The sequence below is a fragment of the Synechococcus sp. BO 8801 genome, from assembly GCF_002252675.1.
Taxonomy (GTDB): domain Bacteria; phylum Cyanobacteriota; class Cyanobacteriia; order PCC-6307; family Cyanobiaceae; genus Cyanobium.
This window is the reverse complement of the sequence record NZ_NQKY01000001.1, coordinates 135579-242865: the sequence shown is the minus strand read 5'-3', so window position 1 is coordinate 242865 and position 107287 is coordinate 135579. Positions and strand designations below refer to the sequence as shown.

The window sequence follows — 107287 nt, the reverse complement described above, 5'->3', positions numbered from 1 at the left end:
CCCCTGCTGCAGCGCAATGCCAGCCGGCTGATGCTCTGCGGCCAGGCCCTGCGCAGCATCGAGCAGGCGGAGCACAGCTGGCGGGCCCTGGGGGAGGCCAGCGGCTGACGCCATGGCTGCAGCGCCCCCGTCCCCACCGCAGGCCCCCGGGTGCCGCCGGGCGCTGGCGCAGGCGCTGCTGCTGCTGGCCGCTGCCGGATCCGGCAACGCCCAGCCACTCGCCCCCGAGCCCGAGGCTGAGCCACCGCCACCGGAGCCGCCCCTGGTCCGGCTCGAGCCGGGCTGGGGCACCCTCCAGCAGACCCTGGGTCTGCCGGCCTGGGTCGATCTGGATCTGGAGATCCTGGCCGAACCGATGGCCAATCCCGTCGGCGGTCTGGTGAGGCAGGCGAACTGGATCCAGCAGACGACCCTGGCCCTCACCCTGCGAGCCCCCGCCGGCGACGCGGCGGCAGGGGAATGGAAGCGATGGGCGATGCATCTGGCCATCGCCGCCTACAACGGCGACCCCACCTATGCCGAGAGGCTGGGGGCGGCGCTGCCCCTGCAGGAGGTGGCCAACCCGGTGGGGTTCTGGCCCACCCGCGCCAGCCTGGAGCGCCGCTCCGACGACGGTCGCTGGAGCCTGGAGGCGGGGCTGGTGGGCATGGCCCCGGACCTGTTCAGCACCCCGATCGAGGGCTTCTACGTCCACGACGCCCTCAACGGGGCGCCGGTGGTGTTCACGATTCCGAACTTCCCCGTCTTTCCCGTGGCGGCGCCGGGCGCCCTGCTGGTGCTGCGGCCGACCCCGGCCACCACCCTGCGGCTGGCCAGCTTCAACCTGGCCGCCACCGACGAGGTCGCCAGGCTCCTGGGAACCGCCAGCGGCCTTCCCCCCGGCCGGGGCTGGACCCACCAGCTGCAGTGGAGCTACGCGGCCCCATGGCTCAACCGCCGGCTGGGGGCCCCGATCGCCGCCTGCCGCGAGGGCAACGGCATCAGGGTCCAGGGCCGAACCTGCCCCCAGCCGGTCCAGGTGGAGCGCCAGCTTCCCGGAGGACTGCTGCAGCTGGCGGCCTATGCCGGGACCGGGCCGAACCGAGGCCTTTACGGCAGCGCCACCGTGCCCGTGGCCCTGCCCTGGGGCCTCGACCACCGGCTCTGGGCCGCCACCGCCGCGGGCTTCGACACCGCCGCCAATCCCACGCCCAGCTACATCGGCGGCGGTCTGGTGAGCCAGGGGGTGCTGCCCGGCCGTCCCCTTGACCTGCTGATCCTTGGCGTCGCCCGCACCGGCTTCAGTCCGATCACCCAACCCGGCCTGAGCCACGAAGGCGTGGTGGAGCTGGGGTATCAGATCCGTTTCAACCAGTCCTTCAACCTGCAGCCCAGCCTCCAGTGGATCCTCAATCCCGGTGGTGCCGGCCGCGTGCCGGGCCTGTTCGCGGCGGGCCTGCAGCTGGGTTTCAGCTTCTAGGAGCCGGGGAGGCCGATGTCGAGCAAACTGGGCGCCGGATGGGGGGAGCGGGAGGCCATGGGGGGCAGCGGAACGGGGCGGCCCCTGGCCAGGGGGATCCTCGCGGGGATGGTGCCCGGGATGGTGCTCGGTCTCGGCCTTGGAACGGGGCCCGTCGCGGGCCAACCCCTGCCGGCGGCCAGCGCCGGCGACGTGCGACGTCTCGAGCGCCGCTGGAACGAGCTCGATCGCCAGATCCGTGCCCTTGAGGAGCTGCTGCCCGCCGAGGCGGCACCCCACCACGGTGACGGGTCCGCCAGGCCGGCGCTGCCGGGGGCGCTGCTGGGGCCGGCGGAAGCCAGCGCGGTTCCCGGGCCACCGCAGGACAGCGTTCCCCTGCCGCCCCTGGCGCTGCCGGAGGCCGGCGATCTCCGTCCGGGCCAGCTTCAGGCCCTGAGCCTGGAGCAGTCGCTGGCGATCGGCTTCGCCAACAGTCCGGGCCTGCAGGCCCGCCGCGAAGCGGTGGCGGCAGCCCTGGCCGAGCTGCAGAGCCAGATGGGCACCTACTGGCCCCGGATCTCCGCCTACGCCGCCGGCGGCACCGACCAGGCGAGCACCAGCTTCTTCTCCCCCACCGGCACCGGGAGCCTGTTCGCCCCCAGCAACCCCTTCTTCATCCCCCCCGGCGGCAGGGGCTCCCTCAACAACAACGCCAACGGGGTGAGCGGCGGCCTTGAGCTGCGCTACGAACTCCTGGATCTGGCCCGCACACCGAAGGCGCGGGCCGCCCTGGCGCGACTGCGCGGCAGCCGTCTGGACTACGCCGATGCCCTGCGGCGGCTGCAACTGGCCCTGAGCGAGAGCTATTACCAGCTGCAGCGGGCCGACCAGCTGGTGCGCATCCGCGAGGCCGTCGTGCGCAACGACCTGCTGATCCTGCAGGACAGCCTGGATCTCAAGCAGGCCGGGCTGGTGCCCAGGCTCGACGTGCTGCGGCGGCAGGCGATCGAAGCGGACGGCCAGGAGCAGCTGATCGCGGCCCTGGCGGAACGGGCGGTCGCCCGCCGGCGGCTGGCGGCCCTGCTCAACCTGCCGCCCCAGCTGACCCCCACCGCCAGCGACCCGATCCGCCTGCAGCCGCGCTGGCCCCTCGACCTGGAGGCCAGCCTGCTGGCCTCCTTCCGGGACAACCCGGAACTGGAAGCCCTGCTGGCCACCCGCGAGGCGCTGCTGCGCCAGAAGGATGCGGTCGCTGCCGAGCTGCTGCCGAAGCTGTCGCTGTTCGCCAGCGCCGGGGCCGGGGCCAGCAACGCCAACAACTGGAACGTGCGCATCGCCGACGGAGGCTGCTGCGGCACCACGGTGGCCACCTCCCTCAACACCTACGGCACCGACTGGTCGGTGGGCCTGGCGGTGAGCTGGCTGCTGTTCGACGCCGGCACCACCCGGGGCCAGGCCCGGGCCCTGGCCCGACGGGGTGCGGCGGTGGCCCAGCAGTACGCCGCCCAGCGCAACGACATCCGGCTGCGGATCGAGCAGGCCTTCCTGGGCCACGAGGCCAGCCTGGCGCGGCTGGTGGCCGCCAGGCGAGGCGTGGCGGCGAGCCTGGAGGCCTTCCGGGACGCCCGCCTGCGCTACCAGGCGGGGCTGAGCAGCGAGCTGGATCTCTCCAACACCCAGGAACGGCTGATCGCCAGTCTGGTCCAGCGGCTGGAGGCCACCGTGAACGTGAACATCACCTACGCCCAGCTGCTGCGCGAACTGCTGCCCATGCCGACGGACCCCGATGCGGCGGTTCCGGCGCGCCTCGAATGGACCCCATGACGATTCCAGCGGAAGCGATCGATGCCGCCGATGCCCGTCGTGACGGCAGTCTGCGCCTGGGCCAGGTGGTTGCCCTGCTGCTGGTGTCGCTGCCGCTGCTGCTGCTGCTGCAGCCCTACCAGTGGCTCTCGGCCCTCGGCTTCCGCCTCCAGCAGGCCTGGCCCCTGGGCGGGGATGGGGGCATCCCCGGCGGCAGCCTGCTGCTGGTGTTCGCCGGCACGGTGCTGCTGACCCTGCTGGCGAACGGCCCCCTGAAGGGCGGCCGGGGGGGCGGGCTCACCGGGGTGCTGGCCCTGCAGCTGGAGCAGGTGCAGCAGGGCCCCGCCCGCAGCGCAGCCCTCGCCTCCCTGGATCTCAGGCGCCAGCTGGCCCGGCTGCCGCTGTTGCTGCTCACCCACGGCGCCGGCCTGACGGTGGGGCTGGAGTCCCCCTCCGCCTCCCTGGGGGCGAGCCTGCTGCTGGCGCTGCGGGAGAAGGTGGGCCCCCTGAAGCGTCTGCCGCTGCCGGTGCTGCTGGCGACCGGCGCCGGGGCCGGCCTGGGCATCGCCTTCAACTCCGTCCTGCTGGGAGTCACCTATGCCGTCGAGGAGCTCTGCAGGCGGCGCTCGGCGGCGCTGATCAACGGCACCCTGCTGACCACGGGGCTGGGGGTCGTGGTCGGAGCTGCGACGGGCCTGTGGCAGAGCACGGCCGAAGCGGCCCCGGCCCACCACGCCGGCATCAGTCTGCTGGTGGGCGGTGGCCCCCACCTGATCGCACCGGCCCTGCTGCTCACCTTCGGGGCGGGATGGCTGGGGGGAGTCTTCAGCGCCGCCACCGCCTGGATGGCCAAGCGCTGGGGCCAGTGGCTCTCAACGCCTGCAGAGGCGCGGAGGGCGGCCGTCTCCAGGCCGCTGATGGGCGCTCTGGTGGCCGCCCTGGTGATCAGCCTGGCGGCGGTCGCCAGCGAAGGGTGGAGCCTCAACGACGGACAGCTGCTGATCCTGCGCATGGCCTACGGGGAGGATCGCCCGGGGCTGGAGATCCTCCCCTGGAGGCTGCTCGCCTCGGTACTGAGCATCGCCATCGGCGCCCCTGGGGGTGTGATGCACGACGCGATGTCACTGGGGGCGCTGCTGGCCGGGCCCCTGATCGGGGACCTGCCGCCCCTGGAACGTCAGCTGCTGGTATGGACCGCAGCGACAGCCCTGTTCAGCGGCGCCTGCCGCACGCCTCTGTTCTGCGCGCTGTTCGTGGCCCAGATCGCCGGTACGGTCGCCCTGGTACCCCTCTTGTTGCTGGTGGCCGCCCTGGCGGCGCCGATCGGTCGCTGGGTCAGCGAGGACACCTGGAACGAAGTACAGCTGGAACGCTGGCTGGAGGCCCACGCAGCCAGCGGCGCAAGGAAACTGAAAGACGACTGAAAGCTTGCCGTCCATCCTTTCCTTCAATGACAGCAGCGCTGAAGTCGGCGCTAAGGAACAACGGCCGGAAGGGACAGGAAAATCACGCTAATCTGTCCTATGAATACTCACGGTTAACAATCGGCAATCCCAGCCCCTAACGGATTGATTCCCGCAACGGATGGAATCCCCTACTCAGGATGGCGGTGTCCACCACGGCTCCCTGAAATCGGGAGTTCACCCATCACTTGCTCGTTCCGATGCTTGTCCTGTCGACCCGTCATGACCCAGAGAGGGATCGTTTGAAACCACCCGAGACCCCAGACGACGAACGCCTTCGTCTCGCCAAGCTCCGGTCGCTCCGCCTGCTGGACTCGGCGCAGGACGACCCCCATTTCGACCGTCTCACCCGGATGGCCAGGCGCATCTTCAAGGTGCCGATCTCAATGGTCAGCCTGTTGGATGAAAGCCGGCAATGGTTCAAATCCTGTGTGGGTTTCGAAGTTTCAGAAACCCCCAGAACCGTTTCCTTCTGCGGCCATGCGATCCTCGGTTCCGACGCGTTCATCGTCCCCGATGCCCTTGGAGATGAACGCTTCCACGACAATCCTCTGGTCCTGGGCGAGCCCCATGTCCGCTTCTATGCCGGCTGTCCTCTGACGGTGGACAATCGCAAGATCGGAACGCTCTGCATCGTCGATCAGGTGCCCCGAACCCTTGATGAGGATCAGATCGAGATCCTGAAGGATCTGGCGAAAGTGGTGGAACAGGAGATCGCCTCCACGCTTCTTGCCATCAGGGATCAGCTCACCGGCCTTGAGAACCGCCGCGGCTTCCTTGCCCTCGCCCAGCAGAGTCTGCAACTCTGCACGCGCCAGGCAACGCCTGTTTCGCTTCTCTATCTCGACCTGGACGATTTCCAGAGCTTCAATCAGCTCCATGGGCGTCAAGCGGGCGATGACGTGCTAATCAACCTGGCAGATCGGATCAAGGATGTCTGCCGAGACTCCGATGTGGTGGCCAGAATGGGGGGTGATGAGTTTGTGGTCCTGCTGATCAACGCGACCCGGGAACAGGCAGAGATCGTTGTCGATCGCATCAAGAAGGCCCTCAGCCAGGCCCACGGACTGACGAACAATGGGTATCCCATCGCGTTCTCTTTCGGTATCACGGCCTATCAGCCGGAGCGGCATGAAACGATTGTCGAGCTGCTGGCCGATGGAGAGGCCTTGATGGAGGAGATCAAGAAGCTGCGAAACCACTACCTGGACGATCGCGAACCAACCGACCCCGTAGTCTCAGAGGCCGACCGCGCCTTGGCCGGTTTCAACAGCAAACTTCAGGAACGTACCGGCTGATCCTCCCGTCCGGGGCAGTAACCGATTGGATGGCGGCCGCTTGATCGGCGATCATGCACCAACATGTCAACATTTCTGGCCAGCCGTCTCCAGGATTTTCCTGATCGTCTGATCCAGCTGTTGGAGTTTCACTGGCTTGGCCAGATACTCGCTGGCACCGGCAGCCAGGCACTTTTCCCGATCACCTTTCATGGCCAGGGCCGTCAGCACGACGATGGGCAATGCCACGAGCTCTGGCCTGTCACTGGAGCGAATCATGCGCAGGACAGTGAAGCCGTCCACGATCGGCATCGACATATCGAGAATCAACAGACTCGGAACACGCTCCCGCAGGAAATCAATCGCTTCCTGGCCATTGACCACCTCATGCACCTGGTATCCCTTAGCGGTGAGATAGCGGGAATAGATCATGCGGTTGACCCTGCTGTCCTCGGCCAGCAAGATTGAAGGCCGATCCATTGGAGCGCGGGAATCGGGTTCGTCCGTGTCAGTCTGCCCCGTTTCGGGAACAGAACCATCCGTGGCTGTCGCAGGGACGAGCGTGACGGGAAGATGAACATCGAAGCGTGTACCCGTTCCCAGGCTCGATTGCACACCGATGTCACCACCATGCGCCAGGAGGATTCGCTTCACGATCGAGAGGCCAAGGCCTGAGCCTGTGAACTGGCGATTCAGACCACTCTCGATCTGCACGAACGGCTGGAAGATCTTGTTCTGATCCTCGGGGTCGATGCCGATTCCCGAATCGATCACGCAGAGCTCAAGCGTGGCCTGGCCCGATGAAGCCTGTGGGGAACGGACCAGCCTGACCTCAAGGCGAACGGTTCCTGCCTCGGGAGTGAACTTGACGGCATTGCTCAGGAGATTGATGAGAACCTGTCGGAGCAGCCGCTCATCCAGCAGGACGACAGGCAGATCAGGTTCAATCTCTGATGAAAGCAGGATCGACTTGGCCTCCGCCATTCTCTGAATGGTGGAGATACAGGAGTGGCAGAGCAGCGTGATCGAGGCAGGATGGAGGTGGACCTCAAGCTTGCCGGCTTCGATTTTGGTGATGTCAAGAATATCGTTGATCAACTCCAGCAGATGGTTACCACTGCGTTCGATCTCTTCCAATGCCTTGCGTTGGATCGTGGAAACCTCACCATAGATATTGTCCTGCAGCGATTCGGCCATGCCGAGGATCCCATTCAGCGGGGTTCGCAGCTCATGGCTCATGTTGGCCAGGAACTCATCCTTCAGCCGCGTGGAGCGGGCCAGCTGATCATTGGTGGAGGCCAGCTCCTCATTCACCGTGATCAGGCGTTCTTCAGCAAGCTTCTTCTCCTGCAATTCGTCTTCCAGCTTGGTGAACAGATCAGCCTGCTGGATGGCGATACTCAGTTGGCTCGCGACATGATTCACGACCTGGACATCTTCTTCGGTCCAGTGACGAGGCCGCTTGGAGTGATGCATACAGAGCAACCCCCATAGACGGGAACCGCAGATCAAGGGAACCACCAGATTGGATTGAATCTTCAAGCCAAGAAGCAGCTCTCGGTAGCAGGGCTCCAGGTCAGCTGTCGCCACGTCGTCAATGACCTGGTTTCCGCCCTTGAGATAGCGCGCCACCAAGGCATCGTCAAAACACGTATCCTCAATGGAAACAGATAACAACGATTCCGTCTCTGGATGAACAGCCTCGGCAATGAAGGCACCCCGATGACACTGGAACTCCTGATCAAAGCGGTAAATGGCTACCCGGTCAACCGCGAGATAGGGAAGCATTTCATTAACCGCCACCTGAAAGATGCGCTTGAGCTCAAGAAACGTCAGAATCCGCTCGGTGATCTCACGCAGGATCAGTTCTCGTTGCACCTGCCGTTGCAAGTGCACGGCATTCTGCTCCATTTTCTCCGCCATCTGATCAAACGCCACGGATATCCCTGCCAGTTCATCGGAGCCACCCAAACCGCTTCTCACCGCCAGGTCCCCTTCCCCAAGGGCATGGCTGGCATCGATCAGCTTCCTGATCCGGCTGGTCAGCGCGTACTGAAAAAAGAGCCATACGCAGATTCCGAGAACAACCAGGAGACCATTGAAGGCCAGCGTTCGGCTGAATGCTTCACGGAAGGCGCTGCTTTTCGCCTCTTTTAGGCTGTAATCAACGTAGAAGATTCCGACGCGAGACGGCTTCAGTTCATTCGCCAGGGGTTTGAGCAGAATGGGATAAACGGCCGACAGATGAAGGCGGTCCCTGGACAGGCGGACCTCTCCCCGAAGCGTACGTCGGGTCTCGGAAAAGATGGGCGCCAATGGCGCGGCGTTGGTCGCCTCCAGGGGTTGGCCCACCAGGCCGTAGTCATTGGCACGGAGCACGACGTTCTTGTCATTGAACAGGATCACGCTCCGATAGCCTGGGTTCGTTCCCAACTGGCTGATCAATGCAACGACTTGATCACCTTCATCGACTGTTCGATAAAGATAGTCAACCATCCGAACCGCTTGGGAGACCGAAGACTTCAGATAAATGGTGGCGCTTTGCTCGGTTCGACGATTCACATCTTGAACTTCCAGGGCAAACTTGATGGCACCCAAGGAAAAGCCACTGGCGACGATCAGCGCCGGGATCGTGAAGCGAAGTGGTGGAGGGAAACGCGTCATGACGCCAGCGACCACCTAACGTCCAGCCCGTACACGTTCGACAAACTGTGGATCCAGGAGACTGGCTGGGTCGATCTTTTTCGTGATCAGCCCGTTTTCATGCATGACCTGGATCAGGTTTGTCATCGAGACCACCAGGGCTGGATCCCGCTGACTCAGCAACGCCACATTCTCTTCAAGGGATGGCTGCTGGATGAGACGGAAAGCCTCCAGCATCTCCTCCGGCTTCACCTGGGTGCGCCTGGCCATGCGCCGGGCGGCATCGGCGGGATTCCGTTGAAAAAAATCCAAGGCCTTGAATCTTGCCGCCACGAGGGCCTGCAGATTCTCGGAGTTGTCGGTGATCGCCCGGGTGCTGGCAGCAAGCGTATCCACAATTTCGCCCGGGATCAGGCTGCTGTCGAACAATTGGATGGCTCCCGCCTTCAGCAGATTGGTCCGAGCCGGGCCGAAGGTCACCACCGCATCGACCCTTCCCGCCTTGTAGGCGGCTTCGTGATCACTCAACTCCAACGACACCACCTTGACATCCTGGGGGGTCATGCCATTGAACTCCAGGGCCCTGGCGAGAAAGAAAGCTCCCAGGGCGGTGGACTCCACGCCGATGCGCTTTCCCTTCAGGTCTCGCATCTCTGTCAGGCCAGGCCTGGCGAGGATCACATCACCACCGTTGGAATAGTCCATAACGGCAATGATCCTGATGTCCCCCTGGGTGGCAGCCAAGGTGATCACCTGATCAATCGACAGGCCGGCTCCGTCGATCTCATCGTTGCGGTAGGCCCGGACTTCCTCGGTCCCGGATGGAAAATCGATCAGTCTGATGGGCTTGCCTTTGAGTTCTCCCAGATCTCTCGCCAGAAAGAGGGTTTCGTATCCCGTCCAAAGGTTGGCGCCGATTCTCAGGGGCGCTGCTGACGGACCGAAGCAACTCGTCAGCGTGGCCATCATGGCCAGGGCGACCATGCCGATCAGGAACCACGCCGGCCGTCTCCGCGGTCTCAGCATTCTCGGCGTTCTCAGCGTTTTCTGTTCCAACACGGAGCTGGTATGCATGGCTTCCATTGTCGGCCTCACAGGAAACAACGCTTCAGGAATTGAGGAGAAAGTTTATCCGCGACTAAATTTTACGAGCAGGAGATCATCACTGGTCGGGCGAAATACCCAGCCGAAAAGATCATTCCGGCCGTGAAGCATACCAGCGCTCGATCCTGTAACCCAGGATCACCAGCAGCACCACCAGCCAGAACCACAGTTCCGGTGGGTTGGCATTGCACAGCACCACCAGCAGCACCACCTCGCTGACCAGCCAGGGAAGCTCCTGACGCAGCAGGGGATTGCGGATCTGCCACCAGCGACGATCACTCATGGCGGAGAGCCACTCTGACGCAGGGACGGACGGTCCCAGAGCCGATCGATGCGCAGGCTGCGGTAGCCGCCCGTGAGGGAGCGCAGGCCCGGAATCACGTAGGTGATCGGGGTGCGCCACTCCACGTAGGCATGGGCGGCGATCGTCAGGCCCTCCCGCACAGGGAACACCCCACTGCCGCCGGAGAGGGTCCAGCGGTAGCCGTCCCGGCTGCCGGGGTCCCTCTCCAGGGCGATCTCCGTGCGCATCACCGGTCCGTGCTTGAGCAGGTCCCGGGCCAGCTGGGGGTTGCCGATGGTGGTGGAGATGTCCTCCTCCGTGGCCGGCAGGGCCAGCACCTGGACCACCTTGCCGACGATGCCGCCGAACCGGCCCCGCTGGTCCCAGAGCGGCACCACCTCCACCGGCAGGCCGGCCGGCAGTCGGCGGGCATCGGCCGGGGCAAAGTAGGCCACGGCCTGCAGCCGCGGCCCCCCGGCAGCGCCGCCTCCGGCCCGGCCCAGGGTGCCGAGGCGCTGGCCGGTGGCGACCGTCTGGCCCTGGATCACCTGCAGATCCAGCACGGTGCCGTCCCGGTCGGCGAGCACCTGGCCGTCGAAAGCCAGACGGGCCTCGGTGACCCGGATCTGACGGCGCATGTCGTCGATCTGGTAACGGCGCCGCAACGCCTGGGTCTGGATATCCAGCCGCACCTGCTCGTAGCGGGTCAGCAGGTCCTTCTCCTGGATCCTGACCGCATCAAGACTGACGCTGGTGCTGGTCAGCCCCTGCTCAGCCGCCACCACCTCGGAGGCCAGGGGCGCCACCACCTCCCGCTTGCTCAGCCAGCGCAGGTTGCGCACCTTTTCTGCATAGGTGGCCGCCAGTTCCTGATAGCGGCGCCGATCCTGGGCCAGCTTGGCCAGGGCGGTGTCGACGCTGAGTCGCTCGCTGGAGAGCCGCAGGGCATCGCGCCTGTCGAGGTCGCGGTTGTCGCGCTCCAGCTGGGCGAGGTTGCCGCGCTGCTGCTGCAGCTGGCGGTCGAGCACCGGCAGATACAGCTCCATCAGCACCTGCCCCTTGCGCACCTCCTGCCCCACAGCCACCCGCAGGCGCCGCACCTGCCCGCCGGCGCGGGCATCGAGCAGGCCGGCGGTGTCGGGGTAGATCAGCACCCCCTGCCCCATCACCTCGGTGGGCACGGGCCAGAACAGCACCCAGAGCCCGAGGGCCCCGCCCATCGCCACCAGGCAAGCACCCACCTGGCCCCGGTCGCTGAGGCCACTCCAACGGCGGCGCAGGGCCGCCACCGGCCGGCGAGGCTGGGCTGCTCCGGGCGGAAGGGCTGCACCGGTCGGGGGAGCGGAGGTGGCCATCGCCGCCAGCATGCTGGATGGAAGGCCGCCTGTCAGCCCGGCAGGACGCCGAATCCGGCCAGACCCCCCGGATCGGCCGCCCCGGCGATCACATCGGCCAGCAGGGGCGCGAGCACCGGCACCTGGGCGAAGGCACCGCCGAAGCCACTGAAGACCCACAGACCCGCCGCGCCGCCCAGGGGCCCCACCAGGGGAAGCCCGCCGCTGCAGAAGGCCACCGGCACCTGGCGGTAGGGGCCCTGCAGGGCGGCCAGAACCGGATCGAGCCCGGCCAGGGCCTGGCGCAGCCGGCGTTCCATGACGGCCGCATCGGGCGGCTCGCCGCTGTCCAGGCCCGGCCGCACCAGGCTGATCTGCCCCAGCAGCAGTCCCTCCCCCTGGGGGGCGAAACCGGCATCGACGATCCAGCGTTCCTCCCCCAGCTCCGGGGCGCGGGCCTCCAGGGACGGTCGCTGCCAGTGCCGCGGCTGAACGATGCGGCGCCGGGCCGCGTGCCCCAGCCAGGGACTGGAGGACGCTGAGGAAAGGCTCGGGCGCACCGGCAGGGTCAGCACCCCGGCCCAGCTGGCGCGATGGCGCTCCGGCAGGCCGGGGGCCAGGGTGCGGCAACCGGCTCCGGCCGCCAGCACCACCTGATCCGCCAGGTGGGTGCCGCCCGGCTCCAGCTCCAGGTGCCAGCCACCGGACAGGGGCCGCGGCGGCGCCACCACCCTGCCCCGCCGATGCTCGACCCCGGCCGCCGCCAGCACCCCGGGCAGGGCGGCCATCAGCACGGCGGTGTCCACCTGGGCGAAGCGGGGGCGCAGCAGGGGGGTGGTCCAGTCGCCGCCATGGAGACGCAGGCCGCAGCCCCGCCAGCCAAGCCGCCCATGGCGCGCCTGCAGCCGTCGCCAGCGGGCGGGGGCCTGGCGCAGCAGCCGGCCCAGGGGCCCCGGAGCCCCGGCCCACCAGGCCACCCCGCCGTAGCTGAGGGCCGTGGCCGTGGCCTCCCCGCCATCCACCAGGGTCACCGCCAGGCCCCGCTCCGCCAGCTCCAGGGCCAGCAGGCTGCCGGCCAGCCCGCCCCCGATGACGGTCAGCCGGCCAGGGGCCGCCACTCTCAGATCTGCAGGGTGAAGGAGCCGATCACCACGGCGAACAGGTCCTTCACCTTGTTCCAGCGGGCTTCGTTGGTGCTGGCGGCGAAGGTGTAGAGCCGACCGCGGTCGACCACCACCGTGGCGAGCTCGTGGCGGTCCCGGTCGGCCAGATGGACCGTGTACTCGAGGTCGTAGTAGGTGCGGCCGCCCTGCTCGCGCTCGTGGGCCTCCACCAGTTCAGCGTCGCGGCCGCTGCCCTCCGGGGAGATGACGCTGCGCCGCAGGGTCTCGCCCACCTCGACGGCACTGCCGAGCTGGCTGAGATCCCGGTCGGGGGTGACCTCGGACACCACCAGGCTGAGGGTCTCGTCGCTGTTGATCAGGTCGTGGAAGACCACCTGGGGACCATTGGAGACCTGCACCCGGGTCCAGCCGGTGGGGTACAGGAAGGCGTAGCGGCCATCCGGGCTCTGGAAGGAGTTCAGGCCCGCGGCGGCGGCGCTGCAGCCCACCAGCATCAGGGTCAGCAGCAGGCCCGCCAGCAGGGAGCCGGCGCGGGCTCGCCAGGGGCCGGCGGCGGCGGGGGCAACGGGCTGGTGGGTGGCGGGGAAACCCATGGCACGGGGCGGGGCGGGGGAGCTGGCGGGAGCCGGGGCCATCCTCACCCGGCGCCGTCGCCCGCCGCGAGCAGGCCGCCTAGATTCGTTCCTACCTGCAGCCGGTCCGCTGAGCGGTTTCACCCGACCCCTGGCCCGGCTGATCGACCAGTTCGAACGACTGCCCGGCATCGGGCCCCGCACGGCCCAGCGACTGGCCCTGCACCTGCTGCGCCAGCCGGAGGAGCAGATCCGCAGCTTCGCCGATGCCCTGCTGGCGGCCCGCAGCCAGGTGGGCCAGTGCCGGCGCTGTTTCCATCTCTCGGCCGAGGAGTTCTGCGAGATCTGCCGCAATGAGGAGCGCCGCAACGGCCAGATCTGTGTGGTGGCCGACTCCCGCGACCTGCTGGCGATGGAACGCAGCCGTGAATTCCACGGCCAGTACCACGTGCTGGGCGGGCTGATCTCACCGATGGATGGCATCGGTCCGGAGCTGCTGCAGATCCAGCCTTTGGTGGAGCGGGTCGACCGGGAGGATGCGATCGAGGTGATCCTGGCCCTCACCCCCAGCGTGGAGGGGGACACCACCAGCCTCTACCTGGCCCGGCTGCTCAAACCGTTCACCAGCGTCACCCGCATCGCCTACGGCCTGCCGGTGGGGGGGGAGCTGGAGTATGCCGACGAAGTCACCCTGGCCCGGGCGTTCGAAGGACGCCGGCGCATGGAATGAACCCCACCGCGACACCATGACCGCCACCAGCCGCTACAGCGCCACCCCCCCCGCCGAGCGACTGCCGGACTGGATCCGTCGTCCCCTGGGGGAGGCCTCGGCCACTGAACGGGTGCAGGGGGTGGTCAAGGCCCAGCGGCTGCACACCATCTGCGAGGAGGGGCGCTGTCCCAACCGGGGCGAGTGCTACGCCGCCGGCACGGCCACCTTCCTGCTGGGGGGCCCGATCTGCACCCGCAGCTGCGCCTTCTGCCAGGTGGACAAGGGCCGGGCCCCGATGCCCCTGGACGGGGCCGAGGCGGAGCGGGTGGCGGAGGCGGTGCAGGAGCTCGGCCTGCGCTACGTGGTGCTCACCGCCGTGGCCCGCGACGACCTGCCCGACCACGGGGCAAGCCTCTTCACCGCCACCATCGCGGCGATCCGCCGCCGGGATCCCCGGGTGCTGATCGAGGTGCTGACGCCCGATTTCTGGGGGGGACACCCGGACCCCGAAGCGGGCCGCCTTGCCCAGCGCCAACGGCTGGCCGCGGTGCTGGCGGCCGCGCCGGTGTGCTTCAACCACAACCTGGAAACGGTGGAGCGACTGCAGGGGGAGGTGCGCCGCGGCGCCACCTACCGCCGCTCCCTGGATCTGCTGGCCACGGCCCGGGAACTGGCGCCGGGGATTCCCACGAAATCCGGCCTGATGCTGGGCCTCGGGGAGACGGCCGCCGAGGTGGTCGCCACCCTGGAGCACCTGCGGGCCGCCGGTTGCCAGCGGCTCACCCTGGGCCAGTACCTGCGCCCCTCCCTCGCCCACATCCCCGTGGCCCGCTACTGGCGGCCAGAGGAGTTCGAGGAGCTGGGCGCCATCGCCCGCGGCATGGGCTTCGCCCAGGTTCGCAGCGGCCCGCTGGTGCGCAGCAGCTACCACGCCGAAGCCACGGACCCCGGCGTCTAAGCCACTGCGGTGCCCTCAGAGCCGCAGCAGGAAGGCGTCCCGGCGGTGGAAATCGGGCTCGGCCCCCGGATGGACCAGGGCCCAGTAGCTCAGCTGGCCGTGACGGTCCTCGATCACTGCGGCGATCGCCACCTGCAGGGGGGCATCGGGGGCAATCGGGGCCGGCAGCGGCAGATCCAGCTCCATGGACAGAACTCCGCCCCCCTGGCTCACCCGGTGCAAGTGCCGGTCGTAGCCAGGCTCCGGCCGCAGCCCCAGCCGGTAGTCCTCCAGTCGGTACAGGTTCCAGTGGCCCGCCGGGGAAAGATTCAGTTCCCAGTAGGGCCGCTCGCCCTCGAGGCCCCAGAAGCACTCGAAGCAGGTCGTGGTCCAGAGCCCGTCCCTCCGTGTGGGCGAGGCGACCGGTGGCGGCAGCTGCACCGTCTCGATCACGCCGCTCAGCCGGTAGCGGAGCCGCAGCAGGGCCCCCTCCCGGCAGACCTCACCCTCCAGCCGCAGGCCCGGCGAGGGACCGTCAGCACCGAAGGGGCGCAGGTCGAAGCCATGGCGGAGCGTCCCGGACATCAGAGGCGGCTGGCGCAGCCGGCCCGGAGCTCGTCGATCACCGCGAGGATCTGCCGCTCCTGGGCCTCGATGCTGGCCGTCAGCCGGAACTGCACCAGGGCCCGCTGCAGGTTGTGGTCGGGCCGCTCCGTCCGGAAGTAGACGTTTCCAGCCAGGTGATCGGTGAAGAAACGCAGGCCAAGCTCGAAGCTGATCAGGCGGATCGCGGCGTAGAGGTGGTCGTAGTCGGCCTCGGTGAGAAAGCCTGAGGCGGCGGACAGGTAGCCGCCCAGCACCGCGCGGCAGAGGTCCACATCGAAACGGACGGCCTCCAGATCCGCCGTCTCCTCGCCGAGGGGGTTGCAGCAGGAGCGCAGGCAGTCGCCGATGTCGTAGTGGATCAGCCCGGGCTTCACCGTGTCGAGGTCCACCAGGGCCACGGCCCGGCCGGAGCCGGCTTCCAGCATCACGTTGCTGACCTTGGGGTCCCCGTGGATGGGGCGAAGCCGCAGACGGCCGCTCACCCTGGCCGCCTCCAGCACCGGCGCGAAGTCCCGGCGCTCCTCCACGAAGGCCCGGCAATGGCTGACGTCGCCCCCGGCCGCGGCCGGTGCGCCGGCCAGCACCGCGTCGTACTGCTCCAGATACCTGGGGGTGACATGGAAGCCCTCCAGGGTGTCGGCCAGCCGCTCCGGAGACAGATCACTGATCAGGTGGTGGAACAGACCCAGGCCGACGCCCACCTCCCGGGCCTGGTCGGCACTGGTCACCAGATCGAAGCTCCTTGAGAATTCGACGAAGGTGATCAGGCGCCAGAAGCCGTCCCCCCGCTCCACCCAGGGCCGCTGGTCGGCGCGGCAACGCACCACCCGGGGGACCTCCCAGCGCCGCTCCCCCAGGGGGAAGCCCTCCCCTGCCAGGCGCCGGTCGACATGCTCCCCGAGGGCGAGGATGTTGGCCATCACCAGATCGGGCCGGGGAAACACCCTGCGGTTCAGGCGCTGCAGGACGAACCGCCGCTCGGGCGGGCCGTCGCAGACGACGACGAAGCTCTCGTTGACGTTGCCGCTGCCCAGAGGATCGAGGCTGCGAACCCGGCCGGGAAGCTCGAACGCCTCGGCGATGGAGACCAGGGCGCCGTCGGATTCCCCCAGGGTCATGGGCCGCTCAGCGGTGGCGCAGGTGGGGTTGATGGTATGCCGCCCCGGCAGCCCTGCAGAAGGGCGAGCACCTGACGGTCGCTGAGTTGCTCGAAGTGCTCGTACCAGAGCCCCACGGCCTGCAGGTCGCTGACGACGGCCAGGGCCTCCATGCGTTCCACCAGGTGGCCCAGTTCGCCGGCGACGTCCCGATCCACCACCGGCACCGCCAGGGCCAGGGAGGCCGGGCGCACACGGCGCAGGGACAGCAGCGCCGCCTTCACCGTCATGCCGGTGGCGATGCCGTCGTCCACCACGATCAGGTGCCGGCCGCGCAGCTGATCGGCGGGTGGGTCCCCGAACCGGCGCTGCCGCCGTTGCAGTTCCAGCTCCTGGTCCCGTAACCAGCCGTGCTCTGTTGCCGTGGTGGCCCGCTGCCGGCCCCCCGCCCCGTTGCGCCAGACCACCACCCCGCCGGCGGCGACGGCCCCGATCGCCAGTTCGGGCCAGCTGGGATCGGCGACCTTGCGCACCGACCAGGTCACCAGGGGCAGCTCCAGCCGCGACGCCATCGCGGCCGCCACCGGCACACCGCCCCGGGGCAGGGCCACCAGGGTGGTGTCGCCGCTGTGGCCCCGGCGATCGGCGAAGGCCTCGGCCAGGGCGAGGCCCGCCTGGTGGCGGCTGGTCCAGAGGGGAGCGCGGAGCACCATGGCGACGGGAACGGCGGGACGGATCAGGAGAGGGCTTCGGTCCTGGCCCCGGCCAGGTGGCGGAGGAACCAGTCGCGGGCCAGGTGGGCGGCCTGCTCCAGGGCACCGGACTCCTCGAACAGGTGGGTGGCTCCCGGCACCACCTGCAGGGCATGGGGGGCCGTGAGGAGCATCGCGGCCTGTCGGTTGAGCTGGAGCACCTCGAAATCCAGGCCACCGACGATCAGACAGGTGGGGCAGGCCACCAGCGGCAGGTCGGCAGGCGCCAGATCGGGGCGTCCGCCCCGCGACACCACGGCGGCCACCGACTCCGGGCGTGCCGCCGCCGCCACCAGGGCCGCCGCGGCGCCGGTGCTGGCGCCGAACAGTCCGATCGGCAGGTCACTCAGGTCCGGCTGGCAGCCCACCCAGTCGATGGCCCCGATCAGGCGTCGGCCCAGCAGGGGGATATCGAAGCGCAGGGAGCGATCGAGCTCATCGATCCGCTCCTCGGCGGCGGTGAGCAGATCGAGCAGGAGCGTGGCCAACCCTGCGTCCACCAGAACGCTGGCCACGTACCGGTTGCGGCGGCTGAGGCGGCTGCTGCCGCTGCCATGGGCGAACAGCACCAGACCCGCGGCCGGCTCCGGCAGGGTCAGGACACCGTCCAGCGCCAGTCCATGCGACGCCACGCCGACCTCCAGCTGCATGGTCGTCCTGCCACTCACGGCCCCAACCCTCACTCATTGTTTCGTGCTAGCCACGGCCCTCGACGGCGGATGCAGCACATCCGCCGCTGCTGCTGCCCATCCCTGTTGTGGCGGGTACGGTTCGGGCAGACGCTGCCCTTTGCCGCTTCCTTCGAGAGACAGCCATGGCCTCGACCCTTCCGCGCCCCGTGGACGATGACGCGGACGATCAGCTCGAACCGCGGCGCATGCTGGACGACCTCGCCGCCGAGCTCACCGGAGAGCCCCTCGCGCCCGTCAGCGAGGAGGCCGAGGACGCCGCCCTACTGACCGAGGAGGCACTCGAAGCCGCCGCCGGTGTCGAGCCGCCGCCCGGCCGGATCGCCTGAGGCCGGCCGATGCGACTGGAGAGCGCTGATGATGGACAACCCTGATGCACCGGCTGGCGTCAGGGTGCACTGGCTGCTGTTCGACATCCCTGCCCAGGTCCACGCCTTGCCCCTGGGGGTCTCCCGGCACCACCGGGTCCGCCCCATCGCTACCGCTTCACCCTGAGCGCCCTCGATCGAAGCCTTGATCTGCCGGCCGGGGCCAGCGCGCCCGAGGTGCTCATGGCCATGGGCGGCCATGCGCTGGCGACCGCCACCCTCACGGGGCTCTATGGCCGGGATGGGAAGGTCGTCCGTCAGGGGGAGAAGCTGAGAACGTGGATCCGATACGGAGATGTCGGTGGTGGTGATCGTGGCGGTCGTGATCTCCTTGTGCACCATCGTGGCGACTGTCATCGCGTGCTTCTCGTCCTTCTCATTCGCCGCGGTGATGGAAAGCCCAACAACGCCTGGCCTCCACCAAGGAATGGGCACTTCTCAGCGAACGCCATGCCAGCGCTCCATGGCTGGAATGCACCGGACAGAGAAACAACGGAAGCCGTGAAGATGCTCAAGTTCCTGAAACGTGAAGAGGTCTCCTCTCACGCCACCCGGCCACTGAATCCTGCGGCCCGGAAGCACTCCGCAGCCTGTCCCGCTACAGCCATCTTCCGCCTCACGATCACCTCAGGGCCGATCCGCTGAAGTCCAGGCATGGCCTTGCCCTGTAAAGGGTTCGTGCTAGGAGTGTGGAGTCTGCCACTGAGGCGGACTTCATCTCAGGGATTCTGAGGTTCACCATGAATCACGACGTCGCCGTCCTCATCGGACGGTTCCAGCCCTTCCATGAGGGGCATTTCGGGTTGGTCGAAGCGGCCCTGGAGAGGGCCGATCGGCTGATCCTGCTGCTCGGCAGCCACCGCTGCGCCCCCGACACCCGCAACCCCTGGAGCAGCGAGGAACGGGAGGCCATGATCCGGTCCGCCCTTCCGGCCACGTGGCAGCGGCGGCTGGAGGTGATCCCGATCCGCGACCATCTCTACTCCGACAATCTCTGGCTGGCGGAGGTGCAGCAGAAAGTGCTCGCCGTCACGGCCGAGGACGAACGGGTGCTGCTCATCGGTCACCGGAAGGATCGCAGCAGTTACTACCTCGATCTGTTTCCTCAGTGGGACTTCCAGGATGTGCCCCTCAAAAGCGACGTCCACTCCACGGCCATTCGCCAGGCCTACTTCTCTGACGCCGCTGCAACCGAGTGGGCCGCCCATGTCCCGGAGGCGGTGCGGGCCTTCCTGACGGACTATCAGGACACGGGCCGTTACCGCTGGCTGCGCCAGGAGGCCGACTACATCGCCGGCTACCGCCAGCTGTGGTCGGTGGCGCCCTACCCGCCCACCTTCGTCACCACCGATGCGGTGGTGGTCCAGTCGGGCCATGTGCTGGTGGTGCGCCGCCGGGTGCGGCCGGGCCAGGGGCTGATCGCCCTGCCGGGGGGCTACCTCAACCAGCAGGAGCAGGTGGTCGATGGAATGCTGCGGGAGCTGCGGGAGGAAACGGGCCTCAAGGTGCCCAGGCCCGTGCTGGAGGGATCGATCGCCGATCGCCACGTCTTCGATGCTCCGGGACGCTCCCAGCGCGGCCGGGTCATCACCCACGCCTTCCTGATCCAGCTCAAGGGCGGGGCCCTGCCCTCCGTCCGCGGCGGCGATGACGCCGAGAAGGCCTTCTGGATGCCCCTCGCCGACATCTACGCCCACGAAGACAGCTTCTTCGAGGACCACGTCCAGATCATCCAGCACTTCATCTCGCGACTCTGAGCAGCGCACACCATGGACTTCAATCTTCTGCTCGACACCGACAGCTACAAGGGCAGCCACTGGCTCCAGTACCCCCCCGATCTGACTGCCATGGGGGCCTACATGGAAAGCCGCGGCGGCGAAAACCCCGACACCCTGTTCTTCGGACTGCAGATGCTGCTGCAGGACACCCTGGAGCGGCCCGTCACCCGGGGCGATGTGGAGGAGGCCGCCGACCTCTGGAGCGCCCACGGCCTGCCCTTCAACCACCAGGGCTGGCAGCGTCTCCTCAGCGTCCATGGCGGCCGGCTGCCCCTGCGCATCCGGGCCGTCCCCGAGGGCAGCCGGGTACCCACCGGCAACGTGCTGATGACGGTGGAGTCCACCGATCCGGCCCTGGCCTGGCTGGTCACCTGGGTGGAGACCCTGCTGCTGCGCCTCTGGTACCCCACCACCGTGGCCACCCGCAGCTGGCACTTCCGCGAGATCCTGCGGGCAGCCCTGGAGCGCTCCGCCGACGACCCGGCCGCCGAACTCCCCTTCCGCCTGCACGACTTCGGCTCCCGCGGCGTCTCGAGCCGGGAAAGTGCCGCCATCGGCGGCCTGGCCCACCTGGTGGCCTTCCGCGGCACCGACACCGTCGCCGCCCTGGTGGCGGGCCGGCGCCACTACGACGGCCCGATGGCCGGCTTCTCGATTCCGGCCGCCGAGCACTCCACGATCCTGGCCTGGGGGCAGGAGCACGAGCTGGAGGCCTACCGGACCATGCTCGACCGCTTCGCCAGGCCCGGTGCCGTGCTGGCGGTGGTCTCCGACGCCTACGACCTCTGGAACGCCGTCGACCATCTCTGGGGCGAGCAGCTGCGGGAGCAGGTGATCGCCTCGGGCGCCACCGTGGTGATCCGGCCCGATTCGGGCGATCCGGTGGCGATCGTCCCCGAGCTGCTGCGGCGCCTGGAGGCCCGTTTCGGCAGCCGGCTCAACGGCAAGGGCTACCGGGTGCTGGAGCACGTGCGGGTGATCCAGGGGGACGGCATCACCGCCACCAGCCTGCCGCTGGTGATCGAGGCGATCCTGGCGGCGGGCTTCAGCGTCGAGAACGTGGCCTTCGGCATGGGGGGCGGCCTGCTGCAGCAGGTGAACCGGGACAGCCAGCGCTTCGCCTACAAGGTGTCGTGGGTGGAGCGGGCCGGCCGGATCCAGCCGGTGCACAAGTGCCCGGTCACCGATCCCGCCAAGACCAGCAAGGCCGGCGTGCTCGACCTGATCCGCGACGAACGGGGGTATCGGACGGTGGTGCTGGAGCGACCGGAGCCCCATCCGGCCAGCTGCCTGCAGACCGTTTTCGAGAACGGGGCGCTGCGGCGGCGCTGCAGCCTCGAGGAGGTGCGCTCCCGGGCAATGCAAGGCTGAGGGGCCGCCCTCCCTGCCCCCCGGCGCCATGCCCGGCCACCGGTTGCCGTTGCTGCTGATCCTGCTGGCCCTGCTGCAGGGCGGGCCCGCGGCAGCGGCGCCGGCCTTCCGGGCCACCGTGGTCTCGGTCGGCGATGGCGACACCCTGCGGGTGCGCCGCGGCCAGGAGCGGATCACGGTCCGCCTGGCCTGCATCGATGCCCCCGAGACGGCCCAGAGCCCGTGGGGCCAGCAGGCGCGCCAGGCCCTCCTGATGCGCCTGGCCGTCGGGCGGCCGGTGACGATCCAACCCCACAGCACCGACCGCTTCGGGCGCACGGTGGCCGAGGTGATCCGTGACACCAACATCAACCTGGCCCTGGTGGAGGACGGCCTGGCCTTCGCCTACCGGCGCTATCTGGCCGGCTGCGACGAGGCGGCCTACCTGGAGGCCGAGGAACGGGCCCGCCGCCAGGGGCTCGGCGTCTGGCGGGTGCCGGGTGGGATCACCCGGCCCTGGGACTTCCGGCGCGGCCGACGTTCCGCCCGGATCCCCGATGGCACCACCCCCGACGGCCGCCGCCACTTCTGCAGCCAGATCGGCTCCCATGCCAGGGCCCAGGAGCTGCTGCGCCAGGGCCACAGCTACCTGGACTCCGATGGCGACGGGGAGGCCTGCGAAAGTCTGCGCTCCTAGGGTTCAGGGGCCACAGGGTGGCTGGCCATGATCCCTCCCGAGGCCACGGACTGGCAGACCCTGTCCGGGCCGGAATGCCTGCGCCGGCTCGGGGTCGAGAGGGAGGGGCTGGGCGGGGCCGCCGCGGCCGAACGCCTGGCCACCACGGGCCCCAACCGGCTCCACCTACCGCCGGGTCCCGGGCGCTGGCGGATCCTGCTGGACCAGTTCAGCAACGTGATGCTGCTCCTGCTGCTGGCGGTGGCGGCGGTGTCGGCCGCTCTGGCCGTGGTGGACCACGCCATCCCCAAGGATGCGATCGCGATCCTGCTGATCGTGGGGCTCACCGCCCTGCTCGGCTACCTGCAGGAGAGCCGTGCGCTCCTGGCCCTGCGCAGCCTGCTGGACCTCGCCCAGCCCCTGGCGCGGGTCCGCCGCGACGGGAGCTGGCAGCGCCTCCCGGCTGACCAGCTGGTGCCGGGGGACCTGATCCGCCTCGAGAGCGGTGATCGGGTGCCCGCGGACGCCCGGCTGCTGGAGGGCAGCGACCTGGGGCTGCAGGAGTCGGCCCTCACGGGCGAAGCCGACCTGGTCGGCAAGCGCCCCGAACCGCCACTGGCAGCGGACACGCCGCTGGTGGAGCGCAGCAACTGCCTCTTCCTCGGCACCGCCGTGGGGCGGGGCCGGGGCCTGGCGGTGGTGACGGCCACGGGCATGGCCACCGTGCTGGGTGGCATCGCCACGCTGATCCACACTGCCCGCCCGGAGCCGACGCCCCTGCAGCAACGGCTGGCGGACCTCTCCCGCCAGCTGGTGGCCTGGGCCCTGGGGCTCGTGGCGGCGGTGGTGCTGGGGGGCTGGCTGCTCGGCGGCTCCCCCCTGGCGCTGCTGGAGCTGGCCCTCTCCACCGCCGTCGCGATCGTGCCGGAAGGGCTGCCGGCGGTGATCACCGTGAGCCTCGCCATCGGCACCCAGCGGATGGTGCGTCGCGCCGCCCTGGTCCGCCACCTGCCCGCCGTGGAGGCGCTGGGCGCCATCACCGTCATCTGCACCGACAAGACCGGCACCCTGACCCAGAACCGGCAGGTGGTGACCGAGCTCCGCTGCGGCACCCTGGCCCTGCGCCCCGACGAGGAGCACCAGGGCGGCCGGGGGGCCGACGACAGCCGCCATGGCTTCCTGACCACCGAGCTGGCAGCGCCGCCGGGGGCCGTGGCCGGGCTCATCCCCGCCCACCTCGAGCTGCTGCTGCAGGCCGGGGTGTTGTGCAACGACGCCGAGCCCCAGCAGCGGGGGGGAATGGGCGATCCCACCGAAGTGGCGCTGCTGGAGATCGCCGCCCGGGCGGGCCTGGAGGCCACCAGCCTGCGGGCGCAGCACGGCCGTGCCCACGAGATGCCCTTCTGCTCGGAGCAGCGGATGATGGCGGTGTGGGTGAGTGACACCGACGGCCGCCTGACGGCACCTCTGGGCCCCCCAGTCCTGGGTCTGAGCCCCGCCGGGGGCTCCCTGCTGCTGATCGCCAAGGGAGCACCCGAGGCGATCCTGCACCGCTGCGACCGCTGGCTGGACGGCGCGGGGGTGCGGCCCCTCAGCGAGGCCCAGCGGGACTGGTGGCTGGCCCAGGCCCGCGGACTGGCCGCCTCGGGGCTGCGGCTGCTGGCCTTCGCCGCCGCCCCCCGGCATGGGGGCCCGCAGGCCGGGCTGCAGACCCTGGTGCTGCTGGGCCTGATGGCCCAGCGGGATCCGCCCCGGCCGGAGGTGCCCGCTGCCGTGGCCCGCTGCCGGGGGGCCGGCATCCGGCCGGTGATGGTCACCGGCGACCATCCGCTCACGGCGCGCTCGATCAGCGAGGCCATCGGCCTGGCGGAACCGGGAAGCCCGATCGTTCAGGGGCCGGAGCTGGAGGGCCTCGACGCGGCGGCGCTTGAAGCGCTGGTGCGACGGACCAGCCTCTTCGCCCGGGTGGTGCCGGAGCAGAAGCTCCGCATCGTGCGGGCGCTCCAGGCCACCGGTGCGGTGGTGGCCATGACCGGGGACGGGGTCAACGACGCCCCGGCCCTGCGCCAGGCCCACGTCGGTGTGGCCATGGGCATCAGCGGCTCGGACGTGAGCCGGGAGGCGGCCGACGTGGTGCTACTCGACGACAACTTCGCCTCGATCGTCAATGCCGTGGAGGAAGGCCGGCAGGTGTACGCCAACATCCGCCGCTTCGTGCGCTTCATCCTCGGCTGCAACCTGGGAGAACTGATCACCATCGGCTCGGCCCCGCTGCTCGGGCTGGCCCTCACCCCCCTGCAGATCCTCTGGATCAACCTGGTGACCGACGGACTGCCGGCGCTGGCCCTCGCCCTGGGCCCGCCCGCCGAGGATCTGATGCGCCAGCCGCCGATCGAGCCCGGCGAATCGATCTTCGCCCGGGGTCTGGGCAGCGCCATCCTGCGCATCGGACTGGTCTTCGGTGCCCTGGTGGTGGCGCTGATGGTGGTGGCCGCCCGGCTGGGACGGCCCTGGCAGACGATGGCCTTCACCACCCTCTGTCTGGCCCAGCTGGGCCATGCCCTCTCCGCCGGCAGCGATCGGGCCCTGTGGCGCTCCGCTCCGGCGGCGAACCCCTGGCTGCTGGGGGCGGTGCTGGCCAGCGCCGCCCTGCAGCTGATGCTCCTCTACGTGGCGCCGCTGGCCCATTTCTTCGGCGTCACCCCGCTGACGGCCAGCGAGCTGGGGGCCTGCGGGGGCGTCAGCCTGCTGTTCGTCACCTACCTGGAGCTGGAGAAGCTGTGGAGCCGATAGGGGCCTGCGCCATGCTGGACGGCCACGCCACCCCCACCGGCGCATGAGCCTCGATCAGGCCCGTTCCTTCCTGGCCCGCATGCAGGACGACCAGGCCCTGCGCGCCGAGGTGCTGGCCGCCGCCACCGCCGACGACGTCGCCCAGATCGCCGCCGGCAGGGGCTTCGACTTCTCGGGCGATGAGTTGCTGCGCCTTTCGGGGAAGAAGGTCGGTCGGGTCACGGTGACCAAGCAGGACATCCCCGGGGAATACAACTGAGGGGGACGGCCAGCGCCGTCGATCAGGCGACCGCCAGCCGGCGCCACTGGCTGCGGAACCTGGGCGGCACCGGATGGGGCTCGTAATCCCTCGGATCACTCGGTCCGTGGCGGAGCACGGCATTGACGAGCAGGGCGGGGATCCGGCCCCGGTTGATGGCGCCGTGGGGCACCCCGGGGGGAATGCAGACCCAGGTGGCCTCGTCCTCCCGCAGGGGGATGCGGCGCAGCTGGCGGTTCTGGAGCACCACCAGATCGATCGCTCCCCGCAGCACCAGCAGCTGATCGGTCTGAAAGCGGTGGCAGAAGAGTTCGAAGGCGTCGCCCCTGGCGATCTCGGCGATGAGGGTCTCGTCGCTGGTGCGGGGCGCGGAGAAGAGGGCGTCTCCGTGGAGCGTTCGCTGGACGGGGACGAGCTCGACGGTTCGGGACAGGGCGGTTCCGGACAGGCCGGTTCGGGACAGGGCCATGGTGGTCACGGCAATATCGTTAACTTTCGCGACCATTTCCCCGGGCGGTCGTCGTATCAGCTACCGACAACCGCGGCTGTCAGGATTCACTCGCGGTTGTCGCCGCGCCGCCAGCGGCGAAGCGCCGGTTCACCTCGTTCCAGTTCACCAGCGACCACCAGGCGGCGATGTAGTCCGGCCTGCGGTTCTGGTAGTCGAGGTAATAGGCGTGCTCCCAGACATCCAGACCCAGCAGGGGCACGCCCCGCTCGATGCCCGGCAGATCCATCAGCGGGTTGTCCTGGTTGGCGGTGCTGGTGATCGCCAGGCTGCCGTCGGGTCGCCGGATCAGCCAGGCCCATCCCGAACCGAAGCGGTCGGTCGCCGCCCGGGCAAAGCGCTGCTGCAGGGCTTCGGGGGAGCCGAAGGCCGCGGTGATCGCCGCCCCCAGCTCCGCCGAAGGGGCACCGCCCTGGCCCGGGGGCGCCATCACCTGCCAGAAGAGGGAATGGTTGTAGTGGCCGCCGCCGTTGTTGCGCACGGCGGCCGGGTAGCGCGACATCCGGCCCTGCAGATCCTCCAGCGCCATCCCCTCCAGCTCGGGGTGGTCGGCGATCCGGGCGTTGAGGTTGGCCACGTAGGCGGCGTGATGGCGGTCGTGGTGGATCGTCATCGTGGTGGGCGCGATCGCCGGAGCCAGGCCATCGACCGGGTAGGGCAGCGGCGGCAGCACAAAGGCGGCCAACGCCGGCGCCGGGTCGGCCATGAGCACCCCCAGAGCCATCAGGGCGGCAAGGCCGCAGGCCCGCAGAACCCGGAAGAACGGAAGCAGGAGCATGGACCGGACAGGGCAGTGGCGTCGGTTCTAACCGCTCCACCGATCGGCGGCAGGGGCTCAGGCGGAACGCCAGTCGAGCCAGGGCAGCCCGGGAAGGATCGCGGCGGTCGCCTGGCGGTAGGCGCCGTAGTCCGGATGGAGCAGCACCAGGCGGGCCTCCTCCCGGCGGGCCTTGAAGCCGAGCACGACGACCAGCCCCAGCATCAGGCCCAGATGCAACAGGCTGCCGAGGGCCACGGTCACACCCAGGGAGCAGAGGATCAGGGCCTGGTAGAGCGGGTGGCGGCAGCGGCCATAGGCCCCGGTGGTCACCAGGGGGGCGTCGGCCATGGGCTCGGGCAGGGGGCTGAGGCTGGCGCCCAGGTTCAGGGCTCCCTGGCCGGCCAGCACCAGCCCGAGGGCGAACAGGGCCAGCCCCCCGAAGCGCGCCGGCAGCGGCCAGGCCAGACCCAGGGAAGCGGGGGAGGGGGTGGCCGGCAGCAGATGGGCCACGATCAGGGCCATCTGGGCGATCAGCCACCACTCGCCACGGCGGTTGTCCCGCAGGCCCCCCCAGGAGAATCCCCAGGCGGTGAGCCTTGCGGCCAGGGCGTTCGGCATCGTGACCTCGCGGATCGGCGTCCACCCCCATGCTGGGGCTGGAAACGGCTCAGGGGCGCAGCAGATCCGCCACCAGGGAATCGAGGGCCGCCGGGTGGCGCAGCAACTGCTGGTGGGTCCAGACCGGCAGCATCCGCCGCGGCCCGATCGGGAGCACCGCCCGCCAGCCCGGCACCACCATCAGATCGAAGACCGTGGCGTAGCTGCGACAGTCGATCCCCTGCAGCAGGCTGAGGTCGGCATTGAGTTCCCGCAGCAACGGGCTGCCCACCTTGAGGTCGGCGATGCCGGCCAGCGGCCTGCGGGGCCAGGGCTGGGCCGTCAGGGTCCCCTGCTGGGGGCTGCCGAGGCTGATGAAGCGGCGGGTGCGGGCATGGCCGCCCATCCGCTGGATCCAGGTGCGGGCGATGACGCCGCCCATGGAGAAACCAAGGATGTCGAGCGTCGTCGCGCTCCCGAAGGCCGCCTCGATCGTGGCGGCGAGCCGCTCGGCCGAGGTCTCGATCGCGGCGGCCCGCAAGGGGAGCGGCAGGGCCGGCTTCAGCAGGGGCTGGCGCCTCCCGGCCAGTTGGCGATCGAGTCGGTCGAAAACCCGGGGCGTGTCGAACAGACCGTGGACCAGCACCAGCGGCGTCCCCTGGGGAGGCTCAGGGCCGGAGGACATGGCAGTGGCGAGCATCGCCCAACCATCCTGAGGCGCAACCAGGAAAAGATGGAGGTGAGGATTCCTTCGATGGACTGGCGATCAGCGGGCCGGCTTGGGGTCTCGCGGCTGAACGGTCAGTGGGGGCTCTGTGGCGGGGAATCTGTTGCCGGAAATCTGCTGCTGCAGGAAATCTGCTGCGGGATGGCTGGCTGAACTGTGTGGCCTGGGCCGGGGACTGGGGGACGAACGCTGCTCGACCGTGGTCGTGAGGGAACAGCGGATCGGTCGTTGGTTGAGGCTTACTTGACCAGAGGAGGGGCGGAGGACTCAAGGGTGCGAAGCATGCTGGCGCTCGTCTGGGAGGTCGGGGCGATGCCCGCCGAGGAATCAGCCTTCGACTCTGGGAAGGGGATCACGACCATCGAAATCAGGAAGGCGGCGCCGCTGATGGCGGCGACTGCCAGCTGGGCTACCGGGCTCACAGGATCCATGGCCGTCGTTTCACTGCCCTTTAAGAGTACACCAAGTTATCGCTCATGGCCATGGCCAGAGCAGCGGTGCTGCTGCAACCCTGCCGCGATTGGGCTGAAGCTCCTGGAAAACCGCTGCCGACAGGCGTTTCGGGTGGTGATCCGCCCCTTGCCCGAGCCTCGCCCGGGGCGGCGCGACCACCCCCTGGCCCCCACACCGACCGTCGATAAACTGAGAAAGTGAGGAGAGCATCGGTGACTGGCCCCACGGGACCCACCTCTCAGGACCTGCCCCAGATGAACCGCTATGAGGCGCTGGCCCAGCGCTGGCGGCTTCAGAGCAACAGGACCGACGAGCTCCACGAGACGCTCCGTACCCATTCCTATGTATTGCTGACCGAGCTGGCGACGGAGCTGGGGGTGGAAGCGAGGACCTGGAAGGAGCAGAGAAACCCCTTCCATCGCCGCTACGTCGAGTACCGGCTCTCCCCCTTTCCCGGATCGGACGGGGAGACCCGGATCGACCGCTACACCCCGAAGGGCGAGCTGGAATTCGCCATCGTCCTCACCTTCGATCACGGGGAGGACCAGTTCCCCAAGACCCGCTTCCTGGTGCCCCTGGCCACCCGCATGTACCGGCAGCACCCCCAGTTCTGCCTGTGGGACCCACACGCGGCGGCTCCCCTGGAGGGTTTCCTCTGGGTGGCCACCCGACCTGCCGTGATCCAGGACATCCTCACCGTGCTGGATCGGGAGCTGGCCATTGACCCGTTCGAGGGGCCGCCGACGCCACCGAGGCTCGGTTATCTCTGAGCAGCCGGGGGGGACGCCGCGGCCCTCAGGCCAGCACCGGAAAACACCCCCGGAGGCCACTGACGAGCATCTGAACGGCGATGGCGCTCAGCAGCAGCCCCATCAGGCGGCTGATCACCTTCTCCTGCAGTTCCCCCAGGGCCTGGCGCAGGGGCATCGAGGCGATCAGCAACAGATAGATCAGGATCGCCAGCAGGCCGATCACACCGCTGAGGGCGAGCCTGCCCTGCCAGGCGGCGGGGGCATCGGCCACCACCAGGGAGATGGCCCCCGGGCCCGCCAGCAGCGGCAGGCCGATCGGCACCACGCCGGCACTGTCCTCAGTGCCGTCCAGGGAACCGTGGCTCACCTCCCGCCCATCGATCAGGCGCAGGCCGATCGGCAGCAGAATCAGTCCCCCGGCCACCCGGAAGGCGTCCAGGGTGATGCCGAACAGGTCGAGCAGGCCCTGGCCCCACCAGCAGGCGGCGATCAGGGCACAGAGAAAGGTGAGCACGGCCAGGCGGCTGATCCGGCGGATCCGCACGGGGTTGCCCCCTCCGGCCTCCACCACCACCGGCAGCAGACCGATCGGCGAACTGATCGCCAGCAGACCGACGGCCGTGTTGATCAGGGACATGGGGGCCCCGGGGACACCGGCAGAGCGATGTCCATCATCGGAGCCCCGGGGGCGCCGCCACGCCGGACACATCCGGTCATCACCCCGCGGCCCCGGCCCCATTGCGCCGTCGGCGAGGGTCGATTGACTGGCACGACCCTCCACGCTCGACCCATGACCGTCACGCGAGCCCGGCTTCGACGGCGAGCCTGCCAGGCCTCTCCCCTGCTCCTGGCCCTGCTGCTTCCCGCACCGGCGATGGCCACCACCTATCAGGCCCTCTGCGGCAACAACCCCTGCAGCATCAACCTCGACGCCAACGGCATCGGAGACAGGAGGAGCTTCATCCCCATCGGCCGCATCGCCCGCTGGTACGCGGGCGGGCAGGAGACCTACGACAGCACCAACGGCACGGTGGGAGCCGTGGGTGGCGGCACCGCCGGGGCCATCGCCGGTGGCCTGCTGCTGGGCCCGATCGGCCTGGTGGGGGGCATGGTGGGCGGGGCCCTCGCCGGATCCAAGGCCGGCAAGACGGCGGACCTCTACTTCACGGTGGTGGGCTACGACAGCGGCGGCGACAAGACGACGCTGAACTTCCGCTTCGTGAATCCCAGGCCCGCCAACCAGCTGAAGCAGGAACTGGCGGTGCTGACAGGCCTGGCCATGGGGGAGACCCGTTCCCTGGCGGAACTGCAGCGCCAGCGGGACGGCCTGCCGCAGCGGCTCGGCAACGGCACCGGGCCGCAGTCGATTCCCTCCCAGTCCTACGTGTCGCCCTCCCGTTACCGCTGAGCCTCGAGCGCCAGCTGATCCAGGGCCTGCTGCATGGTGGCGGTCACCTGCTGGTAGCAGGCCTGCACATAGGCCCGGTCGCGGCTGGCGGCGTGGCCGCTGCGCTCCAGGCGGATCGGCGGGCACACCCGCGTGTGGATCCGCACCGGCAGGGGCAGGTTGAGCAGCGGCCCCAGGGCCAGGCCCCAGGGAAGGCCCAGGTAGAGGGGCATCACCTCGGGATCGATGCCGAACAGCCAGGGCATCCCCCGTTCGTGGAGCGCCCGGAACAGGGGGTAGAAGTCCTCCAGCACCACCAGGGTGTCGTGGGCCCCCCAGGAGATCACCGGGACGATCGGCAGGCCATGCCAGATCGCCAGGCGCAGGAAGCCGGTGCGGCCGGCGAAGTGGATGCGGCCCCGGTCCCGGTGGGGGCGGAAGGTGTCCTGGCCGCCGCCGGGATAGACCAGCAGGCTGTTCCCCTCCTCCAGGGCCGCCAGGGCCAGGCGGGGGTGATAGGGGATGGCTCCGGTGCGGGCGGCCAGATCCGCCAGCGGCGGATAGCCCAGCCAGACCTTCGGGTGCGCCAGCCCCAGCACCGGGCGCTCCAGGCCGAAGCGGCGGAACCAGTCGTACATGACCATGTGCATGTCGGGGGCCGCCAGCCCGCCGTTGTGACTGCCCACGAACAGCAGCGGATCGGCGTCGGGGATGTGCTCCCAGCCATCGGAGACGACGCGGAAGTAATGGGCGTAGAACCAGCCCCAGAACGGCATCAGCCGCTGGATCAACTGCGAATCCCGGCGTTGCCAGCGACGCAGCGCGGCCTGGCGGCAGACGGACATGGGGGAGAGGGGAGCGGGCTGGAGTCTGGCCACCGGACGGGCGCCACCGGGACGGTGACAGCTCTTTCTAGGCTCACCAGGCGTCTGGAGCCCCATGGCCGAGCTCACCCTGCTGTTCGATGGCGGCTGCCCCCTGTGCCTGCGGGAGGTGAACACCCTGCGCCGCCGCGACCGGGGGGTGGGCCGGCTGGCCTTCGTGGACGTCAATGACCCCGCCTACGACCCGGCCCGCCACGGCGGCATCACCTACGCCGAGGCCATGGGCCGCATGCACGCCCTGCGCAGCGACGGCGAGGTGATCCGGGATGTGGAGGTGTTCCGCCAGGCCTATGGGCTGGTGGGTCTGGGCTGGCTCTACGCCCCCACCCGCTGGCCCCTGCTGCGGCCCCTGGTGGATGCCCTCTACGGACTCTGGGCCCGCTGGCGTCTGGCCATCACCGGCCGGCCGTCCCTGGAGGTTCTCTGCCGCGAGCGCTGCGCGGTCCCTTCTTCTGCTGCCGTGGCACCGCAGACTCCGGCTCAGCACCTCCACCCCGCATCATGAGCGGCCGATAAAAAATCCGGCAGAGCCCTTGCAGGTGCCCCACCGGATCGGGATTCCAGGAGACAGCAACCCTAGAAAACCGATTCTGTTGACGCTGACAACCGGACACCTGGCCGGGTAGCTGCCACGACCGATCGGCAAGGCGGATCGGGCTGACAGGATCCGGAGAGTTCTCTCAGGGATTGCAGCGCGGGCAATCCCCGGGATCGGCCGTAAGTCGACCATCCGGGCGGGGCCGCTCCTGGCGATGGGCGCAGGCGACGCAGCCCCACACCTCGGCCAGAAGGCGCTCGGTGGGGTGGCCGCACCAGCTGCAGGGCAGGCCGACCCGCACGTCGCAACGGCCCCAGCCCGGCGCACCGCAGGCCGGACAGGGACGGGCGATCCGCCGGACCAGCCGGAACGCCAGAGAGCGGATCGCCAGCCGTCGGGTCGGGTTGCAGTGGGCCCGCATGTCGGTCTCCAGCCAGACCGAGCCATCGCTCGAGGCCCGGGCACAGCGGCCCTGGGCCTCGGCCAGCGCCGCATGGGTCCGCAGTCCTTTGATCAGGGGGGTACCGGGGCTGCCCCCGTCGCCATCGCCGGCATGGGGACTGGCGATCAGGGCATGGGAGGGAAAGCCCACCCGATCGAGCCAGTCCTGGATGTCGTCCTGCGGTGACACCCGCCGGCGGTCGAAGTTGATGCGCGTCGCCACCAGGCTCTCGGCGATCAGCAGACCCTCGCGGCGGTCCACGAAGGTGAGCCACTCGGTGCCCACCGTCATCCAGGGGAGGGCGGGGTGGGACCCGAAGCTGCCCTCACTGGCCAGCCCGAGATCCAGACCCGTGTCGTCCATGCCGGCCTCCGCCTTGCGCCGGCAGGTCTCGAGGGCATCGGCGGGACGGGGCCGTTCACCGCTGAAGGTGCCGAGCAGGTCGGTGTCGAAGCCCGTGGCCAGAACGAGGCTGAGGTCGAGGCCATGGCGGAAGGGCCTGGCCAGCAGCCGCTCCTTGCCATGGCGGGTGGCCAGGCTGACCGGACGGCCAGCAAAAGCCTCCGGAGGGCGACAGGCGAAGGGCGGCAATCCGATCACCGGGACTTATCGGCTGGATTGGTAATCCTGCGTCGACCTAGCACCCAACACCCACATCTGGTCATTAATGTTCCCGGACTCCAACACCAGGTCCTGCCCGGTGGTTGGGCACCACGCAACGATCACACCATCAAGCCCAATCATCCGCAGCTCGCCATGCAGCCCGCCGGAGCCTCCCGCCATGCCATTCGCCGTGACATGACCCTCGCCATGCCCGCCCGACCGCTGCAGCTGACCCTCCGCGCTGATGATCATGTGCCCGCCGACATCAGCTGGCGGATCGACGATGGCTACATCCGAGCCAACACCTGGAATGAAGAGGGAGAGTCCATCACCCTTGGCATCTGGGGACCGGGCGATCTGATCACACCCATCGGCTGTGATGTGACTCCCTACGAGCTCATCTCCCTCACCCGGGTGGTGGTGGTCGAATTCGAGCCAAGCGAGGGCGAGACCCTTGACTTCATGAGGGATCTGTTCACCCAGACCACCCAGTTGCTGCAGATCCACCGCGTCCGACCCGCCGACTCCCGGCTGCTGCGGTTGCTGCACTGGATCGGGGCCCGCTTCGGCCGGGTCAGCACCAGCGGCACCACCCTCTCGCTGGAGGACATGAACCTGACCCACCGCCAGCTCGCCGACATCGCCGGCATGACCAGGGTCACCGTGACCAAATCCCTGACCCGGTTCCGCAGCAAGGGCCAGGTCGTCAAGGTCAGCGAGGCCGATCTGCTCGTCCCTCGCGCCGCCAGCCCCCAGATCCCGAGCGAAAACCCAGACACCCTTCCCGTGGCCCCCTTCCCGTTCCCGAAAACCCTTCGCCATGAACCACCCGCCCACCGGAACGCCGGTTTCGACACCCCATGACGCCATCCCCTGGCATCAGCAGCTCCGCCGCAGCCAGATCGTCAAGTCCCTTGAGGCCGTCCAGGACCTGATCGCCATTTCCCTCTGCCTGGGGCTTTTCGGCGTGATGGTGCTCCAGCTGAAGCGAACCTTTTCGACCCTCTTCTCCACATCGGAGTTTCACGAGGTCACGGCCGACATCCTGTTCATCCTGATCCTGGTGGAGCTGTTCCGCCTGCTGATCATCTATCTGCAGGAACAACGGGTGTCGATCGGGGTGGCGGTGGAGATCGCCATCGTCTCGGTGCTCCGGGAAGTGATCGTCCGCGGCGTGCTGGAGACGGACTGGCAACAGATCCTGGCGGTCTGCCTGTTCCTGATGACCATGGCCCTGCTGATGGTGGTGCGGGTGTGGCTGCCTCCGACATTTGCCGGCGTCGACCCTGAAGCCCAGGTGTCGGCGCGGATGCGCCAGCAGCAGGAGTAAGCGGCCCTCCAGGCCATTTAGCAGCGGATGTTGTTCGGGATACCTGTGTCCTGAGCCTTGTATTCCTGAATGCATAAGCCAGATTTATTCAGGAGATTGGCAGGTCTGCTTCAAGTCGACACCCAGGATTAGGGCTCAACCACTAATGTTGCCGGACCCCAAATCCGGGGTCGCCAAACCACCCTCGAACGCACCGTTTCAGCCCTTCTCCCTTCGCCATAGTCTCCACGCTGAGGAGACGCTGACAACCACGGATTAGCCCCATGGGACTGTTCTTTGAGCAGCCCCTCTTCTTTTCTTGCCAACCCTTTTCAACTTCCTCCATCAACACCTGAATGCCATGACGAGTCGCCGTCGCTTCCTCACCCGGTTCGGGGCAGCCCTGGGATCCTCCCTGCTGCTCGCCGGATGCCTGGGCAATCCACCAGGCACCTCCGAGTCCACCAGCTCGCCCCAGGCCGCCAGCCCTGCGGCCGGCCAGGAGCTGGGCACCATCAAGCTCGGCTACATCCCCATCCTGGAAGCCGCTCCCCTGGTGGTGGGTGTGGAGAAGGGCTTCTTCGCGAAGCACGGGATCAAGGTGGAACTGGCCAAGCAGGCCAGCTGGCCCGCCGCCCGCGACAACGTGGTGCTCGGCTCCGCCGGCGGCGGCATCGATGGGGGCCAGTGGCAGCTGCCGATGCCCCACCTGATCACCGAAGGGATCATCACCGACGGCAAGAAGGTGCCCATGGTGGTGCTGGCCCAGCTGAACAGCCAGGGCAATGGCATTGCGGTCTCCAACAGCCTCAAGGCCGACAACCTGGGGCTGGATCTGGCCCCGGCCGTGGATGTCTTCCAGCGCTTCCCGCAGAAGGAAGGCCGCAAGTTCCGCGCCGCCTACACCTTCCCCAATGCCAACCAGGACCTCTGGATCCGCTACTGGCTGGCGGCGGGGGGTGTCGATCCCGACAAGGACATCGAGCTGCTGACCGTGCCCTCCACCGAGACCCTCCAGGGCATGCGCAACGGCACCATGGATGCGTTCAGCACCGGCGATCCCTGGCCGTTCCGGATCGTCAAGGATGACATCGGCTACCTGGCCGCCCTCACCGCCCAGATGTGGCCGGTGCACCCCGAGGAATTCCTGGCGGTCCGCAGCGACTGGGTCGACAAGAATCCCAAGGCGGCGGTGGCGCTGGTGAAGGGCCTGATCGAGGCCCAGCAGTGGGCCGACAAGCCCGAGAACCGCAGCGAGGTGGCCAAGCTGATCAGCTCCCGCGCCTATTTCAACACCCCGGTAGAGGTGCTCGAACCCGCGCTGAAGGGCGAGTACCTGCTGGGTGCGGATCGCAAACCGGTGAACGATCCGAAGCTGGGCCCGATCTACTGGATGAGTGATCGGGGGGTGATCTCCTATCCCTACAAGAGCCTGAGTCTGTGGTTCCTGGTGGAATCGCTGCGCTGGAACATGCACCCCGGCAAGCTCACCTCGATCGAGCAGGCCAAAGCCCTGGTCGACAAGGTGAACCGGGAAGACATCTGGCGCCAGGCCGCCACCGAACTGGGGCTGCCCGCCAAGGACATTCCCACCGGTTCCTCCCGCGGCAAGGAGACCTTCTTCGACGGAATCGTCTTCGATCCTGAGAACCCCCAGGCCTATCTCGACAGCCTCAAGATCAAGCGCTGATTCGATCGCCCAGAGGCCGGTGCCCCATCGGCCCTGCACCTCCCAGACCCGTGACTGCCGTCACGGGTCATTCCTTCCAACGGATTCCATCCCTTTCTTCCAGGACGAACCCCTTCCATGACGACCACATCCCCCAACCCCACCAGCAACGCGGCAGGCCCCCTGCTCTGGTGGAAGCGCAACCGCAAGCTGATCCTGCCGCCCCTGTTCGGCATCGCCGGCTTTCTGCTGGCCTGGCAGCTCAGCGCCAGCCTCGGGCTCACCCGGCTTCCCGGTCCCCTGAGCCTGTTCACCGAGCAGCGCACCCGTGAACTGCTGCTCTATCCCTTCTACGACCGAGGCGGCCTCGACAAGGGCCTCTTCTGGCAGACGATGGCCAGCCTGGGCCGGGTCGCCCAGGGTTACTTCCTCGCCGCCGTGGTGGGGATCAGCGCCGGCATCGCCGTGGGCCTCAACAAGACACTCAACCGTGCCTTCGACCCCCTGTTCCAGTTCCTGCGCATGGTGGCCCCCCTGGCCTGGGTGCCGATCGCCCTGGTGATCTTCCAGAAGAACCAGCCGGCGGCCATCTTCGTGATCTTCATCACCGCGGTGTGGCCGATCCTGATCAACACCGCCGAAGGGGTGCGCCAGATCCCGCAGGACTACCACAACGTGGCCCTGGTGCTGCAGATGTCGAAGAAGACCTTCTTCACCAAGGTGCTCATCCCCTCGGCCCTTCCCTACATCTTCACGGGCCTGCGCATCTCCATCGGCCTGGCCTGGCTGGCGATCATCGCCGCCGAGATCGTGATGAGCGGCATCGTCGGCATCGGCTTCTTCATCTGGGATGCCTACCAGCAGAACTACGTCAGCGACATCGTGCTGGCCGTGATCTGGATCGGCGGCATCGGCCTGCTGCTGGATCGCCTGATGGCCTGGATCCAGTCCCGCATCTCCCCCGGCCAGTGAGACACACCCAGCCATGAACCTGCCCACTGTCCTGAGGCCCTTTGGATGGCTCGACGCCTGGATGAGCGAAAGGAAGAACGTGATCCGCTTTCTTCTGGCCCGCCTCCTGCTCATGACCGCCATGGTCCTGGCCTTCTGTGTCCTCCACTTTCCCCAAACGTGATCCGCCATGACAGCACTCGTTGATGTTCAGAATCTCGAAAAGAACTTTCCCCTCACCGGTGGCGGCAACTACCTGGCCCTGAAGGGGATCGATCTGGAAATCCGCAAGGGCGAATTCATCTCCCTGATCGGCCACTCCGGTTGCGGCAAGTCCACCCTGCTCAACATGATCGCCGGCCTGGATCTGCCCACCAGCGGCACCGTGCTCCTCGAAGGCGAAACGGTGAAGCGCCCGGGCCCCGACAAGATGGTCGTCTTTCAGAACTACTCGCTGCTGCCCTGGCTCACCGTTCGCCAGAACATCGCCCTGGCAATCGAGGAGGTGATGCCCGACCTTGGCAAAGCGGAGCAGGACGCGCTGATCGAAGAGCACATGGAGATGGTGGGTCTGACCCAGGCGGCCACCAAGCTCCCCGCCCAGCTCTCGGGCGGCATGCGCCAGCGGGTGTCGATCGCCCGCGCCCTGGCCATCAAGCCCAAGCTGCTGCTGCTGGATGAACCCTTCGGCGCCCTCGATGCGCTGACGCGGGGGAATCTGCAGGAAAAGCTGATGCAGATCTGCAACGAGCACGAGCTCACCGCGGTGATGGTCACCCACGACGTGGACGAGGCGGTGCTGCTTTCCGACCGGATCGTGATGCTCACCAACGGTCCTGGCTCGAAGATCGGCGGCATCCTCGAGGTGGACATCCCCCGGCCACGCCAGCGGCTCACGGTGGTGCACCACCCCAGCTACTACAGCCTGCGTTCGGAGATCATCTACTTCCTCAACCGCCAGAAGCGGGTGAAGCAGTGGCAGGCGCGCCCCCACAAGGTGCTGGCCCGCCACGGCCTTGAAAAGGTGAATCTCGACCTGGGCTTCATTCCCCTGGCCGCCTGCGCCCCCCTGGCGGTGGCGGAGGCCAAGGGGTTCTTCACCAAGCACGGTCTCGACGACGTGCAGCTGGTGCGGGAGACCAGCTGGCGGGGTGTGGTCGACGGTCTGGTCGACAAGACCCTCGACGCGGCGATGATGCCCTCGGGCATGCCCACCTGGATGACGGCCGGCGGCCACGGCAGCGAGCCGCTGCCGATCGTGTCCTCCCTCACCATCAGCCGCAACGGCAACGAGGTGACCCTCGCCAAACGACTGGCGGAACAGGGCGTCAGCACGGTGGAGGACTACCGCGCCTGGTTGGGCAGCCACGAGCGGGAGCCCCACCGGATCGGCATCGTCCATCCCGCCTCCATGCACAACCTGCTGCTGCGCTACTGGCTGGCGGCCAACGGCATCGACCCCGACAAGGACGTGCACCTGCAGACCCTGCCGCCGGCCCAGATGCTCGCCGACCTCAAGGACGGCTCCATCGACGGCTACTGCATCGGCGAACCCTGGAACTTCCGGGCCGCCAGCAGCAGTCATGGTGTGCCGATCGTGGGGGATCTGGAGATCTGGTCGGGCCATCCCGGCAAGGTGCTCGGCGCCCGCGAGGACTGGGCCCAGAGCTACCCCAACACCTACATCGCCCTCACCAAGGCCCTGCTGGAAGCCTGCCGCTACTGCGCCGATCCCGCCCACTGGGCGGAAATGAGCGAACTGCTCAGTGACCGCCGCTATCTGGGGATCAAAGCCGATCTGATCCGCTTCAGCGGCCAGCAGGGCGATTCCGGCTCCTTCGCTCCCCACGGCGAACCGCACCACCTGTTCTACGGAGCGGGGCTGAACCGGCCCAGCCGCAGCGAGCACCTCTGGATCCTCACCCAGCTGGCCCGCTGGGCCGAGATCCCCTTCCCCCGCAACTACGTGGAGATCCTCGAGCGGGTCTGCAGCGTGGGGGTGTTCAGCACCGCCGCCCGCGAGTTGGGTCTGGACGACGTGAGCTATCAGCGCCAGGGCATCGAACTGTTCGACGGCCGCCCCTTCAACCCCGAGGACCCGATCGGCTACCTCAACGATGTGTCCCTGCACCGCGATTTCAGCGTCGCCGAAATCCCCATCGGCCAGCCCCGTGCCATCAGCGTCTGATCCGCCGTCCCTCCGCCCCTTCCTCCCATGATCACCACCGCCACCCAGCCCCTGCTGCGTTTCGAAGGCCTGGGCAAGGTCTACCCCACCCCCACCGGCCCCTACCCGGTGCTGGACAACATCAACCTGCAGGTCGAGCAGGGGGAATTCATCTGCGTCATCGGCCATTCCGGCTGCGGCAAGTCCACCCTGCTGAACATGGTCTCCGGCTTTTCGACACCCACCGCCGGCCAGGTGCTGCTCAACGGCAGGCCGATCGAGAAGCCCGGGCCCGATCGGATGGTGGTCTTTCAGGGATACGCCCTGCTGCCCTGGATGACGGCCTACGAGAACGTCTATCTGGCCATTGACGAGGTGAAGCCCGACCTCTCCAGCCGCGAGAAGCGCGAGATCGCCGTGGACCATCTGGCGATGGTGGGCCTGGAGAAGGCCATGGACAAGCGCATTCCCCAACTCTCCGGTGGCATGAAGCAGCGGGTGGCCATCGCCCGCGCCCTGGCCATCCGCCCGGAGGTGCTGATCCTCGATGAACCCTTCGGGGCCCTCGATGCGATCACCAAGGAGGAGCTGCAGGAGGAGCTGCTGCAGATCTGGAACACCCAGAAATGCACCGTGCTGATGATCACCCACGACATCGATGAGGCCCTGTTCCTCGCCGATCGGCTGGTGATGATGACCAACGGCCCGGCCGCCTCCATCGGCGAGGTGATGCCGATCGACTTCCCCCGGCCCCGCAACCGGGAGGACATCATGGAGGATCCCAAGTACTACGAGCTGCGCAACACCGCCCTCGACTTCCTCTACAACCGCTTCGCCCACGACGACGTGGAATGAGGCCCACGGGGCGGGTCATGGCCGTTCATTTCTGCCAGGATGCGCCCCCCACAGCGGAGTTGCTCTGGTGATGCGGATCTCTCCGTCCCTGGCCGCTCTGGGCCTGGCGCTCGCCGCAGGCCTGGCCGCTGTGCCGCCGGCCCGGGCCCTCGAGACGATCGAGCTGAAGCTGCCCCTGGTCGAGACCACGTTCTCGATCCGGCTGGCGGAACTGAGCGATCCCGGGGCCCTGCTCGCCGGCAACAGCGACCTGGCCGAACTCGACCAGGCCACCCGGGGCGCCATCGGGCGCTCCCTGGTGGATCTGTTCAATGCCCCCCTGCCCCTGCAGGCCCTGGACGTGGCCCGCCAGGTCGTCCCGTCCCCCCTGGCCCAGCAGGCCCTGCTGCTGCTCTCCTCCCTCGGGGGGGTCGACGGTCTGCCGGCCGACGTGTCCAGCGACACGGTGCTGAAGGTGCTGGACCGGGCCGCCGGCCGCGGGCCCCTGACGATGCTGGGGGTGCTGGAGGCCGTGCCGGGCAGGACCGCCAGCGTCGATGTGGGCAAGGGCCTGTTCCTGCTCCAGCGGATGAACGCCCAGCTGCTGTCGGCGCACCGTCTGCTGGAGGGGGGGACGGCAGCGACGCCGGCCCCCTCCCTGCGGGATCCGGGCCCCCTGCCCGTGCGGCGCGACACCCTGACCCTGCCGGTGACCTACCGGCCCCAGCCCCTTGAGGTGGTGGTGATCCGCCCGACCCAGCAGGCCTCCGGCCGGCTGGTGGCCATTTCCCATGGCCTCTGGGACGGGCCCGAGAGCTTTGAGGGCTGGGCACGGCACCTGGCCAGCCACGGCTACACGGTGCTGCTGCCCCGCCACCCCGGCAGTGACCGCACCCAGCAGCAGGCCATGCTCTCCGGCAAGGTGCCGCCGCCCGGTCCGGCGGAGCTGCGCCTGCGCCCCCTCGACATCTCTGCCCTGATCGATGCGGCGGCCGCCGGGAAGCTGGGTCTTCCGGGCGGACTGGACACCGGTTCGGTGGTGGTGCTGGGCCAGTCCTGGGGGGCCACCACGGCCCTGCAGCTGGCGGGCGCCCGACCCACCTCCCAGCAACTGCAGAAACGCTGCAGCAATCTGCAGGATCCCCAGCGCAACCTGAGCTGGGTGCTGCAGTGCAGCTTCCTGGGCGCCATCGACCAGGCCGTCCTGGCCGATCCGCGGGTGAAGGCCGCCGTGGCGGTGAGTCCGCCGATGTCGCTCCTGTTCGAGACCGGAACCATCCCCGTCTTCCAGGGGCGGGTGCTGGTGGTGAGCGGCAGCCGTGACTGGGTGGTGCCACCCGGTCCCGAAGCCATCGCTCCTATGGCCCGGGTCGCCCGCCTGGGGAAGGACGGCCATCGGCTGGTCCTGGCAGGCGGCGGTGATCACTTCAACATGGGCTCCCCCTATGACCAGGGCGGCGGACCCCTGCGGGGACTGCTGCTGGCCTGGGTGAACGGGGCCTTCGCCGCCGGCCCCGCCGTCGCCCCCGGGCCCGGAGCCCCGGCCCTGCTACCCCCGGGTGGCTGGGGGGGTGACGGCCTCCCCCTGGTCGACGTGAGCGACCGGCTGGCGAGTTGGAACCCCTGAAGCGCCGGTGCCTGTCGTCTGACCCACACTTGATCCGGCGCCCAAGGATCCGGCCACCCGATCGATGCCCCCCCTGCCTTCCCTGCCCTCAACGGCCCACGCCTGGGGCGCCACCGGCTTGGCGGCCCTGCTGATCCTGGCCGGGCCGGCGGCCGAGGCCGCTGAGCAGGTGGTCTTCGTCAGCGGAGCGTTTCGCCGTTCGATCCCCGTCGCCGACCTGGAACGGCTGGCCCGGACCGGTGAGGCCGTGGGCCTGCTGGGGGATGCCCTGCGGCTGGGCGGCAAGGACCCCGCCGAGGTCGGCAGGCTGCTGAACCACCGGGTGACGCTGCCGCTGGCGCTGACCACCCGGCTGCTCAGCACCCGCTTCGGCGAGAACGCCCTGGAGCGGCTGTCCGGCATCCTCTATCCGCTGAGGGCGCCACAGGTGGGCATGGTGGCGCTGCGGTCAGCGACGATCCTGGGGATCGAGTCCGGCTCGGGAACGCTCTCGGCGGTGGGATTCCTGCGGGCCTACCCCAACGAGGAGATCGCCATCAACCTGCCGGCCCTGCAATCGGCCCTGGCGGGGCTCAGCGGCATGGGCCATGTGGTGAAGGAGTTTCTCGAATCCGACCTCGGCGCCAACCTCGAGCGGATGCAGGAACCCGGCCCGCCGGCCAGCCCCTGACAGCGCCATCCGGGGGGCGGGCCGGCAAGCCGGAGCTCAGGCCGGCCGCGCCATCAGATCCGTCAGGGCCTCGGATTCCGGCACGGCCAGCCGCTTCAGAATCGCCACCAGGGCCGCCAGCTGGGGACCCTGGAGGTGGAAGAGCCCCGGCTCGGCGCTGGCCTGCCAGCCGCGTTCCTCAAGAACCGCATGGATGGCGGCGCGGATGGTCAGGGCCTGGGATTCACCGGCGACGGGGAGCACCTGGACCGTCTCCTGCTGCCCCCCGGGGTCGGCGGGGCTGTCCCTGATCTCCAGGCGAAACCAGCGCAGACCATCCGGCATCGACTGGGCCGTGAGGTGAAGCTCGCAGCGGCAGGCGCTGAGGCCGCGGTCCACCGCCCGGCCCAGCTGCAGGGCCAGGTCGCCGTCGGCCTGGGCATCGAGGCCGAGCTGGGCATGGAAGGCGGCCGCGCGATCCTGCTGCTGGGCCTCGGTGGCTTGCCGCCGTCCGCGGTCCGCCTCCGCCCGGAGGTGCTCCTGCCAGGCGTGGGCCACGAACACCGGCAGCAGGCTGAGGTCGTTGGCCTGGAAGGCCCGCGAGAGGTTGTCCGGGAGGGTGGCCGTGCTGCCGTCCTGCGCCCTCAGGAGCAACCAGTCCTGCAGGGCCGTTGCTGACTCAACCATGGTTCCAACCTTTTATTCAATTTTCGTTCACCCTAACCTCATTTTCGCCCGTCGTCCCCTCAAGGAGCCACAGGGCGAGGCCGCCGCCGCGGCCCCGGGCCGCCAGCCAGTGCGGGCGTTCGGCGGCGATCAGGGCGAAGAAGGGCCGGCGCAGCGGATCGGGCTGGGGCAGGGCCCGTTCGATCAGCACCCGCCCGCCCAGCAGCAGCAGCAGGCGCTCGAAGCTGAAGACCAGCAGGGGGCGGCGGCCCTCCAGACGGCCCACACCCTCGAAGCGGAGCTCCAGGGCACCGAGGCGCACGCTGTTGGCCAGCCGCAGGCCCCCAGCCTCCGGAGCAGCCCCGTCCGCGGACAGCCGCAGCCGGGCCGCCAGCCCCCGCAGCAGGCCGGCGGCCACCGAGGCCGGCTCCCGGCTCCCCTTGTTCCAGATCCGCTCGAGTCGCCAGCAGCCGACCAGATCCGCCGTCGTCAGGCCGCTGCCCTCCCGGCGACAGCGGCGTTCCCGTTCGAGCAGCCATGGGGCATCGGGGATCACGGCAGCGCCTCTGAAAGCAGCTCTCGACGCTAATGACCCCCGCCTCGCAATCACCAGCTGCTATTGAGAATCGCTTGCAAAAGTGCCGGTGGGGCGTCTAGGTTGAGAGCCATTCGCAATAAGGCCCCTCCCTTCGCCCGATGCGCTACCGCTTCCTCCCCGACGATCCCGTCAGTGCCGTGCGCATGCCCGCCGGTCAGACGGTTCTGCTTGACCCCACCCCACGCCCCGGCGGCTCCTGCCTCGAGGTCCTCGACGGCATCGCCCGCGTCTACTGCCCCTGCGAGGAGACCGAGGGCATGACCCTGGCCTTCCTGCAGCCCGGTGACCAGCTCCGCACCGACCGTCTCTGCAGCGAGGGTGTCTGCGTCGAGGCCCTCACCCCCCTCTGCTTCCGCAGCGATGCCGAGCCCCTCGAAGGCCATGGCTTCGATCCGGTCAACGAGTGGACCCTGCAGCTGCTGCGCATCCGCCACCTCGGCAGCGCCGAGCAGCGTCTCCATGCCCTGCTCTCCCTGCTGGTGCGCCGCCTGGGGCGCCGCTGCGGCCCCTGGTGCGACCTCCCCTTCCGCCTCACCCATGAGCGCATCGGGGAGCTGATCGGCACCACCCGCGTCACCACCACCCGGCTGATCTCCCGCATCCGCGCCGCCGACCTGATGCAGGTCCCCAGCGGCGAGACCAGCCTGCGCCTGGCACCGGCCCTGGTGGATGGCGCACCCCTGGCGGCCTGATCCGCGATGGCCGCCCCGATCCACACCGGCGACAGTCTCATCGGCAGCCTCTGCCGCGACATGGCCGCCGTGCGCCAGAGCTGGCAGCGGCTGAAGGGGCAAGGGGCCGCCTGCCGCGACGAACGGCTCCGCCTGAGGCTTGGCCGTGAAACCCGCCGACTCGAGCAACGCCGCCTGGAACTGCAGCGCCAGGCCCATGCACTGACGCGTCTGCCCCTACGCGATCCCCTCGGCGCCGCCTTTCTGCTGGAGATCACCAGCCGGCCCCTGGCCGCCTGATCCGCCGGGGGAAGGGGGCCGGTGCCCGAGGGTTCAGACCTGAGCAGCGACCGGAGCCTGGGCCGCAGCCAGTTCCCCATCGATCAGCAGCATGGAGGCAGCCTCCTGGCGCCCGAAGCGCACCCGACCGAGCAGGTGGGCCGCGCCGTTCTCGGCGGCGATCTGGCCCTGGATCATCGGGTCGAGGAAGACGGTGGTGCGCACGTCGCCGGCGCGCTCGGCCATGGAATAGAGGAGCTGCAGGGACGTGGTGACATCGGCCTCGAGGCGGAAGGCATCCGCGAGCACAGACTCGAAGTCGTTCCAGCGCTGACAGGGGGCGGGCAGCTCCCCGAGGTCCACCGTCTGGCCGCGGGCGATCAGGTAATCGGCCAGCAGGCCGGCATGCTGCTGTTCGCCACGGGACTCGGCCATGAGGTGGGCGGCGAAGCCACGCAGTTCCCGCTCGGCGAACCAGAGGGCCATGGCCCAGTAGGCGGCGCTGGCCTTGCGCTCCAGACCCAGGTGGTCCTGCAGACCCTCCAGCAGCCCGGCATCCATGGGCTGGGCCATGGGCCTCCCGGCGGGCCCGGTGGCCACCGCGGTGCTGGGCAGGGAGGAGGTCGTGGAGGTCATCACAAGCAGCCTGGGGGGAAGGACCCATGGACCGTCCGCCCAATGTAAGGAGCCTGGCAACGAACCGGCCCATCAAGAACCGAGCCATTCCGCACGCGTCGCCGGCGGGGCTGCCCAGACTCAGGGGGCCCTGGAACGTCCCCATGGCCACCGTTGTCGACCACGCCCTGCGTCTGCGCAGCCTCTGGATCGCCTGGCTGCTGGCGATGCTGTTCCATGTGGAACTGGGCCTGATGCCCCTGTTCCACGGGATCTCCCCGGAGATCCATGGCCATGTGGCGGCCTCCCGGCTGCCGCTGCTGTTCGGCGCCATGCTGGCGTACTTCCTGGTGCCCCTGGCTGCGGTCGTGCTGATCGCCTACGCCGCCAGTGATCCGGGCCAGCCGCGCCGCTGGCGCCACTGGCGCTCTGCCCATTTCTGGCTGAGCGTTGTCTATACCCTCACCAACCTGCCCCACCTGGCCGCCGACATCCTGGTGCCGGACGCCCGGGCCGACCAGATCGTGCTGATGCTGGCGATGGTGCTGATCGGCCTGCTGATCAACCGCGAGGCCTGGTTCTGGTGGCGTGGTCAGCGCGGCCCGCTGTCCCCCAGCAGGCAGGCCACGTGGGCGACACTGGCCGACGCCAGGCCCTTCAGGTCGTAGCCGCCCTCCAGGGCGGACACCAGACGGCCCTGGGCATGGTCGGCGGCAATGGTGAGCAGCAGCTGGGTCAGGGCCGTGAAATCCCCGTCCTGCAGCAAGAAATCCCCCAGGGGATCGCCGGCCCTGGAATCGAAACCGGCCGAGATCAGCACGAAGTCCGGGGCGAAGGCTTCCGCCAGCGGCAGGAGCTCCTCCCGCCAGGCGGCCACCAGCTCGGGCCCAGACGTTCCGGCCGGCAGTGGGCAGTTGCGGGTGGTGCCGGCCCCGGCCCCCTCCCCCCGCTCCTGGCGGGTGCCCGACCCCGGATAGAGCGGCGCCTGATGGCTGCTGAAGAACAGCACCGAGGGGTCGCTCCAGAAAATGTCCTGGGTGCCGTTGCCGTGGTGCACGTCCCAGTCGACGACCAGGATCTTCTCGAGACCATGGACCGCCTGCAGGTGGCGGGCGGCGACGGCCACGTTGTTGTAGATGCAGAAGCCCATGCCCCGCGCCGCACTGGCATGGTGCCCAGGGGGCCTGACAACCGCATAGGCCCGGCGGACCCGATGCTCCATGACGGCCTCCACCGCCGCCAGCACCCCCCCCGCCGCCAGCCGCGCCGTGCGCTCCGAGTGGGGGCTGATGGCGGTGTCACCGGTGGAGAGCTGGTCACGGCCCGCCTGGATGTCCTCCTTGACCCGCTGCAGATACCCCGGGGCGTGGCAGCGCAGCAGCTCCGCGTCCGTGGCCGGGCGCGGTGGAAGGATCCGGCAGCGGGCCAGCAGACCAGCCCGCTCCAGGCCCTGGATCACGGCATCGACCCGGGCGGGGCACTCCGGATGCCAGGGGCCGGTGATGTGGTCGCGGTAGCTGGCGCTGCAGACGATGCCGACGTCCGCGGCTGGCGACGGCGGGGCAGAAATCAGTGGGGCAGAAGGCAGACCGAGCTGGCGTTGCCCCTCACCCCCACCGCTCGGCTGGGAACCTGGGGCAGCCATTCCGGACGGGGCGACACCTCACTCTGCTGCATGGCCAGGGCGTCGGCGGGGAGCTGTTCGCTGAGGACGACACCCACCGAATCCCGCGCCCAGATCTCCACATCCGTGGCGGGCGGGCAATGGAAAGTGAGCACTTCAAAGGGGAAGACAACACGTTCGAGGAAGAAATCCTCGGGCCCACAGCAGCGGATGATCCGCATCCGTTCCGAACAGTTGCGATAGCTACAAAGTAAGGCGTCCATGGTGCCCTCCGACCTGGCTGAGACCTGACCATGGCATCAACACACGGTCCCTACGGCATGTCGGTTGCCGATGCGACGAAGAATCGGCAATGAGTGTTTCTACCGCTTAAGGGCGACTCAACTGCGCCTGAGCCAATTCGGAGCTCCGCTGAACCAGTCGCCCAGATCGTCCCGGCCGGGATCGAATCCGCCGCTGTCACAAGGGTCGCCCAGATCCAGCGAGCCCGTGAAGCGATCGAGTTCCGATTCGGGCTCACCCCGTTGCTGGGTTCGCTGGGCCCGCCGCAACCAGCTCCAGACACTGGCATCGCGATCAGCGAACTTCTGAACATAGATGCGCTCATGGAGGCTGACCGGGCGGGAATCGGCAATCCTGCCGATGATCTCCTGGAGCCTCAGACGGGTGGTTGGTGTGAGCATCTTTCCAGTCATCCATTGGCAGAGGATCTAACCGTTCTGAGGAATCGAACGGTGCCGAGGATCACAGAATCCAGCCACCTGTCAGGACTTGGTGAAATCGATCCTTCGACGCCCCTGCGCCGCTCTTCTGCCGCCGGCGCCAGAATCGAATCTTCCGATCACGCTGCCGAGGTCTCGGCCGCCCACCCTTGATCCCCCCTGCCGCGATGGGCGCCCCCCCATCCCCACCGCCCGATCCGGCTCCGCAGACCCTGGGGCTCGTCGCCCCGCAGACCCTGCGCCTCGTCTACGACGGGGGCTGTCCGTTCTGCCGTCACTTCGCCCTCAGCAGCGAACTGCGCGGCGGGATCCCCCATCTGCAGATCGTCGATGGGCGGGCCGATGCGGCCCTGCGCCATGACCTGCGGGAGCGGGGCCTGCCGCTGGCCCAGGGGGCGGTCCTGCTCCAGGGGGAGAGGGCCTGGCACGGGGCGGAGGCCGTGCGGCAGCTCTGCGCCCTGATGCGGCCCAGTGATCCCCTGCTGCAACTGCTGATTCCGCTGTTCGACGGACCGTCCCGCAGCCGCCGCCTGTATCCCCTGCTGCTGGCAGCGCGGCGCCTGGCCCTGGCCCTGAAGCGCCTGCCGCTGGATCCCGACCACGCCTGAATGGCGAGGCCCGCCGACACCCTGGCTCAGGGCAGCGGCGGCAAGGGCGCCCGGCCCGCCACGGAGGGGCCGGTGCCGATCGTCTGCAGCAGCGGCGAGGGGTCCACAGCCACCAGCCGTCCCTGGCGCATCTGGCGCCACTCAAAGTGCAGATGGGCCGTGGTGGCCGAGCCACTGCTGCCCACCCGGCCGATGGGCTGCCCCGCCACCAGGCTCTCCCCGGGCAGAACCGCCACATCCAGCAGGTGGGCGTAAAGGCTCTGCCAGCCGAGGCCGTGGTCGATCACCACGAGCAGGCCGTAGCCACCCACCTCATCCACCAGCCGCACGGTGCCCGGCAGCACGGCGAACACCGGCGTGCCCTCCGGGGCGATCAGATCGAGGCCGGTGTGCATGCGCCAGGCGTTGCGCGAGTCGGCCAGCCGCCAGCCGAACGGGGCCTGCTCGCTGGGCTGCAGGCCGAGGGGATAGCCCAGGGCCCCGGCCTGGGGCACCGGGAACGCCCCCACCGGTGCCGGCTTGTAGCGGGACCGCAGTGGATCCGGCAGACGGTCGTTCTGCCCCAGGTCCCCCACCGGCACCTCCAGGGGAATCTCCAAGGGCCGGGGCGGCGGCTCCCCCATCGCCAGCAGGGGCAGGGGCGCCAGGGACACCAGCCAGGGCAGGGCCAGCGCCGTCAGAAACCGTGGGAAGCGGGAGTCCATCCGCCTGCTGCAAGGGACCGTGAAGGCCTTGGTAACGCCCCTGGCCGCCGCTGCCAAGACGGGGATGTCGGGACGCGGATGCCCGTCGAGCCCGGCACGGTCAGGGAGCGCTGGCGGGCTCCGGGCTCTGGGGCAGCACCACCATGGCGCTGGCGATGGCGGTGTCCATCACGATCCGCAGCGCCAGGCAGGGATCGATCACCTCCCGGCCCATGGTGATCGCCTTCTGGGCCACCAGGCCGTACAGGATCGGCCACTCCACCGCTTCGGGGCAGAACCGCCGGGCCAGCGGCAGCAGGGCCGGCCAGAGGCTCGGCAGAGACTGCAGGGATTCGGGTGACGGCTGGTGGGCGTCGGGCACCTGGGGCACGCCGAAGTCCCCCTGGCCGAGGTGCTCCATCCCGTGGCGCCACAGTGCCGTCGGGTCCGGCAGGGCCGTGCAGCCCGCCTGCTGGGCGGCACCGGCGGCCAGGCCCCAGGTGGAATAGGGATCGTTGAACAGGGCCTGGACCAGCCCCTCGCCCACCAGGCAGGAGCCCCCGTCCCCGGTGCCGACAACGTGCAGTCCCGAAAGCTCCGCCAGGCCGGCCGCCCTGGACCGGGCCCGCACACCGGCCTGACAGGCCTGGCCCGCCAGGGCACCGCAGACCGCCAGCAGCGATTCGACGTGCACGCCCCGGTCGGACGCCATGGCCTTCAGGAGCCGGCGGCTGATCTCTTCGGCACCGATCCGGGCCCCCACCAGGGGGTCCTGGGCGCGGCGGGCGGCGATGGCCTCATCGAGGGGATCGGGGGAGGGAGCTGTCATGGCCGCAGGGGACGGATGTCAGGGAGGTCCAGCACCAGCGTTCCCGGCCCCGGTCGCGCGACGGGGCACACGGATCACCACCGTGCCGGCGAGCTTGTCGTGCCAGCCCTGGCGACGGGGATCCCAGGCGATCCAGAGGAAGCCGAGAAGCAGGGGCAGGGTCGAGAGGATGTAGCCCCCATAGCGCAGGCACCACTGACGCAGGCCGGGCTCGCCGCCGGTTCCGGCATCGACGATTCTCAGGCGCAGCATCAACTTGCCGGGCGTGCCCTGCTTCCAGCGCCAGAACAGGATCACCACCAGGGCCGACACCACCGTGCTGAGAACCAGCACCGCCGTCTCGTCCGGCACGATGAAAACCAGGAGCGGCAGGGGGGCGGTGATGATCAGCATCAGCACCGAATCGATCAGCGAGGCCGCCGTACGGACCCGGAATCCCGCGTAGGCGATGGCCGGGGCGGGGGAGGTTTCGCTGCGCTCCATCGGGCCATCTTCTCCTCCCGAGAGCGACATGGGGCGGAGCGGTGTTAGGACTGTGGAGATTCTGTCCTTGGCCAATGAGAGCCCTTACCTTCCTCTTCGCCCTGATGGTGGGTCTGGCCATGGCGTTTCTCGCTCCGGCGATGGCCGGCGGCCACGACCAGGCCCCCGCAGCGATGGTGGCTCCCGAGATGGCCGATGCGGCGGCCACGGATCTTCTGGCCACCGATCTCCTCGCCGCCGATCTGCTCTCCAGCGACCTGCTCGCCGAACTGAGCATCGATCCGGCCCCCGGCCTCGACGTCGCGGCCTGAGTCGCGACCACCCTCTCAACCCAACCTCATCAACGCAACGGTCGGGCTGGCATCTGAACCCATGGCTCGCACCCTGCTTGACCCCCGTCTGACCCTGGTCTCCCTGCGGCCGGAGCAGCCCGACAGCGCTCCCTCGGACCGATCCGAGGAGCCGCTCGGCAAGGGCTTTGCAGCCTCACGCCCCCGCGGCCAGGGCAAGGCCTCCGGCACCAAGGGGCGCCGCAAGAAGGGCACGGGCCTCTCCGCCGCCGACCACGGCCCCCTGGGCCGAAGCCCCAGCCTGGAGGCCATCGAGGCCAGGGCCCGTCTCGGGCTGGCGCTGGCGGGCCGGCTGCGGGAAGCCGATGTGACCGTGGCCTGGAAGAGGGCCGCCGCCGAGCATCACCCCGACCGCGGCGGCCGCCACGCCACGATGCAGGCGGTCAATGGCGCCCGGGATGTGCTGCTCGGCAGGGGTCTCGGCTGAGGCCAGGCTTCCGAGCCCTGCTCCGCTTGCCCTGCAGCGCTAGACGAGCCCGGGCAGCAGCCACCAGCTGCTCTGGCGATAGGCCTCGAAAGCGGGATAGCGCTCGGCCATGGAGGCTTCCTTGCGGATCATGCGAGGGAGGTACAGCGCCAGCACCGAGGCGGGCAGCAGCCAGGCCCACGGCGAACCGGCGATCACCGCGAAGCTGCTGTAGCGGAGCAGGTCGCCCAGGTAGTTGACATGGCGGACGCGGCGCCAGGCCCCATCCGCCACCAGGGTGGCCCCCAGGTCCTTGGCGGTGCCCTTCTGCACATCGGCCGCCGTGTTCAGCAGCGATCCGAAGATGTAGAGGCTGAGCCCCAGGGCGATCGTCAGCGGGCCGATGGGCACCGGATTGGCCATGGCCAGCCAGCCGGGCACGGCGTAGAACACCCCGACGTAGAGCACCACCGCAGCGGCCTGCAGCGGCGAAACCAGCTCGGTGAAGAGCTGGGTGGTGCGCCAGGGGAACAGCACCTCCTCCAGCAACCACCAGAGGCAGTAGCTGATGTGGAGGGCGAGGTAGATCGCGACCCGCCCGGAGTCCAGGCCCAGCACCAGGGCCGGCACCAGCAGCCCCACGATCGTGGTCACCTTGGCGATGTTGATCGCTTGCAGCTGGGTCATGGGCCGCTGAGTCATGGGAAAGCCGGGTCATCGGAGCCCAGCGGGAACCCATGCTGGCAGGCCCCTCAGGGTCCTGGAGGGGCCGAGGCTGGGAAGCGCTTCAGGTAGGTGGCGACCGGAAGGGGGCGGGGCTGGTTGTAGCCCACCGGCAGCCAGAGGTCGCCGGCGGAGGAGGCGTAATGGATCTCCCAGTGGTAGAGACCCGTGAAGGCCTGGGGATCCATGCGCAGCAGCTCCGCGTAGAGCAGCACGGCCCGGACGTAATGCCGGCTGTTGTTGTAGCCCCAGAGCCCCCGGCGGATGTCCCGCAGGCCACCGCGGCGCACCAGGTAGCGGGCCGCGGCGTGGATCGCGTCTTCGGGATCGCGGATGTCGCCCTTGCCGACGCCCGGCTGGGCCCAGGTGGTGGGGAGAAACTGCATGGGGCCCCGGGCGTCAGCGACGGAGACGCCATCGATGCGGCCCATGCCCGTTTCAACCAGGTTGATGGCGGCCAGGACCTCCCAGGGGATGCCGGTGGCGGCGGACGCCTCCCGGTAGTAGCGCAGCAGGTCGGCGGCGGGCTCCGGCGGAATGATGCGCCAGGCGGGAACGACGGCCGGGCGCCGCCCCCCCCGATGCATGGCCAGAAACTCCCGGCGTGCCGCCACGTGGCGATCCATCACCCCCTGCCAGCGGACCGGCAGGAAGGCCCGCACCCGGGTGGCCAGGGCCGGATCGGTGGCGAGCCTGCGATAGATGACCTGCTGGCGGTGTCCCAGCTCGCCCAGGAGTTCGGCCGGGGTGTCGGCGGAGCGGAGGGCCAGCTCGGCGACGGCCAGCTGGGAGGCGATGGCGGCTGGGTCCGCCGGCAGCCGGGGATAGGCGCGCGGGGCCGGCTGCGGCGGCGATGGCTCCGGCGTCGCGGGTGTTGTCGCGGCTGGAGTGGACGCTGCGGGGGTGCTGCCGCTGGGGGGCGGCTGCACCGACACGGTGACGGCCACCGCCGCAGAAGCCAGCAGCAGGGCCAGCAGAACGGGGGTGACGACGCGCATGGGCAGGGGAAGCGTCGGGCGGGGGGAGAATCGGGCGCTCAGGTCTTGGTCAGCCAGTAGAACTGGTAAGCCTGCAGCACGATGCGACTGCCGGACTGGGACGGCCGGCGGCCCGAGTGAAGATCGACCAGTCCATCGTGGCTGCTGAAGACCGGCGGCACCAGGCTTTCGAGATCGAAGAACCGGGGCTGGTCGTTGAAGTTGGCCACCACCAGCACCAGCTCCGATGGCCGCAGGTGGTTGGTCCGCACAAAGGCCAGCAGATGGTCGTTCTCCAGGGGCAGGATCTGGCGGTTGTTGAAATCGGCAAAGGCTGAGATTTCCTTGCGGATGGCGATCATCTTCTTCATCGCCGAAAAGATTGTATGCTCCACGGTCCCCTGCTTCCATCGGAGCTCGGCCCTGGTCCAGTCGATCTTTGGGCGATGCACCCAGCGGGTGTCATTGCACTTGCTGGGGTCGGCGTAGAAGCTGTAATCGTTCAGCACACCAAGGGCATCGCCGTTGTAGATGAGCGGGATACCCCCGAACGACAGGATGACCCCATGCATCAGCAGGATGCGGCTGATGGCGGTGGCGATCAGCTGCTGATCCTTCGATTCGAGGGCCGACTCCAGACCGACGAGGGAGGCCAGGGAACCGCAGATTCGCGCATCACCCGTGGTGTCGTTGGGCATGAAGATGAGCCCGCGGGGAATCGCATCGAAATCCCCCTTGAAATACTCAATCAGAAAGCGCCGGTGGGCGCGGGGGTCGTAGCCCACCTGTTCGATGTCAGTGTCATCGAAACCGAAGCCGATGTCGTCATGGCAGCGGACGTAGTTCAGCCAGGTGGCCCGCTCCAGCTTGTTGGGCAGGCTCTTGAGGCCCTGGCAGAGGAGTCGGGTGTTGCGGGTGGCCACACCGTCCCAGAGCAAGGCCATGAGGGTGGCGTTGTAGGCAATCTCACATTCCTTGGCCACGATGGCGTCTTCACCGAAGTATTTGGTGATTTCGGTGGGGGCCACGATGGCCTCGGCGATGAACAGGACACCCGGCGCGGTCACCTGGCAGCAGTCCTTCATCAACTGCAGGATGAGGTGGGCCTTGCGTTCGTTCTGGCAGCTGGTGCCAAGCTTCTTCCAGAGAAAGGCAACGGCATCGAGCCGAAGAACATCCACACCCTGGTTGGCCCAGAACAGCAGCACATCGAGCATTTCGATGAACACCGCCGGGTTGGAGTAGTTGAGGTCCCACTGGTATTCGTGGAAGACCGTCATCACCCACTTCTGCATCTCCCCATTCCAGGTGAAGTTGCCCGGATCGCTCTCGGGGAACACCTCGGGCATGCTCTGCTCGAAGACATCAGGAATATCCCGGTTGTCAAAGACGTGGTAATAATCCTGATAATGTTGTTCACCGTCCATGGCACGCTGGGCCCATTCGTGCTCATCCGATGTGTGGTTCAGCACGATATCCAGCACGAGCAGAATCTCACGATTTCTGAACTCGTCGGCAATCCTGCGCAGGTCATCAAGCGTGCCGACCCTGGCATCGATGCGGCGGAAGTCACTGATCGCATAGCCACCGTCGCTCTTTCCGGCTGGGCACATCAGGATCGGAAGGATGTGCACCATGTTGATCCCCAGCTCCTGGAAGTAGCTGATCTTATTGACCAAATCAGGGAGGCTCTCGGCGAAGCCGTTGGAGTAAACGGCCATCCCCACCCACTTCTGGGAGAGAAACCAGTTATGGTCATCCTCCCTCAGGATATCGAGCGCTTCAAGATCTGGCGAACGGTCGATGTAGCCACGGGCCATGGTTTCGACCAGGCGCAGAAGCTGGAACTTGAAGTCGTCACGATGGCCATAGAGGGTGACGAACAACGAATGGATGGCGTAGAAGTTGGCGCCCAGCCTTGTGTAGAAGTGACGCAAGTCCTGGCGTCGGATCTCTGGACGCAGATCATCCAGGATGGAATTCAGCAGGGAGTGGGAAATCTGTTCGTACATCGGATCAGCCAACCCCCCATGACGCCAGAAACTGCGTGTAGACCGACGGGTCATCGATGGTGGCACCCCGCTGTGACACCAGGGCCGCGGCGAAATCGCCGGCACGGGCGACGGTCTCGGCCCATGGCCAACCCTGGCTGAGCCCCAGCAGCAGGACGGCGGCGAACCCATCCCCCGCACCCACCGTGTCGACGACGGGGCCAGCGGCGGCGGCGGCGACGGAAACGATCGCGCCGCCACGCCAGTGCAGGACACCGAGGGCACCGCGGGTGACCACCAGGGTCTCCAGCCGGTGGCGCTCGGCAAAACGGTGCATGGAGGCGGCCAGGGCGTCCCGATCGTCCTCGGGGGGCGCGTCGTCCTCGGGCGGCGCGTCGTTGCTCAGCAGGGCCAGCTCCGCCGCATTGAGCTTGACGTGATCGGCATCGTCCACCAGGGGCAGAACCGTCTCGATCGACCACCAGGGACGGCGCAGGTTCACATCCAGGACGATCGGACCTTGGTGCAGTGACTTCAGGGACGCCAGGGCAGCCGCCGAGGGGGGATGGCGAAGGGCCAGGGTGCCGTGATACAGGAGGCCCGTGCCCGAAACTAAGGATGGTTCGGGCGGATCGATGAAGTCGTAGGCGCTGCCCGACACGATCGCGTAGCAGGGCTCGCCATCGACGAGGGTGACGCTCACCCGGCCGGTGGCATGGATCGGGTCGGTCTGCAGAGCGGAAGCATCCAGGCCCCAGCGCCCCATGGCGGAGCGGATCCGCTCGCCCCTGGCATCCCCGCCGACCCGGCTGACAAGTCGGGGAGAGAGACCAAAACCCCTGAGGTGCCAGGCCACATTGAAGGGCGCACCACCAAGAACTTCGGTGCCATCCGGAAAACAATCAAACAGAACTTCTCCAAAGACGGTGATCGGACATCGCGTCGGCATCGTTCAATCCAGCTCCGGAATGGCTTCGGCATGAAAATGGCCGATCCCTTCCAGGATGCCGGCACTGTAGTTGCCGTTCATGCCCAGAAAGCCACCTCTGGCAAGATACAAAAACTCAGACGTACCTTTTCGGGCCGACTCCCGCACAGCCTGCTCGGCCACATCCGGATGGGCATTGGCAACCAGCACGGCCGGCAGCCCGCTGGTGAGCACGCAGAGATCATTGCCGCTGTCACCGGCATAGAGCGTCTGTTCAGCTGAAAAGCCCTGCTCCCGCATCAGAAACTCGACCGCATGGAGCTTTCCGGCCCGCTGCGGCAGGACATCCAACAGACCGACACGCGACGACTCATCGTTGCTGAAGATGAGCGTGGTCGCGATCGCCAGGGGCTCAAGGCAGGCGTGGATGGCCCTGGTGAGGGCGGGGAGATCGGCCAGCGGTGAAAGGAAGAAACTGAGCTTGTGGGCGTTCTGCCTGTCCTCGGGCTGCAGCACCAGGCCGGGACATCCTCCCAGAAGGGCGCCCAGCTGGCCCGCGGAACAGCCCTGCCAATCTGCGGCGATGTACCGCGACCAGGCGTCCAGAAGGAACCAGCCATCGCCGTCCCTGACGTGGATGGAACTGCCGACGTCGCCGATGATCCAGTCCGGCTGGGGCAGGTCATAGTCCCGAATCGATTGCTCGATCAAGGCCAGATGCCGGCCGCTGACATAGGCCAGCGAGAACCCCGACTGGCGGAGCACCCTGGCGAGCATGGCTCGGGCCCCCTCCGATTCGGGCAGCTCACCATTGGGAAGCAGGGTGCGATCCAGGTCCGTGCAGAGCAGCAGACGTCGCATCAGCGGGAGGTGCGGGGACTGCTCATCGCCCGAAGAAGTCATAGTGGTCGATGGCCTCGAGGATTCCAGCGGCATGGGATCTGGCAGAGAAATAGACCCGTTCGGCGTCACTGAGCTGGGCCAGTTCCTGACGATGGGGGCTGTCGACCACCACGCCAAGGGTCTGGCCACGGAGCATGTCTTCATCATCACGGGATCCACCGTTCACCAGAACATGCTGCAGGGGAATCTTCCACTGGTTGGCGACATAGCGCAGGGCCTGGCCCTTGGAGGCGCGGGCCGGAACGAAGTCAAGAAACTGGCCGAACGAGAGGCTGGTATGGGCAGAGAGCTCATGCTGCCGCAGCAGGGTGAGAATCTCCTCCATGGCAGGCGCCTGCTGGGGATCATAGAAATAGGAGAGCTTGAATCGGCTCTGATGTTCCTTCGCCTGCAGGGTCAGACCGGGCAGTGGATCCATCAGGCGTTTGAGAGCCTGGGGTGTCCAGAGATGATCAATATGGTGGATCCAGGAGATGTCCGTCGTCAACTGGGGTGGGGTATAGATCTCGGTTCCCAGGCTTGTGATCAGCACATCGGGCATAGGGATAGCATGAATCTTCAGGAGCTTGAGCACCGAGTTGAGCCGTCGTCCGGTGGCAATCCCGAACAGAACCCTGCGGTGCTGCTCCCTCATCAGCTTCACGAAGCGGGAGAGGGCCTCCGGATCACCCAGAAGGGTGTTGTCGATGGCGGTGAAGATGGCGCGGGTTCTTGTCTGAACGGCGGGCGGCTTCGCCAGCGGGGCCGGACGGGCCACGACTCGCTTCTGAACGATCAGATCCTCCACCAGTTTCAGATACCGGTTGGCATGGGCTTCCCAGGAATAGAACCTGGCAATCGTCGTCAGGCCGTTGCTGGAAAAGGTTGACCACACAGCATCGTCTTCGAGAATCATCAGCAAGGCGCCGGCAATCGATGCTTCATCAAGAGGATCAATCAGCAGACCATTCCTGCAATTGCCGATGATGTCGACGGGTCCACCGACTTCCGTCGCCACGAGCGGCAGTCCACTGGCCGCCGCCTCGAGCAGGGTGAGCCCGAAGGGTTCAGTGAGGGCCGGGTTGACGAAAACCCCTCGTGAGGAGGCGGCCAGTCGATAGATCTCAGCCACATCACTGGGGGCATGGTGCTTGGGGAGGGCCACCAGGCCATTGAGCTCATGGCAGTCGATGACAAGAAGCAGCTCGGTGAGAACCTGCTGGGCGCCCTCGTTCAGCTCACGGATGTCATTTCGATTCCCGGCAACAATCACAAGATTGGCCAGCTTCTGCAGGCGCTTTGACTTGCCGTAGGCCTCCAGGAGGGTGACGATGTTCTTGCGCTCATCCGGCCTTGAGAGGGCCAGAATCATCGGCTTCTCAGGCTCCCGGAGATACTTGGCAAGGGTGCCGGCAAAGGCGACCGGGCCATCCTCGGGTGTCGGTGGATGGAACTGATTGAGGTCGGTGCCCGGGGGGATGACCGACATCTTCTCAGGGGTGTAGCAGTCGTAGAGTTCGTATTGGTCTTCAATCTCATTGTGGGTGCTGGTGATCACAAGGCTGGCACTGTTCAGCACATCTTCTTCGGCACTGATTCGCTCGGCCATCCGATAACGCTTCTGAATCTCCTCCACGGACAGACCGAGGGCCAGAAGCCGGCGCAGCTTGTCCCTGCCGAGGGAGTGGCCGGTGTGAATCAGCGGCAGACCCGTGAGATGGGACAGGCGAACACCGACATAACCGGCATCGGCGTAATGGCTGTGAAGAATGTCCGGCCGTCGCGGCTGATGATGGAGCCAGCTGAAGAGCTCATCGGTGAAGGCATCGAGATGGCCCCAGAGCTCTTCCTTGGGGATGTAGAGATCCGGTCCTGCAGGAAGCCGAAGGATGCGTGCGTTGGCATCCAGAACCTCGATCGGCTTGCCGTAGTCCTTCGAGACGTCAGCATCCTTGATGCAGCGCGTGACCAGATCCACCTGGGCAACCGCTGGCTGGCGGGCCAGGGCCCTGGTCAGTTCCACCACGTATTTCGTCTGCCCGCCGGTATCGGCGTCACGGCCGAGCTCCAGATTCTCTCCACGGATCAGGCCATGGAGGCTGATCATCAGGATGTAGAGGGGGCTGCCAGCGGCTGCGGCCATCACGATTCCCGTCGGGGATGGCCGGCTGGTGAGGATGGCTTCGGCCAGGGACGATCGCCCTGGTACAGGGGCCTCAGCCCAGCAACCAGCGCAGCATCAGGCCCAGCTGACCGACAATCCCCCTGCCGGTGAGCTCCTCGCCGATCAGAGCCGCCAGGAATCCGATCATCGCCACCCGCCCGTTGAGACGCTCGACCCCCGCCAGGGCGGCCCGGTTCCAGGGGCGGGCGGTGGTGAGGCCTTCCCCGAAGCGCTCGAGGGGCTCGTATTGAAAGGCCTGGCCGCCCGCGGCCGTGTTGCGCTCGTTCGCGCCGGTCTCCAGTGTGCTGCCTTCGCCTCTGCTGCCTTCGTCCACGGATTCCGCCTCTGGGTGGGCCCAGCCTATGGGGCTCCCGCAGACCGGTGGCGCGCCGAAGCGATCCGGTTATAGTACAGGCGTACCAGAGGTCTGCCATGGCGCCCGGCCAGATCGATCCAGCGGTGGCCCCCCTGAGGCGGGCCAACCCCCAGCGCTTCCGGGAGGCGCGAGCCGGGCACCTTGCCGTGGTGGCCATGGCCGGCAGGCCGTGGTTCATCGGCCGGATCTGCGAGCTCAGCGGTCCGACCCCGGCCGATTTCGCCCAGGTGCTCAACATCGACACCGGCGACATCGAGAGAATCCCGGCACCCTGGATCGTTGAACTCATGGGTGACGGCGGCCTTCTGAACGACCGCTATCCTCGCCAGCGAATGCTCAGTTCTCGAGCAGATTGATGCGGTAAAGCACCTCTTCGAGGGCGTCTGCAGCGGATATGGCGCTGTAACGCTGCGGCTGATCCGGGCCGCAGCAGGAGGGCACCGGCGCCAGGACCGTCCATGGTCTGGCATGGCAGAACTGCACGACGCTGAAGCGCTCATCGGTGGCCCCCGGCGGCGCCACCACCCGATGCCAGCCGGTGGGGATGCGGCCGTTGGAGAGACGCTCCAACATCAGCCCCGTGTTGATGATCACCCGGCCCTCCGGCGGAGCCGCCTCCACCCATTCCCCGGCCACGCGCACCTGCAGCCCCGGCCCGGTGGCCCTCGGCAGGGCTGTGATCAGATTGATGTCCCCATGGGCCGCCGCCCAGACATGCCCCTCCCCCGGTGCCTGGGCCATGGGGGGGTAGCGCAGGGCCCGGGTGAGGGTGGGGGCCTCCCGCACCATCTCCTCGAAGAAGCCATCACCGCAGCCCATGCCCACGGCGATCACCCGCAGAAAGCGCCGCTGGAGATCGGCGATCGCCCGGTGGAACTCCCCCAGCACGGCGGTGATGCCGGGAACGGCCGCCTCCGGCAGGACCGGCTCGGGATAGAACGCCGGGAAACGGAGCCGCAGGGGATGGCCGGCGGGCAGCGGGTCGGCCCAGTTCAGCATCTCCTTCCAGTCCGGGTGATCGCTGCCGGCGGCCGTCTCCACCAGCACCTCCGTGTAACCGGTCTGACCGCTGGCGCCGGGCGCCCGGAAGCGCCGCTTGGTGTCGGGCTCGAGGGCGAAGAACCGCTGCAGGAGCCCGTAGGCGGAGTCCAGCAGGTCAACGGGCAGATCGCTGCTGGTGTAGACGAAGCCGTTGGCCAGGCTGCGCCTCACCCCATCGACGACGGCGTCGCGGGCCCTCGCGTCGCCCCGTTCGAAGGCCAGCAGATCGACATCGAGAATTCCCTCGTCCATCGGGCGTCCCGCTCAGCGGCGGCCGTTGACGATCACCGGGCTGCCGCCGCCCCCGGCCGCCCCCGGCAGGGCCGGCACCACCGAGGTCTGCCCATCCCATTTATCCAGAAACAGCTTGTAGAGCACCTGGTCGTCGAGGCTGGAATTGAGGGTCTGGTACCGCTTGGCCTCCTGCTCGGCGATCAGCACCTCCGTCTGGGCCCGCAGCAACTGTTGCTCGGCGATCTGCTTCTGCTCGATCGCGGCGCGGTACTCCTCGGCGATCTGCAGGCCGGTGAGGTCCAGGCCCTGGACGGTCACGTAGTCGAACTTGCGCAGTTCCTCGGCCACCTTCTCCTGCACCAGTTCGGAGATGGAGTTCCACTCGGTGGCGATCGTCACCAGTTCGTACTGGGAGAACACCGACTTGAGGGCCTTCAGCAGGGAGGGCTGGATCACCCGCGGATAGATCTGCTGGTCGTCGGTGGCGATCGTCTCGTAGATGCGACCCGCTTCGGCGGGCTTCATGGCGTACTTCACGGTGGCGGTGGCCTGGATCACCTGCAGGTCCTTGGTGAGGGTGGAGAACTGCTCCGGCCGCACCTGGGTGCGCACATCGAAGAGGGAGGTGTTCTGGGCCAGGGGGATCTTGAAGTTGGCCCCGGGCTGCCGCGGCTCACCGGTGACCTTGCCGAGGGTGGTGACCACGGCCACGCTGCCCGCCGGCACGATGAACACCGTCTGGGTCAGCAGCACCAGGCCGGCGAGCACGGCGGCGAAGACCAGCTGCCAGAGCCCGCCGAAGCCGTTGTCGGCACCGGAGCGCATGGGGGATTGCATCGAAGACCTGGGCATCTGGGGAAGCGACGACCCTAGGCAGCGCCGCAGGCCGGGGACCGCCATGGTGGGTACGCCAGGGGTGCGGTGGAGGGCTGGTGCTGCGGTTCCTGCTCGAACTGATCCCCTGCCTGGGCCTCGGACTGCTGCTGGGGATGCGGTTCCCCGGGCTGCCGGGACGGCTGGCCCCGCCGCTGATCACCTGGGGCATTCCCATCAGCCTGGTGGCCCTGCTGCTGCGGTCGGGCTTCCAGGCCGAGCTGCTCACGGCGGCCCTGATGGCGGCGGCCGCCTCGGGCCTGGGCCTGCTGCTGCTGCGCCTGCCGGCCCTGGGCCGGTGCATCCCTGAGGGCAGCCTGCAACTGGGCTGCGTCGTGGGCAACACCGCCTACTGGGGGCTGCCCGTGGCCCTGGCCCTGCTTCCCCCCGAGGCCATCGGCTTCACGATCGCCTTCGATCTGATGGCCACGCTGATCACCTGGAGCCTCGGTCCGCTGCTGGTGGACCGGCGCGCCACCGGCGTGCGCCGCCAGCTGCGGGTGCTGGCCACCAGCCCGGCCATGCGGGGACTGGCGCTGGCCGTGCTCCTGCACCAGACCCCCTGGAGCGCGGTACTGGCCCAATGGCTGTGGTGGCCGGCCCGGCTGGTGGTCCTGGTGGCCCTGGCCCTGGTGGGGATGCGGCTGGGCCTCATGCTCCGGCGCCGCCCGGCGGGCACGGCCGGCCCCGCCGGCGGTTCGGCCCTGCTGGCGCCCCTGGTGGGCAAGCTGGTGGTGCTCCCGGCGGCCATGCTGCTCCTGGCCGGCCTGCTGGGGCTGCCCTCCCCGTTGCGGGACGCGGTGGTGCTGCAGGCGGCGGCCCCCACCGCCATCTCGGTGCTGCTGCTCACGGAAGCGGCCGCTGCCGGGCGGCAGGAGACCGCCGGAGCCGGGCGGCGGCAGGCGGCCGATGGGGTGGCGTCGCTGGTTCTCTGGAGCACCGCCCTGGCCCTGGTCTCGGTTCCGCTGTGGTGGTGGCTGCTGAGCGGTCCGCTGGGGAGCTAGGACAGGCCGACACGCACTGCCGGTTCGCCTGCGGCCATGGCCGGATCCCTTGCCCAGCGGCTCGACCGCAGCCTGTCCCGTCTGAAGGGCATGGCCGTGCTGCCGGTGCTGATCCTGGCGGTGCCCTGGGTCCAGGAGATCATCGACCAGGTCTTCTTCGGAGGCCGCTGGAACCTGCCGATGGTGCCGGGGGGGCCCTTCCTCGGGGTGCTCACCGCCCCCTTCAGCCATGGAGGCTTCGGCCACCTGATCAGCAACAGCCTCTGGTTCCTGCCCCTGTCCTGGCTGGTGCTGGCCAAGAGCCGGGGCGATTACCTGGCCGTGTGGCTGGGGGTCTACGCCACGGCCATCCCCGTCTGGCTGTTCTGGCACCAGGCCAGCCACGGCCTCTCCGGGGTCATCTACGGACTGCTGGGCTACCTGCTGCTGATCGGCTGGCTGGAGCGCCGCCCCCTCTCGATCCTGCTGTCGCTCACCGCGCTGTTCGCCTACGGGGGGGCGCTGCCCAGCCTGCTGCCGTTCCTGAGTCCCCCGGGGGTGAGCTGGATCGGCCACGCCTCCGGTTTCGCCGGCGGCGTGCTGGCGGCCCTGGCGATCCACCGGGAAAGCGGCGGTTAGGACCCCATGCCGCCACCTGCCAAGCCCGGGCGGCCTCGCCCTGACCGCCGCCGCCGGCTGACCCTTCTGACGGCCGTTCTGGCCATGGTGCTGCTGGTCCTGCCCCTGGCCAGGGGTGCCCTGGGCGCGCCGCCCCCCCCACCGCCCACCAGCTACGACCTGGCCTGGCAGGCCCCCTTCAACCGTCCGGAGCACTATCCGCTGGAACGTCGGCCGGATCCGGCCCTCTACCGACCCCATGGCGACTGGTTCGGGCGCCTGATCCTTCCCGCAGCGGCCGAGATGGCCCGGGGCGGCGGCGACTGGGTGTGGCTGGAGCTGGAGCAGGCCCCGGCGGGCCACGACGCCCTGGTCGGCCAGCGCCTGCGGCTGGGCTGGCGGGACGAGCCAATGCTGCGGGCCCTGGTGGGCAAGGTGAGCACGCCGGTGCGGCTCGGGACCCAGGCCCGGCTGGCGGCGCAGCAGGGCAATGTGGTGCCCACCCGCCTGGATGGGCGCAACGATGTCGGGCCGCTGCAGACGCTGGCGGGGGCCCATCCCCACGACGACATCACCGTGGCGCTCGAGGAGGTGGACGTCGAGCGGCGGGACGGGGACACCGTGCTTCGGATCGCTCGCCCGCCCCTGCAGAGCACGGGCCGCTGGGTGGCTCTGGTGCGATTACTCTCCCGCGACCCTGCCGACCCGGAGCGCTTCCAGGTCCAGCACTACGACCGGGGCCAGGGGGACTTCGTCGGCCCGATCGAGACGGTGCGACTGCCCCGCCAGCCCCCCGACCGCCATGGCCGGCGCTTCTTCGATCCGCAGGGACTGCTGGAGTCCCCCGTCGGCAGCGACGGCTGGTACCTCTACGGCGCCCCGGACAGCGACGGGACCTTCACCGCCCAGGCCCTGGAACCCCGCCACCTCACCCGCCTGGAGAGCGACCGGGTTCTGCGGGGCACCGCCGCCGGCCTCAACGCGATCAGCCGGATCAACTGGAGCGACGACCAGACCCGGCGCGGCCGCTTCAGCCGGGTGAGCATGAATCCCGATGGGGAGCACGCCCCCTGGCAACCCGGCGACCGTTCCCTGTTGATCCACAACTTCGGCGGCATCGGCGGGCCCGATGGCGAGCCGATCAGCGGCTTCACGGTGACGGGCCACTTCGCCTTCGGTGCCGCCCGGATCGTGATCGATCCCTTCACCGGGGAGCCCCGTTTCGACCTGCGCTACCACCAGATCTACGCCAACAATCCCAACGGCATCGTCTCGGGCAGCCAGGACTGGAGCGCCTACACCGGCAACCTGCAGCGGGGCTGGCTCGGGACGCGGCCGATCTCGGACGTGCTGGTGCGCACCGACCCCCTGCTGCTGGAGGAACTGGCGATCCAGGCGGAGGTGCTGATGGCCCGCTACCGCAGCGGCGACGGCGGCGGCGTCTCGCTGGTGTCCCCGGCCATCTCCTGCGTGCAGGATTCCAGCCAGGCCCTCTGGATCGCCATCGACCAGCTGCGGCGCCGCCGCCGCGAGCTCGACGGCACCGATCTGCCCCGGCTCGCCTCCCTGGCCCGCTCCCTCGATGCCCTGCTGACCCCCTTCGGCATGGTCCGCGCCGACTGGCGCCACAACGCCTCGCTGATGGACCGCCCCGGCGATGCACCGGACCGCTTCCGGGCCAGCCCCAGCCTCTGGGATGGACTGCTCAGCTGGCGATCGATGCTGCCCCGCCGCGCCCACGACGAGATGGCCCGGGTGTTCCTGCGCCACGGGGACCCGCTCCATGTGCTGCGCACCAACCAGCTCCCCGGCGCCGACCGGCGCCTGGCCCCCCTGGCGCCGACCCAGCTCCTCGGTCAGCTGCCCGTGGTGGGGCTGGCCCTGCCCCGGCTGATGGATGCCTTCTTCACGCCCCTCGGTGGAGCCGGCCTGGCCCTGGCGGCCCTGCTGCTGGGGGCCTACGCCGCCATCGCCCTGCCGCTGGGGCGCCGCAGCGGCTTCCTGCCGGCGACGGCTTCAGCGGTGCGGCCCTGGCTGCTGCTGCGCCAGGCCCCGGCCCTGCTGCTGACCCCGGCCCTGGTCGAGGAGACCCTGTTCCGGGCCGCCCTGCTGCCCCACGCCTTGGAAGGTCTCGGCATGGCGGACACCTTCGCCTGGGGGGCCCTGAGCGTGGGGCTCTTCGTCGCCTGGCATCCGCTGGCCGGCCGGCTCTGGTACCGCCGGGGCCGCAAGCTCTTCGACGACGGCCGCTTCCTGCTCCTGGCCGCCCTGCTGGGGGTGACGTGCGTGGCTGCCTACCAGCTCACCGGGTCCATCGCGGCCCCGGTGCTGATCCACTGGCTGGTGGTGCTGGTCTGGCTGGAGCTGCTCGGGGGCCGCCGCTGGCTGGTCGAGGGGGCTCAGGGATAGGCGTTGGGCACGAAGAACTGTTCGTTCATCGGGGGACGCTGGTAGTCGGCACCGCTCTTGCGGGGGGGCAGTTCGATCGCCTTGGGTGTCATGTCCTCGTAGGGGACCTTGCTGAGCAGGTGACGGATGCAGTTGAGCCTGGCCCGGCGCTTGTCATTGGCCTCAACGGTGAACCAGGGGGCCTCCGGGATGTTGGTGTGGGCGAACATCTCATCCTTGGCCCGGGAGAACTCCACCCAGCGGTCCCGGGATTCCAGGTCCATCGGGCTGAGCTTCCAGCGGCGGGCCGGATCCTCCAGCCGGGAGCGGAAACGGGCCTCCTGCTCGTCGTCGCTGACGGAGAACCAGTACTTGATCAGGGTGATGCCGCTGCGCACCAGCATGCGCTCGAACTCCGGGCAGGAGAGCATGAATTCATTCACTTGCTCCGGCGTGCAGAAGCCCATCACCTTCTCGACGCCGGCCCGGTTATACCAGCTGCGGTCGAACAGGACGATCTCCCCGGCGGAGGGGAAATTCTCGACATAGCGCTGGAAGTACCACTGGGTCTTCTGCTGGTCGGAGGGGGTGCCGAGGGCCACCACGTTGCAGCCCCTTGGGTTGAGCGGCTCGGTGATGCGCTTGATGGTGCCGCCCTTGCCGGCCGCATCCCGGCCCTCGAACAGCAGGATCATGCGGTACCCCACATGCTTCGCCCAGTACTGCATCTTCACCAGCTCCACCTGGAGCCGGGCCAGTTCCTTCTCGTAGAACTTGCGATCCAGCTTGGGAGGGCGTCCCTCGGAATGGTTGGCGAGGTCGTCGAAGATCGGAGAGGGCCTGTAGAGGTCCGACTCGCTCACGGCGGAAGAGCCGAGGCTTCGGGATTCTTTCGCCTTCGGCGGCTTGATCGTCAGGGTCTTGATCTTGAGACTTCCCTTTTCCTTTTTGTCATGGCCTTTGCCAGGACCTTTACCCGAACCTTTGCCCATACCTTTGCCCGTACAGCCGACAGGGGTGTGCTGTCTACGGAATAGCCGATGGATGGGCTCCCGAGAGCAACAAGGAACACCCGACGGCAAAGCGAGAGATTTTCTTCATGTTGGCGCCGGTGCCGACGCGCCGCCCCCCATGGGGGAGAGGCTCGGAGAGGGCAGGTCGGAGGCGGCCACCCACTGGGCGATCAGCTGTTCCTGCCGCACCAGCCGGTAGCGGTTCCGCTCGCAGGGATGGTGCCGGTACTGATCCCGGAGGCTCTCCAGCCTGGCGACCAGGGAGTGGTAGACGGGGTGGTTCTTGTTCATCACCTCACGGGTGAGGCTTCAACAGGGGGTGGGGACGGGGGGCCATCGGGCCGCCCTGGCCAGGGCGAGACTCAGACGGCGACGCTGAGGCCGGGGGCCCACTGGGCAATCAGCTGCTCCTGGCGGACGACGCGGTAACGGTTGAGTTCGTTGGGCAGGTCGCTGTACTGCTCGTTGAGGGAGCGGAGCTGCTCCAGCAGCGCGTTCATGACGGGATGGTCCTTGTACATGCCGGGCATTCCTCTGCTGACCAAACCTTAACTGAATCGGAAGGGCCGCCACCCCCCTGTGCCGTCCGGGTCAGCGAACCCCCATGGCGTCCCCCTCCGGCCGGGGGACGCCCGGGGCGGGAATGTCCCCGGATGGGGGGCGCGCCCCGGCCGGCCATGGACGACAGTGGATGCATCTCTGCGGGGCCTGCCCCGAAGGATGGCCGATGACCGCCCGATCGCTTCCAGCGTCCCTACCGAAGGTCACGATCCCGAAAGTCACCATCGGTGAACTGGAGGCCAACTATTCGATGTACTGCAAGGCCCTGCGGCTGCTGGTCCGGGAAGGTCGAACCCTCAAGAAGATCCAGCGCACGGTCTGCTGGCACCGGCTCGAGCAGCTGCACCAGTGCCTGCCGAGCCAGTACAAGGACCCGGACTACCTCTTTCTGCTGCTGCGCCGCGAGACCAACCGCAAGGCGGCCGGTCTCCCCTGTCCTTCCTGAGGCGACCGCACCGATCCCGTAGCAACCGTCACAACCGTCCCGCCCGGGGGCCTTCAGGATCCCAAGGCGGAAATTGCTTCTAGGGTTCCGGTCCCCCATTGCTCGCACTGCCATTCCTGGCACTGCCAGCAGGCGGAGGGATGCCTGGTCCGAGAGAAGCGCACCCACCGAATCCGAGAACCCAGTTCTCACCGGTGTGTGGCACGGAGGGACAAAAGCCCGGGAGACCGCCCCATTCCCACCGTGCCCAGAGGTCCGAATGAACGATCCGTCCAGCGGCAGCCAGGCCGATGCGGCCGAGGCCTTCGACCGGGGGCGCCACCCCGCCGGCAGTGAAGGGGCCAGGGCCCTCGAGAAGGAAGCCGCCCTTCCCCTGACCGGCTGGCAGCAGGAGGTCGACCAGGGCCTTCGCCATGGCCTGGAGGCCGCCGAGAGCATCGTCGACCGGCGCATCTCCACCTTCTCCCGCGGTGAGCTGCCCCACTACGCCGGCATCAACACCTTCATGAAGGCCCCCTACCTGGAGGACGTGAACCGGGTTGGGGAGTTCGACGTGGCGGTGGTGGGGGTTCCCCACGACAGCGGCACCACCTACCGGCCCGGCACCCGCTTCGGTCCCCAGGGCATCCGGCGCATTTCAGCGCTGTACACCCCCTACAACTACGAGATGGGGGTCGACCTGCGCGAGCAGATCACCCTCTGCGACGTGGGTGACATCTTCACCATCCCCGCGAATAACGAGAAGAGCTTCGATCAGATCTCCAAGGGCATCGCCCACGTCTTCGCCAGCGGCGCCTTCCCGATCATCCTGGGCGGCGACCACTCGATCGGCTTCCCCACCGTCCGGGGCGTCTGCCGCCATCTCGGCGACAAGAAGGTGGGCATCATCCACTTCGATCGCCACGTCGACACCCAGGAGACCGACCTGGACGAGCGCATGCACACCACCCCGTGGTTCCACGCGACCAACATGGCCAACGCCCCGGCCGAGAACCTGGTGCAACTGGGCATCGGCGGCTGGCAGGTGCCGCGGGAAGGGGTGAAGGTCTGCCGCGAGCGGGGCACCAACGTGCTCACCGTCACCGACATCTGCGACATGGGCCTGGAGGCGGCGGCCAAATACGCCATCGAGCGCGCCACCGACGGCACCGACTGCGTCTACATCTCCTTCGACATCGACTGCATCGATGCCGGCTTCGTGCCGGGCACCGGCTGGCCCGAGCCCGGCGGCCTGCTGCCGCGCGAGGCCCTCAAGCTGCTGGAGCTGATCGTGCGCAACGTGCCCGTCTGCGGCCTCGAGGTGGTGGAGGTCTCCCCCCCCTACGACGTCAGCGACATGACCTCCCTGATGGCCACCCGGGTCATCTGCGACACCATGGCCCACCTGGTGGTGAGCGGCCAGCTGCCCCGCAAGTCAGCCCCCGCCTGGCTCTCCAAGGACTGCAACATGCAGGTCGACCGCGCCTGGAGATAGGGCATGCATGAAGTCGACATGACGCGCTGCCTGCTGCTGTCCATGAACGAGTGGAAGCAGCAGCACGCTCCCCGGGTGCCGGCGGTGGATCGGGTCCATCTCGAAGTGGGCACCTTCACCTGCGTCGAACCCGACCAGCTGGTGGTCACCTGGGCCGATGCCGTCAAGGGCAGCTGGCTCGACGGCGCCGAGCTGGTGATCGAGTCGGTGCCCCTGGTGGGGCGCTGCGTCCGCTGCCAGGCCACCTACAGCCCCGTTCAAGCCGACGGCTTCCGCTCCCCCTGCTGCCACCACCCGATGGAGGAGATCGTCAGCGGCCGCGAACTGCGGATCCGTTCGGTCGCCTACGGCTTCGATACCGCCCCATCCACTGCTTCCCGTCCCACAGCCGCCTGCTGATCCGCCATGCACATGCCCCTCGAAGACAGCCTCGGTCTGAATCTGCTGGCGGCCAACCAGCACCGGGCCGACCACAACCGCGAGCACTTCGACGCCTGGAACCTGCTCTGCCTCAACGTCATGAGCAGCCCCGGCGCCGGCAAGACCTCCCTGCTGGAGCGCAGCCTCGCCGCCCTCGCCGGCCGCTGGGCCATGGCCGTCCTGGAAGGCGACATGACCACCCTGCTCGACGCTGAGCGGCTGGAGGCCGTGGGGATTCCGGTGGTGCCGATCACCACCGGCCGTGCCTGCCACCTGGATGCCGCCATGGTCAGCGGCGGCCTGAAGCTGCTCCGCCAGCGGCTCGATCCCGCCGCCCTGGACATCCTCTGGGTGGAAAACGTGGGCAACCTGGTCTGCCCCGCCGAGTTCGCCATCGGTGAGCACCGCAAGGTGGCGCTCCTCAGCGTCACCGAGGGGGACGACAAGCCGCTCAAGTACCCGGTGATGTTCCGGGAAGCCGACTGCGTGCTGATCACCAAGGTGGATCTGCTGCCCCACCTGCCGGTGGATGTGGAGCGGATCGAGGCCCACATCCGCCAGGTGAACCCCCGCACCGCCGTGTTCCGCCTCTCCGCCACCACCGGAGAGGGCTTTGAGGCCTGGCACGACTGGCTCGACGCCCAGCGCCAGGCCGTTCAGATCTCCCCCGCCCTGCTGCACGCCTGATGAGTCACCAGCATCCCGCCTCCGATTCCACCTCGGCCCTGCAGGCCGACCTGCGCGCGAAGGGCGTCCGCTACGCCCTGGCCAGCTTCGTGGACCTGCACGGGGTGAGCAAGGCCAAGGCCGTGCCCCTCGAACACCTCGGCCAGATGATGGCCGGCTCCGAACTGTTCACCGGCGCGGCCCTCGACGGCGTGCCCCAGGAGGTGAGCGACGACGAGGTGGCCGCGGTCCCCGATCCCGCCAGCGTCACCGTGCTCCCCTGGCAGCCGGAGGTGGCCTGGTTCGCCAGCGATCTGCACCTGCACGGCCGCCCCTTCGACGCCTGCAGCCGCCACATCCTGGGCCGGGTGCGCCAGGAGGCCGCCGCCATGGGCTTCCGCTTCAACCTCGGCATCGAGACCGAGTTCTTTGTGCTGAAGAAGGGGGCGGCGGGGGGCTGGGTCCCCTTCAGCGACCGCGACACCCTCGACAAACCCGCCTACGACGTGCGCGGCCTGCTCGACAACCTGCCCTGGCTGGACGAGCTGGTGCAGGCGATGAACGGCCTGGGGTGGGGGGTCTATTCCTTCGACCACGAGGACGGCCCCGGCCAGTTCGAGACCGACTTCGACTACGCCGACGTGCTCACCATGGCCGACCGGCTGACCTTCTTCAAGCTGATGGCCAAGGAGATCGCCCATCGGCACGGGCTGCTGGCCACCTTCATGCCCAAGCCCTTCGGCGACCGCACCGGCAGCGGCGCCCACTTCAACATGTCCCTGGCGGACCTTCAGACCGGGGTGAACCTGTTCGCCACGCCCGAGGCGACCCCCGGGGAGGTCACCCGGCTGGCGGAGCACTTCATTGCCGGTGTGCTCCGGCACGCCCCCGCCATCTGCGCCGTGATCGCCCCGACGGTCAACAGCTACAAGCGCCTCGTCGCCCAAGGGAGCATGTCGGGGTTCACCTGGGCACCGGTGTTCGTCTGCTACGGCAACAACAACCGCACCAACATGCTGCGCATTCCCTCTCCCGGCGGCCGGGTGGAATGCCGGGCGGCCGACATCTCCTGCAACCCGTACCTGGGTGGGGCCCTGATGCTGGCCGCCGGCCTGGAGGGGATTCGCGAACAACTCGATCCCGGCGCTCCCAACCTGGTGAATGCCTACACACTCAGCGCGGCGGAACGGGCCGAGCGGGGCCTGAACATGCTGCCCCGAACCCTCGGCGAGGCGGTGGAGGCCTTCGCGGCGGATCCACTTGCCGAAAGCGTATTCGGTGATGCCATGTTCAAGGCGTTTATCTCCTACAAACGTGAAGAGTGGGAGTCCTACCACTCTGCTGTCTCCGAATGGGAACAGCAGCGTTATCTGGAGTTCTTCTGACCCTCTCCAACGGGGGGCTCCCTTCACCCAACAACCCCACGGAACCGAACCCAGCATCCATCTGGGATCGCGTCAAAGACGCGACCCTCTCCATCTGCGCAGGCACCACCCTTTCCCCGATTTCCCTGATGTTGAAAGCCACCTTGTTCCGTCGTCAACGCCGGGCCGTCGCCCTCACCCTGATGGCCGCTCTCGGGGGAGGATTGCTGGCCGGTTGCCAGCAGCCTGCGAGCCAGGAGGCGCCCGTCAAGATCGGCTACAGCGCCTGGCCGGGCTGGTTCCCCTGGAAGGTCACCGAGGTCAAGGAGCTGTTCAAGGAGCAGGGGGTGGCGGCCTCGATGCAGTGGTTCGACGGCTATCTCGATTCGATCAACGCCCTCAACGCCGGTCAGCTGGATTGCAACAGCCAGACCCTCAACGACACCATCAGTTCCGTGGCGGGTGGGGCCGATCTCCAGGTGGTGCTCCAGAACGATTTCTCCACGGGCAATGACCAGATCATCGCCGCGGCGGAGATCAAGTCGATCCCCGAGCTGAAGGGCAAGAAGGTCGCCGCCGAGGAAGGCACCGTCGACCACTTCCTGCTGCTCAAGGTGCTCAAGGATGCGGGTCTCTCCGCCAAGGACATCACCTTCGTTCCCCTCGAAACCGGCGCCGCCGCCGCGGCCTTCGCCGCAGGCAAGGTGGACGCCGCCGGCGTCTATGCCCCCTTCACCACCCAGGCCCTGAAGCGACCGGGCAGCCGGGCCCTGGCCACCTCCAAGGATCACCCCGGGGCGATCAGCGATCTGCTCGTCTGCCGCACGGAATTCGTCGCCAAGAATCCCGAGAAGGTCCAGAAGATCGTCAACGCCTGGTTCGCCACCCTCAAGACGATCAAGGACGACCCCGCCGGCACCCTGCCGATCCTGGTGGAACGCTCCGGCGTCAGCGAAGCCGAGTTCAAGGAGTACAACGCCGGCACCACCATCCAGACCCTGGAGGAAAACCGCAGCAACTTCAAGCCGGGCACCACGATGCTGTCGCTGCCCTATGCCGCCGAACAGATCAGCGTCTTCCTGGTGGAGACGGGCCTGGCCAAAACCAAGCCTGACCTCACCAACCTGCTGAACTCCCAGTTTGTCGACAACGCCCGTTGAGCACCATGGCCCGGTCCCCCGCCCTGCGTCGCTTCCTCAGCCACCCCTGGGTCTTGGGGGTGCTCGGCATCCTCACCGTCTTCCTGGTGTGGTGGCTGGTCACCGCCAGCGGCATGGTCGACAAGCTCTTCCTGCCGGGCCCTGGAGCGGTGTGGTTGGCGGGAACCGACCAGTTCCAGCGCGGAATCCTGGTGGCGGATGCGGTGGCCAGCATCAAGCGGGTCTTCATCGGCTTCGCGATCTCGGCAGGGCTGGCCCTGCCGATCGGCATCGCCATGGGCACGAACCGCACCATCTGCCACTTTCTGGAACCCCTGATGGCGCTGATCCGGTACATGCCGGCGCCGGCCTTCATCCCCCTGCTGATCATTTATTTCGGCCTCGAGGAGCTGCCGAAGGTGATGCTCATCTTCATCGGCACCTTCTTCTTCAACACCCTGATGATCATGGATGCGGTGAAGTTCGTTCCCTCCGAACTGGTGGAAACGGCCCTCACCCTGGGGGGCCGGGGCCTTCCCATCCTCACCCGGGTGGTGGCTCCCTACATCGCCCCCCAGGTGCTCGACACCTACCGCATCAACATGGCCTCGGCCTGGAACCTCGTGATCGTCGCCGAACTGGTGGCCGCCAACGAGGGCCTGGGCAAACGCATCAGCCTGGCCCAGCGATTCCTGCGCACCGATGAGATCTTTGTCGGGCTGATCGTTATCGGACTCATCGGTCTGATGATCGATCTGGGTTTCCGGTTTCTGATGCGACGGGCCTGTTCCTGGGCCAACTGAATCTCATGCATCTCCAGGTTTCCCAGGTTTCCAAGAGCTTCGGCGAGGGGCGGGATCGCAAGCTCGTTCTCGAAACCATCTCTTTCGAGCTGTTTTCGGGTCAGTTCATGGCTCTGGTCGGCAGTTCGGGATCCGGCAAGTCCACCGTGATGCGGCTGATCGCCGGCCTCGAGCGGCCCAGCGAGGGCACCATCCACCTCGATGGCGTGCCGGTCCGGCGCCCCGGCTCCGACCGCGGCATGGTGTTCCAGAAATACAGCCTCTACCCCTGGCTCACGGCGGCCCAGAACGTCGCCTTCGGCCTGTCCCTCCAGGGACGGGGCAAGGCGGAGATCCGCGAGCGGACCGCCTACTTCCTCGACGTGGTCGGGCTGGCCGACGCGGCCCGGCTGCTGCCGCGGGAACTCTCGGGGGGCATGCAGCAGCGGGTGGCCATCGCCCGGGCCCTGGCCACCGAGCCGAAGGTGCTGCTGCTGGACGAACCGTTCGGGGCGCTGGATCTGCAGATCCGCGAATCGATGCAGGAGTTCCTCCACGACCTCTGGAAGCGCACCGGGCTCACCGCCCTGCTGATCACCCACGACATCGAGGAGGCGCTGCTGCTCGCCGGCACCGTCCACATCATGGCGCCGCGGCCCGGCAGGATCGTCCACACCGTCGACGTCCAGCTGGACCGCTCCGACCTGCGCCACCTGCGCGTGTCCCAGCCCTTCCTGGAACTGCGCGAGGAACTCGCCAGCCGCCTGCGCAGCCTGGATGGCTCCCTGCTCTGAGCGTTCACTCCGCCCTGCCCTGACCGTTCGTTCCATGGACACCGCCACCCGGGCCGCCTTTCTGCCAACGGAGCTGTACGGCTCGGTGTCCGTGGCCGCCCTGGAGCGCGAGCACTACGCCAGCCGCTTCTGGCACCCCGTCGCCGCCGCCGCCGATCTTCCGCAGGGGCATGTGCGGGCGCTGGAGCTGCTGGGCCTGCCCGTGCTGCTCTGCCACGGCAGTGATGGCGTCGTGCGGGCCTTCCGCAACCGCTGCCCCCACCGAGCCGTGGCCTTTCGCGAGCCGGCTGAGGGCAGCGTGGCCTGCCGGAGGCTGGTGTGCCCCTACCACGGCTGGACCTACGACCTGGGCGGCACGCTGCTGGCGGCCGCCCGGGAAGGGGAGTTCGTCGACCCCTTCGATCGCGGTGCCTGGCCACTCGAGGGCCTCGGCTGCCAGGTGCGCGCCTCCCTGATCTGGGTGGCCCTGGGGGCCGATCCGATCCCCCTCGACGACCAGCTCGATCTGCCGCTGCAGGAAGCCTCCGAAGCCCTCGCCCGAACCCTGTTGCCCCTGGCCTTCCACGAACGGGGGCTCGCCTGCAACTGGAAGATCGCCCACGACAACACCCTCGACGACTACCACGTCGCCATCGCCCATCCCACCACCCTGCATCGGCTGCAGGGCCCGGTGCGCGACTACCGCCATCGCTTCGGCACCTGGGCCAACGTGCTGGCCACCCCCTGGCCCGAGGCGGAGGGTGAGTTCCTCACCTTTGGCCTGCCGCCGTGGAACCACCTGCTGCTGTGGCCCGACGGACGGATGGCGATGATCCAGTTCCTGCCCGAGAAACTGGACACCTGCCGCATGCAGGTGTGGCTGCTGGGCCCCGCCTCACGCCAGGCCGAAGGGGAGGAGCTGATGGCGGAGATGGTCCACTTCCTGGCCGAGGACCGGGACCTGGTGGAGTCGGCGCAGCGGGGCTACGGGGATGGGTTCCGCACCGGCCCCCCGCACAGGCTGGAGGCCCGGATCCTGCATCAGCAGGCGATCTACGCGGCGCTGCTGGAGCCCTGGTACGCGTCGGGGCGGATGCCCAGATAAACGGCCTCCTTGAACAGGGCACGTTTGGCATCGGCGTCCTGGCGCTGCTCGGCGATGGCGTAGCGGGCGCGCAGCGAAGCGACCAGGGTGGCCTGGCGGGGATCGGACCCTTCGCTGGAATGGTTGGCCGACGGTGTGGCGGTCGGGGCGTCGATCACGTTCATCACGACGTAGCTCTGTTCAGGATGAACACATCTTATCGCTGTCGTCGGCTAACAGCTGACTCCGTAACCACTGCGCCATCGCCGTGTTGACCGTCAGCAGATCGGCCACCGGGCGGTCAGTGAAGGGCAGGGTGGGCATGTAGCCATCCGGTCCGAATTCGGGAGTGAAGCTGGGCGGCGGCGCCCCGCGCTGGAGCGCCCTCTCGGTGAACAGGCGCCAGCAGGCCCGATGGGCCGCCAGCGCCTCCGCGTGCTCAGGGGCGAAGGGGTGGGACACCTGGGGACCCTGGGCATGGCCCACCCGGGCATGGATGTGGTCGACCCGCTCGGCCATCAACCGCACCGGCTCCAGATCCGGGGTCATCAGCCGTTCGGCCACCACGCACCAATGGCTAAGGTCGGCCGTGAGCCGCAGCCCGGGCACGGCCTCCAGCAGCGGCGCGATCGTCCAGGGCATCCCCAGGCAGCGGGACCGGTGGGTTTCGAAGCTCACCGGCAGGCCGCTGGCTGCCGCCAGGGCCTGGGCCTCGGCCAGGAAGGTCAGTTGCCGCTCCAGGGGCCAGGCATCGCTGCCGGTGAGCACAGTCACCCGGTGGGGGCGGAGGTCGGCGCAGCGGTTGAGCTGGTCCTCCAGTTCCGCCAGGTGCTGCGCCGGCGTGACGGCCAGCTGCGGCACGTAATCCCCACCGGTGACCACCTCCAGCACCAGGGGCCTGCCGGACGACAGCAGGCGGGCGGGTCCGTCCGGGTCGCCGACAAGGGAGGGATGGTGAATGTTCAGCTCCAGCCCGTCGAAGCCCCCCCCTTCCGCCGTCTCCAGGGCCATGGCGAGGGGGCCCTCGAAGCCCCAGAGCGAGAAGAACAGCAGGGAAGGCACCGGGCCTGCACGACGCAGGTCCCACTCTTCCCTGCCGCGGGGCATCAGCGCGTAACCATCCCCACAGGGCGCCACACCCGGTGGGAGTGTTCGTGACGAACGGTGTCCGGCGGACCCCGAGCGGGACAGTGGGTCGACGACGTCTCCCTCCGCCGACCAACGGCGACCTTCGTGACCGCCTCCCCACCCTCCGCGCCACCGGCGGCCGGCCCGGGCGCCGCTGCGCCGCTGCTGTCCGCTCCGCTGCTGCAGCGCCTCAACGAGCGACGGGACGGGCCCGGCTGGCGCCGGCTGGCCTTTCACCTCACCGTGCTGGGGCTGGGGGCCGTGCTCTGGGGATGGCCGATGTCTCCCGCCCTACCCACCGCAGCGTTCTTTGGCCTGCGGCTGGTGGGCCTGCTGCTGCTGGGCTGGGGCCTGGCCTTCGGCTTCTGCGCCATGCACGAATGCGGCCACCGCACCGCCTTCGCCGGTAAGGGCCTCAACGACGCCGTGGCCTGGTGGGCCGGTCTGCTGAGCTTCTACAACGCCGATTACTACCGCCGCTACCACCAGTGGCACCATCGCTACACCCACCAGCCGGGCCTCGATCCGGAGCTGGAGGACGCCCCCCCCAGCAGCCTGGCCGGTTATCTGCTCGAGCTCAGCGGGCTTCCCTGGTGGATCGGCAAGCTGCGCGGCCATGCCGCCGGCCTGCGCGGTGACTTCGGCGGCAGGCCCTACCTTCCCGCCGAGGCGGCCGCGGCCGTCACCCGTTCGATCCGGATCCAGGTCGCCGTCTACGCCGTCCTGCTGGTCGCCTCCCTCTGGCAGGGCAACAGTGCCATGTTCTGGTTCTGGCTGCTGCCCCTGGCCGTCGGCCAGCCGCTGCTGCGCTTCGTGCTGATGGCCGAGCACGGGGGTTGCAGCACCGACACGGACGGCCTCAGCAACACCCGCACCACCCTGACGCTGCCGCCCCTGCGCTGGCTGATGTGGGACATGCCCTTCCACGTCGAGCACCACCTCTACCCCTCGGTGCCCTTCCACGCCCTCGCCGAGGCCCATGGCCATCTGGCGCCCCATCTGGTTCACACGGGGCAGGGGTACCTGGCGGTGCACCGCGACTTCCTGCGCGATCCCGCCCGACTCGCCCTCCCCTGAACCCCGCTCCCTTGCCCCCAAGCCCCGCCCCCCCGCGCCGCTTCGCGCTCGGGGACTTTCCCCTCGCCGCCGGCGGGATCCTTCCCGCCGCCTGGCTCGACTATCGGGTCTACGGAACGCTGGCAGAAGACCGCTCCAACCTGGTGCTCTACCCGAGCTCCTATGGCGCCTGGCCCGAGGACATCGACTGGGTGGTGGGGCCGATCCTCGATCCGGAGCGCTGGTGCGTGGTGCTGGTCAGCCAGTTCGGCAATGGCCGCTCCACCAGTCCCAGCAACTCAGGAGCCGGCCTGGTGGCCGGCTCCTGGCCCGTCGACCACCGTGACAACGTGGCCGCCCAGCGCCGGCTGCTGGAGGAGGTCTTCCAGGTGGGCGCACCGGCCCTGATCTACGGCTGGTCGATGGGGGCCCAGCAGGCCTACCACTGGGCCGTGCTGGAGCCGGAGCGGACCCGGCGGATCTGCTGCGTCTGCGGCACGGCGCGCACCACGGCCCACAACCGGGTGTTCCTGCTCAGCCTGCGCCAGGCCCTCACCGCCGATCCCCACTGGGATGGGCGCTGCTTCCGGGGCGTACCGGAGCAGGGGTTGCGCACCTTCGCCCTGATCTACGCCAGCTGGGCCGCCAGCCAGCCCTTCTATCGCCGCGGCGCCCATCGCCAGCTGGGCTACGCCAGCGTCGAGGCCTACGTGGAGCAGGCCTGGCTGCCGGCTTACCGCCGCCACGACCCCCATGACCTGCTGGCCATGCTCGATGTCTGGCTGGCGAACGACGTGGCAGCCGCCGCCGGGATCAGCGCGGCCGATGCCCCTGGCGATGGTGCTGCCGATGGCGATCCAGAAGCCACGAGCCAAGGCGATCCCGATGCCGACCTGGCCGCGGCCCTGGGCCGGATCCGGGCCCGCACCGCCGTGATCGCCGGCCGCCACGACCTCTATTTCACCCCCGACGACTGCCAGGCCGAGGCCGCCCTGATCCGCGGTGCCCACTTCGAGGTTCTGGAGTCCGACCTGGGCCACCGGGCCGGCAATCCCCGCGACGCGCCGGCCGAGCAGCGCCAGCTGCGGGCCGCCGTGGATCGGCTCTGCACTGACTGACGCCTCTGCGCCGACTGACGGCTCTGCGCTGACGGATCGCCTCCGGCCAGCCCCCACTCGCCGCCCCCACACCCGCCTCACCCCTCACCACCCCCGATGACCGATCTGGCCCGCTTCGCCGCCACCCATGGCATCCGCCACTTCCTCTTCTCCTTCTGCGACCTGTTCGGGGTGCAGCGGGCCAAGCTGGTGCCGGCGGCCGCGGCGGCCGAACTGGCCCGATCCGGGGCCGGCTTCGCCGGTTTCGCCGCCTGGCTCGACATGACCCCGGCCGATCCGGACGTGCTGGCGATCCCCGATGTCACCAGCCTGATGGTGCTCCCCTGGCAGCCGGACGTGGCCTGGGTGGCCACCGATCTGCAGGTGGAGGGCCAGGTGCTGGAGCAGTCGCCGCGCCGGGTGCTCCAGCGTCAGATCGCCCGGGCGGCGGCCATGGGCCTGCAGTTCCGCAGCGGCGTCGAGGCGGAGTTCTTCCTGATGGACCCGGAACGGGACGCCATCGCCGATGGCCTCGACCGGCAGTCCAAGCCCTGCTACGACCAGCTGGCCCTGATGCGCCACTACCCGCTGATCAGCGAACTGCTGGACGGCATGGAGAGCCTCGGCTGGGGGCCGTACCAGGCCGATCACGAGGACGCCAATGGCCAGTTCGAACTGAACTGGACCTACGCCGAATCGCTGCTGACCGCCGACCGCCACGCCTTCTTCCGCGTGATGGCGGCCGCCCTGGCGGAACGCCATGGGGTGCGGGTGAGCTTCCAGCCCAAGCCGATCCCGGCCCTCACCGGCAACGGCGCCCACCTGCACGCCTCGCTCTGGGACGAAGGGGGGCGCAATGTGTTCCACGACCCTGCCGGGGAGAAGGGCCTGTCGGAGGTGGCCTACCGGTTTCTCGCCGGCCTGCTGGCCCACGCCCCGGCCCTGTGCGCCCTCACCAATCCGGTGGCCGGCAGCTACCGGCGCCTGGCACGTTCCGTCACCAGTTCCGGCGCCACCTGGTCCCCCTCCTGGATCAGCTACGGCGGCAACAACCGCACCCACATGGTGCGCATCCCCGACGACCAGCGGATCGAGCTGCGTCTCGGCGACGGCGCCGCCAACCCCTACCTGCTCCAGGCGGCGGTGCTGGCGGCGGGTCTGGACGGCATCGAACGGCGGCTCGAGCCCGGCCCCCGCAGCGATCTGAACACCTATGTGGAGGCACCGACGGGGGCGGCCTCCCTGCCCACCTGTCACGCCGATGCCCTTGAGGCCTTCCGCCACGACGCACCGCTGCGGGACTCCCTGGGGGAACCGTTCTGCACCGCCTACGAAGCCCTGGTGGCCCAGCGCAACGACGAGTGAGGGCCCAGGAAGGCGACCCAGCCCTGCGCGGGCGAAGACCAGCACGATTGCCTATGGCCAGGGCGGCCGGGAGGGATGAGAGTGAATTCAGAAACCAGGAGGCTCCAGCGATGGAAGACACCCCGCCCGGTCAGATGTCAGGAGTGTGCTGACGGCAGGCCCCTGCTCCAACAGTCTTGTTCCCTACAACGGTTTCCCGATCGTTCGCCGATTACCCGATGCATCGTTCAGGTGCCCACGGGTCCATGGAAACCGGCTCCTGGATGCCTCGGCCCCAGGTGCCTCCCCTCCGCAGCTCCGACTCCGAAACCCACCCCAGGGGACTCCCTATGGATCCCCAGCCCAGCTGACCTCTCTTTGATGGCGCGTCCATGGCGGAGGAGCATCCTCGTCTCCCTCCCCATCACCCATCCACGGTCCCCAAGGACCCGATCGTCAGCCCTTCTGATCGTCAACGCTTCCGAATGTCAACCGTCTAACCGACCGTTCAACCGGAGTCACCACCGACATCAGACAACCCGAACCACGTCAGGAACGTCATCGTTCCACCCCAAGCCCGGCGATCCTGGACGCCGGGCTTTTTCATGGGCCAGTGGCACCTGAGGCCGCGGCCATGGGCCGGCCCGATCCCGGTGCGCCGGGAGAACCGCCTAGATTTGCTTAACAATTGGTCCGGGTCGATGGCACGCCTGCCCTGGGCCGTTCTGCTGCTGACACTGCTGGGGGCCCGTTATCTGAACTGGCGCTTCAGCGCCAGCCTCAACCTGGCCACGCCGCTGGCCGCCAGCCTCAGCCTCCTGACCCTGGCGGCGGAGCTGGTCCTGCTGGCCGGGTTCTTCCTGCAGCTCTGGTTCACGCTCCTGCCCGAACGGCCGGCGCCCCCCGCAGGTCCGATCCCCACGCCCGTCCCGTCAGTCGACGTGCTCGTGCCCAGCTGCGGCGAACCGGTCGAGCTGGTGGAGCGCTGCCTGCGGGGCTGCCTGGCGATGGACTACCCCAGCCACACGGTCTGGCTGCTCGACGACAGCGACCGGCCGGAGCTGGCGGAACTCTGCGACCGCCTCGGCTGCCGCTATGTCGCCCGCCGGGAGCACGCCCATGCCAAGGCCGGCAACCTCAACCACGGGCTGCGCCACTGCCAAGGGGAGCTGGTGGCGGTCTTCGACGCCGACGTCGTGCCGCTGCGACCCTTCCTGCGCCGCACGGTCGGCCTGTTCGCCGACCCGTCGGTGGGCTTCGTGCAGACGCCCCAGAGCTACATGAATGCCGATCCGGTGATGCGCAATCTGCGCCTGGAGCGCTGGCTGCTGCCGGACGAGGAAAGCTTCTACCGCTGGATCCAGCCCACCCGCCAGAACCTCAATGCCGTGGTCTGCGCCGGCACCTCCTTCCTGATGCGGCGCGAGGCGCTGGAGCGGGTGGGCGGCTTCGAGACGGCCACCCCATCGGAGGACCTGGCCACCGGCATCCGGATCACCGCCGCCGGCTACCGCAACCACTACCTCTCGGAGAAGCTGAGCGCCGGCCTCGCCCCCTTCACGGCCGCGACCATGGCGCGGCAGCGCTGCCGCTGGGGCAGCGGTTCCCTCCAGACCCTGCGCACGGGAGCCGATCCGCTGCGCATCCCCGGGCTCAGCCCCCTGCAGCGGCTCGCCTACAGCGAAGGCATCCTGCACTGGTTCACCTTCCCCGCCCAGCTGGTGCTGCTCTGCACGCCGCTCAGCCTGGGCCTGCTGGGCATCGCCCCGATCCTCTTCAGCGGCGATGCCCTGCTCACGGTTGCCATGCCGTTCGTGTTCAGCCAGCTGCTGCTCACCCGCTGGCTGAGCGGCCACGCCCGCGCCGCGATCCTGCCGGAGCTGTACCGCTGGATCTTCCTGGTGCCGATCTGTGCCGCCGTGGTCGCCACGGCCCTGGGCCGGCCGCGGCGGTTCCGGGTCACGCCAAAGGCGGTGGTCGGCCGGGACACCGGCCCGGATGCGGGCCTGCTGCTGCCGCTGCTGGCCCTGCTGGCCCTGCAGCTGGTGGCGCTCTGGAACCTGGCACCGGGTCGCCTCCCGCTGATGGCCGGCCAGGAGGGGCTGCTGCCGGTCTCGGCCGCCACGGTCGGGGTGGTGCTGGGCTGGAGCCTGCTCAACGGCCTGCTGCTGCTGCTGGCGATCCGCAGCTGCTGGGACCGGCCCCACCGGGATGGGGTTCCCTGGTTTGCCCTCTCGGTGCCGGTGCGGCTGCAGCACAGCGGCGGAACGGTGCACGGGCGGCTGCGGGCGGTGAGTGCCACGGGCGCCGAGCTCGGCCTGGAGAGCCCGGAGGACGCTTTGGTGCTGCAGGCGGCCGACAGCCTCAGGCTGGAGGGGCTGGTGCCGGGTCTGGCGCTGCCGTTCCTGGCGATGGCCCGGGAGGCCGGTGCCATCGGCGGGGTCTGGGGACCGCTCACCCCGCCGCAGCGGGATCAGCTGGAGTCCCTGCTCTACCGCCGCGAGGGGCTGTGGCCGACCCTGCGGGCACCCTTCGAGCTCCGCACCCTGCCCCTGGTGCTGCTGCGCACGCTGCAGCGGGTGGAGCCGGAAAGCTGGTTCCGCCGCAGCCTCATTCCCCAGCTTCCACCGCTGTCGGGGTTGCCGCTCCCCAGGCATGCAGACCTTCCAGCACGGGCAGGAGCGCCCGACCCCGCTCGCTGAGGTCGTACTCCACCCTCGGCGGCACCTCACCGAAGACGCGGCGGCAGACGACGGCATCGGCCTCCAGCTCCCGCAGCTGGGCCGTGAGCACCTTGTGGCTCACCCCCACCAGGGACCGCTGCAGGGCCGAGAAGCGCTGGGGACCCTCCCGGAGCCGGCAGAGGATCAGCAGCTTCCATCGGCCGCGCATCACCCGCAGGGCCAGCTCCGCCGGGCAGAGCTGGGAACCATCGGAGTCCAGGGAATCGGGGAGAGAGGCCGTCACAGGGATCGGGGTTACCGGCAGGTGCCCCAGGCACAAGCGGGTGCGTTCTTGTCAGTCAGGGTGGGGGTCCGCCAGAGTCCCCCCATGACCTTAACAATCCCTTACGGCCCGGGGCATCCCCGCTCCAGCCGGTCGGTCACCGCCCCATGAGCGACCTGTTCACCCCCCTGAGCGTGGGCCCGCTGCAGCTGCCCAATCGGGTGCTGATGGCCCCCCTCACCCGATGCCGGGCCGAGCCGGAGCACGTTCCAGGCCCGCTGATGGCCACCTACTACCAGCAGCGGGCCAGCGCCGGCCTGCTGATCGCCGAGGCCACGATGGTGCTGGAGGGCAACTCGGCCTTCTGGCACGAACCCGGCATCCATTCGGCGGCCCAGGTGGCGGGCTGGCGACTCACCACCGACGCGGTCCATGCCGCCGGTGGGCGGATCGTGCTGCAGATCTGGCATGGCGGGCGGGCCTGCCACCCCCTGCTCAACGATGGCCGCCAGCCCGTGGGGCCGAGCCCGATCGCGATCACCGGCGACGAGGTGCACACCCCCGAAGGGAAACAGCCCTATGTCGTCCCCCGGGAGCTGGCCGACGACGAACTGCCCGCGATCGTGGCGGGGTTCCGCCAGGCCACCCGCAACGCCATCGACGCCGGCTTCGACGGGGTCGAGGTGCATGGCGCCAACGGCTACCTGCTCGACGCCTTCCTGCGGGACGGCAGCAATCGGCGCCAGGGTCCCTACGGCGGGCCGGTGGCCAACCGGGCCCGGCTGCTGCTGGAGGTGCTGGAGGCCGCCCGGGCCGAATCGCCCCTGGTGGGCCTGCGGATCTCGCCGCTGAACGGCTACAACGCCATGGTCGACAGCGACCCCATCGGACTGTCGGGCTGGCTGGCCCAGCGGCTGGAGAGCACCGGCCTGGATTACTTGCACGTGATGCGGGGGGACTTCCTCGGCCAGCAGCACGGCGATGTGCTCACCCCGATCCGTTCCGGCTTCAGCGGGGTGCTGGTGGGGAACATGGGCTACACGGCCGAGGAGGCCAACGCCGCCATCGCCGCCGGCCAGCTCGACGCGGTGGCCTTCGGCACGCCGTTCCTGGCCAACCCGGACCTGCCCGAGCGCCTGCGCCTGGGCGCCCCCCTGCAGTCCCCCGACCCGGCCACCTTCTACTCCCCAGGTCCGGCCGGCTACACCGACTACCCCTTCCTGGAATCCGCCTGACATGTCCCCCGATCTTCTGGTGCTCAGTGCCAGCAACGGCGAGAACCTGAAACTCGCCGAGCGTTTCGCCGCCGCCGGCCGCGCCCGCGCCATGGCCGCCGAGGTGCTCGACCTCACCACCCTGTCCCTGCCGCTCTACAACCCCCGCACCCACGCGGAGTCCGGCCTTCCCGCCGAGGTGGAGGGGCTGAGCCGCAGGCTTGAGGCCGCCCCCCGCTGGGTGATCTGCGCCCCCGAGTACAACGGCTCCCTCCCACCGGTGCTGACCAGCGCCATCGCCTGGCTCTCGGTGCAGGGGGACGGCTTCCGCACCCTGTTCAACGGTCGACCGATCGCGATCGCCACCCATTCCGGCGGTCCCGGCGTCGAAGTGCTGGCCGTGCTGCGCATCCAGCTGGCCCACCTCGGAGCCCACGTGGTGGGTCGCCAGCTCTCCAGCAGCCGCAGCAATCCCGCCAAGGACAGCAGCATCGACGACATCGTGCAGCGGCTGCAGCGCATGGAACTGATCCAACCCTGAGCCCCCCCCATGACCCTTGTCTTCCGACCCGCCGCCGAGCGCTTCCACAGCCGTCTCGACTGGCTGGACAGCTGGCACAGCTTCTCCTTTTCCCACCACCACGATCCGGCCTGGATGGGGTTCGGACCGCTGCGGGTGATCAACGACGACACCATCGCCGCCGGCCGCGGCTTCGGCATGCATCCCCACCGGGACATGGAGATCGTCACGGTGATGGTGGATGGCCAGCTCAATCACCACGACTCCATGGGCCACAGCGAGGTGCTGCGGGCCGGAGAGGTGCAGGCGATGAGCGCCGGCACCGGCGTGGTCCACAGCGAGGTGAATCAGGGCGAGAGCCCCTGCCGGCTGCTGCAGATCTGGATCGAGCCGGATCGGGCGGGCCACCCCCCCGCCTACCGCCAGGAGCCGTTCCGGCTCCAACCTGGCTGGACGCCGCTGCTGGATCCGGATGGACGCCAGGGGGCCCTGGCCATCAACCGGCCGGTGCGGCTCTGGCGAGCCCGGGCCGGCGCGGGCGAGCGGCTGGAGCTGGCCATCGCCTCCGACGCTGCCGGCTGGCTTCAGGTGATCGATGGGGAGGGCACGGCCTTCGGCCGGCCGCTGCAGCGGGGCGACGGCCTCGGCTTCCCGGCGGCCGCTCCGGACAGCCTCCAGGCCGGCCCCGACGGAGCGGACGTGCTCCTGTTCGAACTGCGCTGAGCGGCCCCCGGCGGGCCGCGGCGGGCGCCGCCCCCCGGCACGGCCCCAGGATGGGGGGAACAGCCTGACGTCATGGCCCGCTTCCTGCTGCTCTTCAGGCCCCGGGCTCCCCTGCCGCCGACGGAGCTCATCGGTCGGCTGGATCCCCTGTTGCTGCGGTTCCACGCCGACGTGGAGCACCGCTCCCCCGCCCATCTCAGCGCCATGGTCCGGGGTGAGCACGAGACGCTGCGGCTGCAGCTGATCGCCGACGTGCAGGCCAAGGCGGATGGGCCCGTGCTGGAACTGGTGCTGATGAGCCGGGAGGCCATGGGGGCGGGGGCGCCCCACACCAAGCAGCTGTTCGAGACCCTGGTGGCGATCGCCGCCGAGGTGATGCCCGACCTTGACCTGGTGTTTCGATCCGACAGGGACGGCGCCTTGCCTGACCGCAACTGAGAGAATCGACCGAATGCAGACGCTCTCGCCGACCCCTGCCGCCCTCGCGGAGCTGCAGCCGCCCCGCGGCTATCGCGTGCTCGCCTGGCTCGGTCTGGTGGCCAACCTGCTGGCCCTGCCGCTGGGCCTGGCGGCAATCCTGCTCACCAGCCTCTGGCGCACGGCCAATGTGGTCGTCTACACCAGTGCCGTGCTGCCGGCGGTGGCCCTGGGGGTGGTGGCCTGCGTCGCCCTGCTGAAGTGGCGCCTCTGGGGTCAGGTGCTGGCGATCGTGGCCCTGTCGCTGGATCTGGCGATCGAGATGGCCTACGGCATCGTGCGGCTGGCGCTGGTGGGGGAGGAACGGCTCCTGCTGGCGGTGGGCGCCCCCCTGGCCTGGGGCCTGACCCTGGCGGCCCTGGTGTTCTGGTGCCGTCCCGCGATCCGCTCCTACCTGCGCTGAGGGCCGCCGGGGGCCGGCGGGCAACCTGCCGTTCTGTATCAACGGCTCCACCCATGGGGCAGGACACAAGGATTGGATACCCTCCAGCCGACCCAAGCTGTTTCCATGCCCAGCCCCCAACGCTTCGCCGCCATTCAGGAGATTCACCAGCGCCCTCCGGTGGTGACCCCCCCCATCGAGTCGCTGGATGAGCTCTGGGCCAGCGACGTTTTCAGCCTGGCCAAGATGAAGGCGGCCCTGCCCAAGGAGATCTTCAAGTCCGTTCAGCGCACCATCAAGGAGAACGGCAAGCTCGACGTCTCGGTCGCCAACGTGGTCGCCCAGGCGATGAAGGAATGGGCCACCGGCCGCGGCGCCCTCTACTACGCCCACGTCTTCTATCCCCTGACCAACGCCACCGCCGAGAAGCACGACGGCTTCATCTCGGTGCAGGGTGACGGCTCCGTGATCACCGAGTTCACCGGCAAGGTGCTGGTGCAGGGCGAACCCGACGGCTCCTCCTTCCCCAGTGGCGGCATCCGCACCACCTTCGAGGCCCGCGGCTACACCGCCTGGGACATCACCAGCCCGGCCTTCCTGATGGAGACCCCCAACGGTCTCACCCTCTGCATCCCCACCGTCTTCATCTCCTGGACCGGCGAGGCCCTCGACAAGAAGACCCCCCTGCTGCGCTCCAACGCCGCCATGAACAAGCAGGCCCAGCGCCTGCTGCGGCTGCTCGGCGAAACCGAGGTGGCCCCGGTCAACTCCAGCTGCGGCGCCGAACAGGAGTACTTCCTGGTCGACAGCGCCTACGTGCCCCTGCGTCCCGACCTGCTGCTGGCCGGCCGCACCCTGTTCGGCAAGCCCTCCGCCAAGGGCCAGCAATTCGACGACCACTACTTCGGCGCCATCCCCCTGCGGGTGCAGGTGTACATGCAGGACGTGGAGCGTCAGCTCTACAAGCTGGGGATCCCCGCCAAGACCCGCCACAACGAGGTGGCACCGGGCCAGTTCGAGATCGCCCCGTTCTTCGAGGCGGCCAACGTGGCCACCGATCACCAGCAGCTGATCATGACCATTCTCAAGAGCACGGCACGCCGCCACGGCATGAACTGCCTGCTCCATGAGAAGCCCTTCGAAGGCATCAACGGCTCCGGCAAGCACGTCAACTGGTCGGTGGGCAACCCCACCCAGGGCAACCTGCTGGATCCCGGCAGCACCCCCCACGAGAACATGCAGTTCCTGCTGTTCTGCGGCGCCGTCATCCGCGGGGTGCACAAGTTCGGCCCCCTGATGCGGGCCGTGGTGGCCACCGCCGGCAACGATCACCGCCTCGGCGCCAACGAAGCCCCCCCGGCGATCATCTCCGTCTACCTGGGCAGCCAGCTGGAGGACGTCTTCCGCCAGATCAAGGAAGGCGACGTGACGGGCTCCACCCATGCCGGCGTGATGCAGCTGGGTGTCGACACCCTGCCCGAGTTCCCCAAGGATCCCGGCGACCGCAACCGCACCTCCCCCTTCGCCTTCACCGGCAACCGCTTCGAGTTCCGGGCCGTCGGCTCCAACCAGTCGGTGGCGGGCCCCCTGGTGGCCATGAACACGATCCTGGCCGATTCGCTTGCCTACGTGAGCGACCAGCTGGAGCAGAAGATGGCCGCCGGCGAAAGCCTGCCGGGCGCCGCCTTCTCCGTGCTCAAGCAGATCATGACCGACCACGGCAACGTGGTCTTCGGCGGCGACGGCTACTCCAGCGAGTGGCACCGCATCGCCGTGGAGGAGCGGGGCCTGGAAAACCTGCCCACCACGGCCGATTCCCTGCCCGTGCTGCAGCGGCCTGAAGTGCGCGACCTGTTCGCCCAGCAGGGTGTGCTCACCCCCCTGGAACTGGAGAGCCGCTTCGAGGTCTACGCCGAGCAGTACGTGCTCGCCATCGACGTCGAGGCCAAGCTGGCGGTGCAGATCGCCCAGACCCAGATCTACCCGGCCGCCATGCGCTACCTGGGTGAGCTGGCCAGCTCCCTGCAACTGCAGACCTCCATGGGCCTCCAGGTGTCCCCGGAAACCCAGCACAAGGTCGCGTCCCTCAGCGCCAAACTGATGGAACTGAGCGGTGCCCTCGAGAGCGCCATCAGCAACGCCCCCCACGGCACCATCGCCCACATGCGCTACTCGGCCGACACCCTGATGCCGCTGATGCACCAGCTGAGGGAGGCCGTCGATGGTCTCGAGGCCCTGGTGGACGACAACCTGTGGCCCCTGCCCTCCTACCAGGAGATGCTGTTCATCCGCTGAACGGCGCACGTTCCGCTGCGGGGAGGGCCTTTCGGGGCCCTCCTTTTTTTGGCCCCACGGGGGGAGATCTCAAGATCTGCACGCTTGGTTCCCATCGGCACAGTCGCTGGCCGAGGGGAGGTGCTGGAGTCGTTGGATGAGCGTTCCCGCCAACCTCCCGGACCTGGACGAGCACTACGGCTCCTACTGCCGGGCCATGCGGATGCTGGTGCGGGAAGGCAAGAGTCTCAAGAACGTGCAGCGGACCGTCTGCTGGCAGCAGCTGGCCCGTCTGCACGACTGCCGCCCGGCCCGGTATCAGGAGCCGGATGCCCTCTATCTGAAGCTCTGCCGCGAAGGCGGTGCCGCCGGTGGAGCAGCCCCGAAGCGCTGAGGACCGGACGGCGACGAGGGGGAGCTTTTCCCGGATTCGGTCACATCGGCCACTGACAGGCACCCCTGGAGCGAACGATGACGGGTGTTCCCATGCTTTCGACGTTGTCCATGGACGCACCTACGGCCTTCGCCGCGGTCGCTCTCGCCGCCGTCTCCTGGGACGGGGCCCTCACCATGGCGGGCACACGGGCCCTTCGCCACGCCCTCGACTACCGCGCCCCCTTCAAGGGGAGGAGCGACAAGGAGATGATCAGCCTGATGGACACGCTGCTCCAGGGCCTGCGGGCCAAGGGGGCGATCGGCCTGATGGAGGAGGCGGCCGCGGTGCTGGACGACCGGCAGCGGCACACGGCCTATGCGGTGGCGGCGGAGATCATGCGCTCCGACGGCCCCCTGGAGGACCAGGAGCAGGCGATCCTCGCCGACCTGGCCGGCACCCTGCGCCTCGACCCGGAGGAGACCACCAAGGTCCTCGAGGTGATGGACGTTCTCCATGCCAGCATCCTGGAGCCTGCCGTGAGCGCATGAGTTCCGCCCCCGCCGGCCTCCGCATCGCCGTGGTGGGGGCCGGCAGTTCCGGCCTGCTGCTCGCCCTGATGCTGCAGCGCCAGGGCCACCGCGTCTCCCTGTTCGAGCGCTCCGGGCGGCTGCGCACCGAGGGCTGCGGCATCCTGCTGGTGAAGAGCGGTGTGGAGGCGGTGGCGGCCGCCGCCGTCCCGGGCCTGCTCGACGACCTGCTGGCGGGCGGCCATCCCGTGCAGCGGTTCGTGTTCCGCAACCTCAGGGGCGATCTGATCGAAGCCAGCCCGGCAGAACGGCAGGCGGGGGAGCTGCCCTCCCTGCTGATCCACCGCCGCGCCATCCTCGACGCCCTCTGGCGCCATCTCGATCCCGCCGCCTTCCACGGCGACCATGCACTCGTCGGCTGGAGCCAGAGCAAGGACGGCGTCGAGGCCCGCTTTGCCGATGGCCGCCAATGGACGGGCGATCTGCTGGTGGGGGCCGATGGGATCTTCTCCCGGGTGGCGGCCCTGCTCTGCCCGGAGCGACGCCTGCAGTACCTGGGGGATCGGGTCTGGCGGGGGGTGGTGACGGACGCGACCTTCTGCACCGACGGGGATTTCTTCGTCTATGCCCGGGGCCGGGGCATCTACGCCAACTTCTTCGATCTGGGCCCCGACGGGGAGGGGCGGGGGCGCACCCACTGGGGCTTCTTCCAGGAGGAGGAGCTCCCCGATGACCGGGAGGCCCGGCAGAGGCTGCTGGAAGAGGGGGTGCCCGCCGCCGCCCTCGCCAAGCTTCCCGCCGATGCGGCCGCGGTGATCGCCGCCACGGCTCCGGAGGGGGTGGTGGCCAACTGGTCGTTCGACATCGACCCCCTGCCCGCTCTCGTCGACGGGCGGGTGGCCCTGATCGGCGATGCCGCCCACGCCATGAGCTCCTCCCAGGCCCGGGGGATGACGGCGGGGCTGGAGGATGCGGTGGCCCTGGCGGGCCAGCTGGCGCCCGGCGCCGCCGCCACACCGCAGCTGGCGCTGCAGGCTTACCAGGAGGAGCGCCTTCCGGTGGTCCACCGCTACCAGGAGCGCAGCCGCCAGGTGAGCCATCGCACGGGACGGAAGCGCCCGCCGACCCGCGATACCGCAGCGACGCCGGTTGCGGAGCAACACCGAAAGATGTTGTGAAGGTGACAGTTCGGATCTGGCACAGGGGCCAGAATGCCAATCCTGTATACGAGGCAAGACGTGGCGATCTCCTTACCTCAGTCCTCCCGCTCGCGCAGCAGCGCCCAGACGCGTAGCAACGTCCAGACGTGCCGCACCTACCGGCTGGTGGATCAACAGGGTGATCCCCATCCCATCCTCGACGACCTTTACGACTCCCTGGATGCCGCCTGGAGCGAGGCGCTGCATTGGTGGCAGGAGGAATTCGGCCCCGTGCAGGGTCCCGTCGGCATCGGCGTGGAGGTGAGCACCCTGAGCGGCGAGTGGCGCACCCTCCGTTATCCAGGCAGCTGATACCCGGAAAGCTGAGAAGGCCTCAGGCCACCGTCACGCCCTTCCAGAACGCCACCCGCCCCCGGATGTTGCTGGCCGCTTCCTTGGGCTCCGGGTAGTACCAGACGGCATTGGCATTCTCCTTGCCGTCGACGATCAGGTCGTAATAGTGCGCTTCTCCCTTCCAGCCGCAGAAGGAGCGGTGGCTGGAGGGGCGGATCCAGGCTGCATCGAGCGCATCGGCCGGGAAGTAGGCGTTGCCTTCCACCGTCACGATGTCGTCACTGCTGGCGATCACTTTTCCGTTCCAGCTGGCCTGCATCGTGGGCGTCATCAGGGGTCCCCATCCTGGCGCGTGCCCAGCCGCGCCGGCCGATTCACTCACCAATCATTGGGCTGGTAGATCCTCAAAGTCCCCACCCCCACCGGACTGGGCACCGGCCCGGGGCCGGCAGGGATCGCCGTCACCTGGAAGAGATAGGTGTCGGCCTGGACGGGGTTGAACCAGGGCCGCAGCGACACCGTCACCGTCGCGCCGGGGGGGACGGGCTCGGGGAAGCTGAGGTCGAAGCGCCGGGCAGCAGGATCGAACGCGGCCTGCACCGGGATCCGGCGCCCCTCACGGCGGGGCACCCCGAGAAAGGCGTGGGTCCGCTCGACAGCAAACGGGAACTGCCAGTCGGCACCACGGGTCTGCTGGATGGTCATGCCGCCGAGGGAGGCCCCCGCCCCCTCATCGAGGCTGAGGGTGAAGAAGTACTCCGCAGGCGACTGGCCCACGTTGGTGGTGTAGCTGGTGAGGGTGACCTTCCAGGGGGCCCGCACGAACTGGGTGCGACCGCCCAGTTCCAGGGCCTGGACGGCGGGAGCGCCGGCCGCAAGGGCCAGGCTCAGCACCGCCAGCGGCGGAACCACCCGGCTGAGGCCCGCCAGGGAAGCACGACCCGAAATGCCTGCCATGGCCTCCAACACCATCGAGGCCAACGCTAGGGGGCGGTGCCGAGGGGCCGGCTCGCGGCGGCAAGAAAGGGGGACGGATCCTGGTCGCGGCGATGCTGCACCGGGATCGGCTCCCCCGCCGCCGAGGGAGCGGCCGGATCGAGACGGGCCGTGGCCTCCAGGGAGCGGCGCAGCAGGCGGGCCGCGTGCAGCGGCATGTCCCTGGGCACGCTGATGCGATCCCTCAGGTAGCGCAGGCCACGGGCCGACCCGGGGGGAGGCGGGCAATCCTGGCCGGTGATCAGCCGGGTGAGGGCACAGCGCAACGGTCGGTCGAAGCCATCGGATCCGAGCGGATTGCGCGCCAGCAGGGGCCCACGGTGCCGGAGCACCCGGGCCAGGGCCACGGAGGCCGCGTCGGCCGGCTCGCCCTGGCTGGTCTCGGGATCGGACCCGGGTGGGGCCACGATCGGCCAGGGGCCGGCGTCGATGCGGTCGGCGAGATTCCGCTGCTCGCCGCTGCCGCTGGCGTAACACCCTCCCATCTGGGGAGGCAGGTCGTGGGCGTGGGTGTGGAAGTCGCTCTGGGTACCGAGGTAGGTGGAGCGCTCCTCGAGAGCCCGGAACCAGCGATCGATGGCGGGATGGCGCTCCCGCAGCAGGTAGCCCTTGTAGTAAGCCAGGCTGGCGTTCATGCGCTCGACGTAGGGCACGAAGATCAGGTCCACCGTGCCCAGCTCCCCGACCAGAAACGGTCCTGGCTCGGCCTCGAGGGCGCTCGCGAACCGTTCGGCCCAGCGATCGAAGCCCTCCCGGCCCCGGGCCTCATCGGCGGGCCCCCGGGCCGGGACGCAGAGCCATTGGCACCAGGCCCGGAACAGCTGACGCTCAAGCTGGCGCAGCGGCAGGGCCACGGACGAGTGCATCGCCGGCCCCAGGGGGCCGAAGCTCTCCTCGAGGGCCTCGAGGATGCGGTCGCTCTCGGTGATCAGACGACCATCGAGCTCGAGGGCCGGCAGCATGCCGCTGGGGACCCGCTCGGTGTACCAGGGCTCCTTCCGCCCGTAGCAGAACATCGTCACCTTGCTGGTGCGATGGGGAACCTGTTTCTCCTCCAGCCACAGCCAGACCTTCTGGCAGTAGGGGCACCAGGCGTGGTGGTCGCGGTACAGCGTGACCCGGACCTCAGACTCCGGGCGACCGAACAGCCGCAACCGGGCCTGGGGGCTGGTGGGACCTGCGGTCGGATCGCTCGGCGCCGGCCCGGCGGCCAGGGCCAGCGCGCCCCAGTCCATCGGCTCGGGAGGCATGCTTGCGGGGCCGGCCATGCAGAGGCTTTGGGGCCAATCACCCTAGTCAAGCTGCCAGGGGAGCTGGCTTCGGGACCTCGCACAACCCCGGCCGGCGAATCTAAAGTTCACATCCACGCTTCCAAGCAGCCCCCATGTTCGACGCCTTCACCAAGCTCGTCGCCCAGGCCGACGCCCGCGGCGAATTCCTCAGCCCCGGCCAGATCGATGCCCTGGGCGCCATGGTGGCCGAGAGCAACAAGCGGATGGACACGGTCAACCGCATCACCTCGAACGCCTCCAAGATCGTCACCAACGCCGCCCGCGACCTCTTCGACCAGCAACCCGCCCTGATCGCCCCCGGCGGCAACGCCTACACGCACCGCCGCATGGCCGCCTGCCTGCGCGACATGGAGATCGTTCTGCGCTATGTCACCTACGCGATCTTCACCGGCGATGCCTCCGTGCTTGAGGATCGCTGCCTCAACGGCCTGCGCGAGACCTACCTGGCCCTCGGCGTGCCCGGTGCCTCCGTGGCCGAAGGCATCCGCAAGATGAAGGACGCCGCCATCGCGATCGCCAATGATCGCAACGGCATCACCCCCGGCGACTGCTCCGCCCTGATGTCGGAAGTGGGCACCTACTTCGATCGCGCCGCCGCCGCCGTCGCCTGATCTGAGCGTCCGCCGCGACCATCCCGCCGGGGCACTGCCCCGGCTTTTTTGTGACCGTTCACTGGCCGGAGGGCCTGTTTGTTCGTTTGGCTACACAACCATCCTTCCCCAGCGCTGAGGGTGAAATTTGCCTTTCCCAAGGTTCACCCCCCTTTCCCGATGCATGGATCACCGACTGGTGCATCGACGTCATCCGCATTGATGACCTTCGATCGCTTTCGCGTCCGCTTTCTGGCTGGGCTTCAGGATCAACGGCTAAGGAAAATCGCCTTCTTTCTGCTGGCGGTGGGGGCCGGCATCGGTCCACTGCTCGCCGGCTCGGCCAAGGCGGCCCTGGCCATGGCTCCCACCGATGGGGCCGACACCCTCCTGATGCTGGTCGGTTCGGCCCTGGTCCTGCTGATGACCCCTGGCCTGGCCTTCTTCTACGGCGGCTTCACGCGGCCCAAGAACGTGCTGAACTGCATGATGATGAGCTTCTTCCTGATGGGGCTCATCGGCGTCCTCTGGGTGGTGATCGGCTACAGCCTGGCCTTCGACGTCGGCTTCGGCAGCCCCTTCATCGGTGGCCTGGGATCGATGTTCCTGCATGGCGTCGGCGGTGAACTCGGCGACCAGCCCCTGGCGGCAGGCTTCCCGATCAGTGCCACCTCCTTCGCCCTGTTCCAGGGCATGTTCGCGATCATCACGCCGGCCCTGATCTCAGGCGCCCTGGTGGAGCGGGTCAGCTTCAAGGCGTGGTTCTGGTTCTGCCTGATCTGGAGCCTGCTGATCTATTCCCCCATGGCCAAGATGGTCTGGGGCGGCGGTTTCATCGGTCCGTTCGGATCGATCGGCGCCATCGATTTCGCCGGTGGCACCGTGGTCCACATCGCTTCCGGCGTGGCGGCTCTCGTGGCCGCGGCCATCATCGGCCCCCGCACCACCTGGCCCAACAGCAAACGCCCGCCCCACAACGTGCCCTTCATCCTGCTGGGGGCAGGCCTGCTGTGGTTCGGCTGGTTCGGTTTCAACGGAGCCAGCATGTTCGCCTCCAAGACGGCAGGGTATCCCTTCCTCACCACCACCACCTCCGCCTCGGCCGCCCTGCTCACCTGGTGCCTGATCGAATGGTTCAAGGACGGCAAACCCACGGCCGTTGGAGCAGCCACCGGTGCCGTTGCCGGCCTGGTGGGCATCACCCCGGCGGCAGGGTTTGTGTACATGGAGCAATCGCTCCTGATCGGCATCGTCACGGCGGTGGTCTGCTTCATTGCCGTCAGGGTGAAGGCCGCCATCCAGTTCGACGATTCCCTTGACACCTTCATGGTCCACGGAGTGGGCGGGACCGTGGGCGCTCTGCTGACCGGAATTCTTGCCTCCAAGGCGCTTGTGCCTGCGGATTACTTCCCCTTGTCGGCCAAGATCCTTGAGGAATCAGGAAATTTCGGCCTGTTCATCGCCCAGTTCAAAGCCGTTATCCTCACCTATGGATTTGTCGCTCTCGGCACGGCTATTATTCTCTGGATTCTCGGGGCCCTGATGCCACTCCGCGTCAGCCCTGAAGAGGAAGAGCGCGGTCTCGACTTCGTGGCTCACGGGGAAGAGGCGTACGATCCAATGACCAACTGACGACCAAACCTTCCATGAAAATGATCACGGCCATGGTCCGCCCCTCCAAGGTGGATGCCATCAAGACTGCCCTCGTCGCCCTTGACATCATCGGCATGACGGTCACCGACTCCCGTGGATTCGGTCGCCAGAAAGGCCAGGTCGAGCGCTACAGGGGAACGGAGTTCACCGTCGAGTTCCTGCCCAAGGCAAGGATCGAGATCGTCGTTCCCACCGCCAAGCTGGACGCGGCGATCGCCGCCATCACCCAAGCCGCCCACACCGGTGAGATCGGCGACGGCAAGCTCTTCGTCACCCCGGTCGAATCGGTGATCCGGATCCGCACCGGCGAATCCGGCGAATCCACCCTCTGAGCAGCGGCTGCAGACACCGGCGCGTCCACCGTTCACCACCCGGAGCTGGCCATCACGGTCAGCTCCTTTTTTGTCGGCACCTGACGGACTCCTGATGGGATCCCGGCGGACCTCTGTGGGGCTCCAGTCCGTCTCCCGCAGCCGTCCCGCAGGCCCCCGCCCCGGCCATCCGCCAGGATTTCCGGACCCGCCGCCGCCGTCGCCGGCCATGGAGCAGACCCGCACCCTGCTGATCAGCGGCGCCAGCCGGGGTATCGGCCGGGCGATCGCAGAACGGGCCCTGGCCGAGGGGCATCGGCTCAGCCTCGGCCTGCGCGATCCCGCCGCCCTGGCGGAGGGCCCGCTGCGGGAGGCCGCCCGCCAGGGGGGCCACCGGGTGGTGGTGCATCCCTACGACGCCCGCGACCCCGGCCAGGCAACGGCCTGGGTGGCGGCGACGCTGGCCCACTTCGGCGCGATCGACGGGGTGATCCACTGCGCCGGTCTTTTCTCCCGGCTGGGCCTGCTGTTCGCGCCGGGCGGCGAAGGGGAGATCGAAGACCTGTGGCGCGTCAATCTGATGGGTCCCTGGTGGCTCACCCGGGCCGCCTGGCCGGCGCTGGTGGCCAGCGGCGACGGCCGGGTGATCACCCTGGTGTCGATGAGCGGCCAGCGGGTGAAGGGTTCCCTGGCGGCCTATCCCTGCAGCAAGTTCGCCCTGATGGCCCTCTGCCAGTCGATGCGCAACGAGGGCTGGGACGCCGGGATCCGGGTGACGGCGATCTGCCCGGGCTGGGTCAACACCGCCATGGCCTCCCAGGTGACGGCCCTGCCCGCCGACGCCATGACCCAGCCCGAGGACCTGGCCGCCCTCACCGCCCAGCTGCTGCGACTGCCCGCCAGCGCCGTGCCCTTCGAGCTGAAGATCAACTGCGTGCTGGAACCCTGCTGAGGTGGCTCAGATCAGCCGCGAGCCGGAGGCCGCCTGGCGCTGGGAGGGATCGAACACGGCCGCCACGGTGCGGATCAGCCAGCGACCCGCGGCGGTCACCTCCACCAGGCCCCGGCCATCGGCCTGGCTGAGCCGCACCAGGCCGTCGTCGGCCAGGTCCTCGAGGGCGGTCCACTCGGCGGCGTAGCGCTCCGGGTCGATCGCCACCCGGAAATGGCACATCACCTGGCGGATCAGCTCCCGCCGCTCCAGCACCTCCGGATCACTCACCACCAGCCCCCGCTCCACCGGCAGCTGGCCGGCGGCGATGCTGGCGGCATAGGCCTTGAGATCCCGCTGGTTCTGGCTGAAGAGCCCGGGGAACTGGCTGATCGCCGTGGGACCCACCCCCAGCAGCTCCAGCTCCCCGCCGGTGGTGTACCCCTGAAAATTGCGGTGCAGGCGCCCCTCTCTGGCCGCCACGGCCAGGCTGTCGCCGGAGAGGGCGTAGTGGTCCATGCCGATGGCGTCGTAGCCGCAGCCGCCCAGGCGCGCGGCGGCACTGTCCAGCATCTGCAGTCGCTGGCGCTGGCTGGGCAGATCCTCGGCGGCGATTTTCCGCTGCAGGGGCAGCTGCTCGGGCAGGTAGGCGAAGGAGAACAGGGACACCCGGTCGGGGCGCAGGTCCTGCACCAGGGCCAGGGTGGCGTCGAACCGCTCCGGCGTCTGCAGCGGCAGACCGCAGATCAGATCCACGTTGACGCTGGCGAAACCCGCCTCCCGCATCCAGCCCATGGCCCGGCGCAGCTGGTCCACCGGCACCACCCGGTTCACCGCCTTCTGCACCAGGGGGTCGGCATCCTGGATGCCGAAGCTGATCCGCGTGAAGCCCAGACGGCGCAGCTCCATCACGTCCTGGCGGCTGAGGGCCTCCGGATTCACCTCGATGGAGGCCTCCAGATCGCTCTCCAGGTCGAAGTGGCGCTCGATCAGCTCCCAGAGCCGCCGGCGCTCGGGGATCGTCAGATAGTTGGGGGTACCCCCGCCCCAGTGCAGCTGGGCGAGGCGACGGCGCTGGCCGGAGTGGCGGCTGATCAGCTCCAGTTCCGCGGCCAGGGCCTCCAGGTAGGGATCCACCACCTTGGAGCCGGCGCCGGTGGTGATGCGGTTGCAGCCGCAGAACCAGCAGGCGTTGCGGCAGAAGGGCACGTGCACGTAGAGCGACAGCGGCGCGTCGGTGGGGCGGGCCAGCTGGACCTCCAGATCGGCCGCGCTGACGCCCCCGTGGAACGCGGCGGCCGTGGGATAGCTCGTGTAGCGGGGAACGGGCCGGTCGTGCTTGAGCAGCAGGTCGATCGGGGTGGTGGGACGGGGGGAAACGGTGGCCGCAGGGGTCATGGGGAGGGGATGGGAGCGTGGCGGGAGCAAGAGGGGAGAGGGGGGCGGCCGGTGCGGCCAGGGGCGCGCGGGGCGGCTAGGCGGCGAGCTCCCCCAGCTCCGCCAGCAACCGCTGGGTGTCGTGGAAGGCGATCACCGATTCCTCCAGCAGTTCCAGCTCCTCGTCTGCGCTGAGGTCCATCCGTTCGATGGCGTCATGCAGCTCCTGCTTCAGCACGGGGATGGGGCGCTGGAACTGCCAGAACTGCAGGGGCGGCAGGCCCTGGTCCGCGAGGATGGCGTTGGCCTGCTCGGCCAGTTGCTGGCCCCCGGAGAGGTCGCCGCCGTAGCGCACGTAGACGTGGGCCATGAACCGGTGCGGGGCCTGCTGGGCCAGGCGCTGCAGGTGCTCCAGCCAGATCTCGGCCGCCGCGGAAGCGGGCGTGGCCGGGACAACGGCCAGCCGGGCGATGTCCTGGTGCAGGGCCTGGCTGCGGGCCAGGTCGGCCCAGGGGAACCCCTCGGCTCCCAGGGCGGCCGCGAGCAGGGGGCCCCGGGCCTCGATCAGGCCGTAGGCGGGGGCGAGGGCGCGGATCAGGGCCGCCAGCTGGCGGGGGTGGGCCTGCCCCGCCAGCAGCGACCGGGAGAAGGACATGCCCTCGGCCTGGTGGTGGGCGGCACCGATGCGGCCATGGAGGCGACGCACCCGGGGGCCGAACCCCTTGCGGGCGAGCACATCGGCGGGGCCGGCATGGTCGGAGATGGCGACAGGGACGGCGGTGGTCATGGGGAACGGTGCTGGGGGAGAACGGGCCCGCGAGGGGCGCTGTTGCCTACGGTATAACGGTACTGTTGTTCCATTCTTCTGCAGCAACAAAATCGTTGCAGCCTCCGCATCCGCTCCCCGCCCCCATCCCCTCCGCACCCCTCTCCGCCATGTCCGCCACCACCCAGGTCCCACCCACCGCGCCCCTGCGCTCCCTCTCCTTTCTGGTGGCCCCACTGGGGCAGCTCAGCGGGGACGGCCAGCTGCGGGAACTGATCGAGGAACGCCGCCAGCGCAAGGGCGCGGACGTGGAGCTCTGGTATCTGGGACAGGATCTGGTGGAGGAGCTGCGCCTGGCTCAGGCCTTCCGCCATCCCCCTGCGAAAGACCAGGAGCGGACGCGGCCACAGGGGCCCATCGAAGCGATCGTGGCCGGCGACGCGGCGGTGATCACCTGGCTGCAACTGCGCTTCGGCGGCTGCGCAGGCACGCTCGCTCTGCCGACAGGCTGGCTGCAGGAGCGGGCGGCAGCACTGCCGCCCCGGGCGCCGGCCGCCGACACCGCCACCAGCAGCGCTCGCGCCGACAGGGGATAGAGGGGGTGTTCCCCGCGGCTGTGGTCCCGGAGCCGTGACAGCGACGCTCCGGGGTGTTTCCGTTGGGCTGACGGCCCGATTCCCAGGGCGGAGGCGCAGTGAACCCAACAGCAACGAACCCAACAGCAACGAACCCAACCGCCACAACCCATCCGAGCCACCCCCAGGCCCCTGCCGCCGGTGCCTGATCTCACCCCGGCCGTCGGCGACGCCTCCGCCGCCCCCTTCTGCAACCTGCTCCTGCCCACCGGCGCCCAGGCGCGGGGACGCACCCTCCCCGGCCGCAAGGTCGTGATCGTGGGCTGCGGCGCCGTGGGCATGGCCTGCGCCGTGGCGATCCTGCACAGGGGCTGCCAGGAGGAGCTGGTGCTGGTGGATGTGGCCCATGACCGGCTGGAGGGGGAGGTGATGGACCTCTGCCATGGCCTGCCATTTCTGCCCCGCACCGACCTGCGGGCCGGGAGCGTGGAGGACGAGGGACGGGATGCCGATCTGGTGGTGATCACCGCCGGCGTGGCCCAGCAGCCGGGCCAGTCACGGCGGGAGCTGATCGAGCGCAATGCGGACCTGTTCCGCAGGCTCGTGCCGCCGATCGCCCTCCACTGCCCCCGGGCGGTGCTGCTGGTGGTGAGCAACCCGGTGGATGTGCTCACCCACATCGCCGGCCAGCTGAGCGGCTTCCCCGCCCACCGGGTGATCGGCTCGGGCACCGTGCTCGATTCGGCCCGCTTCCGCATGGCCATCAGTCGCCGGCTGGGCATCGATCCCCACGACGTCCAGGCCTGGGTGATCGGCGAACACGGCGATTCGGAGGTGCCGGTCTGGAGCCGGGTGACGGTGGCTGGCTCCGGGCTGGTGGATGGGGGCTGGGAAGGCAGCCGCACCCTGGCGGACCCTGAGCTTCAGGAGCTGTTCCACGCCGAAGTGCGCCAGGCGGCCTACGAGATCATCCGGCTCAAGGGCAGCACCTCCTGGGCGATCGGGCTGGCCACCGCCGAGATCGTCGAGGCGGTGCTGCGCAGCAAGGACCAGATGCTCACGGTGAGCAGCCGCAGCCACGGCCACTACGGCCTGCCCGATGTCTGCCTCAGCCTGCCCACGATCGTCAACGACAGCGGCGCCGCCGCCCTGGTGCAGATGGCCCTGACCGAGAAGGAGATGGGGCAGCTGCGCCACAGCGCCGAGGTGCTGCGCGGCATGCTCGATGAGGCGGGGTTCTGACCTAGGCCGCCACCTCCACCGCCCGGCCAGCCAGTCGCGCCACCAGAGCGCGGGCCTGGGACGGGGGGAAGCCCACCATCTCAATCGCCGCCTGGAAGCAGCCCACGAATTCGCCCACCAGGTCGGTGGGATTGATGCCGATGGCGGTCAGGTCGTCGCGGACGCTCTGGAGCATGGCCAGCACGATCGGCAGGGCGCGCTCGCAGCAGGCCGCGATCGGTGCGGCCACCTCCGGGAACCAGGCCGCCAGCCAGCGTCCGCCGTACTCGAGGTGTTCGGCCTCATCGGTGAGCACCGACTCGATGATCGGCGCGGCGAAGGGGTCGGCCACCGGCTGGTAGCAGCGGTAGGCGGCCACGGCGAAGCTTTCCACGATCAGGCACTGGATCACCAGGGCGCTGACGCGGTCGCCGCTGCTCACAGCCTCACGGAACAGGCGATGCAGCGGCGAAAACAGCCGGCGCGCCAGCGGCAGATCCGGGCGGATCCCCAGCTGCCTGCCGCAGCCGGAGAAGTCGCGGGCATGGTGCCCCTCCATGGCGGCGAGCCGCAGCAGGTCGTCCCGGTCCTCCGGAAGGAGGCCGGCCAGCAGGCGGAAGTGGCTGTCCGCCAGGCCCTCACCCACGATCACCAGGGCGTTGATGCGGCTGTAGGCGTCGCAGTAGGCGGCGCTCAGATGGGGCTGGGGCATGGGAGAGGAAGCAAGGGAACAGGAGCTGAACGATCCGCTGGTGGAGGCCGCAGGGAAAGCCGCGGGCAGCCCGGGCTCAGCCCGCCTCCGCCCGCACCATCGGCTGCCAGAACTGCCGCCACAGCAGCCCGCCGAAGCGCAGCCTCAGGCCGATCTGGCGCCAGGGGCCGGCCCCCTGGCGGCGGGCGGCGCCCATCTCCTGGAAGCAGGCGACAAGGCGATCCCGCAGGGCGATGAAGCCGCCGGATTCCAGATCGAACACCCAGGGGAAGGCCCGGCGGGCCGTGCGGTTGGTCTGACGCATCACCTCGGCGTCGAAGGCCTCCGGGTCCATCCCCAGGATCCCGTAGAACTCGCCGCGCTCACAGACCGTGAGGCTGTGGGTGAGAAACACCGACCACAGGAAGAAGCGACTCAGCAACTTGCCGCGCAGCCCCTGGCGCAGGGCCGGCCAGCAGCGGATCAGCATGTTGAAGATGTCGCCATGGCGATTCTCGTCCTGGCACCAGGGCTCGAAGAAATCGAACAGCGGCGCGAAGTTGCTGTCGGGGTGGGCCTTGAGATGGCGGTCGATGAGGATGTACCGCCAGTAGCCGATCTTCTCCGACAGGAAGACGCTGTAAAGCACCCAGCTCAGGGGAAACCAGGTGATCGGCCGCTTGGTGCTGAGGCTGGGCAGGTCGATCTCGATGCCCTCGGCCACCAGGGCCCGGTTGAGGAAACCGGCATGGCGGGCCTCATCGCGGGCCATCAGCTGGAACAGCCGCCCCATCTCGGGACGCTGCGCCTGGAGGAGCCGCCGGGAAAGCTCCTTGAACAGCAGGAAACCGGAGAACTCCGACACGCAGGAGCGCACCAGGTAGCTCTCATACGCCTCCTTCTCCTCAGGACTCAGGTCCCGGAGCCGGTCCAGCGGTGCCTTGCGATCGAAGTGGTCGCGGTTGTAGTCCGCCTCCATCTCGGCGAGCATCGCGTCGAAGGCCGGCCGCTGCGGCTCCAGATCCGTGCGGGCCGCCTTGGCGATCTGGGTCGTGTAGAAGCGCGGGGTCAGCAGGTCTTCCCGCAGGTGGGGCGCCGCAGCAGGGGTGGAGAGGGTGGCGGTCATCAGGGGGCGACGCTGGCTCGCGTCATAACGACATCGTGATACTACGTGATCCAGGTGAAGCAGACCTGTGGTTTCACGATTCTGTATCAACAGTCTGAGACGCAAGCGTGGTAGCCTCGCCACCATCCCGGGCTTCGCTGCGGTCGATGGAATCTCTGGCCGACTACTTCAAGGTGTTCTCCGAGCCCAACCGGCTCACCGTGCTTGAGACCCTGCGGCCGGGCCCCCTGAACGTCACGGCCGTCGTCGAGAAGACCGGCCTCAGCCAGGCCCTCGTGTCCAAGCATCTCAAGCTGCTGACGATCGCCGGGGTGGTGCGTCGCCGTCCCGAAGGCAGCCTGGTGTTCTATGAAGTGATCGACAAGGGCGTCTTCCAGCTCCTGGCCCAGGCCCGGAAGCTGATGCTCGCTTCCCGCCGCCAGCAACTCGATGCCCTTGCGGCCATCCTCTGACCGTCCCGCCGATCTTCCGGGCGACCTCCCCGCCGACCTGGAGGCCCTCAAAGACGCCCTGGCCGCAGGCCGCCGCCACTTCGCCGGTCTGCGGCTGGGGGATCTCGATGGCGTGGCCCTGGATCTGGGCGACTGCGACCTGCACGGCGGCTGCTTCAAGGAAGGTCGGTTCGGCCATGCCCGGCTGGCGGGAGCGAACGTGGAGGCCGCCTGCTTCCAGCAGGCCCTGCTCTGGGGGGCCGACCTCTCCGGTCTCAAGGCCAGCGGCTCCTTCTGGCACGACGCCGACCTGTCGGCGGCCCGGCTGCAGGGGGCCGATTTCGGCGGCGCCCTGATGCACCGCTGCTGTCTGCGGGGGGTGCTCGGGGCCCACAGCCGCTGGCGGTCCACCCGGCTGGTGGAGGCCGACTTCCGCGGCGGGCTCGACCAGCCCACCGACCTGGGCGGGGCCGATTTCCAGGGGGCCGACCTCAGCTTCGCCCAGATGCAGGGTGCCCAGCTGCAGGGGAGTGATCTGCGCGGTGCCTGCCTCTACGGCACCAACATGGGAGGCGCCGACCTGCGTGATGCCGATCTGAGCGGCTGCGACCTGCGGGACACCGATCTCCGGGACGCCATGCTGGAAGGCACCGTGCTCCACGACGCCCTGCTGCCATGACCGACTGCTTCGATCTGATCGTCCTCGGGGCGGGCTCAGGTGGCCTGGCGGCCGCCAAACGGGCGGCCTCCTACGGGGCCTCGGTGGCGATCGTGGAGGGCGATCGGGTGGGGGGCACCTGCGTGATCCGCGGCTGCGTGCCCAAGAAACTGCTGGTCTACGGCTCGGCCTACCGCCACCTGCTGGCCGATGCGAGCAGCTACGGCTGGCAGCTGGATGGCTTCCGGCCCGACGCCTCCGTGCTGCTCGCCAATGTGCGCCGCGAGGTGGACCGGCTCAACCAGCTGCACATCACCCTGCTGGAGAAGGCGGGCGTCGAGCTGGTGCGGGGCTGGGGCCGCTTCGCCGATCCCCACCACATCGACGTGGTCCAGGGCGCCGAGACCACCCGTCGGCTCAAGGGGGAACGGATCCTGATCGCCGCCGGTGGCCGGCCGCACCGTCCCAGCTTCCCCGGGGCCGAACTGGGCTGGGTGAGCGACGACATGTTCCTGCAGGAGCGCTTCCCGGACCGGGTGGTGGTGGTGGGGGCGGGCTTCATCGCCTGCGAATTCGCCTGCATCCTCCATGGCCTGGGTGTGGCGGTGACCCTGCTGGTGCGGGGCGACCACCTGCTGCGGGGCTTCGACCGGGAGGCCTCCCATGCGGTGCAGGAGGCCATGGAGGCTGAAGGCATCGAGATCCGCTTCGCCCACAGCCCCGCCGCCATCACCGGCGTGCCCGGGGCCCTGGAGCTGGTCACCCAGAGCGGTGAGGTGCTGCCCTGCGGCGGCGTGCTGCTGGCCACGGGCCGGAGGCCCTTCCTCGAGGGGCTGCAGCTGGAGTGCGCCGGGGTGGCGGTGGAAGGCCACCGCATCCCGGTGGATGCCGACCAGACCACCAACGTGCCCCACATCCATGCGGTGGGCGACGTGACCGACCGCATCAACCTCACCCCGGTGGCGGTGGACGAAGGCCGGGCCTTTGCCGACACCGTCTACGGCAACAAGCCCCGCCAGGTGAATCACGACCTGGTGGCCAGTGCCGTGTTCAGCCAGCCGGAACTGGCCGGGGTGGGGCTGAGCGAGGAGGCGGCGATCGAACGCTTCGGCAGCGAAGGCATCCGGGTGCACCGGGCCCGCTTCCGGCCCATGGCCCAGGCCCTGCCGGCCCGGGGCCCCCGGGTGCTGCTCAAGCTGATCCTGGAGGCGGCCACCAACAAGGTGGTGGGCTGCCACATGGTGGGCGAGCACAGCGCCGAGATCATTCAGATGGCGGCGATCGCCATCGGCATGGGGGCCACCAAGGCCGACTTCGACCGCACCATGGCCCTGCACCCCTCGGTGGCCGAGGAGTTCGTCACCATGCCCGGCTGATCGAACACACGCGGATCAGAGATCGTCTTCGACGCCCGGCTTGATGGTGCAGTCGGAGAGGGGGTAGCTGACGCAGAGCAGGGCGAAGCCTTCGCCGATCTGGTCATCGTCGAGGAAGCTCTGGTCGGACTGGTCGACACTGCCGGAGAGGATCTTGCCGGCGCAGGTGCTGCAGGCTCCGGCGCGGCAGGAATAGGGCAGATCAATGCCCTGCTCCTCGGCCGCGTCGAGGATGTAGGTGTCGTCGGGACAGCTGAAGGACTTGCCTCCTTCCAGGCTGATCGTGAAGCTCGCCATGGTGACGCAGGAGGACGATCAGCAAATCCTTGGGGAACCTGCCCCGGCAGTGTGTATCGCAGCGAACAGCGTGCGCGGGCGGGCACACGGGGCCTTCAGGACCCGGCGCCGCCCTGAAGGTCGGCGGGGAACCCCCAGGCCCGGCGGAGTCCCGGGTCGGACAGCTCCCAGGCATGTTCGCTGGCCACCACGGCGGCCCGCACCCCTTCCCCCGTCAGCCCCCTGGCCGCCCGGGCGCTCTCCAGCAGCTGGCGGAACCGCAGGCTCTCCTGCAGCAGCCGCTCGACCCGCTCCGGCCCCCCGGCGCTGGCGAGCATCGTCGGTTGCCGGGCGCAGAGTTCGAGGGTGTCGATGTGCTGCTCCAGCCAGGCGGCCTCGTAGTGGAGCATGGCGTCGCTGCAGCCCTGGAGCCGGGCGGCATACAGCGTCAGATGCTCCTCCAGCACGGCAGGATCGCCGGAGCGGTCAACCGGAGCCGGAGCGGTGGAGCGGTCATGGAGCCGCTGCATGATCTGACGCAGGTAACTCATCGGCGGTGGCCTCGCGGCGCTCGTGCGGTCGGTGGGGTCAGACGGCCGCCAGACCCCGTTCGTTGAACACGCCTTCGAACAGCACCGAACTGAGGTAACGCTCGCCGGAGTCGGGCAGCACCACCACGATCGTGCGGCCCTCAAAGGCCTTCTCCCTGGCGAGCCGCAGGGCGGCCACCGTGGCGGCGCCGCAGGAGATGCCGGCCAGGATCCCTTCCTCCTTCATCAGGCGCCGGGCCATGTTCACCGCCTCCTCGTCGCTGACGGCCTCGACCCGGTCGACCAGGCTGAGGTCGAGGTTGGCGGGGACGAACCCGGCGCCGATGCCCTGGATCTTGTGGGGACCGGGCCGGAGATCCTCGCCGGCGATGGTCTGGCGGATGACGGGGCTGTTGAACGGCTCCACCGCCACCGACACCAGCGGCTTGCCGAGGGTGGTCTTGATGTAGCGGCTGACGCCGGTGATGGTGCCGCCGGTGCCGACGCCGCAGACCAGGGCATCAACCACCCCGCCGGTGTCGGTCCAGATCTCGGGGCCGGTGGTGTCGTGGTGGATGCGGGGGTTGGCCGGGTTCACGAACTGCTGCAGCATCACCCAGCGGTCCGGTTCGGACTCCGCCAGCTCCCGGGCGGCCGCGATGGCACCCCCCATGCCCAGCCTCCCCTCGGTGAGCAGCAGGTGGGCGCCGTAGGCCGTGAGCAGCTTGCGCCGCTCCAGGCTCATCGTCTCCGGCATGGTGAGGGTGAGGGGGATGCCCCGGGAGGCGGCCACGAACGCCAGGGCGATGCCGGTGTTGCCGCTTGTGGGCTCGATCAGTTCCTTGCCGGGCCCCAGCAGTCCATCCTTCTCGGCCTGCCAGATCATTGCCGCGCCGATGCGGCACTTCACCGAATAGGCCGGATTGCGGCCCTCGATCTTGGCGAGCACCCGGGCGCCGCATCCCTCCGTGACGCGATGCAGCTCCACCAGCGGGGTCTGCCCGATGCTGAGGCTGTTATCGGCATGGATGGGGCTCATGGTGCTCCCTCTGGATCCGGTCCATGGGCACCTTAGTCAGCGCGCGATCCCAGGGGACTGTCAAGCAGCTGGGGCACGTCGTCCGGGCGACGTCGGCCCATACGATCGCCCCCGTCGGACGCAGCGTCGCCAGGGGTGAAGACACCGGTCCCCGGGATCCATGGACCCATCGCCCTGTTGCTGCTGCTGCTCTCCATCGCCGTGGTGACCGTGGTGATCGACCGGGGCCGCTACTGGTGGAACTGGTGGCGCAGCCGCTCCTCGAGGCGCCAGCAGTGGGAACGGGTGCTCGCTGACCAGGGCGGACCGGCCGCCGGGCGCCTGCTGGAGGACTGGGAGCTGGAGATGCGTTTCGGCGAACCGCTGCTGCAGGCGGCCGTCGTGCTGGCGCCGCTGCTGGGGCTGGTGGGCACCGTGCTCGGACTGATGCAGGTGCTCGCCAGCCTCGGCCCCCAGCTGCTGCTGCCGGCAGGGGCCAACCTGGCTGGCTTCGGCCGGGTGCTGCTCAGCACGGCCCTGGGCCTGATCCTGAGCCTGATCGCCAGCACCGGCCTGTTCGCCAACCAGTGGCTGCGCCGCAGCCAGTGCCTGCGACTGCAGCGCCTCGGCCGTCCCTGGGCACCGCTGGCATGAACCACGCCCTTGCCGCCCTGGTGGGGTTGACCCTGCTGCTGTGCGGGTCGGTGGCGGCGCTGGCCGACCTGGCCCGGCAGCGACAGCCGCGGCTGCGGCCCCCGGGGGGCGACTCCCTAACGGGGGCCCTCTGGATCGTGCGGGCGCCCGGCGATCGCTGGTTCGTGAACGGTGAACCCGTCTCCCACGGCCGACTGCCGGGCCTGCTGGCCTCCCAGCCGGCCGGCAGCGAGATCCACTTCCTGCCGGCGGCCCGCCTGCCCCTGGGCGAGGTGGCCCGCTCCCTGGCCCACCTGCGTTCGATCAGCCCCCAGCCGGTGGGGCTGGCCCTGCCGGAGGCGGGGCCATGAACGCCGACACCGGCCAGACACCTGCCTGGGGGGCCGCCCTGGACGCTGCGGCGCTCGGGGCGATGGCCACCGCACTGGCGCTGCTGACCCTGGCCCTGATCCTGGTTCCCCAGCGGCTGGCCCAGCGTCCGGCGAGCCAGGGGATCGTCAGCCTGCACCTGGGCGCCGACGGCCGGCTGCGGCTCTGGAACCAGTCGGTCCCGTCCGCTCAGCTGGCCGCGGTGCTGAAGGGTCTCAAGGACGGCCCTGGCCAGCCGACCCTGCGTCTGATCCCCGATCCGGATGTGCCCTGGGGAGCGGTGCAGCAGCTGATGGAGCGCCTGGGCCGCACCGACCTGCCCCTGGAGCTCCAGCTGCCATGAAAGCCAGCCTCCCCCGTCCGTGGGTCTTCCGCCTGCAGACCCTCCCCCTCCCCCGCTGGCGCCATCTGCGGCTGCCCCTGCTCGGGGCTCTGGCCCTGAACGGGCTTCTTGTTGTGGCGGCCCTGCGTCCGCCCGCCAGGACAGCCCCCGCCGTGGCCGCCACGCCGCCGGATGACACCCCCGAACTGCTGCGGTTCA

At 69.0% G+C, this 107287-nt stretch carries 122 protein-coding genes, 1 pseudogene and 1 riboswitch (2 of these 124 only partly in view); of the genes and pseudogenes, 72 read left to right on the top strand and 51 right to left on the bottom strand.

The window, feature by feature from the left end:
- The 5 genes from CJZ86_RS01195 to CJZ86_RS01175 form a co-directional block, all read left to right on the top strand.
- Window positions 1-108, top strand: partial view of an FUSC family protein gene (locus CJZ86_RS01195; protein ID WP_094584128.1) — the 3' end only. It extends 975 nt beyond the left edge of the window; only the last 108 of its 1083 coding nucleotides appear in the window; its start codon lies beyond the left edge, outside the window; the stop codon is at window positions 106-108.
- Between the two features lie 4 nt (window positions 109-112).
- Window positions 113-1459 carry a carbohydrate porin gene (locus tag CJZ86_RS17470; protein WP_094584127.1) on the top strand — a complete coding sequence of 449 codons (1347 nt, stop codon included), beginning with the start codon at window positions 113-115 and terminating at the stop codon, window positions 1457-1459.
- A 15-nt stretch (window positions 1460-1474) separates the two neighbouring features.
- A complete protein-coding gene (locus tag CJZ86_RS01185) occupies window positions 1475-3262 on the top strand; it encodes a TolC family protein (protein ID WP_094584126.1) in 1788 nt (595 codons plus the stop codon).
- Window positions 3259-4665, top strand: a complete 1407-nt coding sequence (locus tag CJZ86_RS01180; protein ID WP_158219476.1) for a chloride channel protein — start codon at window positions 3259-3261, stop codon at window positions 4663-4665. Before CJZ86_RS01185 ends, CJZ86_RS01180 begins: the two co-directional genes overlap by 4 nt.
- 239 nt (window positions 4666-4904) lie before the next feature.
- Window positions 4905-6002 (top strand): GGDEF domain-containing protein, encoded by a 1098-nt coding sequence (locus CJZ86_RS01175; RefSeq protein WP_233133763.1) that lies wholly within the window; start codon window positions 4905-4907, stop codon window positions 6000-6002.
- A gap of 66 nt (window positions 6003-6068) precedes the next feature.
- Here CJZ86_RS01175 and CJZ86_RS01170 read toward each other — a convergent pair whose 3' ends face one another.
- The 6 genes from CJZ86_RS01170 to psbP all read right to left on the bottom strand — a co-directional run bounded on the left by CJZ86_RS01170 (window position 6069) and on the right by psbP (window position 13062).
- Window positions 6069-8645 carry an ATP-binding protein gene (locus CJZ86_RS01170; protein ID WP_143594001.1) on the bottom strand — a complete coding sequence of 859 codons (2577 nt, stop codon included), beginning with the start codon at window positions 8643-8645 and terminating at the stop codon, window positions 6069-6071.
- A 15-nt stretch (window positions 8646-8660) separates the two neighbouring features.
- Window positions 8661-9608: an ABC transporter substrate-binding protein gene (locus tag CJZ86_RS01165; RefSeq protein ID WP_233133762.1), complete on the bottom strand. Its 948-nt coding sequence runs from the start codon at window positions 9606-9608 to the stop codon at window positions 8661-8663.
- A gap of 211 nt (window positions 9609-9819) precedes the next feature.
- Window positions 9820-10011: a hypothetical protein gene (locus CJZ86_RS01160; RefSeq protein ID WP_094584122.1), complete on the bottom strand. Its 192-nt coding sequence runs from the start codon at window positions 10009-10011 to the stop codon at window positions 9820-9822.
- Window positions 10008-11300, bottom strand: a complete 1293-nt coding sequence (locus tag CJZ86_RS01155; RefSeq protein ID WP_094584212.1) for an NHLP bacteriocin system secretion protein — start codon at window positions 11298-11300, stop codon at window positions 10008-10010. The genes CJZ86_RS01160 and CJZ86_RS01155 overlap by 4 nt, the downstream gene beginning before the upstream one ends.
- Window positions 11301-11398: 98 nt before the next feature.
- Complete coding sequence (locus tag CJZ86_RS01150) at window positions 11399-12463, bottom strand: NAD(P)/FAD-dependent oxidoreductase (RefSeq protein WP_094584121.1); 1065 nt, start codon at window positions 12461-12463, stop codon at window positions 11399-11401.
- Window positions 12464-12465: 2 nt separating this feature from the next.
- Window positions 12466-13062 (bottom strand): photosystem II reaction center PsbP, encoded by a 597-nt coding sequence (gene psbP, locus CJZ86_RS01145; protein ID WP_286145679.1) that lies wholly within the window; start codon window positions 13060-13062, stop codon window positions 12466-12468.
- 139 nt (window positions 13063-13201) lie between these two features.
- Here psbP and recR point away from each other — a divergent pair, with 139 nt between their 5' ends.
- Together recR and lipA are read left to right on the top strand one after the other, a co-directional pair.
- Window positions 13202-13771, top strand: a complete 570-nt coding sequence (gene recR / locus CJZ86_RS01140; RefSeq protein WP_233133770.1) for a recombination mediator RecR — start codon at window positions 13202-13204, stop codon at window positions 13769-13771.
- A 16-nt stretch (window positions 13772-13787) separates the two neighbouring features.
- Window positions 13788-14711 (top strand): lipoyl synthase, encoded by a 924-nt coding sequence (gene lipA / locus CJZ86_RS01135; RefSeq protein WP_094584120.1) that lies wholly within the window; start codon window positions 13788-13790, stop codon window positions 14709-14711.
- Window positions 14712-14726: 15 nt separating this feature from the next.
- On the opposite strand, the gene CJZ86_RS01130 is transcribed toward lipA, so the two are convergent.
- Genes CJZ86_RS01130 through CJZ86_RS01115 form a run of 4 tightly spaced genes read right to left on the bottom strand, consistent with a single transcriptional unit; the run spans window position 14727 to window position 17795 of the window.
- Window positions 14727-15275, bottom strand: a complete 549-nt coding sequence (locus tag CJZ86_RS01130) for a DOMON-like domain-containing protein (RefSeq protein WP_094584119.1) — start codon at window positions 15273-15275, stop codon at window positions 14727-14729.
- Window positions 15275-16414, bottom strand: a complete 1140-nt coding sequence (locus CJZ86_RS01125; RefSeq protein WP_094584118.1) for a phosphotransferase enzyme family protein — start codon at window positions 16412-16414, stop codon at window positions 15275-15277. The genes CJZ86_RS01130 and CJZ86_RS01125 overlap by 1 nt, the downstream gene beginning before the upstream one ends.
- Entirely contained in the window at window positions 16411-17106 is a 696-nt protein-coding gene (locus tag CJZ86_RS01120; protein WP_094584117.1) for a phosphoribosyltransferase, read from the bottom strand. Before CJZ86_RS01120 ends, CJZ86_RS01125 begins: the two co-directional genes overlap by 4 nt.
- 23 nt (window positions 17107-17129) lie before the next feature.
- The gene (locus CJZ86_RS01115; RefSeq protein WP_094584116.1) at window positions 17130-17795 is read right to left on the bottom strand and encodes a dienelactone hydrolase family protein; all 666 of its coding nucleotides are present in this window, start codon (window positions 17793-17795) and stop codon (window positions 17130-17132) included.
- 164 nt (window positions 17796-17959) lie between these two features.
- On the opposite strand from CJZ86_RS01115, the gene CJZ86_RS01110 reads away from it, so the two are divergent.
- From CJZ86_RS01110 to CJZ86_RS01080, 7 genes and pseudogenes are all read left to right on the top strand, one after another.
- Complete coding sequence (locus tag CJZ86_RS01110) at window positions 17960-18163, top strand: hypothetical protein (protein ID WP_094584115.1); 204 nt, start codon at window positions 17960-17962, stop codon at window positions 18161-18163.
- A 28-nt stretch (window positions 18164-18191) separates the two neighbouring features.
- A pseudogene (locus CJZ86_RS17575) lies at window positions 18192-18847 on the top strand (YbhB/YbcL family Raf kinase inhibitor-like protein).
- 95 nt (window positions 18848-18942) lie between these two features.
- Window positions 18943-19959, top strand: coding sequence for a bifunctional nicotinamide-nucleotide adenylyltransferase/Nudix hydroxylase (locus CJZ86_RS01100; protein ID WP_198960043.1), 1017 nt, complete (start codon window positions 18943-18945; stop codon window positions 19957-19959).
- A 12-nt stretch (window positions 19960-19971) separates the two neighbouring features.
- Window positions 19972-21351, top strand: coding sequence for a nicotinate phosphoribosyltransferase (locus tag CJZ86_RS01095; RefSeq protein ID WP_094584112.1), 1380 nt, complete (start codon window positions 19972-19974; stop codon window positions 21349-21351).
- 28 nt (window positions 21352-21379) lie between these two features.
- The gene (locus CJZ86_RS01090) at window positions 21380-22027 is read left to right on the top strand and encodes a thermonuclease family protein (RefSeq protein ID WP_094584111.1); all 648 of its coding nucleotides are present in this window, start codon (window positions 21380-21382) and stop codon (window positions 22025-22027) included.
- Between the two features lie 27 nt (window positions 22028-22054).
- The gene (locus CJZ86_RS01085) at window positions 22055-24799 is read left to right on the top strand and encodes a cation-translocating P-type ATPase (RefSeq protein ID WP_094584110.1); all 2745 of its coding nucleotides are present in this window, start codon (window positions 22055-22057) and stop codon (window positions 24797-24799) included.
- A 43-nt stretch (window positions 24800-24842) separates the two neighbouring features.
- Entirely contained in the window at window positions 24843-25058 is a 216-nt protein-coding gene (locus tag CJZ86_RS01080) for a Nif11-like leader peptide family natural product precursor (RefSeq protein WP_015108575.1), read from the top strand.
- Between the two features lie 22 nt (window positions 25059-25080).
- Here the strand turns inward: CJZ86_RS01080 and CJZ86_RS01075 are convergent, their stop codons facing one another.
- The 4 genes from CJZ86_RS01075 to CJZ86_RS01060 form a co-directional block, all read right to left on the bottom strand.
- Entirely contained in the window at window positions 25081-25527 is a 447-nt protein-coding gene (locus CJZ86_RS01075) for a cupin domain-containing protein (protein ID WP_094584209.1), read from the bottom strand.
- 79 nt (window positions 25528-25606) lie between these two features.
- Window positions 25607-26344, bottom strand: coding sequence for a superoxide dismutase (locus CJZ86_RS01070; protein ID WP_094584109.1), 738 nt, complete (start codon window positions 26342-26344; stop codon window positions 25607-25609).
- 57 nt (window positions 26345-26401) lie between these two features.
- On the bottom strand, window positions 26402-26944 hold the full coding sequence (locus CJZ86_RS01065) for a methyltransferase family protein (RefSeq protein WP_094584108.1): 543 nt from the start codon (window positions 26942-26944) through the stop codon (window positions 26402-26404).
- A gap of 49 nt (window positions 26945-26993) precedes the next feature.
- Window positions 26994-27608, bottom strand: coding sequence for an esterase/lipase family protein (locus CJZ86_RS01060; RefSeq protein ID WP_094584107.1), 615 nt, complete (start codon window positions 27606-27608; stop codon window positions 26994-26996).
- A gap of 707 nt (window positions 27609-28315) precedes the next feature.
- On the opposite strand from CJZ86_RS01060, the gene CJZ86_RS01050 reads away from it, so the two are divergent.
- Window positions 28316-28873, top strand: a complete 558-nt coding sequence (locus CJZ86_RS01050) for a hypothetical protein (RefSeq protein ID WP_094584105.1) — start codon at window positions 28316-28318, stop codon at window positions 28871-28873.
- Between the two features lie 25 nt (window positions 28874-28898).
- Here CJZ86_RS01050 and CJZ86_RS01045 read toward each other — a convergent pair whose 3' ends face one another.
- Window positions 28899-29492 (bottom strand): MarC family protein, encoded by a 594-nt coding sequence (locus CJZ86_RS01045; protein ID WP_158219475.1) that lies wholly within the window; start codon window positions 29490-29492, stop codon window positions 28899-28901.
- 153 nt (window positions 29493-29645) lie between these two features.
- Between CJZ86_RS01045 and CJZ86_RS01040 the strand changes: the two genes are divergently transcribed.
- Complete coding sequence (locus CJZ86_RS01040) at window positions 29646-30263, top strand: hypothetical protein (protein ID WP_094584103.1); 618 nt, start codon at window positions 29646-29648, stop codon at window positions 30261-30263.
- On the opposite strand, the gene CJZ86_RS01035 is transcribed toward CJZ86_RS01040, so the two are convergent.
- The gene (locus tag CJZ86_RS01035; protein ID WP_094584102.1) at window positions 30254-31087 is read right to left on the bottom strand and encodes a lysophospholipid acyltransferase family protein; all 834 of its coding nucleotides are present in this window, start codon (window positions 31085-31087) and stop codon (window positions 30254-30256) included. The two genes, CJZ86_RS01040 and CJZ86_RS01035, sit on opposite strands and share 10 nt — an antisense overlap.
- Before the next feature lie 94 nt (window positions 31088-31181).
- Between CJZ86_RS01035 and CJZ86_RS01030 the strand changes: the two genes are divergently transcribed.
- Window positions 31182-31631 (top strand): thiol-disulfide oxidoreductase DCC family protein, encoded by a 450-nt coding sequence (locus CJZ86_RS01030; protein WP_094584101.1) that lies wholly within the window; start codon window positions 31182-31184, stop codon window positions 31629-31631.
- Between the two features lie 175 nt (window positions 31632-31806).
- Here the strand turns inward: CJZ86_RS01030 and CJZ86_RS01025 are convergent, their stop codons facing one another.
- On the bottom strand, window positions 31807-32706 hold the full coding sequence (locus CJZ86_RS01025; RefSeq protein ID WP_233133761.1) for a DUF6671 family protein: 900 nt from the start codon (window positions 32704-32706) through the stop codon (window positions 31807-31809).
- A 156-nt stretch (window positions 32707-32862) separates the two neighbouring features.
- On the opposite strand from CJZ86_RS01025, the gene CJZ86_RS01020 reads away from it, so the two are divergent.
- The 9 genes from CJZ86_RS01020 to CJZ86_RS00985 all read left to right on the top strand — a co-directional run bounded on the left by CJZ86_RS01020 (window position 32863) and on the right by CJZ86_RS00985 (window position 41936).
- A complete protein-coding gene (locus tag CJZ86_RS01020) occupies window positions 32863-33573 on the top strand; it encodes a Crp/Fnr family transcriptional regulator (RefSeq protein ID WP_158219474.1) in 711 nt (236 codons plus the stop codon).
- On the top strand, window positions 33530-34039 hold the full coding sequence (locus CJZ86_RS01015) for a phosphate-starvation-inducible PsiE family protein (protein ID WP_094584099.1): 510 nt from the start codon (window positions 33530-33532) through the stop codon (window positions 34037-34039). Before CJZ86_RS01020 ends, CJZ86_RS01015 begins: the two co-directional genes overlap by 44 nt.
- A 340-nt stretch (window positions 34040-34379) precedes the next feature.
- Window positions 34380-35708: a CmpA/NrtA family ABC transporter substrate-binding protein gene (locus tag CJZ86_RS01010; RefSeq protein WP_094584098.1), complete on the top strand. Its 1329-nt coding sequence runs from the start codon at window positions 34380-34382 to the stop codon at window positions 35706-35708.
- Window positions 35709-35825: 117 nt separating this feature from the next.
- A complete protein-coding gene (gene ntrB / locus CJZ86_RS01005) occupies window positions 35826-36659 on the top strand; it encodes a nitrate ABC transporter permease (RefSeq protein ID WP_094584097.1) in 834 nt (277 codons plus the stop codon).
- A 13-nt stretch (window positions 36660-36672) separates the two neighbouring features.
- On the top strand, window positions 36673-36822 hold the full coding sequence (locus CJZ86_RS17210) for a hypothetical protein (RefSeq protein WP_233133760.1): 150 nt from the start codon (window positions 36673-36675) through the stop codon (window positions 36820-36822).
- 6 nt (window positions 36823-36828) lie between these two features.
- On the top strand, window positions 36829-38826 hold the full coding sequence (locus CJZ86_RS01000; protein WP_094584096.1) for an ABC transporter ATP-binding/substrate-binding protein: 1998 nt from the start codon (window positions 36829-36831) through the stop codon (window positions 38824-38826).
- A 27-nt stretch (window positions 38827-38853) separates the two neighbouring features.
- Window positions 38854-39660: a nitrate ABC transporter ATP-binding protein gene (locus CJZ86_RS00995; RefSeq protein ID WP_094584095.1), complete on the top strand. Its 807-nt coding sequence runs from the start codon at window positions 38854-38856 to the stop codon at window positions 39658-39660.
- 70 nt (window positions 39661-39730) lie between these two features.
- Window positions 39731-41266 (top strand): alpha/beta hydrolase family protein, encoded by a 1536-nt coding sequence (locus CJZ86_RS00990; protein WP_233133759.1) that lies wholly within the window; start codon window positions 39731-39733, stop codon window positions 41264-41266.
- Between the two features lie 64 nt (window positions 41267-41330).
- Window positions 41331-41936, top strand: coding sequence for an alpha/beta hydrolase (locus tag CJZ86_RS00985; protein ID WP_094584093.1), 606 nt, complete (start codon window positions 41331-41333; stop codon window positions 41934-41936).
- 36 nt (window positions 41937-41972) lie between these two features.
- On the opposite strand, the gene CJZ86_RS00980 is transcribed toward CJZ86_RS00985, so the two are convergent.
- Together CJZ86_RS00980 and CJZ86_RS00975 are read right to left on the bottom strand one after the other, a co-directional pair.
- Window positions 41973-42602 carry a hypothetical protein gene (locus tag CJZ86_RS00980; protein ID WP_143593997.1) on the bottom strand — a complete coding sequence of 210 codons (630 nt, stop codon included), beginning with the start codon at window positions 42600-42602 and terminating at the stop codon, window positions 41973-41975.
- A gap of 16 nt (window positions 42603-42618) precedes the next feature.
- A complete protein-coding gene (locus tag CJZ86_RS00975; RefSeq protein WP_094584091.1) occupies window positions 42619-43137 on the bottom strand; it encodes a hypothetical protein in 519 nt (172 codons plus the stop codon).
- Window positions 43138-43277: 140 nt separating this feature from the next.
- Here CJZ86_RS00975 and CJZ86_RS00970 point away from each other — a divergent pair, with 140 nt between their 5' ends.
- Together CJZ86_RS00970 and CJZ86_RS00965 are read left to right on the top strand one after the other, a co-directional pair.
- Window positions 43278-43871 (top strand): Crp/Fnr family transcriptional regulator, encoded by a 594-nt coding sequence (locus tag CJZ86_RS00970; protein ID WP_094584090.1) that lies wholly within the window; start codon window positions 43278-43280, stop codon window positions 43869-43871.
- Window positions 43872-43877: 6 nt separating this feature from the next.
- Complete coding sequence (locus CJZ86_RS00965) at window positions 43878-44150, top strand: hypothetical protein (RefSeq protein ID WP_094584089.1); 273 nt, start codon at window positions 43878-43880, stop codon at window positions 44148-44150.
- A 33-nt stretch (window positions 44151-44183) separates the two neighbouring features.
- On the opposite strand, the gene CJZ86_RS00960 is transcribed toward CJZ86_RS00965, so the two are convergent.
- Complete coding sequence (locus tag CJZ86_RS00960) at window positions 44184-44765, bottom strand: ferritin (protein ID WP_094584088.1); 582 nt, start codon at window positions 44763-44765, stop codon at window positions 44184-44186.
- A 143-nt stretch (window positions 44766-44908) separates the two neighbouring features.
- On the opposite strand from CJZ86_RS00960, the gene CJZ86_RS00955 reads away from it, so the two are divergent.
- Window positions 44909-45412, top strand: coding sequence for a hypothetical protein (locus CJZ86_RS00955; RefSeq protein ID WP_094584087.1), 504 nt, complete (start codon window positions 44909-44911; stop codon window positions 45410-45412).
- On the opposite strand, the gene CJZ86_RS00950 is transcribed toward CJZ86_RS00955, so the two are convergent.
- From CJZ86_RS00950 to CJZ86_RS00940, 3 genes are all read right to left on the bottom strand, one after another.
- The gene (locus CJZ86_RS00950; RefSeq protein WP_233133758.1) at window positions 45337-46389 is read right to left on the bottom strand and encodes a histone deacetylase family protein; all 1053 of its coding nucleotides are present in this window, start codon (window positions 46387-46389) and stop codon (window positions 45337-45339) included. The two genes, CJZ86_RS00955 and CJZ86_RS00950, sit on opposite strands and share 76 nt — an antisense overlap.
- Complete coding sequence (locus CJZ86_RS00945) at window positions 46314-46589, bottom strand: DUF1830 domain-containing protein (protein WP_233133757.1); 276 nt, start codon at window positions 46587-46589, stop codon at window positions 46314-46316. The genes CJZ86_RS00950 and CJZ86_RS00945 overlap by 76 nt, the downstream gene beginning before the upstream one ends.
- A 159-nt stretch (window positions 46590-46748) precedes the next feature.
- Window positions 46749-47051: a DUF8638 family protein gene (locus CJZ86_RS00940; protein WP_094584086.1), complete on the bottom strand. Its 303-nt coding sequence runs from the start codon at window positions 47049-47051 to the stop codon at window positions 46749-46751.
- 206 nt (window positions 47052-47257) lie between these two features.
- Here CJZ86_RS00940 and CJZ86_RS00935 point away from each other — a divergent pair, with 206 nt between their 5' ends.
- Window positions 47258-47698, top strand: coding sequence for a DCC1-like thiol-disulfide oxidoreductase family protein (locus tag CJZ86_RS00935; protein ID WP_094584085.1), 441 nt, complete (start codon window positions 47258-47260; stop codon window positions 47696-47698).
- A gap of 26 nt (window positions 47699-47724) precedes the next feature.
- Here the strand turns inward: CJZ86_RS00935 and CJZ86_RS00930 are convergent, their stop codons facing one another.
- The 3 genes from CJZ86_RS00930 to CJZ86_RS00920 form a co-directional block, all read right to left on the bottom strand.
- Entirely contained in the window at window positions 47725-48402 is a 678-nt protein-coding gene (locus CJZ86_RS00930) for a M23 family metallopeptidase (protein ID WP_094584084.1), read from the bottom strand.
- 100 nt (window positions 48403-48502) lie between these two features.
- Complete coding sequence (locus CJZ86_RS00925; RefSeq protein ID WP_094584083.1) at window positions 48503-49210, bottom strand: hypothetical protein; 708 nt, start codon at window positions 49208-49210, stop codon at window positions 48503-48505.
- An 18-nt stretch (window positions 49211-49228) separates the two neighbouring features.
- A complete protein-coding gene (locus tag CJZ86_RS00920) occupies window positions 49229-49723 on the bottom strand; it encodes an RDD family protein (protein ID WP_198960042.1) in 495 nt (164 codons plus the stop codon).
- A gap of 44 nt (window positions 49724-49767) precedes the next feature.
- On the opposite strand from CJZ86_RS00920, the gene CJZ86_RS00915 reads away from it, so the two are divergent.
- Window positions 49768-50004 carry a hypothetical protein gene (locus CJZ86_RS00915; protein ID WP_094584081.1) on the top strand — a complete coding sequence of 79 codons (237 nt, stop codon included), beginning with the start codon at window positions 49768-49770 and terminating at the stop codon, window positions 50002-50004.
- Window positions 50005-50065: 61 nt separating this feature from the next.
- On the top strand, window positions 50066-50470 hold the full coding sequence (locus CJZ86_RS00910) for a hypothetical protein (RefSeq protein ID WP_094584080.1): 405 nt from the start codon (window positions 50066-50068) through the stop codon (window positions 50468-50470).
- A 39-nt stretch (window positions 50471-50509) separates the two neighbouring features.
- Here the strand turns inward: CJZ86_RS00910 and CJZ86_RS00905 are convergent, their stop codons facing one another.
- The 7 genes from CJZ86_RS00905 to CJZ86_RS00875 all read right to left on the bottom strand — a co-directional run bounded on the left by CJZ86_RS00905 (window position 50510) and on the right by CJZ86_RS00875 (window position 58415).
- The gene (locus CJZ86_RS00905; protein WP_233133756.1) at window positions 50510-51136 is read right to left on the bottom strand and encodes a methyltransferase family protein; all 627 of its coding nucleotides are present in this window, start codon (window positions 51134-51136) and stop codon (window positions 50510-50512) included.
- A gap of 65 nt (window positions 51137-51201) precedes the next feature.
- Complete coding sequence (locus CJZ86_RS00900; RefSeq protein ID WP_094584078.1) at window positions 51202-52170, bottom strand: lytic transglycosylase domain-containing protein; 969 nt, start codon at window positions 52168-52170, stop codon at window positions 51202-51204.
- A 38-nt stretch (window positions 52171-52208) separates the two neighbouring features.
- Window positions 52209-54161: an alpha-amylase family glycosyl hydrolase gene (locus CJZ86_RS00895; protein ID WP_094584077.1), complete on the bottom strand. Its 1953-nt coding sequence runs from the start codon at window positions 54159-54161 to the stop codon at window positions 52209-52211.
- Between the two features lie 4 nt (window positions 54162-54165).
- Entirely contained in the window at window positions 54166-55089 is a 924-nt protein-coding gene (locus CJZ86_RS00890) for a PfkB family carbohydrate kinase (RefSeq protein ID WP_094584076.1), read from the bottom strand.
- 3 nt (window positions 55090-55092) lie between these two features.
- Window positions 55093-55929 carry an HAD-IIB family hydrolase gene (locus CJZ86_RS00885; protein ID WP_198960041.1) on the bottom strand — a complete coding sequence of 279 codons (837 nt, stop codon included), beginning with the start codon at window positions 55927-55929 and terminating at the stop codon, window positions 55093-55095.
- Window positions 55930-55951: 22 nt separating this feature from the next.
- Window positions 55952-58093 (bottom strand): HAD family hydrolase, encoded by a 2142-nt coding sequence (locus tag CJZ86_RS00880; RefSeq protein ID WP_094584075.1) that lies wholly within the window; start codon window positions 58091-58093, stop codon window positions 55952-55954.
- A gap of 73 nt (window positions 58094-58166) precedes the next feature.
- Window positions 58167-58415, bottom strand: coding sequence for a chlorophyll a/b-binding protein (locus tag CJZ86_RS00875; RefSeq protein WP_094584204.1), 249 nt, complete (start codon window positions 58413-58415; stop codon window positions 58167-58169).
- Window positions 58416-58546: 131 nt separating this feature from the next.
- Here CJZ86_RS00875 and CJZ86_RS00870 point away from each other — a divergent pair, with 131 nt between their 5' ends.
- Entirely contained in the window at window positions 58547-58846 is a 300-nt protein-coding gene (locus CJZ86_RS00870; RefSeq protein WP_094584074.1) for a hypothetical protein, read from the top strand.
- Here the strand turns inward: CJZ86_RS00870 and CJZ86_RS00865 are convergent.
- On the bottom strand, window positions 58827-59783 hold the full coding sequence (locus CJZ86_RS00865) for an isopenicillin N synthase family dioxygenase (protein WP_094584073.1): 957 nt from the start codon (window positions 59781-59783) through the stop codon (window positions 58827-58829). The genes CJZ86_RS00870 and CJZ86_RS00865 overlap by 20 nt on opposite strands.
- Before the next feature lie 12 nt (window positions 59784-59795).
- On the bottom strand, window positions 59796-60602 hold the full coding sequence (locus tag CJZ86_RS00860; RefSeq protein WP_190612377.1) for a prohibitin family protein: 807 nt from the start codon (window positions 60600-60602) through the stop codon (window positions 59796-59798).
- Window positions 60603-60697: 95 nt separating this feature from the next.
- Here CJZ86_RS00860 and CJZ86_RS00855 point away from each other — a divergent pair, with 95 nt between their 5' ends.
- The 3 genes from CJZ86_RS00855 to CJZ86_RS00845 all read left to right on the top strand — a co-directional run bounded on the left by CJZ86_RS00855 (window position 60698) and on the right by CJZ86_RS00845 (window position 64648).
- Complete coding sequence (locus CJZ86_RS00855; RefSeq protein ID WP_094584071.1) at window positions 60698-61642, top strand: AEC family transporter; 945 nt, start codon at window positions 60698-60700, stop codon at window positions 61640-61642.
- 36 nt (window positions 61643-61678) lie between these two features.
- Window positions 61679-62260, top strand: a complete 582-nt coding sequence (locus tag CJZ86_RS00850; RefSeq protein ID WP_094584070.1) for a rhomboid family intramembrane serine protease — start codon at window positions 61679-61681, stop codon at window positions 62258-62260.
- A gap of 84 nt (window positions 62261-62344) precedes the next feature.
- The gene (locus CJZ86_RS00845) at window positions 62345-64648 is read left to right on the top strand and encodes a CPBP family glutamic-type intramembrane protease (RefSeq protein ID WP_233133755.1); all 2304 of its coding nucleotides are present in this window, start codon (window positions 62345-62347) and stop codon (window positions 64646-64648) included.
- Here CJZ86_RS00845 and ppk2 read toward each other — a convergent pair.
- The 3 genes from ppk2 to CJZ86_RS17055 form a co-directional block, all read right to left on the bottom strand.
- Window positions 64639-65490 (bottom strand): polyphosphate kinase 2, encoded by an 852-nt coding sequence (gene ppk2 / locus CJZ86_RS00840; RefSeq protein ID WP_353617263.1) that lies wholly within the window; start codon window positions 65488-65490, stop codon window positions 64639-64641. The genes CJZ86_RS00845 and ppk2 overlap by 10 nt on opposite strands.
- Window positions 65491-65724: 234 nt before the next feature.
- A complete protein-coding gene (locus CJZ86_RS00835; RefSeq protein ID WP_094584067.1) occupies window positions 65725-65931 on the bottom strand; it encodes a hypothetical protein in 207 nt (68 codons plus the stop codon).
- A 71-nt stretch (window positions 65932-66002) separates the two neighbouring features.
- Window positions 66003-66140: a hypothetical protein gene (locus tag CJZ86_RS17055; protein WP_233133754.1), complete on the bottom strand. Its 138-nt coding sequence runs from the start codon at window positions 66138-66140 to the stop codon at window positions 66003-66005.
- Window positions 66141-66367: 227 nt separating this feature from the next.
- On the opposite strand from CJZ86_RS17055, the gene CJZ86_RS00830 reads away from it, so the two are divergent.
- The 9 genes from CJZ86_RS00830 to CJZ86_RS00790 all read left to right on the top strand — a co-directional run bounded on the left by CJZ86_RS00830 (window position 66368) and on the right by CJZ86_RS00790 (window position 74369).
- Window positions 66368-66646: a DUF3136 domain-containing protein gene (locus tag CJZ86_RS00830; RefSeq protein WP_094584066.1), complete on the top strand. Its 279-nt coding sequence runs from the start codon at window positions 66368-66370 to the stop codon at window positions 66644-66646.
- 68 nt (window positions 66647-66714) lie between these two features.
- Window positions 66715-66874, top strand: a riboswitch (guanidine-I (ykkC/yxkD leader).
- Between the two features lie 31 nt (window positions 66875-66905).
- On the top strand, window positions 66906-68120 hold the full coding sequence (gene speB / locus CJZ86_RS00825) for an agmatinase (protein ID WP_094584065.1): 1215 nt from the start codon (window positions 66906-66908) through the stop codon (window positions 68118-68120).
- Between the two features lie 3 nt (window positions 68121-68123).
- Window positions 68124-68519: a hydrogenase maturation nickel metallochaperone HypA/HybF gene (locus CJZ86_RS00820; RefSeq protein WP_094584064.1), complete on the top strand. Its 396-nt coding sequence runs from the start codon at window positions 68124-68126 to the stop codon at window positions 68517-68519.
- Between the two features lie 6 nt (window positions 68520-68525).
- On the top strand, window positions 68526-69227 hold the full coding sequence (hypB, locus tag CJZ86_RS00815; RefSeq protein WP_094584063.1) for a hydrogenase nickel incorporation protein HypB: 702 nt from the start codon (window positions 68526-68528) through the stop codon (window positions 69225-69227).
- Window positions 69227-70591: a type III glutamate--ammonia ligase gene (glnT, locus tag CJZ86_RS00810; protein WP_094584062.1), complete on the top strand. Its 1365-nt coding sequence runs from the start codon at window positions 69227-69229 to the stop codon at window positions 70589-70591. The genes hypB and glnT (CJZ86_RS00810) overlap by 1 nt, the downstream gene beginning before the upstream one ends.
- A 128-nt stretch (window positions 70592-70719) precedes the next feature.
- Window positions 70720-71730: an ABC transporter substrate-binding protein gene (locus CJZ86_RS00805; RefSeq protein WP_094584061.1), complete on the top strand. Its 1011-nt coding sequence runs from the start codon at window positions 70720-70722 to the stop codon at window positions 71728-71730.
- Between the two features lie 5 nt (window positions 71731-71735).
- Window positions 71736-72512 carry an ABC transporter permease gene (locus CJZ86_RS00800; RefSeq protein ID WP_094584203.1) on the top strand — a complete coding sequence of 259 codons (777 nt, stop codon included), beginning with the start codon at window positions 71736-71738 and terminating at the stop codon, window positions 72510-72512.
- 5 nt (window positions 72513-72517) lie between these two features.
- Window positions 72518-73285: an ABC transporter ATP-binding protein gene (locus tag CJZ86_RS00795; protein ID WP_094584060.1), complete on the top strand. Its 768-nt coding sequence runs from the start codon at window positions 72518-72520 to the stop codon at window positions 73283-73285.
- A 34-nt stretch (window positions 73286-73319) separates the two neighbouring features.
- Window positions 73320-74369 carry an aromatic ring-hydroxylating oxygenase subunit alpha gene (locus tag CJZ86_RS00790; protein WP_094584059.1) on the top strand — a complete coding sequence of 350 codons (1050 nt, stop codon included), beginning with the start codon at window positions 73320-73322 and terminating at the stop codon, window positions 74367-74369.
- On the opposite strand, the gene CJZ86_RS00785 is transcribed toward CJZ86_RS00790, so the two are convergent.
- Entirely contained in the window at window positions 74318-74533 is a 216-nt protein-coding gene (locus CJZ86_RS00785; protein WP_094584058.1) for a hypothetical protein, read from the bottom strand. The two genes, CJZ86_RS00790 and CJZ86_RS00785, sit on opposite strands and share 52 nt — an antisense overlap.
- A gap of 16 nt (window positions 74534-74549) precedes the next feature.
- A complete protein-coding gene (locus CJZ86_RS00780; RefSeq protein WP_233133753.1) occupies window positions 74550-75410 on the bottom strand; it encodes a sugar phosphate isomerase/epimerase family protein in 861 nt (286 codons plus the stop codon).
- A gap of 171 nt (window positions 75411-75581) precedes the next feature.
- Between CJZ86_RS00780 and CJZ86_RS00775 the strand changes: the two genes are divergently transcribed.
- From CJZ86_RS00775 to CJZ86_RS00760, 4 genes are all read left to right on the top strand, one after another.
- Window positions 75582-76553, top strand: coding sequence for a fatty acid desaturase (locus CJZ86_RS00775; protein WP_198960039.1), 972 nt, complete (start codon window positions 75582-75584; stop codon window positions 76551-76553).
- 11 nt (window positions 76554-76564) lie between these two features.
- Window positions 76565-77650, top strand: a complete 1086-nt coding sequence (locus tag CJZ86_RS00770) for an alpha/beta fold hydrolase (RefSeq protein ID WP_094584057.1) — start codon at window positions 76565-76567, stop codon at window positions 77648-77650.
- Window positions 77651-77746: 96 nt separating this feature from the next.
- Window positions 77747-78994 (top strand): type III glutamate--ammonia ligase, encoded by a 1248-nt coding sequence (glnT, locus tag CJZ86_RS00765; RefSeq protein WP_094584056.1) that lies wholly within the window; start codon window positions 77747-77749, stop codon window positions 78992-78994.
- A gap of 680 nt (window positions 78995-79674) precedes the next feature.
- Window positions 79675-81675 (top strand): glycosyltransferase family 2 protein, encoded by a 2001-nt coding sequence (locus CJZ86_RS00760; protein WP_094584055.1) that lies wholly within the window; start codon window positions 79675-79677, stop codon window positions 81673-81675.
- On the opposite strand, the gene CJZ86_RS00755 is transcribed toward CJZ86_RS00760, so the two are convergent.
- Complete coding sequence (locus tag CJZ86_RS00755; protein WP_233133752.1) at window positions 81584-81940, bottom strand: winged helix-turn-helix transcriptional regulator; 357 nt, start codon at window positions 81938-81940, stop codon at window positions 81584-81586. The two genes, CJZ86_RS00760 and CJZ86_RS00755, sit on opposite strands and share 92 nt — an antisense overlap.
- Window positions 81941-82086: 146 nt before the next feature.
- On the opposite strand from CJZ86_RS00755, the gene CJZ86_RS00750 reads away from it, so the two are divergent.
- The 10 genes from CJZ86_RS00750 to CJZ86_RS00705 all read left to right on the top strand — a co-directional run bounded on the left by CJZ86_RS00750 (window position 82087) and on the right by CJZ86_RS00705 (window position 89923).
- Entirely contained in the window at window positions 82087-83154 is a 1068-nt protein-coding gene (locus tag CJZ86_RS00750) for an alkene reductase (RefSeq protein WP_094584054.1), read from the top strand.
- A 1-nt stretch (window position 83155) separates the two neighbouring features.
- The gene (locus tag CJZ86_RS00745; RefSeq protein ID WP_094584053.1) at window positions 83156-83674 is read left to right on the top strand and encodes an NAD(P)H-dependent oxidoreductase; all 519 of its coding nucleotides are present in this window, start codon (window positions 83156-83158) and stop codon (window positions 83672-83674) included.
- Window positions 83675-83683: 9 nt separating this feature from the next.
- Window positions 83684-84376, top strand: coding sequence for a pirin family protein (locus tag CJZ86_RS00740; protein ID WP_094584052.1), 693 nt, complete (start codon window positions 83684-83686; stop codon window positions 84374-84376).
- A 72-nt stretch (window positions 84377-84448) separates the two neighbouring features.
- Complete coding sequence (locus CJZ86_RS00735) at window positions 84449-84814, top strand: hypothetical protein (protein WP_094584051.1); 366 nt, start codon at window positions 84449-84451, stop codon at window positions 84812-84814.
- 13 nt (window positions 84815-84827) lie between these two features.
- Window positions 84828-85256 (top strand): Hepatitis C virus core protein, encoded by a 429-nt coding sequence (locus CJZ86_RS00730; RefSeq protein ID WP_094584050.1) that lies wholly within the window; start codon window positions 84828-84830, stop codon window positions 85254-85256.
- Window positions 85257-85361: 105 nt separating this feature from the next.
- Window positions 85362-87530 carry a glutamine synthetase III family protein gene (locus tag CJZ86_RS00725; protein ID WP_094584049.1) on the top strand — a complete coding sequence of 723 codons (2169 nt, stop codon included), beginning with the start codon at window positions 85362-85364 and terminating at the stop codon, window positions 87528-87530.
- Between the two features lie 136 nt (window positions 87531-87666).
- The gene (locus CJZ86_RS16880) at window positions 87667-87903 is read left to right on the top strand and encodes a DUF3136 domain-containing protein (RefSeq protein WP_158219473.1); all 237 of its coding nucleotides are present in this window, start codon (window positions 87667-87669) and stop codon (window positions 87901-87903) included.
- Window positions 87904-88013: 110 nt separating this feature from the next.
- Window positions 88014-88433, top strand: a complete 420-nt coding sequence (locus tag CJZ86_RS00715) for a tellurite resistance TerB family protein (RefSeq protein ID WP_233133751.1) — start codon at window positions 88014-88016, stop codon at window positions 88431-88433.
- Complete coding sequence (locus CJZ86_RS00710) at window positions 88430-89590, top strand: FAD-dependent oxidoreductase (RefSeq protein WP_094584046.1); 1161 nt, start codon at window positions 88430-88432, stop codon at window positions 89588-89590. The genes CJZ86_RS00715 and CJZ86_RS00710 overlap by 4 nt, the downstream gene beginning before the upstream one ends.
- 60 nt (window positions 89591-89650) lie before the next feature.
- On the top strand, window positions 89651-89923 hold the full coding sequence (locus tag CJZ86_RS00705) for a hypothetical protein (RefSeq protein ID WP_353615196.1): 273 nt from the start codon (window positions 89651-89653) through the stop codon (window positions 89921-89923).
- Between the two features lie 22 nt (window positions 89924-89945).
- On the opposite strand, the gene CJZ86_RS00700 is transcribed toward CJZ86_RS00705, so the two are convergent.
- The 3 genes from CJZ86_RS00700 to CJZ86_RS00690 are packed head-to-tail and all read right to left on the bottom strand — an operon-like array spanning window position 89946 to window position 92136.
- On the bottom strand, window positions 89946-90236 hold the full coding sequence (locus CJZ86_RS00700) for a DUF427 domain-containing protein (protein WP_502690410.1): 291 nt from the start codon (window positions 90234-90236) through the stop codon (window positions 89946-89948).
- Window positions 90237-90283: 47 nt separating this feature from the next.
- Window positions 90284-90862, bottom strand: a complete 579-nt coding sequence (locus tag CJZ86_RS00695; RefSeq protein ID WP_233133750.1) for a DUF2808 domain-containing protein — start codon at window positions 90860-90862, stop codon at window positions 90284-90286.
- Between the two features lie 26 nt (window positions 90863-90888).
- Window positions 90889-92136 (bottom strand): glutathione S-transferase family protein, encoded by a 1248-nt coding sequence (locus tag CJZ86_RS00690; protein WP_233133749.1) that lies wholly within the window; start codon window positions 92134-92136, stop codon window positions 90889-90891.
- Between the two features lie 149 nt (window positions 92137-92285).
- Here CJZ86_RS00690 and cpcB point away from each other — a divergent pair, with 149 nt between their 5' ends.
- The 4 genes from cpcB to CJZ86_RS00670 all read left to right on the top strand — a co-directional run bounded on the left by cpcB (window position 92286) and on the right by CJZ86_RS00670 (window position 95699).
- Window positions 92286-92804 (top strand): C-phycocyanin subunit beta, encoded by a 519-nt coding sequence (gene cpcB, locus CJZ86_RS00685; protein ID WP_094584041.1) that lies wholly within the window; start codon window positions 92286-92288, stop codon window positions 92802-92804.
- Between the two features lie 201 nt (window positions 92805-93005).
- The gene (locus tag CJZ86_RS00680; protein WP_233133748.1) at window positions 93006-94415 is read left to right on the top strand and encodes an ammonium transporter; all 1410 of its coding nucleotides are present in this window, start codon (window positions 93006-93008) and stop codon (window positions 94413-94415) included.
- A 14-nt stretch (window positions 94416-94429) separates the two neighbouring features.
- A complete protein-coding gene (locus CJZ86_RS00675; RefSeq protein WP_094584039.1) occupies window positions 94430-94768 on the top strand; it encodes a P-II family nitrogen regulator in 339 nt (112 codons plus the stop codon).
- Between the two features lie 208 nt (window positions 94769-94976).
- On the top strand, window positions 94977-95699 hold the full coding sequence (locus CJZ86_RS00670) for an SDR family NAD(P)-dependent oxidoreductase (protein WP_094584038.1): 723 nt from the start codon (window positions 94977-94979) through the stop codon (window positions 95697-95699).
- A gap of 6 nt (window positions 95700-95705) precedes the next feature.
- On the opposite strand, the gene hemN is transcribed toward CJZ86_RS00670, so the two are convergent.
- Together hemN and CJZ86_RS00660 are read right to left on the bottom strand one after the other, a co-directional pair.
- Entirely contained in the window at window positions 95706-97076 is a 1371-nt protein-coding gene (gene hemN, locus CJZ86_RS00665; protein ID WP_094584037.1) for an oxygen-independent coproporphyrinogen III oxidase, read from the bottom strand.
- A 76-nt stretch (window positions 97077-97152) separates the two neighbouring features.
- Window positions 97153-97842: a biliverdin-producing heme oxygenase gene (locus CJZ86_RS00660; RefSeq protein WP_094584036.1), complete on the bottom strand. Its 690-nt coding sequence runs from the start codon at window positions 97840-97842 to the stop codon at window positions 97153-97155.
- Between the two features lie 149 nt (window positions 97843-97991).
- Here CJZ86_RS00660 and CJZ86_RS16875 point away from each other — a divergent pair, with 149 nt between their 5' ends.
- Window positions 97992-98417 (top strand): hypothetical protein, encoded by a 426-nt coding sequence (locus CJZ86_RS16875; protein ID WP_094584035.1) that lies wholly within the window; start codon window positions 97992-97994, stop codon window positions 98415-98417.
- A gap of 180 nt (window positions 98418-98597) precedes the next feature.
- On the top strand, window positions 98598-99638 hold the full coding sequence (locus CJZ86_RS00650) for an L-lactate dehydrogenase (RefSeq protein WP_198960038.1): 1041 nt from the start codon (window positions 98598-98600) through the stop codon (window positions 99636-99638).
- Window position 99639: 1 nt separating this feature from the next.
- On the opposite strand, the gene CJZ86_RS00645 is transcribed toward CJZ86_RS00650, so the two are convergent.
- Together CJZ86_RS00645 and acsF are read right to left on the bottom strand one after the other, a co-directional pair.
- Window positions 99640-100329, bottom strand: coding sequence for a long-chain fatty aldehyde decarbonylase (locus CJZ86_RS00645; protein WP_233133747.1), 690 nt, complete (start codon window positions 100327-100329; stop codon window positions 99640-99642).
- A gap of 76 nt (window positions 100330-100405) precedes the next feature.
- Window positions 100406-101434: a magnesium-protoporphyrin IX monomethyl ester (oxidative) cyclase gene (gene acsF, locus CJZ86_RS00640; RefSeq protein WP_094584034.1), complete on the bottom strand. Its 1029-nt coding sequence runs from the start codon at window positions 101432-101434 to the stop codon at window positions 100406-100408.
- A 146-nt stretch (window positions 101435-101580) separates the two neighbouring features.
- Here acsF and CJZ86_RS00635 point away from each other — a divergent pair, with 146 nt between their 5' ends.
- Genes CJZ86_RS00635 through gorA form a run of 3 tightly spaced genes read left to right on the top strand, consistent with a single transcriptional unit; the run spans window position 101581 to window position 103899 of the window.
- The gene (locus CJZ86_RS00635; protein WP_094584033.1) at window positions 101581-101886 is read left to right on the top strand and encodes an ArsR/SmtB family transcription factor; all 306 of its coding nucleotides are present in this window, start codon (window positions 101581-101583) and stop codon (window positions 101884-101886) included.
- Complete coding sequence (locus CJZ86_RS00630; protein ID WP_094584032.1) at window positions 101864-102544, top strand: pentapeptide repeat-containing protein; 681 nt, start codon at window positions 101864-101866, stop codon at window positions 102542-102544. The genes CJZ86_RS00635 and CJZ86_RS00630 overlap by 23 nt, the downstream gene beginning before the upstream one ends.
- Window positions 102541-103899 carry a glutathione-disulfide reductase gene (gene gorA / locus CJZ86_RS00625; RefSeq protein ID WP_094584031.1) on the top strand — a complete coding sequence of 453 codons (1359 nt, stop codon included), beginning with the start codon at window positions 102541-102543 and terminating at the stop codon, window positions 103897-103899. Before CJZ86_RS00630 ends, gorA begins: the two co-directional genes overlap by 4 nt.
- Window positions 103900-103914: 15 nt before the next feature.
- Here the strand turns inward: gorA and CJZ86_RS00620 are convergent, their stop codons facing one another.
- The 3 genes from CJZ86_RS00620 to cysK form a co-directional block, all read right to left on the bottom strand.
- Window positions 103915-104196: a 2Fe-2S iron-sulfur cluster-binding protein gene (locus CJZ86_RS00620; protein ID WP_094584030.1), complete on the bottom strand. Its 282-nt coding sequence runs from the start codon at window positions 104194-104196 to the stop codon at window positions 103915-103917.
- 95 nt (window positions 104197-104291) lie between these two features.
- Window positions 104292-104726, bottom strand: a complete 435-nt coding sequence (locus CJZ86_RS00615) for a hypothetical protein (RefSeq protein ID WP_094584029.1) — start codon at window positions 104724-104726, stop codon at window positions 104292-104294.
- Between the two features lie 37 nt (window positions 104727-104763).
- Window positions 104764-105744 carry a cysteine synthase A gene (gene cysK, locus CJZ86_RS00610; protein ID WP_094584028.1) on the bottom strand — a complete coding sequence of 327 codons (981 nt, stop codon included), beginning with the start codon at window positions 105742-105744 and terminating at the stop codon, window positions 104764-104766.
- Window positions 105745-105879: 135 nt separating this feature from the next.
- Between cysK and CJZ86_RS00605 the strand changes: the two genes are divergently transcribed.
- The 4 genes in view from CJZ86_RS00605 to CJZ86_RS00590 are tightly spaced (each overlapping or abutting the next) and all read left to right on the top strand, a layout consistent with a single transcriptional unit that may run on beyond the window.
- Window positions 105880-106377 carry a MotA/TolQ/ExbB proton channel family protein gene (locus tag CJZ86_RS00605; protein WP_094584027.1) on the top strand — a complete coding sequence of 166 codons (498 nt, stop codon included), beginning with the start codon at window positions 105880-105882 and terminating at the stop codon, window positions 106375-106377.
- Window positions 106374-106727, top strand: a complete 354-nt coding sequence (locus CJZ86_RS00600; RefSeq protein ID WP_094584026.1) for a hypothetical protein — start codon at window positions 106374-106376, stop codon at window positions 106725-106727. The genes CJZ86_RS00605 and CJZ86_RS00600 overlap by 4 nt, the downstream gene beginning before the upstream one ends.
- Window positions 106724-107089, top strand: coding sequence for an ExbD/TolR family protein (locus tag CJZ86_RS00595; protein ID WP_094584025.1), 366 nt, complete (start codon window positions 106724-106726; stop codon window positions 107087-107089). Before CJZ86_RS00600 ends, CJZ86_RS00595 begins: the two co-directional genes overlap by 4 nt.
- A protein-coding gene (locus tag CJZ86_RS00590; protein WP_094584024.1) for a hypothetical protein crosses the window boundary here: on the top strand, window positions 107086-107287 show its beginning. It continues 554 nt past the right edge of the window; only the first 202 of its 756 coding nucleotides appear in the window; it begins with the start codon at window positions 107086-107088; its stop codon lies off the right edge, out of view. Before CJZ86_RS00595 ends, CJZ86_RS00590 begins: the two co-directional genes overlap by 4 nt.

Coding starts and splice junctions, on each gene's coding strand:
- gorA (WP_094584031.1), top strand. CDS start 102,541: ATGACCGACTGCTTCGATCTGATCGTCCTCGGGGCGGGCTCAGGTGGC.
- CJZ86_RS00645 (WP_233133747.1), bottom strand. CDS start 100,329: ATGCCCCAGCCCCATCTGAGCGCCGCCTACTGCGACGCCTACAGCCGC.
- CJZ86_RS17055 (WP_233133754.1), bottom strand. CDS start 66,140: ATGAACGCGCTGCTGGAGCAGCTCCGCTCCCTCAACGAGCAGTACAGC.
- CJZ86_RS00985 (WP_094584093.1), top strand. CDS start 41,331: ATGCCCCCCCTGCCTTCCCTGCCCTCAACGGCCCACGCCTGGGGCGCC.
- glnT (WP_094584062.1), top strand. CDS start 69,227: ATGAGTCACCAGCATCCCGCCTCCGATTCCACCTCGGCCCTGCAGGCC.
- CJZ86_RS00835 (WP_094584067.1), bottom strand. CDS start 65,931: ATGAACAAGAACCACCCCGTCTACCACTCCCTGGTCGCCAGGCTGGAG.
- CJZ86_RS00635 (WP_094584033.1), top strand. CDS start 101,581: ATGGAATCTCTGGCCGACTACTTCAAGGTGTTCTCCGAGCCCAACCGG.
- CJZ86_RS00830 (WP_094584066.1), top strand. CDS start 66,368: ATGACCGCCCGATCGCTTCCAGCGTCCCTACCGAAGGTCACGATCCCG.
- CJZ86_RS01170 (WP_143594001.1), bottom strand. CDS start 8,645: ATGACGCGTTTCCCTCCACCACTTCGCTTCACGATCCCGGCGCTGATC.
- lipA (WP_094584120.1), top strand. CDS start 13,788: ATGACCGCCACCAGCCGCTACAGCGCCACCCCCCCCGCCGAGCGACTG.
- CJZ86_RS00880 (WP_094584075.1), bottom strand. CDS start 58,093: ATGGCCGCAGCCGCTGGCAGCCCCCTCTACATCCTGATGATCAGCCTC.
- cysK (WP_094584028.1), bottom strand. CDS start 105,744: ATGAGCCCCATCCATGCCGATAACAGCCTCAGCATCGGGCAGACCCCG.
- CJZ86_RS00745 (WP_094584053.1), top strand. CDS start 83,156: ATGTCCCCCGATCTTCTGGTGCTCAGTGCCAGCAACGGCGAGAACCTG.
- CJZ86_RS16875 (WP_094584035.1), top strand. CDS start 97,992: ATGTCCGCCACCACCCAGGTCCCACCCACCGCGCCCCTGCGCTCCCTC.
- CJZ86_RS00980 (WP_143593997.1), bottom strand. CDS start 42,602: ATGGTTGAGTCAGCAACGGCCCTGCAGGACTGGTTGCTCCTGAGGGCG.
- CJZ86_RS00870 (WP_094584074.1), top strand. CDS start 58,547: ATGGCGCCCGGCCAGATCGATCCAGCGGTGGCCCCCCTGAGGCGGGCC.
- CJZ86_RS00995 (WP_094584095.1), top strand. CDS start 38,854: ATGATCACCACCGCCACCCAGCCCCTGCTGCGTTTCGAAGGCCTGGGC.
- CJZ86_RS01060 (WP_094584107.1), bottom strand. CDS start 27,608: ATGTCCTCCGGCCCTGAGCCTCCCCAGGGGACGCCGCTGGTGCTGGTC.
- CJZ86_RS01115 (WP_094584116.1), bottom strand. CDS start 17,795: ATGCAGCTGGAGGTCGGCGTGGCGTCGCATGGACTGGCGCTGGACGGT.
- CJZ86_RS00630 (WP_094584032.1), top strand. CDS start 101,864: ATGCCCTTGCGGCCATCCTCTGACCGTCCCGCCGATCTTCCGGGCGAC.
- CJZ86_RS00805 (WP_094584061.1), top strand. CDS start 70,720: ATGTTGAAAGCCACCTTGTTCCGTCGTCAACGCCGGGCCGTCGCCCTC.
- CJZ86_RS00965 (WP_094584089.1), top strand. CDS start 43,878: ATGGCCGCCCCGATCCACACCGGCGACAGTCTCATCGGCAGCCTCTGC.
- CJZ86_RS00725 (WP_094584049.1), top strand. CDS start 85,362: ATGCCCAGCCCCCAACGCTTCGCCGCCATTCAGGAGATTCACCAGCGC.
- CJZ86_RS00715 (WP_233133751.1), top strand. CDS start 88,014: ATGGACGCACCTACGGCCTTCGCCGCGGTCGCTCTCGCCGCCGTCTCC.
- CJZ86_RS00600 (WP_094584026.1), top strand. CDS start 106,374: ATGAACCACGCCCTTGCCGCCCTGGTGGGGTTGACCCTGCTGCTGTGC.
- CJZ86_RS00955 (WP_094584087.1), top strand. CDS start 44,909: ATGGCCACCGTTGTCGACCACGCCCTGCGTCTGCGCAGCCTCTGGATC.
- CJZ86_RS00940 (WP_094584086.1), bottom strand. CDS start 47,051: ATGCTCACACCAACCACCCGTCTGAGGCTCCAGGAGATCATCGGCAGG.
- hemN (WP_094584037.1), bottom strand. CDS start 97,076: ATGACCCCTGCGGCCACCGTTTCCCCCCGTCCCACCACCCCGATCGAC.
- CJZ86_RS00730 (WP_094584050.1), top strand. CDS start 84,828: ATGCAGACGCTCTCGCCGACCCCTGCCGCCCTCGCGGAGCTGCAGCCG.
- CJZ86_RS01075 (WP_094584209.1), bottom strand. CDS start 25,527: ATGGCCCTGTCCCGAACCGGCCTGTCCGGAACCGCCCTGTCCCGAACC.
- CJZ86_RS00675 (WP_094584039.1), top strand. CDS start 94,430: ATGAAAATGATCACGGCCATGGTCCGCCCCTCCAAGGTGGATGCCATC.
- CJZ86_RS00905 (WP_233133756.1), bottom strand. CDS start 51,136: ATGACCCAGCTGCAAGCGATCAACATCGCCAAGGTGACCACGATCGTG.
- CJZ86_RS01020 (WP_158219474.1), top strand. CDS start 32,863: ATGCAGCCCGCCGGAGCCTCCCGCCATGCCATTCGCCGTGACATGACC.
- CJZ86_RS00915 (WP_094584081.1), top strand. CDS start 49,768: ATGAGAGCCCTTACCTTCCTCTTCGCCCTGATGGTGGGTCTGGCCATG.
- CJZ86_RS01000 (WP_094584096.1), top strand. CDS start 36,829: ATGACAGCACTCGTTGATGTTCAGAATCTCGAAAAGAACTTTCCCCTC.
- CJZ86_RS01120 (WP_094584117.1), bottom strand. CDS start 17,106: ATGGTGCTCCGCGCTCCCCTCTGGACCAGCCGCCACCAGGCGGGCCTC.
- CJZ86_RS01080 (WP_015108575.1), top strand. CDS start 24,843: ATGAGCCTCGATCAGGCCCGTTCCTTCCTGGCCCGCATGCAGGACGAC.
- CJZ86_RS00950 (WP_233133758.1), bottom strand. CDS start 46,389: ATGGCTGCCCCAGGTTCCCAGCCGAGCGGTGGGGGTGAGGGGCAACGC.
- CJZ86_RS01130 (WP_094584119.1), bottom strand. CDS start 15,275: ATGTCCGGGACGCTCCGCCATGGCTTCGACCTGCGCCCCTTCGGTGCT.
- CJZ86_RS17210 (WP_233133760.1), top strand. CDS start 36,673: ATGAACCTGCCCACTGTCCTGAGGCCCTTTGGATGGCTCGACGCCTGG.
- psbP (WP_286145679.1), bottom strand. CDS start 13,062: ATGGGTTTCCCCGCCACCCACCAGCCCGTTGCCCCCGCCGCCGCCGGC.
- CJZ86_RS00850 (WP_094584070.1), top strand. CDS start 61,679: ATGGCCGGATCCCTTGCCCAGCGGCTCGACCGCAGCCTGTCCCGTCTG.
- glnT (WP_094584056.1), top strand. CDS start 77,747: ATGACCGATCTGGCCCGCTTCGCCGCCACCCATGGCATCCGCCACTTC.
- CJZ86_RS01125 (WP_094584118.1), bottom strand. CDS start 16,414: ATGACCCTGGGGGAATCCGACGGCGCCCTGGTCTCCATCGCCGAGGCG.
- CJZ86_RS00750 (WP_094584054.1), top strand. CDS start 82,087: ATGAGCGACCTGTTCACCCCCCTGAGCGTGGGCCCGCTGCAGCTGCCC.
- CJZ86_RS00970 (WP_094584090.1), top strand. CDS start 43,278: ATGCGCTACCGCTTCCTCCCCGACGATCCCGTCAGTGCCGTGCGCATG.
- CJZ86_RS17470 (WP_094584127.1), top strand. CDS start 113: ATGGCTGCAGCGCCCCCGTCCCCACCGCAGGCCCCCGGGTGCCGCCGG.
- hypB (WP_094584063.1), top strand. CDS start 68,526: ATGCACATGCCCCTCGAAGACAGCCTCGGTCTGAATCTGCTGGCGGCC.
- CJZ86_RS01100 (WP_198960043.1), top strand. CDS start 18,943: ATGAATCACGACGTCGCCGTCCTCATCGGACGGTTCCAGCCCTTCCAT.
- CJZ86_RS00695 (WP_233133750.1), bottom strand. CDS start 90,862: ATGGCAGGCATTTCGGGTCGTGCTTCCCTGGCGGGCCTCAGCCGGGTG.
- CJZ86_RS00800 (WP_094584203.1), top strand. CDS start 71,736: ATGGCCCGGTCCCCCGCCCTGCGTCGCTTCCTCAGCCACCCCTGGGTC.
- CJZ86_RS00945 (WP_233133757.1), bottom strand. CDS start 46,589: ATGCGGATCATCCGCTGCTGTGGGCCCGAGGATTTCTTCCTCGAACGT.
- CJZ86_RS00670 (WP_094584038.1), top strand. CDS start 94,977: ATGGAGCAGACCCGCACCCTGCTGATCAGCGGCGCCAGCCGGGGTATC.
- CJZ86_RS00845 (WP_233133755.1), top strand. CDS start 62,345: ATGGTGCTGCTGGTCCTGCCCCTGGCCAGGGGTGCCCTGGGCGCGCCG.
- CJZ86_RS00990 (WP_233133759.1), top strand. CDS start 39,731: ATGCGGATCTCTCCGTCCCTGGCCGCTCTGGGCCTGGCGCTCGCCGCA.
- CJZ86_RS00760 (WP_094584055.1), top strand. CDS start 79,675: ATGGCACGCCTGCCCTGGGCCGTTCTGCTGCTGACACTGCTGGGGGCC.
- CJZ86_RS00680 (WP_233133748.1), top strand. CDS start 93,006: ATGACCTTCGATCGCTTTCGCGTCCGCTTTCTGGCTGGGCTTCAGGAT.
- CJZ86_RS01065 (WP_094584108.1), bottom strand. CDS start 26,944: ATGCCGAACGCCCTGGCCGCAAGGCTCACCGCCTGGGGATTCTCCTGG.
- CJZ86_RS01010 (WP_094584098.1), top strand. CDS start 34,380: ATGACGAGTCGCCGTCGCTTCCTCACCCGGTTCGGGGCAGCCCTGGGA.
- CJZ86_RS01035 (WP_094584102.1), bottom strand. CDS start 31,087: ATGTCCGTCTGCCGCCAGGCCGCGCTGCGTCGCTGGCAACGCCGGGAT.
- CJZ86_RS16880 (WP_158219473.1), top strand. CDS start 87,667: ATGAGCGTTCCCGCCAACCTCCCGGACCTGGACGAGCACTACGGCTCC.
- CJZ86_RS00620 (WP_094584030.1), bottom strand. CDS start 104,196: ATGGCGAGCTTCACGATCAGCCTGGAAGGAGGCAAGTCCTTCAGCTGT.
- CJZ86_RS00865 (WP_094584073.1), bottom strand. CDS start 59,783: ATGGACGAGGGAATTCTCGATGTCGATCTGCTGGCCTTCGAACGGGGC.
- CJZ86_RS00785 (WP_094584058.1), bottom strand. CDS start 74,533: ATGAACGTGATCGACGCCCCGACCGCCACACCGTCGGCCAACCATTCC.
- CJZ86_RS00890 (WP_094584076.1), bottom strand. CDS start 55,089: ATGCCGACGCGATGTCCGATCACCGTCTTTGGAGAAGTTCTGTTTGAT.
- CJZ86_RS00710 (WP_094584046.1), top strand. CDS start 88,430: ATGAGTTCCGCCCCCGCCGGCCTCCGCATCGCCGTGGTGGGGGCCGGC.
- speB (WP_094584065.1), top strand. CDS start 66,906: ATGAACGATCCGTCCAGCGGCAGCCAGGCCGATGCGGCCGAGGCCTTC.
- CJZ86_RS00700 (WP_502690410.1), bottom strand. CDS start 90,236: ATGACGCCCACGATGCAGGCCAGCTGGAACGGAAAAGTGATCGCCAGC.
- CJZ86_RS01090 (WP_094584111.1), top strand. CDS start 21,380: ATGCCCGGCCACCGGTTGCCGTTGCTGCTGATCCTGCTGGCCCTGCTG.
- cpcB (WP_094584041.1), top strand. CDS start 92,286: ATGTTCGACGCCTTCACCAAGCTCGTCGCCCAGGCCGACGCCCGCGGC.
- CJZ86_RS01175 (WP_233133763.1), top strand. CDS start 4,905: ATGCTTGTCCTGTCGACCCGTCATGACCCAGAGAGGGATCGTTTGAAA.
- CJZ86_RS01180 (WP_158219476.1), top strand. CDS start 3,259: ATGACGATTCCAGCGGAAGCGATCGATGCCGCCGATGCCCGTCGTGAC.
- CJZ86_RS00790 (WP_094584059.1), top strand. CDS start 73,320: ATGGACACCGCCACCCGGGCCGCCTTTCTGCCAACGGAGCTGTACGGC.
- CJZ86_RS01070 (WP_094584109.1), bottom strand. CDS start 26,344: ATGCTCCTGCTTCCGTTCTTCCGGGTTCTGCGGGCCTGCGGCCTTGCC.
- CJZ86_RS01015 (WP_094584099.1), top strand. CDS start 33,530: ATGAACCACCCGCCCACCGGAACGCCGGTTTCGACACCCCATGACGCC.
- CJZ86_RS01185 (WP_094584126.1), top strand. CDS start 1,475: ATGTCGAGCAAACTGGGCGCCGGATGGGGGGAGCGGGAGGCCATGGGG.
- CJZ86_RS00740 (WP_094584052.1), top strand. CDS start 83,684: ATGACCCTTGTCTTCCGACCCGCCGCCGAGCGCTTCCACAGCCGTCTC.
- CJZ86_RS01160 (WP_094584122.1), bottom strand. CDS start 10,011: ATGAGTGATCGTCGCTGGTGGCAGATCCGCAATCCCCTGCTGCGTCAG.
- CJZ86_RS00935 (WP_094584085.1), top strand. CDS start 47,258: ATGGGCGCCCCCCCATCCCCACCGCCCGATCCGGCTCCGCAGACCCTG.
- CJZ86_RS01165 (WP_233133762.1), bottom strand. CDS start 9,608: ATGGTCGCCCTGGCCATGATGGCCACGCTGACGAGTTGCTTCGGTCCG.
- CJZ86_RS00900 (WP_094584078.1), bottom strand. CDS start 52,170: ATGCGCGTCGTCACCCCCGTTCTGCTGGCCCTGCTGCTGGCTTCTGCG.
- CJZ86_RS00690 (WP_233133749.1), bottom strand. CDS start 92,136: ATGGACTGGGGCGCGCTGGCCCTGGCCGCCGGGCCGGCGCCGAGCGAT.
- acsF (WP_094584034.1), bottom strand. CDS start 101,434: ATGACCGCCACCCTCTCCACCCCTGCTGCGGCGCCCCACCTGCGGGAA.
- CJZ86_RS00960 (WP_094584088.1), bottom strand. CDS start 44,765: ATGACCTCCACGACCTCCTCCCTGCCCAGCACCGCGGTGGCCACCGGG.
- CJZ86_RS01040 (WP_094584103.1), top strand. CDS start 29,646: ATGACCGTCACGCGAGCCCGGCTTCGACGGCGAGCCTGCCAGGCCTCT.
- CJZ86_RS01085 (WP_094584110.1), top strand. CDS start 22,055: ATGATCCCTCCCGAGGCCACGGACTGGCAGACCCTGTCCGGGCCGGAA.
- CJZ86_RS01045 (WP_158219475.1), bottom strand. CDS start 29,492: ATGTCCCTGATCAACACGGCCGTCGGTCTGCTGGCGATCAGTTCGCCG.
- CJZ86_RS00920 (WP_198960042.1), bottom strand. CDS start 49,723: ATGTCGCTCTCGGGAGGAGAAGATGGCCCGATGGAGCGCAGCGAAACC.
- CJZ86_RS00930 (WP_094584084.1), bottom strand. CDS start 48,402: ATGGACTCCCGCTTCCCACGGTTTCTGACGGCGCTGGCCCTGCCCTGG.
- CJZ86_RS00820 (WP_094584064.1), top strand. CDS start 68,124: ATGCATGAAGTCGACATGACGCGCTGCCTGCTGCTGTCCATGAACGAG.
- CJZ86_RS00735 (WP_094584051.1), top strand. CDS start 84,449: ATGGCCCGCTTCCTGCTGCTCTTCAGGCCCCGGGCTCCCCTGCCGCCG.
- CJZ86_RS00895 (WP_094584077.1), bottom strand. CDS start 54,161: ATGTACGAACAGATTTCCCACTCCCTGCTGAATTCCATCCTGGATGAT.
- CJZ86_RS01095 (WP_094584112.1), top strand. CDS start 19,972: ATGGACTTCAATCTTCTGCTCGACACCGACAGCTACAAGGGCAGCCAC.
- CJZ86_RS01030 (WP_094584101.1), top strand. CDS start 31,182: ATGGCCGAGCTCACCCTGCTGTTCGATGGCGGCTGCCCCCTGTGCCTG.
- CJZ86_RS00595 (WP_094584025.1), top strand. CDS start 106,724: ATGAACGCCGACACCGGCCAGACACCTGCCTGGGGGGCCGCCCTGGAC.
- CJZ86_RS00615 (WP_094584029.1), bottom strand. CDS start 104,726: ATGAGTTACCTGCGTCAGATCATGCAGCGGCTCCATGACCGCTCCACC.
- CJZ86_RS01110 (WP_094584115.1), top strand. CDS start 17,960: ATGGCCTCGACCCTTCCGCGCCCCGTGGACGATGACGCGGACGATCAG.
- ntrB (WP_094584097.1), top strand. CDS start 35,826: ATGACGACCACATCCCCCAACCCCACCAGCAACGCGGCAGGCCCCCTG.
- CJZ86_RS00860 (WP_190612377.1), bottom strand. CDS start 60,602: ATGCAATCCCCCATGCGCTCCGGTGCCGACAACGGCTTCGGCGGGCTC.
- CJZ86_RS00925 (WP_094584083.1), bottom strand. CDS start 49,210: ATGACAGCTCCCTCCCCCGATCCCCTCGATGAGGCCATCGCCGCCCGC.
- CJZ86_RS00795 (WP_094584060.1), top strand. CDS start 72,518: ATGCATCTCCAGGTTTCCCAGGTTTCCAAGAGCTTCGGCGAGGGGCGG.
- CJZ86_RS00910 (WP_094584080.1), top strand. CDS start 50,066: ATGGCTCGCACCCTGCTTGACCCCCGTCTGACCCTGGTCTCCCTGCGG.
- CJZ86_RS00885 (WP_198960041.1), bottom strand. CDS start 55,929: ATGCGACGTCTGCTGCTCTGCACGGACCTGGATCGCACCCTGCTTCCC.
- CJZ86_RS00660 (WP_094584036.1), bottom strand. CDS start 97,842: ATGACCACCGCCGTCCCTGTCGCCATCTCCGACCATGCCGGCCCCGCC.